The organism is Cryobacterium lyxosi, assembly GCF_004403345.1.
GTDB lineage: Bacteria > Actinomycetota > Actinomycetes > Actinomycetales > Microbacteriaceae > Cryobacterium > Cryobacterium lyxosi.
Genome location: NZ_SOGT01000014.1, coordinates 1 through 114102 on the forward strand (window position 1 = coordinate 1; position 114102 = coordinate 114102).

General features: G+C 64.5%; 107 protein-coding genes (1 of these 107 only partly in view). 30 read left to right on the plus strand and 77 right to left on the minus strand.

Features of this window, described 5'->3' with window-relative positions; all coding sequences use genetic code 11:
• Window positions 1–153 precede the first annotated feature (153 nt).
• Together E3T27_RS12555 and tyrS are read right to left on the minus strand one after the other, a co-directional pair.
• Window positions 154–693 carry a GNAT family N-acetyltransferase gene (locus E3T27_RS12555; RefSeq protein ID WP_104196953.1) on the minus strand — a complete coding sequence of 180 codons (540 nt, stop codon included), beginning with the start codon at window positions 691–693 and terminating at the stop codon, window positions 154–156.
• A 142-nt stretch (window positions 694–835) separates the two neighbouring features.
• On the minus strand, window positions 836–2137 hold the full coding sequence (gene tyrS, locus E3T27_RS12560; RefSeq protein WP_241992242.1) for a tyrosine--tRNA ligase: 1302 nt from the start codon (window positions 2135–2137) through the stop codon (window positions 836–838).
• A gap of 145 nt (window positions 2138–2282) precedes the next feature.
• On the opposite strand from tyrS, the gene E3T27_RS12565 reads away from it, so the two are divergent.
• Together E3T27_RS12565 and E3T27_RS12570 are read left to right on the plus strand one after the other, a co-directional pair.
• On the plus strand, window positions 2283–2903 hold the full coding sequence (locus E3T27_RS12565; RefSeq protein ID WP_134573156.1) for a DNA-binding protein: 621 nt from the start codon (window positions 2283–2285) through the stop codon (window positions 2901–2903).
• Complete coding sequence (locus E3T27_RS12570; protein WP_104196956.1) at window positions 2900–3499, plus strand: hypothetical protein; 600 nt, start codon at window positions 2900–2902, stop codon at window positions 3497–3499. Before E3T27_RS12565 ends, E3T27_RS12570 begins: the two co-directional genes overlap by 4 nt.
• Window positions 3500–3552: 53 nt before the next feature.
• On the opposite strand, the gene argH is transcribed toward E3T27_RS12570, so the two are convergent.
• The 7 genes from argH to argC all read right to left on the minus strand — a co-directional run bounded on the left by argH (window position 3553) and on the right by argC (window position 11734).
• A complete protein-coding gene (argH, locus tag E3T27_RS12575; RefSeq protein WP_134573158.1) occupies window positions 3553–4989 on the minus strand; it encodes an argininosuccinate lyase in 1437 nt (478 codons plus the stop codon).
• A gap of 9 nt (window positions 4990–4998) precedes the next feature.
• Window positions 4999–6198, minus strand: coding sequence for an argininosuccinate synthase (locus E3T27_RS12580; protein ID WP_104196958.1), 1200 nt, complete (start codon window positions 6196–6198; stop codon window positions 4999–5001).
• Window positions 6199–6369: 171 nt separating this feature from the next.
• Window positions 6370–7299, minus strand: coding sequence for an ornithine carbamoyltransferase (gene argF, locus E3T27_RS12585; RefSeq protein WP_104196959.1), 930 nt, complete (start codon window positions 7297–7299; stop codon window positions 6370–6372).
• Between the two features lie 103 nt (window positions 7300–7402).
• Entirely contained in the window at window positions 7403–8584 is a 1182-nt protein-coding gene (locus tag E3T27_RS12590) for an acetylornithine transaminase (RefSeq protein ID WP_104196960.1), read from the minus strand.
• Window positions 8581–9492 (minus strand): acetylglutamate kinase, encoded by a 912-nt coding sequence (gene argB, locus E3T27_RS12595; RefSeq protein ID WP_134573160.1) that lies wholly within the window; start codon window positions 9490–9492, stop codon window positions 8581–8583. The genes E3T27_RS12590 and argB overlap by 4 nt, the downstream gene beginning before the upstream one ends.
• A 2-nt stretch (window positions 9493–9494) precedes the next feature.
• Entirely contained in the window at window positions 9495–10676 is a 1182-nt protein-coding gene (argJ, locus tag E3T27_RS12600) for a bifunctional glutamate N-acetyltransferase/amino-acid acetyltransferase ArgJ (RefSeq protein ID WP_134573162.1), read from the minus strand.
• Window positions 10673–11734, minus strand: coding sequence for an N-acetyl-gamma-glutamyl-phosphate reductase (gene argC, locus E3T27_RS12605; RefSeq protein WP_134573164.1), 1062 nt, complete (start codon window positions 11732–11734; stop codon window positions 10673–10675). Before argC ends, argJ begins: the two co-directional genes overlap by 4 nt.
• 429 nt (window positions 11735–12163) lie before the next feature.
• Between argC and E3T27_RS12610 the strand changes: the two genes are divergently transcribed.
• A complete protein-coding gene (locus E3T27_RS12610; protein WP_134573166.1) occupies window positions 12164–13147 on the plus strand; it encodes a hypothetical protein in 984 nt (327 codons plus the stop codon).
• A gap of 358 nt (window positions 13148–13505) precedes the next feature.
• Here the strand turns inward: E3T27_RS12610 and pheT are convergent, their stop codons facing one another.
• The 10 genes from pheT to infC form a co-directional block, all read right to left on the minus strand.
• Window positions 13506–16175: a phenylalanine--tRNA ligase subunit beta gene (gene pheT, locus E3T27_RS12615; RefSeq protein ID WP_134573168.1), complete on the minus strand. Its 2670-nt coding sequence runs from the start codon at window positions 16173–16175 to the stop codon at window positions 13506–13508.
• A complete protein-coding gene (gene pheS / locus E3T27_RS12620) occupies window positions 16175–17233 on the minus strand; it encodes a phenylalanine--tRNA ligase subunit alpha (protein ID WP_104196966.1) in 1059 nt (352 codons plus the stop codon). Before pheS ends, pheT begins: the two co-directional genes overlap by 1 nt.
• Before the next feature lie 11 nt (window positions 17234–17244).
• Window positions 17245–18165 carry an amino acid ABC transporter permease gene (locus E3T27_RS12625; RefSeq protein ID WP_134548706.1) on the minus strand — a complete coding sequence of 307 codons (921 nt, stop codon included), beginning with the start codon at window positions 18163–18165 and terminating at the stop codon, window positions 17245–17247.
• On the minus strand, window positions 18162–18809 hold the full coding sequence (locus E3T27_RS12630; protein WP_104196968.1) for an amino acid ABC transporter permease: 648 nt from the start codon (window positions 18807–18809) through the stop codon (window positions 18162–18164). The genes E3T27_RS12625 and E3T27_RS12630 overlap by 4 nt, the downstream gene beginning before the upstream one ends.
• Before the next feature lie 131 nt (window positions 18810–18940).
• On the minus strand, window positions 18941–19813 hold the full coding sequence (locus E3T27_RS12635) for a glutamate ABC transporter substrate-binding protein (protein WP_104196969.1): 873 nt from the start codon (window positions 19811–19813) through the stop codon (window positions 18941–18943).
• Between the two features lie 51 nt (window positions 19814–19864).
• Window positions 19865–20653, minus strand: a complete 789-nt coding sequence (locus tag E3T27_RS12640) for an amino acid ABC transporter ATP-binding protein (RefSeq protein WP_104196970.1) — start codon at window positions 20651–20653, stop codon at window positions 19865–19867.
• 103 nt (window positions 20654–20756) lie between these two features.
• A complete protein-coding gene (locus tag E3T27_RS12645) occupies window positions 20757–21557 on the minus strand; it encodes a TrmH family RNA methyltransferase (RefSeq protein ID WP_134573170.1) in 801 nt (266 codons plus the stop codon).
• 150 nt (window positions 21558–21707) lie between these two features.
• Window positions 21708–22100 carry a 50S ribosomal protein L20 gene (rplT, locus tag E3T27_RS12650; RefSeq protein WP_104196972.1) on the minus strand — a complete coding sequence of 131 codons (393 nt, stop codon included), beginning with the start codon at window positions 22098–22100 and terminating at the stop codon, window positions 21708–21710.
• A gap of 46 nt (window positions 22101–22146) precedes the next feature.
• The gene (rpmI, locus tag E3T27_RS12655; RefSeq protein ID WP_092111710.1) at window positions 22147–22341 is read right to left on the minus strand and encodes a 50S ribosomal protein L35; all 195 of its coding nucleotides are present in this window, start codon (window positions 22339–22341) and stop codon (window positions 22147–22149) included.
• Window positions 22334–22960, minus strand: coding sequence for a translation initiation factor IF-3 (infC, locus tag E3T27_RS12660; RefSeq protein WP_104127223.1), 627 nt, complete (start codon window positions 22958–22960; stop codon window positions 22334–22336). The genes rpmI and infC overlap by 8 nt, the downstream gene beginning before the upstream one ends.
• Window positions 22961–23348: 388 nt before the next feature.
• Between infC and E3T27_RS12665 the strand changes: the two genes are divergently transcribed.
• Window positions 23349–23651: a DUF1844 domain-containing protein gene (locus tag E3T27_RS12665; RefSeq protein ID WP_104197145.1), complete on the plus strand. Its 303-nt coding sequence runs from the start codon at window positions 23349–23351 to the stop codon at window positions 23649–23651.
• A 17-nt stretch (window positions 23652–23668) separates the two neighbouring features.
• Here the strand turns inward: E3T27_RS12665 and E3T27_RS12670 are convergent, their stop codons facing one another.
• The 8 genes from E3T27_RS12670 to E3T27_RS12705 form a co-directional block, all read right to left on the minus strand.
• A complete protein-coding gene (locus E3T27_RS12670) occupies window positions 23669–24457 on the minus strand; it encodes a DNA-formamidopyrimidine glycosylase family protein (protein WP_134573174.1) in 789 nt (262 codons plus the stop codon).
• The gene (locus tag E3T27_RS12675) at window positions 24450–29132 is read right to left on the minus strand and encodes an ATP-dependent helicase (protein ID WP_134573176.1); all 4683 of its coding nucleotides are present in this window, start codon (window positions 29130–29132) and stop codon (window positions 24450–24452) included. Before E3T27_RS12675 ends, E3T27_RS12670 begins: the two co-directional genes overlap by 8 nt.
• A gap of 56 nt (window positions 29133–29188) precedes the next feature.
• Window positions 29189–30040 (minus strand): SseB family protein, encoded by an 852-nt coding sequence (locus tag E3T27_RS12680; protein ID WP_104196975.1) that lies wholly within the window; start codon window positions 30038–30040, stop codon window positions 29189–29191.
• Complete coding sequence (gene priA / locus E3T27_RS12685; RefSeq protein WP_104196976.1) at window positions 30040–30786, minus strand: bifunctional 1-(5-phosphoribosyl)-5-((5-phosphoribosylamino)methylideneamino)imidazole-4-carboxamide isomerase/phosphoribosylanthranilate isomerase PriA; 747 nt, start codon at window positions 30784–30786, stop codon at window positions 30040–30042. Before priA ends, E3T27_RS12680 begins: the two co-directional genes overlap by 1 nt.
• A gap of 105 nt (window positions 30787–30891) precedes the next feature.
• The gene (hisH, locus tag E3T27_RS12690; RefSeq protein ID WP_134573178.1) at window positions 30892–31524 is read right to left on the minus strand and encodes an imidazole glycerol phosphate synthase subunit HisH; all 633 of its coding nucleotides are present in this window, start codon (window positions 31522–31524) and stop codon (window positions 30892–30894) included.
• Window positions 31521–32144 (minus strand): imidazoleglycerol-phosphate dehydratase HisB, encoded by a 624-nt coding sequence (gene hisB / locus E3T27_RS12695; protein WP_104196978.1) that lies wholly within the window; start codon window positions 32142–32144, stop codon window positions 31521–31523. Before hisB ends, hisH begins: the two co-directional genes overlap by 4 nt.
• A gap of 33 nt (window positions 32145–32177) precedes the next feature.
• Complete coding sequence (locus tag E3T27_RS12700; protein WP_134573180.1) at window positions 32178–33278, minus strand: histidinol-phosphate transaminase; 1101 nt, start codon at window positions 33276–33278, stop codon at window positions 32178–32180.
• A gap of 31 nt (window positions 33279–33309) precedes the next feature.
• Window positions 33310–33735: a LysM peptidoglycan-binding domain-containing protein gene (locus tag E3T27_RS12705; RefSeq protein WP_104196980.1), complete on the minus strand. Its 426-nt coding sequence runs from the start codon at window positions 33733–33735 to the stop codon at window positions 33310–33312.
• A gap of 290 nt (window positions 33736–34025) precedes the next feature.
• On the opposite strand from E3T27_RS12705, the gene lexA reads away from it, so the two are divergent.
• The gene (gene lexA, locus E3T27_RS12710) at window positions 34026–34730 is read left to right on the plus strand and encodes a transcriptional repressor LexA (RefSeq protein ID WP_092341044.1); all 705 of its coding nucleotides are present in this window, start codon (window positions 34026–34028) and stop codon (window positions 34728–34730) included.
• Between the two features lie 108 nt (window positions 34731–34838).
• Here lexA and metE read toward each other — a convergent pair whose 3' ends face one another.
• From metE to hflX, 3 genes are all read right to left on the minus strand, one after another.
• Entirely contained in the window at window positions 34839–37181 is a 2343-nt protein-coding gene (gene metE, locus E3T27_RS12715) for a 5-methyltetrahydropteroyltriglutamate--homocysteine S-methyltransferase (protein WP_134573182.1), read from the minus strand.
• An 88-nt stretch (window positions 37182–37269) separates the two neighbouring features.
• Window positions 37270–38235 (minus strand): methylenetetrahydrofolate reductase, encoded by a 966-nt coding sequence (locus E3T27_RS12720; RefSeq protein WP_174722216.1) that lies wholly within the window; start codon window positions 38233–38235, stop codon window positions 37270–37272.
• Between the two features lie 220 nt (window positions 38236–38455).
• Window positions 38456–40033 (minus strand): GTPase HflX, encoded by a 1578-nt coding sequence (hflX, locus tag E3T27_RS12725; protein ID WP_134548693.1) that lies wholly within the window; start codon window positions 40031–40033, stop codon window positions 38456–38458.
• Between the two features lie 39 nt (window positions 40034–40072).
• Between hflX and E3T27_RS12730 the strand changes: the two genes are divergently transcribed.
• Window positions 40073–40681, plus strand: coding sequence for a class I SAM-dependent methyltransferase (locus tag E3T27_RS12730; RefSeq protein ID WP_134573183.1), 609 nt, complete (start codon window positions 40073–40075; stop codon window positions 40679–40681).
• Here the strand turns inward: E3T27_RS12730 and dapF are convergent.
• The 15 genes from dapF to thyX all read right to left on the minus strand — a co-directional run bounded on the left by dapF (window position 40678) and on the right by thyX (window position 56430).
• Window positions 40678–41553: a diaminopimelate epimerase gene (dapF, locus tag E3T27_RS12735; RefSeq protein ID WP_104197147.1), complete on the minus strand. Its 876-nt coding sequence runs from the start codon at window positions 41551–41553 to the stop codon at window positions 40678–40680. The genes E3T27_RS12730 and dapF overlap by 4 nt on opposite strands.
• A 15-nt stretch (window positions 41554–41568) precedes the next feature.
• Window positions 41569–42588 (minus strand): tRNA (adenosine(37)-N6)-dimethylallyltransferase MiaA, encoded by a 1020-nt coding sequence (gene miaA / locus E3T27_RS12740; protein ID WP_241992243.1) that lies wholly within the window; start codon window positions 42586–42588, stop codon window positions 41569–41571.
• A gap of 4 nt (window positions 42589–42592) precedes the next feature.
• Complete coding sequence (miaB, locus tag E3T27_RS12745) at window positions 42593–44197, minus strand: tRNA (N6-isopentenyl adenosine(37)-C2)-methylthiotransferase MiaB (RefSeq protein ID WP_134573185.1); 1605 nt, start codon at window positions 44195–44197, stop codon at window positions 42593–42595.
• Between the two features lie 73 nt (window positions 44198–44270).
• A complete protein-coding gene (locus tag E3T27_RS12750; protein WP_134573187.1) occupies window positions 44271–45053 on the minus strand; it encodes a regulatory protein RecX in 783 nt (260 codons plus the stop codon).
• Between the two features lie 62 nt (window positions 45054–45115).
• Window positions 45116–46261 carry a recombinase RecA gene (recA, locus tag E3T27_RS12755; protein WP_104196986.1) on the minus strand — a complete coding sequence of 382 codons (1146 nt, stop codon included), beginning with the start codon at window positions 46259–46261 and terminating at the stop codon, window positions 45116–45118.
• A gap of 322 nt (window positions 46262–46583) precedes the next feature.
• Complete coding sequence (locus E3T27_RS12760) at window positions 46584–46808, minus strand: DUF3046 domain-containing protein (protein WP_104127241.1); 225 nt, start codon at window positions 46806–46808, stop codon at window positions 46584–46586.
• A gap of 123 nt (window positions 46809–46931) precedes the next feature.
• Window positions 46932–47240: a helix-turn-helix domain-containing protein gene (locus E3T27_RS12765; protein WP_104127242.1), complete on the minus strand. Its 309-nt coding sequence runs from the start codon at window positions 47238–47240 to the stop codon at window positions 46932–46934.
• Window positions 47241–47398: 158 nt separating this feature from the next.
• On the minus strand, window positions 47399–47920 hold the full coding sequence (locus E3T27_RS12770) for a CinA family protein (protein ID WP_241992244.1): 522 nt from the start codon (window positions 47918–47920) through the stop codon (window positions 47399–47401).
• Window positions 47913–48506: a CDP-diacylglycerol--glycerol-3-phosphate 3-phosphatidyltransferase gene (pgsA, locus tag E3T27_RS12775; RefSeq protein WP_134573189.1), complete on the minus strand. Its 594-nt coding sequence runs from the start codon at window positions 48504–48506 to the stop codon at window positions 47913–47915. The genes E3T27_RS12770 and pgsA overlap by 8 nt, the downstream gene beginning before the upstream one ends.
• Window positions 48507–48509: 3 nt before the next feature.
• A complete protein-coding gene (locus E3T27_RS12780) occupies window positions 48510–51404 on the minus strand; it encodes an FtsK/SpoIIIE family DNA translocase (RefSeq protein ID WP_134573191.1) in 2895 nt (964 codons plus the stop codon).
• Window positions 51405–51502: 98 nt separating this feature from the next.
• On the minus strand, window positions 51503–52729 hold the full coding sequence (locus E3T27_RS12785) for an ABC transporter permease (RefSeq protein ID WP_134573193.1): 1227 nt from the start codon (window positions 52727–52729) through the stop codon (window positions 51503–51505).
• Window positions 52726–53421: an ABC transporter ATP-binding protein gene (locus E3T27_RS12790; RefSeq protein WP_104196991.1), complete on the minus strand. Its 696-nt coding sequence runs from the start codon at window positions 53419–53421 to the stop codon at window positions 52726–52728. The genes E3T27_RS12785 and E3T27_RS12790 overlap by 4 nt, the downstream gene beginning before the upstream one ends.
• Window positions 53418–54482, minus strand: a complete 1065-nt coding sequence (locus E3T27_RS12795) for an efflux RND transporter periplasmic adaptor subunit (RefSeq protein ID WP_174722218.1) — start codon at window positions 54480–54482, stop codon at window positions 53418–53420. Before E3T27_RS12795 ends, E3T27_RS12790 begins: the two co-directional genes overlap by 4 nt.
• 224 nt (window positions 54483–54706) lie before the next feature.
• Window positions 54707–55684 carry a 4-hydroxy-tetrahydrodipicolinate synthase gene (dapA, locus tag E3T27_RS12800; protein ID WP_134573195.1) on the minus strand — a complete coding sequence of 326 codons (978 nt, stop codon included), beginning with the start codon at window positions 55682–55684 and terminating at the stop codon, window positions 54707–54709.
• 35 nt (window positions 55685–55719) lie between these two features.
• On the minus strand, window positions 55720–56430 hold the full coding sequence (gene thyX / locus E3T27_RS12805; protein WP_134573334.1) for an FAD-dependent thymidylate synthase: 711 nt from the start codon (window positions 56428–56430) through the stop codon (window positions 55720–55722).
• A 128-nt stretch (window positions 56431–56558) separates the two neighbouring features.
• Here thyX and E3T27_RS12810 point away from each other — a divergent pair, with 128 nt between their 5' ends.
• The 4 genes from E3T27_RS12810 (at window position 56559) to E3T27_RS12825 (ending at window position 58978) form a co-directional block, all read left to right on the plus strand.
• Entirely contained in the window at window positions 56559–57020 is a 462-nt protein-coding gene (locus tag E3T27_RS12810; protein ID WP_134573197.1) for a TlpA family protein disulfide reductase, read from the plus strand.
• Complete coding sequence (locus E3T27_RS12815) at window positions 57013–57492, plus strand: DUF4395 domain-containing protein (protein ID WP_134573198.1); 480 nt, start codon at window positions 57013–57015, stop codon at window positions 57490–57492. Before E3T27_RS12810 ends, E3T27_RS12815 begins: the two co-directional genes overlap by 8 nt.
• Before the next feature lie 154 nt (window positions 57493–57646).
• Window positions 57647–58078, plus strand: coding sequence for an OsmC family peroxiredoxin (locus E3T27_RS12820; protein ID WP_134548679.1), 432 nt, complete (start codon window positions 57647–57649; stop codon window positions 58076–58078).
• A gap of 9 nt (window positions 58079–58087) precedes the next feature.
• Complete coding sequence (locus E3T27_RS12825) at window positions 58088–58978, plus strand: TIGR01777 family oxidoreductase (RefSeq protein WP_134573200.1); 891 nt, start codon at window positions 58088–58090, stop codon at window positions 58976–58978.
• Between the two features lie 7 nt (window positions 58979–58985).
• Here E3T27_RS12825 and E3T27_RS12830 read toward each other — a convergent pair whose 3' ends face one another.
• Together E3T27_RS12830 and dapB are read right to left on the minus strand one after the other, a co-directional pair.
• Complete coding sequence (locus E3T27_RS12830; RefSeq protein ID WP_104196997.1) at window positions 58986–59429, minus strand: hypothetical protein; 444 nt, start codon at window positions 59427–59429, stop codon at window positions 58986–58988.
• On the minus strand, window positions 59426–60190 hold the full coding sequence (dapB, locus tag E3T27_RS12835) for a 4-hydroxy-tetrahydrodipicolinate reductase (RefSeq protein WP_134573202.1): 765 nt from the start codon (window positions 60188–60190) through the stop codon (window positions 59426–59428). The genes E3T27_RS12830 and dapB overlap by 4 nt, the downstream gene beginning before the upstream one ends.
• A gap of 56 nt (window positions 60191–60246) precedes the next feature.
• On the opposite strand from dapB, the gene E3T27_RS12840 reads away from it, so the two are divergent.
• Window positions 60247–60750: a GNAT family N-acetyltransferase gene (locus tag E3T27_RS12840; RefSeq protein WP_134573204.1), complete on the plus strand. Its 504-nt coding sequence runs from the start codon at window positions 60247–60249 to the stop codon at window positions 60748–60750.
• A gap of 68 nt (window positions 60751–60818) precedes the next feature.
• Here the strand turns inward: E3T27_RS12840 and E3T27_RS12845 are convergent, their stop codons facing one another.
• Together E3T27_RS12845 and E3T27_RS12850 are read right to left on the minus strand one after the other, a co-directional pair.
• Window positions 60819–61421 carry a histidine phosphatase family protein gene (locus E3T27_RS12845; RefSeq protein ID WP_104197151.1) on the minus strand — a complete coding sequence of 201 codons (603 nt, stop codon included), beginning with the start codon at window positions 61419–61421 and terminating at the stop codon, window positions 60819–60821.
• A gap of 67 nt (window positions 61422–61488) precedes the next feature.
• Window positions 61489–62832, minus strand: coding sequence for a M16 family metallopeptidase (locus tag E3T27_RS12850; protein ID WP_104197000.1), 1344 nt, complete (start codon window positions 62830–62832; stop codon window positions 61489–61491).
• Window positions 62833–63042: 210 nt separating this feature from the next.
• Between E3T27_RS12850 and E3T27_RS12855 the strand changes: the two genes are divergently transcribed.
• A complete protein-coding gene (locus E3T27_RS12855) occupies window positions 63043–63633 on the plus strand; it encodes a TetR/AcrR family transcriptional regulator (protein ID WP_104197001.1) in 591 nt (196 codons plus the stop codon).
• A gap of 7 nt (window positions 63634–63640) precedes the next feature.
• Here the strand turns inward: E3T27_RS12855 and E3T27_RS12860 are convergent, their stop codons facing one another.
• A complete protein-coding gene (locus tag E3T27_RS12860; protein WP_241992245.1) occupies window positions 63641–64660 on the minus strand; it encodes an aldo/keto reductase in 1020 nt (339 codons plus the stop codon).
• Window positions 64661–64988: 328 nt separating this feature from the next.
• Between E3T27_RS12860 and E3T27_RS12865 the strand changes: the two genes are divergently transcribed.
• Window positions 64989–66602, plus strand: coding sequence for a peptide chain release factor 3 (locus tag E3T27_RS12865; RefSeq protein WP_134573208.1), 1614 nt, complete (start codon window positions 64989–64991; stop codon window positions 66600–66602).
• A 69-nt stretch (window positions 66603–66671) separates the two neighbouring features.
• Here E3T27_RS12865 and E3T27_RS12870 read toward each other — a convergent pair whose 3' ends face one another.
• A complete protein-coding gene (locus E3T27_RS12870) occupies window positions 66672–68357 on the minus strand; it encodes a ribonuclease J (protein WP_104197152.1) in 1686 nt (561 codons plus the stop codon).
• Window positions 68358–68633: 276 nt separating this feature from the next.
• Window positions 68634–68852: a hypothetical protein gene (locus E3T27_RS12875; protein ID WP_134573210.1), complete on the minus strand. Its 219-nt coding sequence runs from the start codon at window positions 68850–68852 to the stop codon at window positions 68634–68636.
• A 300-nt stretch (window positions 68853–69152) separates the two neighbouring features.
• Between E3T27_RS12875 and E3T27_RS12880 the strand changes: the two genes are divergently transcribed.
• On the plus strand, window positions 69153–69656 hold the full coding sequence (locus E3T27_RS12880) for a glutathione peroxidase (RefSeq protein WP_134573212.1): 504 nt from the start codon (window positions 69153–69155) through the stop codon (window positions 69654–69656).
• A gap of 73 nt (window positions 69657–69729) precedes the next feature.
• Here E3T27_RS12880 and E3T27_RS12885 read toward each other — a convergent pair whose 3' ends face one another.
• The 6 genes from E3T27_RS12885 to E3T27_RS12910 all read right to left on the minus strand — a co-directional run bounded on the left by E3T27_RS12885 (window position 69730) and on the right by E3T27_RS12910 (window position 76529).
• Window positions 69730–70170 carry an SIS domain-containing protein gene (locus tag E3T27_RS12885; RefSeq protein WP_241992246.1) on the minus strand — a complete coding sequence of 147 codons (441 nt, stop codon included), beginning with the start codon at window positions 70168–70170 and terminating at the stop codon, window positions 69730–69732.
• 90 nt (window positions 70171–70260) lie between these two features.
• Window positions 70261–71184 carry an HpcH/HpaI aldolase/citrate lyase family protein gene (locus E3T27_RS12890; RefSeq protein ID WP_134573215.1) on the minus strand — a complete coding sequence of 308 codons (924 nt, stop codon included), beginning with the start codon at window positions 71182–71184 and terminating at the stop codon, window positions 70261–70263.
• Entirely contained in the window at window positions 71181–71678 is a 498-nt protein-coding gene (locus tag E3T27_RS12895) for a MaoC family dehydratase (RefSeq protein WP_104197007.1), read from the minus strand. Before E3T27_RS12895 ends, E3T27_RS12890 begins: the two co-directional genes overlap by 4 nt.
• 20 nt (window positions 71679–71698) lie before the next feature.
• The gene (locus E3T27_RS12900; RefSeq protein ID WP_104197008.1) at window positions 71699–72865 is read right to left on the minus strand and encodes an acyl-CoA dehydrogenase family protein; all 1167 of its coding nucleotides are present in this window, start codon (window positions 72863–72865) and stop codon (window positions 71699–71701) included.
• Entirely contained in the window at window positions 72862–74907 is a 2046-nt protein-coding gene (locus E3T27_RS12905) for an ATP-binding protein (protein ID WP_134573217.1), read from the minus strand. Before E3T27_RS12905 ends, E3T27_RS12900 begins: the two co-directional genes overlap by 4 nt.
• A gap of 14 nt (window positions 74908–74921) precedes the next feature.
• Window positions 74922–76529 (minus strand): carboxyl transferase domain-containing protein, encoded by a 1608-nt coding sequence (locus E3T27_RS12910; protein WP_134573219.1) that lies wholly within the window; start codon window positions 76527–76529, stop codon window positions 74922–74924.
• Between the two features lie 112 nt (window positions 76530–76641).
• Here E3T27_RS12910 and E3T27_RS12915 point away from each other — a divergent pair, with 112 nt between their 5' ends.
• On the plus strand, window positions 76642–77241 hold the full coding sequence (locus tag E3T27_RS12915) for an SACE_7040 family transcriptional regulator (protein WP_134573220.1): 600 nt from the start codon (window positions 76642–76644) through the stop codon (window positions 77239–77241).
• 17 nt (window positions 77242–77258) lie between these two features.
• Here the strand turns inward: E3T27_RS12915 and E3T27_RS12920 are convergent, their stop codons facing one another.
• The 4 genes from E3T27_RS12920 to pdhA form a co-directional block, all read right to left on the minus strand.
• Window positions 77259–77921 (minus strand): VOC family protein, encoded by a 663-nt coding sequence (locus E3T27_RS12920; RefSeq protein WP_104197012.1) that lies wholly within the window; start codon window positions 77919–77921, stop codon window positions 77259–77261.
• A 209-nt stretch (window positions 77922–78130) separates the two neighbouring features.
• A complete protein-coding gene (locus E3T27_RS12925) occupies window positions 78131–79693 on the minus strand; it encodes a dihydrolipoamide acetyltransferase family protein (RefSeq protein ID WP_134573222.1) in 1563 nt (520 codons plus the stop codon).
• Window positions 79690–80649: an alpha-ketoacid dehydrogenase subunit beta gene (locus E3T27_RS12930; RefSeq protein ID WP_233200753.1), complete on the minus strand. Its 960-nt coding sequence runs from the start codon at window positions 80647–80649 to the stop codon at window positions 79690–79692. Before E3T27_RS12930 ends, E3T27_RS12925 begins: the two co-directional genes overlap by 4 nt.
• 98 nt (window positions 80650–80747) lie before the next feature.
• On the minus strand, window positions 80748–81860 hold the full coding sequence (gene pdhA / locus E3T27_RS12935; protein ID WP_134573224.1) for a pyruvate dehydrogenase (acetyl-transferring) E1 component subunit alpha: 1113 nt from the start codon (window positions 81858–81860) through the stop codon (window positions 80748–80750).
• 131 nt (window positions 81861–81991) lie between these two features.
• Between pdhA and E3T27_RS12940 the strand changes: the two genes are divergently transcribed.
• From E3T27_RS12940 to E3T27_RS12970, 7 genes are all read left to right on the plus strand, one after another.
• Complete coding sequence (locus E3T27_RS12940) at window positions 81992–82456, plus strand: Lrp/AsnC family transcriptional regulator (RefSeq protein ID WP_134573226.1); 465 nt, start codon at window positions 81992–81994, stop codon at window positions 82454–82456.
• A gap of 197 nt (window positions 82457–82653) precedes the next feature.
• On the plus strand, window positions 82654–83139 hold the full coding sequence (locus E3T27_RS12945) for an NADH-quinone oxidoreductase subunit B family protein (RefSeq protein ID WP_134573228.1): 486 nt from the start codon (window positions 82654–82656) through the stop codon (window positions 83137–83139).
• Window positions 83136–85148, plus strand: a complete 2013-nt coding sequence (locus E3T27_RS12950; protein ID WP_134573230.1) for a proton-conducting transporter transmembrane domain-containing protein — start codon at window positions 83136–83138, stop codon at window positions 85146–85148. Before E3T27_RS12945 ends, E3T27_RS12950 begins: the two co-directional genes overlap by 4 nt.
• Window positions 85145–86086 (plus strand): respiratory chain complex I subunit 1 family protein, encoded by a 942-nt coding sequence (locus E3T27_RS12955; RefSeq protein ID WP_104197018.1) that lies wholly within the window; start codon window positions 85145–85147, stop codon window positions 86084–86086. The genes E3T27_RS12950 and E3T27_RS12955 overlap by 4 nt, the downstream gene beginning before the upstream one ends.
• A 9-nt stretch (window positions 86087–86095) precedes the next feature.
• On the plus strand, window positions 86096–86755 hold the full coding sequence (locus E3T27_RS12960) for a hypothetical protein (RefSeq protein WP_104197019.1): 660 nt from the start codon (window positions 86096–86098) through the stop codon (window positions 86753–86755).
• Window positions 86755–88203 (plus strand): proton-conducting transporter transmembrane domain-containing protein, encoded by a 1449-nt coding sequence (locus E3T27_RS12965; RefSeq protein WP_104197020.1) that lies wholly within the window; start codon window positions 86755–86757, stop codon window positions 88201–88203. The genes E3T27_RS12960 and E3T27_RS12965 overlap by 1 nt, the downstream gene beginning before the upstream one ends.
• A complete protein-coding gene (locus E3T27_RS12970) occupies window positions 88203–89732 on the plus strand; it encodes a hydrogenase large subunit (protein ID WP_134573231.1) in 1530 nt (509 codons plus the stop codon). Before E3T27_RS12965 ends, E3T27_RS12970 begins: the two co-directional genes overlap by 1 nt.
• A gap of 53 nt (window positions 89733–89785) precedes the next feature.
• On the opposite strand, the gene E3T27_RS12975 is transcribed toward E3T27_RS12970, so the two are convergent.
• Together E3T27_RS12975 and E3T27_RS12980 are read right to left on the minus strand one after the other, a co-directional pair.
• Entirely contained in the window at window positions 89786–90121 is a 336-nt protein-coding gene (locus E3T27_RS12975; protein ID WP_233193289.1) for an ArsR/SmtB family transcription factor, read from the minus strand.
• Between the two features lie 513 nt (window positions 90122–90634).
• Complete coding sequence (locus E3T27_RS12980) at window positions 90635–92923, minus strand: polyribonucleotide nucleotidyltransferase (protein WP_104197022.1); 2289 nt, start codon at window positions 92921–92923, stop codon at window positions 90635–90637.
• A gap of 182 nt (window positions 92924–93105) precedes the next feature.
• Between E3T27_RS12980 and E3T27_RS12985 the strand changes: the two genes are divergently transcribed.
• Window positions 93106–94839 carry a glycoside hydrolase family 88 protein gene (locus E3T27_RS12985; RefSeq protein WP_134573233.1) on the plus strand — a complete coding sequence of 578 codons (1734 nt, stop codon included), beginning with the start codon at window positions 93106–93108 and terminating at the stop codon, window positions 94837–94839.
• A gap of 152 nt (window positions 94840–94991) precedes the next feature.
• Here the strand turns inward: E3T27_RS12985 and E3T27_RS12990 are convergent, their stop codons facing one another.
• Together E3T27_RS12990 and rpsO are read right to left on the minus strand one after the other, a co-directional pair.
• Window positions 94992–96518, minus strand: a complete 1527-nt coding sequence (locus E3T27_RS12990; RefSeq protein ID WP_104197024.1) for an amino acid permease — start codon at window positions 96516–96518, stop codon at window positions 94992–94994.
• Window positions 96519–96689: 171 nt separating this feature from the next.
• Window positions 96690–96959 carry a 30S ribosomal protein S15 gene (gene rpsO / locus E3T27_RS12995; protein ID WP_092112143.1) on the minus strand — a complete coding sequence of 90 codons (270 nt, stop codon included), beginning with the start codon at window positions 96957–96959 and terminating at the stop codon, window positions 96690–96692.
• Between the two features lie 205 nt (window positions 96960–97164).
• Here rpsO and E3T27_RS13000 point away from each other — a divergent pair, with 205 nt between their 5' ends.
• Window positions 97165–97497 (plus strand): DUF7882 family protein, encoded by a 333-nt coding sequence (locus tag E3T27_RS13000; RefSeq protein ID WP_233200729.1) that lies wholly within the window; start codon window positions 97165–97167, stop codon window positions 97495–97497.
• Window position 97498: 1 nt separating this feature from the next.
• On the opposite strand, the gene E3T27_RS16625 is transcribed toward E3T27_RS13000, so the two are convergent.
• From E3T27_RS16625 to E3T27_RS13010, 3 genes are all read right to left on the minus strand, one after another.
• On the minus strand, window positions 97499–97675 hold the full coding sequence (locus tag E3T27_RS16625; RefSeq protein WP_166786210.1) for a hypothetical protein: 177 nt from the start codon (window positions 97673–97675) through the stop codon (window positions 97499–97501).
• 692 nt (window positions 97676–98367) lie between these two features.
• Window positions 98368–99489: an AI-2E family transporter gene (locus E3T27_RS13005; RefSeq protein ID WP_104197026.1), complete on the minus strand. Its 1122-nt coding sequence runs from the start codon at window positions 99487–99489 to the stop codon at window positions 98368–98370.
• Between the two features lie 59 nt (window positions 99490–99548).
• The gene (locus tag E3T27_RS13010; protein WP_104197027.1) at window positions 99549–100040 is read right to left on the minus strand and encodes an LLM class flavin-dependent oxidoreductase; all 492 of its coding nucleotides are present in this window, start codon (window positions 100038–100040) and stop codon (window positions 99549–99551) included.
• A 69-nt stretch (window positions 100041–100109) separates the two neighbouring features.
• On the opposite strand from E3T27_RS13010, the gene E3T27_RS13015 reads away from it, so the two are divergent.
• On the plus strand, window positions 100110–101264 hold the full coding sequence (locus tag E3T27_RS13015; protein ID WP_134573235.1) for a M4 family metallopeptidase: 1155 nt from the start codon (window positions 100110–100112) through the stop codon (window positions 101262–101264).
• A 9-nt stretch (window positions 101265–101273) separates the two neighbouring features.
• Window positions 101274–101540 (plus strand): protealysin inhibitor emfourin, encoded by a 267-nt coding sequence (locus E3T27_RS13020; protein ID WP_104127290.1) that lies wholly within the window; start codon window positions 101274–101276, stop codon window positions 101538–101540.
• A 22-nt stretch (window positions 101541–101562) separates the two neighbouring features.
• On the opposite strand, the gene E3T27_RS13025 is transcribed toward E3T27_RS13020, so the two are convergent.
• Window positions 101563–103314 carry a BCCT family transporter gene (locus E3T27_RS13025; protein WP_104197029.1) on the minus strand — a complete coding sequence of 584 codons (1752 nt, stop codon included), beginning with the start codon at window positions 103312–103314 and terminating at the stop codon, window positions 101563–101565.
• A 220-nt stretch (window positions 103315–103534) separates the two neighbouring features.
• Between E3T27_RS13025 and E3T27_RS13030 the strand changes: the two genes are divergently transcribed.
• Window positions 103535–103978 (plus strand): pyridoxamine 5'-phosphate oxidase family protein, encoded by a 444-nt coding sequence (locus tag E3T27_RS13030; protein ID WP_134573237.1) that lies wholly within the window; start codon window positions 103535–103537, stop codon window positions 103976–103978.
• A gap of 87 nt (window positions 103979–104065) precedes the next feature.
• Here E3T27_RS13030 and E3T27_RS13035 read toward each other — a convergent pair whose 3' ends face one another.
• From E3T27_RS13035 to E3T27_RS13045, 3 genes are all read right to left on the minus strand, one after another.
• Window positions 104066–104437, minus strand: a complete 372-nt coding sequence (locus tag E3T27_RS13035) for an FKBP-type peptidyl-prolyl cis-trans isomerase (RefSeq protein WP_104197031.1) — start codon at window positions 104435–104437, stop codon at window positions 104066–104068.
• Between the two features lie 182 nt (window positions 104438–104619).
• Window positions 104620–105867, minus strand: coding sequence for a PrsW family intramembrane metalloprotease (locus E3T27_RS13040; RefSeq protein ID WP_134573239.1), 1248 nt, complete (start codon window positions 105865–105867; stop codon window positions 104620–104622).
• Between the two features lie 31 nt (window positions 105868–105898).
• Entirely contained in the window at window positions 105899–107284 is a 1386-nt protein-coding gene (locus E3T27_RS13045) for an FAD-binding oxidoreductase (RefSeq protein WP_134573241.1), read from the minus strand.
• Between the two features lie 316 nt (window positions 107285–107600).
• Here E3T27_RS13045 and E3T27_RS13050 point away from each other — a divergent pair, with 316 nt between their 5' ends.
• The gene (locus E3T27_RS13050; RefSeq protein WP_134573243.1) at window positions 107601–108476 is read left to right on the plus strand and encodes a fumarylacetoacetate hydrolase family protein; all 876 of its coding nucleotides are present in this window, start codon (window positions 107601–107603) and stop codon (window positions 108474–108476) included.
• A 114-nt stretch (window positions 108477–108590) separates the two neighbouring features.
• On the opposite strand, the gene E3T27_RS13055 is transcribed toward E3T27_RS13050, so the two are convergent.
• Together E3T27_RS13055 and E3T27_RS13060 are read right to left on the minus strand one after the other, a co-directional pair.
• Window positions 108591–110060: an NCS2 family permease gene (locus tag E3T27_RS13055; RefSeq protein WP_134573245.1), complete on the minus strand. Its 1470-nt coding sequence runs from the start codon at window positions 110058–110060 to the stop codon at window positions 108591–108593.
• A gap of 66 nt (window positions 110061–110126) precedes the next feature.
• Entirely contained in the window at window positions 110127–111692 is a 1566-nt protein-coding gene (locus E3T27_RS13060) for a carboxylesterase/lipase family protein (protein WP_134573246.1), read from the minus strand.
• 81 nt (window positions 111693–111773) lie between these two features.
• Here E3T27_RS13060 and E3T27_RS13065 point away from each other — a divergent pair, with 81 nt between their 5' ends.
• A complete protein-coding gene (locus E3T27_RS13065) occupies window positions 111774–113051 on the plus strand; it encodes a uracil-xanthine permease family protein (RefSeq protein WP_134573248.1) in 1278 nt (425 codons plus the stop codon).
• Between the two features lie 172 nt (window positions 113052–113223).
• On the opposite strand, the gene E3T27_RS13070 is transcribed toward E3T27_RS13065, so the two are convergent.
• Window positions 113224–113697 carry an 8-oxo-dGTP diphosphatase gene (locus E3T27_RS13070; protein WP_104197038.1) on the minus strand — a complete coding sequence of 158 codons (474 nt, stop codon included), beginning with the start codon at window positions 113695–113697 and terminating at the stop codon, window positions 113224–113226.
• A 73-nt stretch (window positions 113698–113770) separates the two neighbouring features.
• On the opposite strand from E3T27_RS13070, the gene E3T27_RS13075 reads away from it, so the two are divergent.
• Window positions 113771–114025 (plus strand): mycoredoxin, encoded by a 255-nt coding sequence (locus E3T27_RS13075; RefSeq protein ID WP_104197039.1) that lies wholly within the window; start codon window positions 113771–113773, stop codon window positions 114023–114025.
• 40 nt (window positions 114026–114065) lie between these two features.
• Here E3T27_RS13075 and E3T27_RS13080 read toward each other — a convergent pair whose 3' ends face one another.
• Window positions 114066–114102: the 3' end of a 6-phosphofructokinase gene (locus tag E3T27_RS13080; protein WP_134548636.1), read on the minus strand. Its footprint extends 992 nt past the window's final position; only the last 37 of its 1029 coding nucleotides appear in the window; the start codon falls outside the window, past its right edge; it ends in the stop codon at window positions 114066–114068.

Consider the following 114102-nt stretch of genomic DNA (forward strand, 5'->3'; position numbering starts at 1 on the left):
CTTTCCGCACCTTTGGGGTACGTATAGATACATTACGGCCACCACACCCACCCGTCAAAACGCCCCCCACCCGGGCGTGTCGCACCACCAGCATCCACTCCCCCGAACGAAAGCCGGCCCGCGCCGGCCGGGCCGTGTCTCCGAGAGAGCTGGTTATGACTCGGGGGCGACGGCCACGAAGAGTTCGCTCACGGAGTTGTAGTACTGGTCGGTTCTTCCGTTGTGCGTCATACCGATGCGTAGGCAGACACGCTGCGACGGGCGATTACTCGGTGTCGTCACCGCAACGACACGGTCAAGTCCGGTTTTCCAGCCTTCAGCCAGTACAGCCGCTGCCGCTTCGGTCGCGTAGCCACGGCGCCACGCGTTCGGGTGAAAGTGCCAGCCGATCTCGGTGTCCCCCGATGGCTCGAGCGGTGTCGCCGCGCTCGATGCCGGGATGGACTTGAGCAGCAGGTTGCCGAAGATCTCGCCGGTGTCGGCATCCGTTACCGCCCTGATGGCATGAATAGGATGTTCCATGCCCTGCCAGCGCGAGATAACGGCGATCGCCTCGGCGCGCGAGGTCATGACGCGCGGATGCAACCCAATGTGCTGTTGCACAGACCATAGCGAGTAGAGCCCGAAAACAAAGTCGGTGTCATCCAGGGTCCAGGGGCGCAGCAGCAGGCGTTCGGTTCGAAGAGTTTCCACGACGACATCTTGCCATCCCCACCTGTTGCCCTGCGCAACCGACCCGCCCTCGACAACGTCGACTACCGCTGCGGGAAGGATATTCGTGGGGGCTGCGCGTTAAACCGAGCCGGTAGCGGATGACTGCGCCGCTGAGAACGCACTACTCGACGAAAATTCCCGCAAGCGTTTTCTTGCCGCGACGCAGAACCGCTACTCCCCCGGGAAGTACCGATCCTTCAATGGTCAGGTCGACACTCGTGACCTTCTCGTTGTTCAAGTACACCCCACCCTGTTGCACGGCCCGTCGGGCGTCACCGATACTCTTCGAGAGTTCGGTGTCGACGAGTAGCTGCAGCACCGTGGCGTGCGGCGACGTCGTGGTGTGTGGAAGTTCGCGCAGGGCGGCCTCGAGGGTATCGGGATCCAGCTCGGCGAGGTCGCCCTGGCCGAACAGTGCCTCGGCGGCGTGGATGGCAGCATCCGTTGCCGCGTGCCCATGCACGAGGCTGGTCACTTCGAGGGCGAGCCGACGCTGCGCTTCACGCCGGAACGGTTCGGTTTCGACGAGCTCGGCGAATCGCTCGATGTCGCCCCGGGAGAGGAACGTGAAGACCTTGAGCCGAAAGACCACGTCGGCATCGTCGGTGTTGAGCCAGAACTGGTAGAACGCGTAGGGGCTGGTGAGATTCGGGTCGAGCCACACCGCATTACCCTCGCTCTTGCCGAACTTGGTTCCGTCACTGTTGGTGATGAGCGGGGTGCCGATGGCGTGCACCGTGCCGCTTTCGGCGCGACGGATGAGGTCGGTTCCGCTTGTGAGGTTGCCCCACTGATCGCTGCCGCCGGTTTGCAGCACACAACCGTAGCTGCGGAACAGCTCCAGGTAATCGAGGCCCTGGAGTATCTGGTAGCTGAACTCGGTGTAGCTGATGCCGGCGTCGGAGTTCAAGCGCGCGCTGACGGCATCTTTCTTGAGCATGGTGCCCACGCGGTAGTACTTACCGATTTCGCGTAGGAAATCGATGGCAGACAGCGGCGCGGTCCAGTCGAGGTTGTTCACCAGGGTGACGGCGTTGTCGCCCTCGGAGCTGAGGAACCGCGAGACCTGCGCCTGCAGGTAGCCCACCCATTCCGCGACGGTGTCGGTGGGGGTGAGCGTTCGCTCGGCGGTGGGGCGCGGGTCGCCGATGAGTCCGGTCGAGCCGCCTACCAGTCCCAGCGGGCGGTGTCCCGCCAGTTGCAAACGCCGCATCAGCAGCAGCTGCACGAGGTTGCCGAGGTGCAGGCTCGGCGCGGTCGGGTCGAATCCGCAGTAATAGGTGATCGGGTCACCATCGAGCAGCGCCTTGAGCTCGGTCTCGTCGGTGGAGACGTGCACGAGGCCGCGCCAGTTGATCTCCTCCCACACCGAGTCGAAGGAGGGATCATTGGTCTGCTGGGCGAGGATGGTGGGGTCTGACACGCGCTTTAGATTATCAGCCGGGCCAGCTCGCCGAAGTATCCGCAGCATCCGTTCTTTCGCCGGTGTAATTTAGGTTAGAGACTATAATCGACTAGATTTAGCCTGTGGACTTAACTACATTGAATGCAGGACGGAGCCTGGGACCATGTTTGTCATCACCGCCGACCAGATCGGCAGCCGTAACGATCACGATCGCGCGCGCGAGATGATCGCGCAGCTCGTGGCACAGAGCCCCGAGGCGTTCGGCCTGCCGCCCGACCAAACCGCCGGCGATGAGATTCAGTTACTCCTATCGGCGGCCCGGCCCACGCTCGATGCGATTCTCGCGTTGCATCGTTCCGGCCATTGGAGCGTCGGGCTCGGTGTCGGAACCGTGCGCGCTCCCCTACCGGCGTCGACCAGACAGGCCACCGGCGGCGCTTTCATCGCGGCCCGCGACGCCGTGCTGCGCGCTAAGAGAACCGAGGCGCACTTTGCTCTCGAGGTCGATCCAACGCATGCCGACTCCCCCGGTATCGAGGCGCTCTTCACCATGATCCTGCTGCTGCGTCAACGCCGAACCCGGCAAGGCTGGCAGGCCGGCGACCTGTTCGAACGCGGCCTGGCCCAAATCGATATCGCTGCAGAGCTCAAAATCACGACCGGTGCCGTGAGCCAACGGCTCAAAGCGGCGCAGTATCGGGTTGAGCAGGCCGCGCGGCCGGCGTTGGTTAGGCTGCTGGAGCAGCTCGATCATCGCCCGACTGAAACGGATAACTCCGCATGACCTTCACCGTCCTCACATTTCTCTACTGGGTCGCCCTGCTCCTGGTCACGCTCGCCTCGCTCACCTGCGCCGCGATCGCCTTCAAACTGCACCGACAGCTCTTCGCGATTGCGGCCATCGGTGGTCTCGTCGTTGCCCTCGTGCTCGCCGCGGTGCCCGTTGGCACCGGCCCGAGCGCCTTCGGTATCGTGATCGGCATGCTCGCCCTCGCCCTCGCCGTGGTCGGGGGCGGCCCGGTTGCAGTACTGGCGCTTGATCTCGCCACCAACAACTCGGTACCGCCGGGCCAGCATGGCGGAATCATGGTGCTGAACGCCGGCAAACCGGCCCCGACCATGGCCGGGGTCAGCGACCTGGAGACGCACGAGGTGCTGCGCGGCGGGGTGACCATCGGCATCCTGGAACGCCTTGCCGTGGCCGGCGCGATCCTGGCCGGTTTTCCCGAAGCGATCGCCGTGGTCGTCGCCATCAAGGGCGTGGGCCGCTTCACGGAGCTAGCCGCGGCCGAATCGCGCGAGCGGTTCATCATCGGCACCCTGTCGAGCCTCACCTGGGCGTGCGCGTGCGCCGCCCTCGTGCCGATGGCCCTCGCCTAGCGTGCCGATTTAGCACCTCACCGTCACAGGTTCGCACCGCCGATACGGCTGCTCTACCGGCTGAGGACGGCCGTCAGGTCGCGTACGCGGGCCACGAGGAGGGCACGCTGCTCGGCGACGCGTACCGGAGCGGTTCCGCCGGCGCCGTCACGACTCTCGACCGACCCGCGGATGGTGAGCACTTCGCGCACCTGGGGAACGAGGTGCGGCGAGATCACGAGCAACGCCTCGTCGTCGACTTCGTGTAGGTCGAGTCCGTTGATCTCAGCGAACTTCACCAAAGAACCGGTGATTTCGTGCGCGTCACGGAACGATACATGGCGTTTGACCAGCCACTCCGCGACATCCGTGGCAAGGGAGAAACCCTGCGGAGCGAGCTCGGCCATGCGTTCGGTGTGAAAAGTGAGGGTGGCGACCATGCCGGTGAAAGCGGGCAGCAGCACTTCCAGGGTGTTGATCGAGTCGAGAACCGGCTCCTTGTCTTCCTGCAGGTCGCGGTTGTAGGCGAGCGGCAGACCCTTGAGCGTGGTGAGCAGCCCGGTGAGGTTGCCGATCATTCGGCCGGACTTGCCGCGAGCGAGCTCGGCAATGTCGGGATTCTTCTTCTGCGGCATGATCGACGAGCCGGTGGAATAGGCATCGTCGAGGGTGACGAAACCGAATTCGCGGGTGTTCCAGAGAATGATCTCCTCGGCCAGCCGCGACATGTCGATGCCGATTTGTGCGGTGATGTAGGCGAATTCAGCGACCAGGTCGCGGCTCGCGGTGCCGTCGATGGAGTTCTCGACCACGGCGGCGAAGCCGAGGTCAGCGGCGACGAGATGCGCGTCGAGACCGAGGGTGTTACCGGCGAGGGCGCCGGAACCGTAGGGGGACGCATCCGCTCGCCGGCCCCAGTCCGCAAAGCGGTCCAGGTCACGCACGAGCGGCCAGCAGTGCGCCAGCAGGTGGTGCGCGAGCAGCACCGGTTGGGCGTGCTGCAGATGGGTGCGGCCGGGCATGATGGCGCTTTCGTGCGCTTCGGCCTGAGCGGCGAGGGCATCAATGAGTTCGATGACGAGCGAGGCGAGGATGGCGGCGTGATCACGCAGCCACATGCGCACGAGCGTCGCGACCTGGTCGTTGCGGCTGCGGCCAGCGCGGAGCTTGCCCCCGATCTCGACGCCGATGATACCGATCAGACCCCGCTCCAGCGCCGAGTGCACGTCTTCGTCGGCATCGGCGGGGAGAAAATCGCCGGCGATGACGGCGCGCTCGAGCTCTTCGAGCGCGCCGACCATCTGGGTGAGTTCGGTGTCGGTGAGATACCCGGCGGCGGCCAGGGCCCGTGCGTGCGCGCGGCTGCCCTGCAGGTCGTATTCGGCCAGCATCCAGTCGAACTGGGTCGACTTGCTCAGCCGCGCCAGTTCCGGCGACGGTCCCCCAGCGAAACGGCCGCCCCAGAGGGCGCCCGCCGCTCCGGCGCGGTTCGCGTTCTTCTCACTCGACACGCGCGCGCCCTACTTTTCGGCGGCGTCGCGGCGGGCCGCGATCTTGCTCGGCAACGACCACAGCTCGATGAATCCCTTGGCCATGGACTGGTCGAAGGAGTCGCCGGTGTCGTAGGTGGCGAGATTGAAGTCGTACAGGCTCGTCGTGCTGGAACGACCGGTGACGACGGCGGTGCCGGCGTGCATCTTCAAGCGGATGTCGCCCGTCACGTGCTTCTGAGTGTCCTCGATGAACACGTCAAGGCTCTTCTTCAGACCCGAGAACCAGAGACCGTCGTAGACGAGCTCGGCCCACTTGCTCTCGACACCCCGCTTGTAGCGGGCGACGTCACGTTCCACGGTCATGTTCTCGAGCTCTTCGTGCGCAGCAATCAGTGCGATGCCGGCCGGCGCCTCATAGATCTCGCGGCTCTTGATGCCGACGAGGCGGTCCTCGACGATGTCGATGCGGCCGACCCCCTGGTCACCAGCGAGACGGTTCATCAACTGAATCATCTGCAGCGGGGTGACCTTCTTGCCATCAATGGCAACGGGCACCCCTTGCTCGAAGGAGATGACGACCTCGGTGGGGGCGCGAGTGACCGATGGGTCCTGGGTATAGGTGTAGAGGTCCTCGATCGGCGCGTTCCACGGGTCTTCGAGGAACCCGGTCTCGACGGCGCGACCCCAGACGTTCTGGTCTACCGAGTACGGGCTCTTCTTGGACTGCATGATGGGCAGGTCGTGCTTGGCGGCGTACTCGATGGCTTTGTCGCGGGTCAGCGCGAAGTCCCGCACCGGGGCGAGCGAGGTCAGGTCGGGTGCGAGGGCCGCGACGGCCGCTTCGAACCGAACCTGGTCGTTGCCCTTGCCGGTGCATCCGTGCGCGACGCTGTCGGCGCCGAGCTCCTTGGCGGTGGAGGCCAGGTACTTGGCGATCAGCGGTCGGCTGATGGCCGAGACGAGCGGGTAGCGCTTCTGATACAGGGCGTTCGCCTTGAGCGTCGGCACGATGTAGTCGTTGGCGAACTCGTCTTTCGCGTCGATGACGATGGATTCGACTGCGCCGCAGTCCAAGGCGCGCTGACGGATCACGTCCATGTCTTCGCCCTCCTGACCGACGTCGACGGCGAGGGCTACGACCTCTTTACCGGTGGCATCCTTGAGCCAGCCGATGCCGACCGAGGTATCCAGTCCGCCCGAGTATGCGAGTACAACGCGTTCCGCCATGCTTCTCCCTAAATCTTGATCTGTCTAAAGTTTACGTTGTGGGCGCCGTTCCCCCGCCCGCCTGCCCTCCCTGCACTGCGGTCGGGGCCCGGGCCCCGTCCGCGGGCCCAGTTTATAAACTGGGCCCCGGGCCCGGGCCCAGGCCCCGTCCAGAAGGCGAGAGCCAGACGGTCAGGCCGCGTTTTGCGCGAGCAACCAGACCAGCAGGGCTTTTTGGGCGTGCAGGCGGTTCTCGGCCTCGTCCCAGATGATGCTCTGCGGCCCGTCGATGACATCGGCGGTCACCTCGTAGCCGCGGTCTGCCGGCAGGCAGTGCATGAAGTGGGCGCCCGGCTTCGCCAGGCCCATCAGAGTAGCGTCGACCCGGTACTGGCCGAGGTCGCCGAGCCGGGTGGCCTTCTCGTCTTCCTTGCCCATCGACACCCAGGTGTCGGTGATGACCACGTCGACGCCGGTGACGGCTTCGCGCGGGTCGGTGAACAAAGCGACCGAGCCGCCGGTGCGGGCGGCGATGGCCGTCGCATCCGCTACCACCTGGTCGGTCGGGGTGTAGCCGACCGGTGACGCGATGCGCACGTGCATGCCAGCGGTCGCTCCCGCCAGTAAATAGGACTGACCCATGTTGCAGGCACCGTCACCGAGAAAGGCGAGGGTCTGGCCGGCGAGGTCACCGCGGTGTTCGCGGAGGGTGAGCAGGTCGGCGAGAAGCTGGCAAGGGTGAAAATCATCGCTGAGCGCGTTGATCACGGGCACGGTCGTGCCGAGCGCCATTTCCTCGAGTCCGGCCTGGCCGTAGGTGCGCCAGACGATCGCGGCGACCTGGCGTTCGAGCACGCGGGCCGTGTCGGAGGCGGTCTCCTTGCCACCGAGCTGACTGTTCGCGGTACTGATGATGAGGGGGCTGCCGCCGAGGTCGGCGATGCCGACCGCGAAGGACACTCGGGTACGGGTGGAGGACTTGTCGAAAATGACCGCGACGGTCTGCGGGCCGGCGAGCGGGCGCACTGCGAATCGGTCTCGCTTCAGCTCCAGGGCCAGATCGAGAATCTCGGCCTGTTCGGCCGGGGAGATGTCGTCGTCGCGCAGGAAATGGCGGGTCACGGTGTCACTTTCGGTTGTTAGGTAGCAGGTGAGCGGATACCGCTCCCCCCGGTTGGTAGTCCCGCGCCGGTGCGAAACCCGCGCAAAGTGGGATTCGTCCAGCCTAGAGGCTGGCCAGTGCTCGCCCGAACCGTTCCTGGAAGTCGGCCAGCTCAGCGTCCCCCACGATCAGGGGTGGGGCGATACGAATGCTGGTCTCGTTGGCGGCGTTGACGATGAGGCCCTGGGCGAGCGCGGCCGCGCCGAGCTTCAAGGCGACCGGTTCGGTCAGGCCGATGCCGAGCAGCAGGCCGCGCCCGCGCACCTCGTCGATCAGCGGCGAGTGGAAGCCGAGAATGATCTCGCGCAGCTGCTGGCCCCTCACAGCGGCGTTGGCGGCCAGGTCATCACGTTCGATCACGCCGAGCACGGCGTTGGCGGTCGCGGTGACGAGCGGGTTGCCGGCGAAGGTCGAGCCGTGCTGGCCGCGACGGAACAGTTCAGAGGCCCAGCCGAAGGTGACGAGCGCGCCAATGGGGACACCGCCACCCATCCCCTTGGCGATGGTGACGGCATCCGGCAGTATTTCAGCGTGGTTGTAGGCGAACCAGGCGCCGGTGCGGGCGATACCGGTCTGGATCTCATCGAGGATCAGGAGTACGCCATGCTCGGTGCACAGCTCACGGGCACGCTTGAGGAACCCTTCCGGCAGGTCGATGACGCCCGCCTCGCCTTTGACCGGTTCGAGGAATAGGGCGGCGACGGTGTTGTCGATGGTGGCTTCGAGGGCCTTGATCGTGCTGTCAATGTGTTCGACTCCGCCGGGCACGGGCTCGAACGCCTCGCGCATGTTCGGCTTGCCCGACAGGGCGAGCGCGCCCATGGTGCGGCCGTGGAAGGAGTCGTGCAGCGCGATGATGCGGCTGCGGTGTCCTTGGTTGTTGAGCCTGGCCAGTTTGAACGCTGCCTCGTTGGCCTCGGCACCGGAATTGCAGAAGTAGACACGGCCCGTTTCACCGGCGCCGGTGATGCGTTTGAGGCGTTCGGCCAGTTCAATCTGCGGCGGCGTGGCGAAATAGTTGGAGACATGGCTGATCGTGCCGATCTGCCGGGTCACGGCAGCAACGACCTCAGGGTGTGCGTGACCGAGCGAATTCACCGCGATGCCGGCCAGAAAGTCCAGGTATTGCGTGCCCTTCTCGTCCCAGACGTAGCAGCCCTCACCGCGCACAAGCATGGCCAGTGGCGGGCTGAACGTGCGCATCATCGAATCGGCGAACCGATTCTGCCAAGAATCTTCAATCATGCCGGTACTACCTCCGTGCCGATGCCGCTTCCAGTGAAAATTTCGAGCAGGATCGAGTGCGGCACTCGCCCGTCGATGATCGCAGCTTTAGCGACGCCACCGTCGACGGCATCGAGACAGGCCGTCATCTTGGGGATCATCCCCGATTCCAGGTCGGGCAGCAGACCGCGTAATTCGACCACATCGATGATCGACACGAGCGAATCCCGGTTGGGCCAGTCTCGATACAAACCGGCGACGTCGGTGAGAATCACGAGCTTGGCCGCGCCCAGCGCGATAGCGAGTGCGGCAGCAGCAGCGTCGGCGTTGACGTTGAGGGACTGGCCCGGAACATCCGTATCGGGAGCGATCGACGAGACCACCGGTATACGGCCGGCTGCGAGCTGGGCGAGTACTGCTTCGGGGTCGACGCCGATGACATCGCCGACGAGTCCGAGATCAACCTCCTCGCCGTCGATGACCACGCCGCGCCGGCGCCCGCGAAACAGGCCGGCGTCTTCACCGGAGAGTCCCGCGGCGAGCGGACCGTGCTGGTTGATGTGACTGACCAGGTCGCGATTGATCTGGCCGGTGAGCACCATGCGCACCACGTCCATCGCTTCGGGCGTGGTCACCCGGTAGCCGCCACGAAACTCGCTCTCGATGCCGAGGCGCGCCAGCATGGCGGAGATCTGCGGGCCGCCGCCGTGTACGACGACCGGTCGGATGCCCGCGTATCGCAGGTAGACCATGTCTTCGGCGAACGAGCGCTGCAGCTCTTCGCTCACCATGGCGTTGCCGCCGAACTTCACGACGATGATCTGGTCGTGAAAGCGTTTGAGCCACGGCAACGCTTCGATCAGCGTTGCCGCCTTGACGGATGCTTCGGCCTGGCTGGTCTCGGCGTTAGTTCTCGGTGTTTCGGTCATGATCAGCTCGAGTACGCGCTGTTCTCTTCGACATAGTCGTGGGTGAGGTCGTTGGTCCACAGGGTGGCCGTTGCGCTGCCGGCATGCAGGTCGATGAGCACAGTCACGCCGCGGCCCGAGAGGTCGACGAGCTCGCGCGGCTGATCGGGCTCACCCGCGGTACACACCTGAACGCCGTTGATGGCGACATCGATGCCGTACGGGTCGAAGGCGGCGTCGTCGACCGGCACCGTTCCGACGGCGGCGAGCACGCGGCCCCAGTTCGGATCGTTGCCGAAGATGGCCGATTTGAACAGGTTGCTGCGCGAGACGGCACGGGCCACGGTCACCGCCTCATCGTCGGAGACCGCGTTGGTGACGGTGATCGCCACGTCGTGCGCGGCACCCTCGGCGTCTCCCTGTAACTGTAAGACGAGGTCGCGGCAGATCTCGATGAGGGCGATGCTGAATTCGTCATTGTCGGCGGCGACGCCGCTTGCACCGGAGCAGAGCAGGCTCACGGTGTCGTTGGTCGACATGCAGCCGTCGGAATCGAGGCGATCGAAGGTGACCCGGGTCGCCGCGCGAAGCGCCGTGTCGAGGTCGGCCGAGTCGAGCACGGCGTCGGTCGTGATGACCACGAGCATCGTGGCCAGCCCCGGAGCGAGCATGCCGGCACCCTTGGCCATGGCGCCAATGCTCCAACCGGCGGCAGAGGTGTGCGCGGCTTCCTTCGGACGGGTGTCGGTAGTCATGATCGCCTGCGCGGCCAGGAGGCCGGCGGCCGGGGTGGTTGCGGCATCCGTCTTGATATGGAGGGTGGCGTCCCAGACTCCCGCGGTGACGAGGTCGAGGTCGAGTTGTTCACCGATCAGTCCGGTGGAGCAGACCAAAACGTCGCCGGAAGAGATGTCGAGGCGGGTCGCGACGGCTTCGGCCGTGGCATGGGTGGTCTGGAAGCCGATGCTGCCGGTGTAACAGTTGGCGCCTCCGGAGTTGAGCACGATGGCGCTGACGCGACCGTCGCTCATGACCTGGGTACTCCAGATGACGGGGTTGGCCTGGCAGCGGTTGCTCGTGAACACGGTGGCGGCGTTCTGCAGCGGGCCGAGGTTGTGCACGAGGGCGAGGTCGAGCCCGCCGGACTTTTTCAGGCCGGCCGTGACGCCGGCAGCAGCGAAACCGGCGGGATGGGTGACACTCACGGAGCAACTCCATTCATGGTCAGACCGAGAGTTTCGGTCAGACCGAGGGCAATGTTGGCAGATTGGATGGCAGCGCCGGCGGTGCCCTTGACAAGATTGTCGATGGCGGTGATCGTGACGACGCGGCCGGCTGCCTCGTCGACGGCCAGTCCGATCAGAGCGGTGTTGGCGCCGAGCACATCGGCCGTGCGCGGAAAATGTCCCTCAGGAAGTACGTGCACAAACGGTTCGTCGGCGTAGGCGCTCTCCCAGGCAGCGCGCACGGCGGCGGCGCTTGTGCCGGGTACCAGTCGGGCGGTCGCCGTCGCGAGGATGCCGCGCGACATGGGCACGATCACCGGCGTGAACGAGATGGTCGCGTCTCGTGCCGACGTGGATGCGGCGCTTTGGGCCCAGCGCAGCGCCTGCACGATCTCGGGAATATGCCGATGAGTGCCGCCGACCGCATAGGGGTTGGCCGAGCCCAGGATCTCGGCAGCGAGGTTTGGCAACTTGAGACTCTTGCCGGCGCCACTCGGGCCGACGGCGAGTACCGCAACGAGGTCCTGCGCTTCGATCACTCCCGCATGGATGCCGGGGGCCAGGGCGAGCGCGACAGTGCTGGCGTTGCAGCCGGGCGCGGCGATGCGGCGTGCGGCAACAATTCTGTCGCGCTGTTTGCCGTTGGCCGTGACCAGTTCGGGCACCCCATAGGTCCACGAACCGAAGTAGTCACCGCCGTAAAACGCCGCCCAGTCGTCGGGGTTTTCGAGGCGGTGGTCGGCGCCGCAGTCCACGACGAGGGTGTCATTGGGCAGGTGCGCCGTCAGCTCACCGGATTTTCCGTGCGGCAGGGCGACGAAGACAGCGTCGTGGCCGCTGAGATTTTCCGGGGTCGTGTCGACGAGGGTCAGGTGGGCGAGCGAACGCAGCTGAGGCTGCACGTCGACCAGGCGCTGTCCGGCATTGCTGTGCGCGGTGACCGTGCGCACCTCGAATTCGGGGTGACCGGAAAGCAGCCGCAGCAGTTCGCCGCCCGCATACCCGCTCGCACCCGCCACTGCCACCGAAAAGACCATGTGTTAAACCTAGCGCGGCCCCGGCGGCCCGATTTCCGCGCTCGCGCGGGGCGTCACGCGTGCGGGGCGTCACGCGTGCGGGGGGGCATCCGCTCGCCGTCGCTGTCCTCGGCCTGGTTCACGGCACCCCTGCTGGTTCACGGCACCCCTGCTGGTTCACAGCACCCCTGCTGGTTCACGGCACCCCTGACGGGAAGTGCCGGCTTCTCTAGCGAGTGCCACGACGACGGATGCCGCGCGCCGGCCCCCAGTCGCGACTCGCGGCACGCGTTAGAGTTTGCGGCACCCCGAACACCAAGTGCCCGCATCCGAAACGAGTGCCACGAGAGTCGGAGCATCCGCTCTCTGCACAGTGAATGCTCGTGCCGAGTTCCCCACAGTTGTTGCGCCAAACGAGGACCGGCTCCTGTTCCGCGGCAGAGTGGGGGCATGTTGGAGGCCTTGGAAACGCAGGATGTGCTCGGCGACGGGCTCATCACGGCTGATGCCCTTCGTGGGGCCGGGATGAATGCGCACGCCGTGGGCTTGCTGGTGAGACGGGGCGAGCTCCGGCGTCTTCGACGCGGTTGGTACGCGCTCGGCACGAAGTGGCAGGCGTGTGGTCTCGACGGGCAATACCGCCTGTTCACGCGTGCCACTGCCGGGGCGGCCAAACGACCACTGGTGCTCTCACACCATTCGGCCGCGGCCATGCACGGATTACCACTGATTGGCGCCTGGCCCGTCACGGTGCATGCCCTCGTCCCCGACGCCCATGGCGGCAGCAGTCACCGGCTCGTCACCACCCATTGTGCCGTCGCCGATCCGAATGCAACACTCATCGCCGGTGTCGCGGTGACCAGCCTCGCTCGCACCCTTGTCGATATCGCTGCAGGGTGCAGTTTTCTCACCGGAGTGACGATGATCGACCACGTGCTTCACCAGGAGAGCAGGCGGGTGGTGCCCGGCGCGGGAAATCCGGGCGTTCCGGCGATCACGAAGGCGGTGCTCTTTGCGGAACTGGACGCGGTGCGTCCCCGTACCGGGCGCCAGGCTGCTGAGCGGGCCATCACGTTTGCCGACGAACTCTCGGCCAACGCCGGCGAGTCGCTCAGCAGAGTGCGCTTCGAGGAACTGAAGTTTCAGATTCCCGAACTGCAGGTGCGATTTGACGTCGCTGGCCGCTCGTACTTCGTGGACTACTTCTGGCGGGGTGTGCGCAAGATCGGAGAGTTTGACGGGCACACCAAGTACACCCGCGCAGCGGTCATGAACGGGAAGGACGTGGTGGGGGTGGTCCTGGCCGAGAAGGATCGGGAGAGCGTGCTTCGCCCGTTTGTGACGAGTTTCAACCGCTGGGGCTGGAACCTGGCCCTCAATGCCGTGGAGTTCTACCGGTTCCTCTGCGAAAAGGGTGTGCCGCGCACCCGCTGACCCTGCACCCTGCGTTCGCGGCACCCGTCAGGACTCGCGGCACCCGTCAGGACTCGCGGCACCCGTCAGGACTCGCAGCACCCGTCAGGACTCGCAGCACCCGTCAGGACTCGCAGCACCCGTCAGGACTCGCAGCACCCGTTGGGACTCGCGGCACCCGTTGGAAGGAGTGCCCGCGTCCCGAACGAGTGCCACCACAAGCGGATCCCGCGCCTACACCTGACGGGAACAGCCCACGGCACTCGTTACAGTTCGCCGCACCCCGGGCACTGAGTGCCCGCGTCCCGAACGAGTGCCCTGACCAGCGGATGCCGCGGGCCGCGGCATCCGCTGGTCAGGGCACTCAGGCCCCCGGCTGCTATTCGCGCAGGGCCGCCCCGAAGCGATCCGCAGCGAGGGCAACCCCGGACAAGCGCGCGGCGCTCGCTTCGGCGGCGGTCAGCGTACGCTCCTCGCCGCGAAATCGCAGTCCGAAGGTGAGCGACTTCTGGCCGGACTCAACTCCGGCACCACGGTAGTCGTCGACCAGGTCGATGCTCTCGAGCAGGTCGCCCGCCCCCTCGGCGACGACCGCGCCCAGGGCGGCAGCCGGCACCGAAACCGAGACGACGAGCGAAAGGTCCTGCGTCGCAGCAGGCATCGTGCGGATCGGCGTGACCGTCAAGTCATCGTCGGCCTGCGCGAAGACGAGCCCGAGGTTGATCTCGGCAACGGCCACGACAGCGGGAAGGTCATAGTCGTCGGCGACCGTGGGGAGCAGTTCTCCGGCGAATCCCACCGACACAGTCGAAGCCGACACAGTCGAAGCCGACACGGTCGAAGCCGACACAGTCGTAGCCTGCACGGTCGAACCCTGCACGGTGACGAACAGCTCGGCAGTGCGGCCCGGGTGCATCGCCGGGTGCTGGCCCTGGCGTACTTCGATGCGCACTCCGGTAGCCAGTGCCACCTGCTGCGCAGTGGCCAACGCGGACTGCCAGCCGGCTCCAACGGCAGGCTGTCCGGGTTGGTGCCGCACGTCATTGCCGACGAGAACGATTCCGACCATTAGTGGCTGCGGAACAATTCCCGCGTTCAGGGCCGCCTCAGCCTCGGCGCTCGGGCGCGCGGCGCCGGCCGGGAGCACTGCCATGCCGTATTTCACGCCAACCTCGGGCCGAAAGATTAGTCCCTGCTCGTAGATGGCCACGTCGACCAGTCCGCGTGACCGGTTGCGGTGCGCGATCTGCAACAGGCCCGGCAGCATCGAGGTGCGCAGAAACGGTGCCTCACCGTCGAGCGGATTAGCGACCTTGATCTGCGGCACCGAAGGCGGCACCGAAACCGGCACCGTAATCGGCACAACGGATGCCGCATCCGCCGTGCTCGCGCCGGCGGACACGGCGGGTGAAACGGCCACCCCGAACACGTTGTTCGCCCGCTCGGAAACGAACGGGTAGGTCAAGACCTCGGTGTGACCGGTGGCTGCCAGGGTGTGAGCGACAGTCCGGCGCAGAGTCTGCGTGCGGGTCAGGCCACGGCCGGGCGGCGCGACGGGCAGCACCGAGGGAATGCGGTCGTAGCCGACGATGCGGGCGACCTCCTCGGCGAGGGTACACTTATCCGTCAGGTCGGGGCGCCAGCTCGGCGGGGTGACCTGCAGGTCGCCGTCGGATTCGACCAACGAAGCACCGACGTCGACGAGCGCATCGCGCACCTCGTCGCCGGTGTAGGCGAGGCCGATGAGACCAGAAACGAACCCGGTCGGCAGCAGGATCGGCTGGGGTACCGGAGCTTCGTCATAGACCGAACCGAGTGCGTCGGCGACTCCCCCGGCCAGGTCCACGAGCAGCTGCACCACGCGTTCGGCAGCGACAGCGGCCACGCGCGGGTCGACACCGCGTTCGAACCGCTTGCTTGCCTCGCTCGGCAGCTTATGACGGCGGGCCGAGCGCGCGATCGACACCGGGTCGAAGTTGGCGGCCTCGACGAGCACGTTGACCGTCTGCGCACTGATCTCCGTGCTTGCCCCGCCCATTACACCGGCCAAACCGATCGGCCCGGATTCATCGGTGATCAGCAAATCTTCAACGTCGAGCGTGCGGGTGACCGCGTCGAGGGTGGTGAATTTCTCCCCGGCGGTCGCGCGCCGCACGATGATGCCGCCGGCCAGCTTGTCCAGGTCGTAGCCGTGCAACGGCTGGCCGAGCTCGAACATCACATAGTTGGTCACGTCAACGACGAGCGAAATCGAGCGGATGCCGACCAGCCCCAGTCGCGCGATCATCCAGGCCGGGGTCGGCCGGGTCGGGTCGACGCCGCGCACGACGCGGGTGACGAACACGCTTGCTCCGGTTCGGTCCCGAATCGGAGCCTGGTCGTCGATCGTCACGGGGAACCGGGTGACCGGGGCCACGACCGTCGGTGCCAGCGCAGGGTCCCGAAACGGCACGCCGGTGGCGTGCGAGTATTCGCGGGCGACGCCGCGAATGGAGAAGGCATAGCCGCGATCGGGGGTGACGTTGATCTCGACGGCGCTGTCATCGAGGCCCAGCAGGGGGATCGCATCCGTTCCGACCGGAGCGTCGATGCCGAGCGAAGCCAGCAGCAGAATTCCATCGTGCTCGTCGCCGAGGCCGAGTTCACGAGCGGAGGCGATCATGCCGTCGGAGATATGGCCGTAGGTCTTGCGGGCCGCAATGGGAAACGGACCCGGCAGCGAAGCACCGGGCAGGGTCACGACGACCTTGTCGCCGATGGCGAAGTTGTGGGCGCCACAGATGATGCCGTGGATAGCCGGCCCGCCGTCAGCGGCGAGCTCGTCGCCCGGCGCAACTCGCACCTGGCACCAGTTGATGGTCTTGCCGTTGGTCTGCTCTTCGCCGACGAATTCGAGCACCTCGCCGACCACGATCGGGCCGGACACGTCGAAACGGTGAATATCTTCCTCTTCGAGACCGACGCTCACGAGGGCAGCATGTACGTCTTCCGGCGTGGTGCCGGGGGCGAGGTCGACGAATTCGCCGAGCCAGGAAAGTGGTACCCGCATCAGACCGTCATCCCATACTGCTGGCTGAACCGAATATCGCCCTCGACCATATCGTGCATGTCCTTTACGTCATTTCTAAACATCACAGCTCGTTCCACGCCCACCCCGAACGCGAACCCGGAGTAGACCTCGGGGTCGATCCCGGCGGAGCGCAGCACGTTGGCGTGCACCATGCCGCAGCCACCCCACTCGATCCAGCGTGCCCCGTCCTTGAAGGTCGGGTGCCAGACGTCGAGCTCTGCGCTCGGTTCGGTGAATGGAAAGTAGTTCGGGCGCAGGCGCACCTTGGCTTCTGGACCGAACAGAGCCTGCACGAAGTGGTCGAGCGTGCCGCGCAGGTTGGCCATGGTGAGGCCCTTGTCGATGGCGATGCCCTCGATCTGGTGAAAGACCGGCGTGTGCGTTGCGTCGAGTTCGTCGGTGCGAAAAACCCGTCCGGGCGCGACCACGTAGACCGGCAGCTCACGCGAGAGCAATGCGCGCAGCTGCACGGGTGAGGTTTGCGTGCGTAGAACGAGGTGGGCATCCGTCGGTTCGACGAAGAAGGTGTCTTGCATGGCGCGGGCCGGGTGGTCCTCGTCGAAGTTGAGCCCGTCGAAGTTGAACCATTCGTTTTCAAGCTCCGGGCCTTCGGCGACCTCCCAGCCCATGGCCACGAAGACGTCGGCGGCGCGTTCGCTGAGCAGTGAGATCGGATGCCGCGCCCCCGGTTTCCAGGTTGACGCTGCGGCGGTGACGTCTACCGTTTCGGCGAGCAGGCGGGCGGCGGCTTCAGCGCTGCCAATGTCATCTTCGCGAGCGGTCAACGCCTTGGTGACGGCGCCGCGCGCTTGGCCGACGAGCTTGCCGGCAGCGGCCTTCTGGTTGCCGGGCACGCTGCGCATCAAGGCGTTGAGCTTCGACAGCGGTGAAGACTCCCCCGCGTGCTCGCTGCGCACGAGCCTGAGGGCGGCGGTCGTGTCGGCGGTGGCAATGGCGGCCAGTGCGGCGTCAACCGCGATATTGACGGCGGCTTCGGTAATGGCGGGTGGGTCGATGGGACCAGCGGAATCAGACACAGTCCCTGAGTTTAGCCGCCTTGCGACGCGTGGCTTCTGCTCTCGGCATCCACCGCATGTGGGTCGCCCAAGTGCGGGTCGACCGGGGCGGCGGAGTCCGTGGTGACGCTGCCAGCCTGCGGCCCGGTGCGCTTGGCAATTCTGCGTGCCAGCCACGACAGCGACAAGTTCAAGGTCAGATAGATGGCGAGCACGATGAAGAAGAACGAGAACTTATATTGATCGCCGAAGAAGTTGGCTAGCTGGTTCAGTCCGGCCCGGAGGAGTTCGTTGTAGCCCACGATGAAAGCCAAGGACGTGTCCTTGAGTAGCACCACCAGCTGGGCGATGATGATCGGCAGCATCTGACGAAATGCCTGCGGAAACTCAATGCGGAACCGGGTGGCCACCGGGGTAAGTCCGATAGCGAGTCCAGCCTCGCGCTGACCACGCGGCAGGGCGTTGATTCCTGCGCGGAGCGCCTCGCCGATGATGGCGCCGTTGTACACGGACAGAGCCGCTACACCCGCCCAGAACGATCCGGTGGCGAACACCAACAGGATGAAGAGCATCATGAGCAGCACGGGCATACCGCGGAAGAATTCAAGCAGCACCGTGGTGGGCACCCGAATCCAAGCGGATGCCGACAAACGCCCAAAGGAAAACAGTACTCCGATCAGGAGCGCGAAAACGGCGGCCACCGCGGCCATGCGCAGGGTCGCAAGGGCGCCGAACCCGAGGGTACGCCAAACCAGCAGGTCGTTGAAAACGTCCCAGCGGCTGATATCCCACAGGCCCGGCTGCACCGCGCCGTTAGCGCTGGTCTTAGGCAGGCCGAGCACCACGATCAGAGCGAGCAAGCCAGCGGCCAGGATAATTGTTCCGATAACGGAGATGAGACGCGATCGCGCGCGAGACTTCGGTCCCGGGGCGTCGTACAGTACAGAACTCATCGGAGCACCGCCACCTTCTTCTCGATCCTGCCGGCGATAAGGCCGAGAGGAATAGTGACGACCAGGTAGAACGCGGCGACCGCGAGCAAAATGGGGATCACAGCATCACCCCGGTCGTTGGTCACCCTGCGTGCGGCGCCGAAAAGTTCGAATACGAAGAACGCACCGGCGACCGAAGTGTTCTTGGTGAGAGCGATGATCACATTGATCAGGGGTGGTACCACCATGCGGATGGCTTGGGGCATCACCACGAAGGTGAGCGTTTGTCCGAAGGTGAGGCCCACGCTGCGTGCCGCTTCGGCTTGTCCCACGTGCACGCCGTTCACGCCGGACCGCAGGGCCTCGGCTACGAACGGAGAGGTATACACCGTGAGCCCGATAGCGGCCAGCTGGAAGTATCCCGGGCTGAACTCTAAAAGGGGCAGAAGGTAGGCGCAAAAGAACAGGACGAGCGTAAGCGGGGTGTTGCGAACAAGTTCCGTATAGGCGGTTGCGAAGACGCGGAATGACGAGATCGGTGAGATGCGCATGGCTGCGACGATCAGCCCGAGTACGGATGCGCCCACTCCCGCGATGATGAGCAGGCCCAGAGTGTTCCGGAAACCTTCCAGGAACAGCGGCAGGTTGTCGATCACTGCGTCCACAACTCACCTCCTCGTCTTTTATATGTCTGTGGGTCGGGCAATGCGTGGAACATTCTGGTGGACACCGTAGAGACCCGCCCACTGGGCGGGTCTCTACGGCTCAAAGCTGGTTAGCGAATCCGAAAGTAGACCTAGTAGCGGTCGACGGCCGGAGGGGTGGGGGTGTCGAGCACAGCACCCGCGGTGGACTCCCAAGCCGAGACCCAGGTACCGTCCGCGTAAGCCGCTTCGAGCACGTCGTTGATGAACGAGCGGAATTCGGTGTCGTCATGCGCGAGGCCGATGCCGTAGGGCTCTTCGGTGAATGCGTTGTTAACGACCTCGAACTGACCGGAGTTCTGGTCGGCCAGGCCGGCCAGGATTACGTTGTCGGTCGTGACCGCGGCAACCTCGCCGCTGCGCAGCGGACCGAGGCAGTTGGAGTAGGTATCCGAGGCGATGATGTCGGTCGTGAATTCGGCGATATTCTTCTCCGAGGTGGAACCGCTCACGGTACACACCTTCTTGCCGGCAAGGTCCTCGGGGCCGGTGATGTTGTCCGGGTTTCCCGCGAGTACGAGCAGGTCCTGTCCGGCAGAGTAGTACGGTCCGGCGAAGGACACGGCTTCCTTGCGGGTGTCGTTGATCGTATAGGTTGCGATAACGAGGTCGACCTGACCGTTCTCAATGAACGGCTCGCGGTTGGCGGAAACCGCCTCGCTCCATTTGATGCCCGATGCCGGGATGCCGAGCTTGGCCGCGATGAGCTTCCCCATCTCAACGTCGAAGCCGACTGGATCGCCGCTGGGGCCGAGCAGGCCGAACAGCGGCTGGTCGAACTTGGTTCCAATGTTGATGGAACCAGCGTCGGCCAGGCGGGCCATGGTGCTTCCCTCAGGGAACGACACCGCCGTCTCCACTGGGGCGGCGGCATCGGTCGGGGCGCCCGAGTCCGCGCAGCCGCTAAGCACGAGCGCACTTGCGATCGCAATGGCCGAAATCACTAGACCTTTTTTGAGTCTCATGGTTTTTCTCCTGATTGCTGGTACTGCTGCTGTGTAAACCCTGTCCACCGATTAGTGGGCAAGTATTTTGGAGAGGAAGTCTTTCGCTCTCGTGCTTTGGGGGTTGGTGAAGAATTCCTCGGGAGTGGTCTCCTCCACGATCTCGCCCTCCGCCATAAAGATGACGCGGTCTGCAGCCTTGCGGGCGAAACCCATTTCGTGCGTGACGACGATCATGGTCATGCCGTCGTTGGCGAGGTCGACCATGACCTCGAGCACCTCATTGATCATCTCCGGGTCGAGGGCACTGGTCGGCTCGTCGAGCAGGATGACTTTCGGATCCATGGCGAGAGCGCGCGCGATGGCGACTCGCTGTTGCTGTCCACCGGACAACTGGGCTGGCATCTTCTTGGCCTGATTGGCCACGCCGACGCGCTCCAGCAGGGCCATCGCTTTTTTCTCGGCCGCGGCCTTCGACAGGCCGCGCACCTTGATCGGACCGAGTGTGACGTTGTCGAGCACGGTCTTGTGCGCGAAGAGGTTGAACGCCTGAAAGACCATGCCAACGTCAGCGCGCAAGTGAGCCAGTGCTTTACCCTCTTCCGGCAACTTCACACCGTCGATGGTGATCACACCGTCATCGATGGTCTCGAGGCGGTTGATCGCCCGACACAGGGTGGATTTGCCCGACCCACTCGGACCAATCACCACCACAACTTCGCCGCGGTTGACCACGGCGTTGATGTTCTTGAGAACATGCAGTTCTCCGTAGTGCTTGTTGATGTCCTTGACGACGACTAGCGGTTCGCCCCGACGAACGGTGATGTTCGAGGTGGCCGGGGACGAATCTGTGGGCTCCATACTCCCTAACTTAGGACAGAACGCGTGTCTGGACATGCCAAATGCCCGGACAGCAACGCATTTGTAACAGTCCGGGCATCGCGTATCTGTGCTACGCAGGAGGTCAGGCGCGCTGGGCGAATGCACTCTCATACAGGCAGACGGATGCCGCGGTCGCGAGGTTCATCGACTCGGCTTCGCCGTAGATCGGCACGCTCACGCTGCGGTCGACTCGGGCCAGGTCTTCATCGGTCAGGCCGCGCGCTTCGTTGCCGAACAGCCACACGGTCGGAGCGGCAAGCAAGCCCCCGTTGCGGGCGGTCAGCAGGTCGGAGCCCTTGATGTCGGCGGCAAAGAGCTGCAGCCCGGCCGCCCGGGCACGGTCGAGTACGTCGGAGAGATCGGCCGCGATGGCGACGGGCAGGTGGAAGATGGAGCCGGTCGAGGAACGGATGACCTTGGGGTTGTACAGGTCGACGCTGCGACCGGTGAGGATGACGGCGTCCGCGCCCGCGGCATCCGCTGCCCGAATGATGGTGCCGGCGTTGCCGGGATCGCGCACCTCTTCAAGGATGGCGACGAGCTTGGGCTCGGCATTGAAGATTTTCTTCACCGAGGTGGGGAACTGGTGACAGACGGCCACGAAGCCTTGCGGGGTGACCGTGTCGGCCATAGCCTCGAGCACCTCTTCGGAGACGAACTCCACCTCGACCTGGGCGTCGATCGCTTTCTGGGCTAGATCGGTGTAGCGGTCGAGCGCGGTGGGCGTCGCGAACAACTCCACGACGAGCTCTGGGCGAAAGGTGAGTGCTTCGGAAACGGCCTGCGGGCCTTCGAGCAGAAAAAGACCGGACTCGAGGCGCGCGTCGCGCTTGGCAAGTTTTGCGACGGAACGGACGCGCGGTGAACGTGGATTATCAAGCATGATCTTGAGTTTAGTTGCACAAGGTTTACTTACAGAAAAAGGAGCGGACGACCACGTCGCCCGCTCCTCACTGTTCAATTCAAAACTGTCGATCTTTCACCACATTCACGCCCAGGAGGCAGCCGGTGGTGAACCGATCGGGGTAACGCCTTACGCCGTGACGGCGACCTTCGGTGCCGAAGTGTCGGCGGGAAGGGCAGCCTTGGCACTCTCGACGAGCGCGGCGAACGTCGCTGCCTCGTTGACGGCCAGGTCGGCGAGGATACGACGGTCAACCTCGATGCCAGCCAGGCCGAGGCCCTGGATCAGACGGTTGTAGGTGAGGCCGTTGGCGCGCGACGCAGCGTTGATCCGCTGGATCCACAGGCGACGGAAGTCACCCTTGCGTGCACGACGGTCACGGTAGCTATAGGTGAAGGAGTGAGTGAGCTGCTCCTTCGCCTTGGTGACCAGGCGTGAACGCTGACCGCGGTAACCCTTGGCGCGTTCCAGAATAACGCGGCGACTCTTGTGGGCGTTTACGGCCCTCTTTACTCTTGCCATTTTTTACAAATCCTTATTCGTTACGGGCCTGTTATTGGGGCCTGGTTTACAGACCGAGAAGCTTCTTGATGGTCTTCTGATCCGACTTAGCCAGCACCTGGTCCTGGTTCAAACGGGACTTGCGCTGCGTGCTCTTGACCTCGAGGTTGTGTCGAAGTCCGGCCTGCTGCTTCATGATCTTTCCGCTTCCGGTGACCTTGAAACGCTTTTTGGTTCCGGAGTGGGTCTTCATCTTAGGCATGTGGTTCCTCCTGTTTCGCTGCCTTATCGGCAACCTTGTCTGCCTTATCGGCTACCTTGTCTGCCTTCTCGGCAGCCTTGTGGGCGTTGATCTCAGCCTTGGCTTCTGACTTGTTCTTCAACGGGCCAATCACCATGACCATGTTTCGACCGTCGATCATCGGAGTAGATTCCACGGAACCGTACTCGGCGACATCCTCGGCAAATTTTTGGAGCAGCCGTACGCCCTGATCAGGGCGGGACTGTTCACGGCCACGAAAAAGAATCATGGCCTTGACCTTGTCACCGCTCTTCAGGAAGCCTTCGGCGCGTTTGCGCTTGGTCTCATAGTCGTGCGTATCAATCTTGAGACGAAAACGAACCTCCTTGAGGATCGTGTTCGCCTGGTTGCGCCTGGCCTCCTTGGCCTTCTGCGCAGCCTCGTACTTGAACTTGCCGTAGTCCATGATCTTGGCCACGGGCGGCTTGGCTTCAGGTGCAACTTCGACGAGATCGAGGTCGGCATCCTGTGCCAGGCGCAGGGCAACATCAATCGCCACGACCCCGACCTGCTCGCCGTTGGGACCAACGAGACGAACTTCGGGGACGCGTATACGGTCATTTGTACGGGGATCGCTGATGCGTCTCTCCTCTTGGTTAACTTCGTGATCACAACCAGTCAGCGGATGCTGATTGGGGACGAAGAGAGGAAAATCACGCGCTTTCCAAGCCAACCTTGTCGTCGACGTGTTCCACACGACACCCTGTCTACCCTCGCTTTATCACATTCCCAAAGGAGGTGGTAACGCGACGGCGGAGTGCAAACTACCCGGTAACCTTGATGAAGCGGTATGCGCGGGTGGGAGATTCTCCACTTTCGTACCGAGACTATTGTCCCGGAACCAAAAACAAGCCTAGCAGAGGAATGCAGTGAGCCAAAGTTTTGAGTACGATACGGGTTTAGAGCAGAATGCCGATCTTGAGCGGGATGCTGATTTTGAGCGGGATGCTGCCCAGGCAACACGCGATATCGCCGACGTGGCCGCTGTGGAGATCATCACCACGGCCGCCGTGCACCTCATGAGCGCGGCCGCCGTGAAGTGCGGCCTCGCCGAAGATCCCGACGCCCAGATCGACCTCGACGAGGCGCGCAAGCTCATCACGGCCCTCGCCGGACTGGTCACGGCGGCTGCCCCCGATATCGCCGACATGCATGCCCGCAGCCTGCGGGACGGCCTGCGTTCCCTGCAGCTTGCGTTCCGCGAGGCGTCCTTCGTGCAGGATCCAATCGGCGAGGGCCCCGGTGAGAAGTACACCGGTCCGGTCACCTAACCGGCGGCCTGTCAGTCTCAGGTCTGGCAGCGCGGGCACCAGTAGGTGTCGCGCAACTCCAGTTCGGTACGGCCGAGCTGTCCCCTCTGAATGCGGCTGCCACACCGACGACACGGCTGCCCGGCCCGCCCGTAGACCCAGAGCTGGGCTCCCCGTCGCAGGTTGCCGGTGGTCGTGCGCTCGTCACGGTCTTTATTGGCCAGTAACAGGCGCCGGGCGAGTCTCACGAGTCCGGCGAGGTCAGTGACCCCAGCTACGGGCCGGTTCGGCAGCAATCCGCGCAGAAAACAGAGCTCGTTGACATAGACGTTGCCCAGCCCGGCCAGATTGCGCTGGTCAGCGAGGGCCACGATGATCGGCGGCTCCCCGTGGGCAGCAAGACGTCTGGTGGCCTCGGCAGCGTTAGCTGCGCTCCACTCAGCGTCGAGCAGATCGGGTCCGAGGTGGCCGACCACCTCGGCTTCAGCCCGGGTCAGCACGAGTTCCAGCACGCCGAGTTCGAACCCCACAGCAACCCACTCGGTCGTCTGCAGCACGATGCGTGCCTGAAACGCCGGCCGCTGCCACCGCGTGCCCGGTCGATACAGGTGCCAGGCACCCTCCATCTTCAAATGCGAGTGGATGCTCGTCTCACCGACCCGGTGCAGCAGATGTTTGCCGCGACTGACGACCTCGTGCACGGTTTGTCCCGAAAGATCGACCGTAGCGAAAGCGGGTACCCGAATGTCGCAGCCGGTCAGGATGCTGCCGCGCAGGGCCTGGTCGAGGGAACGGGCGGTGCGGTAGACGGTATCGCCCTCAGGCACGCAGCCTCAGCCCTTTCGGGGTCTCGGTGAATCCGGCGGCGCGCAGGGCCCCGCCCACGTCGGTGCCGATCACGAACACACCGTTGACCGTTTCCACCGCAATCCTCTGCACGCGACCGTTGGTGACCAGGGCGGCCAGACTCACGGTGGCCGCCGCGAGCACCTGCTGATCCGTTTCAAAAGCAACCACGGTTTTACCGCCGCGCTCGACATACAGCACGAGGGCACCGTCGACAAGAACGACGAGTGCGCCCGCCTTTCGACCCGGGCGGTGGGTGGTGTTGCCAGGCAGGGTCGGCCACGGCAGCGCGGCGCCATAGGCATTCGCCGGGTCGGTCGCGGCCAGAGCAACAGCTTCCAGGGGCGCGGTGTTCCTCACGTCGACGGAAGTCTGGGACACTCCCACAGCGAAGGTGCGCAGCCGGTCGATGGTGCCGCCGGTGGCGAACTGAGCCGCGCCGAGCCCCTCGATGAAATAGCCGCGGCGGCAGCGTGCCATCTCTTCAAACCCGGTGAGGGTGCGGTAGACGAGCGAGAAGCCGCCGATCACGCTCTCCGCCATTACCGCCCCCCGGGTCACCACGCCATAGCGTTCGAGCAGCGTCTCCCCCAGCGCGTGGGCGCGGCGGGTTGGGGAATCGTCGGCAACCGGAAGGATCGACCATCGGCCTGACGCCGTGGGGGGACCGCTGCGACTCGGCAGGTTCGGCCGCGGCATCGACCGCCCACGATGCAGACGGGCGCGCGGCGCGGCCCGGCTCTGCCGGTGGGCCGTGTGCCCGCCGGCTAGCAACGAACGCACCGGAGCGAACGTGTCATTGTTGATCAAACCGGCCCAGACCAGGTCCCACAACGACTGCACCAGTGCGGCGTCGTCCTGGCTGCCGACGGCGTCAGACAGCTGCCGAAAGAAGTAGGCGCCCCCGCTGCCCAGGGTCGTCAGGATCTCCTGCTGCAGGGACGTCGTCTCCACGTCGATGGGAAGCGGCAGGGTGAGCTGGGCCGTTTCGGCGAGGTGCAGACTGACCCAACCGTCATTGCCGGCGAGGGTTCCTGCGCCCGCCCAGAGCAACTCCCCCGCGTTGGTGAGTTCGTCGAGCATGCCCGGCTGGTAGTCGCTCACCCGGGCCGGCAGAATGAGCGTCTCCCAGGCGGACGCCGGAATGCGCGCGCCCTCAAGCTGTTCCACAACGGATGCGACGCCGTCGATTCCGCGCAGCTTGCCTCCCACGTGTTGCCAGACCGGCAGGAACCGACCGATGGCCTGCTGGTCCACCGGTTCCACCTCGTGCCGAAGGGCCGCGAGCGAGCGCCGACGCAGGCGCCGCAGCACCTCGGAGTCGCACCATTCCAAGCCGGTGCCGTTCGGTCGGAATTCGCCGGCCACGATACGGCGGGCGTCGGCGAGACGTGTGAGGGCAATCTGCACAACGGCCGTGCCGAGGCCAAACCGGTCGGCGACGGCGCCGGTGGTGAAGGGTCCGTGCGAGCGTGCGTAGCGGCTCACCAGATCGCCGAGCGGATCAGCCACGGATTCAGTAAACGCAGCGGACACCCCGATCGGCAGGGGAACGCCGAGAGCGTCGCGCAATCGGCTCGCGTCTTCGACTGCTGCCCAGCGTTCCTCACCGCCGATGCTCACGCGCACGGCGCGGCGCGCGTCGACCAGTCCCAGCAGGGCCTGCTCGGCGACAAGGACAGCGGGCGGGCCCTGCGCGGGCGGCAGGCCCGGCGCGGGCGGCGATTCCGGCGGGAGAATGAGCATCCGCTCGGCGACCTCGCTGGTGCTGAGCGGGCCAAGGGTGCGCAACAGATCGGCGACACCTTCCACGCCCTTGGCCAGGTAGTCCGGCGCGAGCCGTTGCAGTTCTCGGTCGGTTTGAGCGATGACGCTCGGGTCGAGGAGTTCACGCAGTTCAACCCGCCCCAACAGTTCGGCCAGCAGGCTCGAATCGATGGCGAGGGCGGTGGCGCGCCGCTCGGCGAGCGGGGTGTCGCCCTCGTACATGAAGGCGGCGACGTAACCGAACAGCAGTGTGCTCGCGAACGGGCTGGCGGTCTCGGTCTCGGTGTCAACCAGACGCACTTCACGGGAGCCGATCTGCCGGGCCAGCGCCCCGAGGGCCGGAAGGTCGTACACGTCTTGAAGGCATTCACGCAGGGTCTCGAGAATGATCGGAAAGGTGGGAAAGGTGCGGGCCACGTCGAGTAGTTGGGCGGCCTTCTGGCGTTGTTGCCACAGCGGCGAGCGCGCACCGGGTTTGTACCTGGGCAGCAGCAGTGCCCGGGCAGCGCACTCCCGAAACCGGGAAGCGAACAGGGCGGAGCCACCGACCTCGTCGATGACGATCTGCTCGAGCTCATCAGGGTCGAAAACGAAGAGCTCACTGCCGGGCGGTTCGGTTTCGGTGTCGGGGATGCGCACGACGATACCGTCATCGCTGGCTACGCAGGAGCCGTCGATTCCGTAGCGTTCGCGCACGCGAGCACCCACGGCGAGCGCCCACGGTGCGTGCACCGGGGTGCCGAACGGGGAATGCAGCACAACCCGCCAGTCCCCCAGTTCATCGCGAAAGCGTTCGACCACGAGGGTCCGGTCGGTCGGGAGCTGCCCGGTAACCGCGCGTTGCTCGGCGAGGAAGGCCAGCAGGTTGTTGATTGCACGCTGGTCGAGCCCGCCCACCGCGCAGCGAGCCTGGGCTTCACTGGGCGGCAGGGCCCCAACCTCGCGCACGAACGCACCGATGGCGCGGCCGAGTTCGGCCGGGCGGCCGAGGCCATCACCTTTCCAGAACGGAAGCCGCCCCGGCTGCCCGAAAGCGGGCACGACGAGCACCCGGTCGTGGGTGATCTCCTGGATACGCCAGCTTGTGGTGCCGAGCGCGAAGACGTCGTTCACACGCGACTCGTAGACCATCTCCTCGTCGAGTTCGCCGACCCGTTTGCCGGTGATCTGTTCGCCGCCGACCATGAAGACCCCAAACAGGCCGCGGTCGGGAATGGTGCCGCCGCTCGTCACGGCCAGGCGTTGCGCTCCGGGCCGCCCGGTCAGGGTGCCAGCGTCTCGATCCCAGACAATGCGGGGGCGCAGTTCGGCGAACTGGTCTGACGGGTAGCGGCCGGCGAGCAGGTCGAGGGTCGCCTCGTAGGCCGATCGTGGCAAGGTCGCAAACGGCGCGCTGCGCCGCACCGTGTCAAACCAGGTTTCCACGTCGATGGGCTCGAGCGCGCAGGCTGCGACAGTCTGCTGCGCCAGAATGTCGAGCGGGTTGGTGGGTACCCGCAGCGATTCGATGACGCCGGCCACCATGCGCTCGGCAGCAACCGCAGCGTGGATGAGGTCGGCGCGATGCTTGGGGTAGATCACCCCGCGCGAAACCTCGCCCACCTGATGCCCGGCCCGGCCAAGCCGCTGCAGCCCGCTCGACACCGACGGCGGCGATTCAACCTGCACGACCAGATCGACGGCACCCATGTCGATACCGAGTTCCAGGCTCGAGGTCGCGACGACACAGCGCAGCCGCCCCGACTTCAGATCGTCTTCAATGAACGCTCGCTGTTCCTTGCTGACGGAACCGTGATGCGCCCGCGCGAGCAAGGGCGCAGCGCCTTTGCTCTGCCCGCTTGCCCCCATCAGCTCGGCTGGTGGCCGCACCACGGCCATCACACCGTGATCGGCCAGCCCCCCGTCGGCAGCCGAAACGGGTACCAGAGCGGATGCCTCCGCCCCGGCCAGGCGGTCGGCGTAGATTTCGTTGAACCGGGCCGTCAGTCGTTCGGTAAGTCTCCGGGAATTCGCGAACACGATGCTCGAAGAGTGCGCCAGCACCTCGTCAACGATGGCCTCCTCAACGTGGGGCCAGATGGACCCGGTTTGCGCAGCAGCGGCCGACGTGACCCCTTCGCGTTGCGGTACCGGCCCGAGGTCGCTCATATCGTCGACCGGCACGACCACCCGCAGGTCGAACCGTTTCAGGGAGGGCGGCGCCACGATGTGAACGGGCGCGGCGCCACCGAGAAAGCGCGCCACTTCGCTCTGCGGGCGCACGGTGGCCGACAACCCGATGCGTTGGGCCGGGTGGCCGAGAAGCGCGTCGAGGCGTTCGAGCGATACGGCGAGGTGGGCGCCGCGCTTACTGGCCGCGACCGCATGTATCTCGTCGATGATGACCGTCTGCACATCGCGCAGCGATTCCCGAGCTGCCGACGTCAGCATCAGAAACAATGATTCCGGAGTGGTGATGAGGATGTCGGGGGGCGAGGAGATCAATTTGCGGCGGTCGGCGCTCGGCGTATCTCCCGAACGCACTCCGACCGTGACCTGTGGCGGCTGAAGTCCAAGCCGTTGCGCGGCGCGGGTGATTCCCACCAGTGGCGCGGTGAGGTTGCGTTCGACGTCAACGCCGAGGGCTTTGAGCGGTGAAATATAGAGAACACGGGTACCTGGCGCACGGGTACCCGGCTCTGATGCCGGTGCTGATTCGTTCGCCAACTGGTCGATGGCCCACAGGAATGCGGCGAGGGTCTTGCCCGATCCGGTGGGAGCCACGACGAGGGCGTGCGACCCTTGCGCGATAGCAGTCCACGCACCGAGCTGCGCTGCGGTCGGCGCGGCAAACGCCTCGGTGAACCAGGCCTGGGCAGCCGGGGAGAATTGATCGAGAACGTCGGTCATACCGTTATTCTCGCCTGACCCACCGACAGTGCACTGAGCAGGGCCAATATCGGGTATCAGGCCGATGCGACGAGCTTGACGCTCAGCGAATCGACGCCGGTCGTGATGGTCTCGCTTTCCGACCAGCGCGTGCCGAGCCGAGTGAGGATTGCGTCGAGGTCCGTCTGGGTGAGGCCGTCGACCAGTTCCAGTTGAACCACCAGCTCGGGGCCGGTGAGCCGGCCAAGCGGGTCACCGGCAGAAAGCTGCACGGTCAGCACCGAAAGTTCGGTCGCGATCGATGCGGTGAAAGCATCGGCGACATGGTGACTGGCGTAACTCGGTGTCCACGGCAAGGATTGGGCGATGGCCCATAAGGCCGGACGGCGAATGACGAATTCACCGGGCGAAGTCGGGTCGAGCACAACGAGGTCGGTATTCTCCTGCGCGGCGGCCAGGGCGACGCGCACGGCATCCGCTGGCACGGGCCGGGCGAGGGGATTCCAGATCGTCATCGCGGCGGTTGACGAGAAAGCAGGCAGTACGGTGCGGCCGTCCGGACCGGCCACGGTGATGATCGACAGCTCCTGGGTTTTGTCGATCGTCTGGCCGCTCCCGTTCAGGGCGGCATCGCCGAGCTTGGTCACCAGAGGGATGAGCAGGCGGGAACTGCGAATGGCGTCGATGACGCTCTCTTCCCCGGCCTCGCGCGCCTGAAACCGGGCGAGCGCCTCGGCAAGAGCTGCTGGCGCGGATCCGTCATCGCCGGCATCGAGATTCGCCTCGAATTCGCGACCGACCCAAGGCTGGCCAGCGGAGTCGGCCGTGTTGGCCGACTCGTTGTGATCGCCGGGTTGACCTGATGGCGCGGCACCATCCGGACGTCCAGATGGGTCACCGGTGGAACCGAGGTTTCGCGCCTTCGCCATTAGTCCCCCGCGACGTCCAGTGCCTCGGCAAGGGTGAAGGCCCCCGCGTACAGTGCTTTGCCCACGATGGCACCTTCAAGCCCGAGCGGAACCAGGCGGCGCAGGGCGTCAATGTCATCGAGGCTGGAGATGCCTCCGGAGGCGATCACGGGTTTGCGGGTGCGGTCGAGCACCTGGCGAAGCAGATCGATGTTCGGACCCTGCAGGGTGCCGTCCTTGGTGACATCGGTCACGACATAGCGGGCGCAGCCGGCTTCTTCGAGACGTTCAAGCACCTGCCAGAGGTCTCCACCGTCCTGTGTCCAGCCGCGTGCGGCGAGGGTCGTACCGCGCACGTCGAGGCCGACGGCAACGGCATCGCCGTATTGCGCGATAACGCTCGCCGCCCACTCCGGATTTTCCAGTGCCGCTGTGCCGAGGTTGATGCGCTTGACGCCTGTGGTCAGTGCTGCTTCCAGCGATTCATCGTCGCGGATGCCGCCGGAGAGTTCGATATTGACGCCCTTGACCTGGCGGATGACCTTTTTGATCACGCCGGTGTTGTTGCCCCGGCCAAACGCCGCGTCGAGGTCGACGAGGTGAATCCACTCTGCACCTTGCCGTGCCCAATCAGCCGCAGCATCGACGGGGTCACCGTAATTTGTTTCCGTACCGGCCTCCCCCTTTGTCAGGCGAACTGCCTTACCGGCGGCCACATCGACGGCGGGCAGGAGGACGAGCCTCGGTATCTTATTGAACTCGCTCATTGGTGTCCTTGGTTGGTGCGGCCGCGTGCTGCGACCAGGTTCATGGCAGGTGCCGGTGATGGGTAGGCAGGAGAGGTTTGGACTGTGAAGTCTAGGCGCACCGAGCTAGTCGCGCAGAGTGCCGATCCAGTTCTTCAACAGGCGGATGCCCGCCTCACCGGATTTTTCGGGGTGAAACTGGGTGGCGCTCAGCGGGCCATTCTCGATGGCAGCCAGGAACGGTGCCCCGTGTTCGGCCCAGGTGAGCCGGGGTTCGGGAAACGGCGGCATGACCTCGAGCGTCCAGGCCTGCGCCGCGTACGAGTGCACGAAATAGAAGCGCTCCTCTTCGATTCCTCGGAAGAGCACGGAGTCAGGAGCGCTCGTGACGGTGTCCCAGCCCACGTGCGGCAGAATCGGTGCGGGAAGTTCGGTGACCGTACCGGGCCATTCACCCAGTCCCACGGTGTCGATCCCCCGCTCGACACCGTGTTCGAACATGACCTGCATTCCAACGCAGATGCCGAGTACCGGACGATCGCCAGCCAGGCGACGATCGACGATCTCGTCGCCGCGCACCGCCTTGAGGGCCGCCATCACAGCACTGAACGCACCGACACCGGGCACGACGAGGCCGTCGGCCTCGAGGGCGACGGTGCGATCGCTCGTTAGGGTGACGTCAGCGCCGGCCAGTTCGAGTGCCTTGACCGCGGAGTGCACATTGCCCGTGCCGTAGTCGAAGACAACGACCCGGCTCACAGGGCACCCTTGGTCGACGGAATACCGTGTACCAGCGGGTCGAGAGCCTTGGCGAGGCGAAAAGCACGGGCGAAAGCCTTGAACTCGGCTTCAGCGATGTGGTGCGGGTCGCGACCGCCCAGCACGGTGACGTGCACGGTCAACCCGGCGTGAAAGGTGATGGCTTCAAAGACGTGACGCACCATGGAGCCGGTGAAGTGTCCGCCGATCAGGTGGAATTCGAAGCCGACCGGTTCGCCGGTGTGCACCAGGTAGGGGCGACCCGAAATGTCGACTACGGCTTGGGCGAGAGCCTCGTCGAGCGGCACCAGCGCGTCACCGTAGCGCGAGATGCCCGATTTATCACCGAGCGCTTGGCGAATAGCCTGGCCGAGCACGATTCCCACGTCTTCGACCGTGTGGTGGACGTCAATTTCGATGTCGCCGGAAGCACGCACAGTGAGGTCGCACAGCGAGTGTTTCGCAAACGCGGTGAGGAGGTGGTCGTAGAACGGCACCGAGGTGCGGATATCGCTGACGCCGGTGCCGTCGAGATTGAGCGAGAGGTCGATGCTGGATTCACTCGTCTCCCGTTGCAGGTGGGCGACGCGGGGCGCGAGAATGCCGGCAGGAGAACTCATACTGCTAGCTTATTCGCCTCGGGCCGAATCAGTTCAACCGGGCGTGCCGGCCCGCCCCAGGCGGCCCAGTGCCTCGAGGAACTGAGACGTCTCGTTCTCGGTCCCGGCCGTCACCCGCAAATGGCCGGCAATACCCACGTCGCGAATGAGGATTCCCTCAGCGAGCAACGCCTCAAAGGTCTCTCGCGGGTCGGCCACTCCTCCAAAAAGTACGAAGTTACTCCAGCTTCGGTGCGGGGAATAGCCCAGGCGGGCGAGCTCGACCACGAGCCGGTCACGCTGCCCCCGAATGTCGTCGACCATGGCGAGCATCTCAGCGCTGTGCGCCAGGGCGGCGTTCGCAGCGGCCTGGGTCAGCGCCGAGAGGTGGTACGGCAGACGGACCAGGCGCAGGGCATCCGTCACCGCCGGATCAGCAGCCAGGTAGCCGACCCGGGCACCGGCAAAGGCGAAGGCTTTGCTCATGGTTCGGGAGACGAGAAGCCGTTCCCGACCGGGCAGCAGGGTGACCGCACTCGGGGTGCCAGCGGGCGCGAATTCGGCGTAGGCCTCGTCAACGACAACGACGCCGTCGGTCGCGGCGTAGACGGCGGCGATGGTTTCAAGCGAGAGCGGGGTGCCGGTGGGGTTGTTCGGGGAGCAGAGAAAAACGATGTCGGGGTTGGTTCGGGTGACCTCACTCACGGCGGTGGCCGGAGACAGCTCGAAGTCGGCGTCACGCGCGCCCGGAATCCAGGTGGTGTCGGTACCGGAGGCGAGAATCGAGTACATCGAGTAAGTCGGGGCAAACCCAAGCAGGGAGCGCCCCGGCCCGCCGAACGCCTGAAGCACCTGCTGGAGTACTTCGTTGGACCCGTTTGCCGCCCAGATATTGTCGGCGGTGAGCCCCTCACCGAGGTAGAGGGCCAGCGCCTCGCGCAGAGCCGTGAACTCACGGTCGGGATACCGATTCACCGAGTGGATGGCTTCGGCCAGGTTAGCGAGGATGTCGCGCGCCACCGCATCAGGAATGGGGTGCGTGTTCTCGTTGACGTTCAGGGCCACCGGAACATGCAATTGCGGAGCACCGTATGGGGTGAGGCCTTGCAGATTGGTACGGAGCGGGAGATCTTCGAGACTGGTCACCCTCTCCATGCTACGGCCCCGCGCGTCTGCCGATACCTTCCTAGGAGTCGGAGGGGATTTCCAGGCGCTGGCCCGGCTGCAATGTTTCAACAGCCAGGGCGTTGAGTCGTTTGATGTCGGCCACTACGTCGCGCGGGTCGTCCGCCGGCGAAATATCTTCGGCGAGGTCCCACAGGGTCTGGCCGGGCTCGACCGTGATGAACCGGGCGGAACCGACGTCGGTTGGGAAGTACGTCAGGGTCGTGACAATTCCGGAGTCGGTTGTGTACGACATGAGGTCGGTGCCCGCGGCGGAGTCCGTAGCCCCGGCCGCACCCCCGTTCATGGCGAAAGACACGGCGACGATCACCAGCGGTACGGCAGCAAGAGTTGTGAAAACCAAGCGACCGCGGCGGGTGAGACGAAGGCGCGGGACGGGCGTGAGGGCTGCCGATACGGGAACTGCTGATGCAAATACTGTGGTCATGTCAAACCTCCAAGGTAAGCGCGTTACGAGTCTCGTATCCGGACCTCGGCCGGGAGGCCCAGATACGAAACTATGTTCCGAATATAACTTCGAACAATCGAACATGCAAGCTTTTTCTCGGCTCAGCCCGGAATTAAGCGCGACACACTCGAATAAGTGTTTGTTCCCAGGCATGTGACTGGATAAACTTTCGATAGATAATTGCTGCATTGATACTCAATCAGACACCACCGACATTCCCGCATGACACGGTTTCAGGCCAGGCGGGACCTACTCCAGGAGGGCACATCGTGACACAAGACACCAGTGGTACCCGCGACAAGGGCGGCACTCGGCGCCGCAAGAGTTTGAGCCAACGCCAGCTCGCTATTCTCGACGTGATCCAGCGCTCGGTGAGCTCGCGCGGTTACCCGCCGAGCATGCGGGAAATCGGCGACGCGGTCGGTCTCGCCTCGCTGTCGAGCGTGACCCACCAGCTCAATCAACTCGAACTCAGCGGTTACCTGCGCCGCGACCCGAATCGCCCCCGTGCCCTCGAAGTCCTCATCGAGATTCAGCGCGCCCCCGAAGACGTCGGCACCGGTGACCAGGACAGCTTTCACCCGGGCGTACAGGTCGGCGATGCTGCGATGGTACCCCTCGTCGGTCGCATCGCCGCGGGCATCCCGATCACGGCCGACCAGCAGATAGACGAGATCTTCCCGCTTCCCCGCCAGCTCGTTGGGCAGGGAGAGTTGTTCATGCTCAAGGTTGTGGGTGAGTCCATGATCGACGCTGCCATCTGCGACGGCGACTGGGTCGTTGTTCGTCAGCAGAAGACCGCAGAGAACGGCGAGATCGTCGCGGCTATGCTCGACAATGAGGCCACGGTGAAGGTCTTGAGAAAGCGCGATGGCCACACCTGGCTACTGCCGCGCAACAGCAACTTCGAGCCCATTGTCGGTGACTTCGCCGACATCCTCGGCAAAGTAGTCGCGGTCCTGCGCTCGGTCTAGTCGTCGCGCTGATTGGTGTCATACAAAAGGGCCCGACCACCAGCCGGTGGTCCGGCCCTTTTTGTCACCCCGTCAGACGAATCAGACGAGTCAGACGAGTCAGGCGAGTCAGGCGATCACGTCGGCACTGAGGCGTTCGCGCACCACCCGCGTGGCGGCGAGCATGTTCTGCAGCGACTGCACGGTTTCGTCGTAGCCACGAGTCTTGAGGCCACAGTCCGGATTCACCCAGACCTGTCGTTCGGGAATCGATTCCAGAGCGGTATCGAGCAGGGTCGTCAATTCGTCTACGCTCGGCACCCGGGGTGAATGAATGTCATAGATTCCGGCGCCGATGCCGTGATCGAACCCGCCAGCCTCGATTTCCCGCACGACCTCCATCCGGGAACGGGCCGCTTCGATACTCGTGACGTCTGCGTCAAGGTTGCGGATGGCTTCGATGACAACGCCGAACTCCGAATAGCAGAGGTGGGTGTGAATCTGGGTCGCATCCGCTACACCGGCCGTGGCGAGACGGAACGAGCCGACCGACCAATCCAGGTAGTCCGCGTGGTCCTTTTTCTTCAGCGGCAACAGTTCGCGCAGGGCCGGTTCGTCGACTTGGACGATCTTGATGCCCGCAGCCTCCAGATCGCCGATTTCATCGCGCAGGGCCAGGGCTACCTGGCGGGCGGTCTCGCCGAGCGGCTGATCATCGCGCACAAAGGACCATGCCAGAATCGTGACCGGTCCGGTGAGCATGCCCTTGACCGGCTTCGTCGTCAGGCTCTGCGCGTATACCGACCAGTCCACCGTGATCGGTGCCGGGCGCGATACGTCACCCCACAGAATGGACGGCCGCGTGCAGCGACTGCCGTAGGACTGCACCCAGCCATTCTCGGTCACGGCAAACCCATCGAGGTTTTCGGCGAAGTACTGCACCATGTCGTTGCGTTCGGGTTCTCCGTGCACCAGCACGTCAAGCCCGATCTCCTCCTGCAGTGCCACCACCCGACCGATCTCGGCGCGCATCAGGGACCGATACTCATCGGCGGCCAGGGTTCCCTTGAGAAACTGGGCCCGTGTTCGACGTATGTCACCGGTCTGCGGGAACGATCCGATCGTGGTTGTCGGCAACGACGGCAGCTGCAAGGCGGAATCCTGCGCGCTCAGTCGATCGGCGTAAGCGCCTCGACTGAAATCGGCGTCGGTGAGCGCCGCAGCACGGAGGCGTACGGCGCCGTCGCGCACGCCAGGAGCGCTGTGCCGCGCAGCCAGCGCCGCCGCGGCTTCAGCCAACGGCCCGGCGATCGCGGCCCGTCCATTGACAAGTCCCTGAGCTAGGGTGGCGACCTGGCCGACCTTCTGGTCGGCGAAGGCCAGCCAGCTCACCAATGAGCCTGGCAGCGACGTTTCATCGAGCACATCGTGCGGCACGTGCAGCAGGGAGGTCGAGGTGGAGACGGAAACGGAGTCCGACAGCGCCCGCACACCCTCAGCACCTTCGATGGCCCCGGTCAGGTCGCCGCGCCAGATGTTGTGGCCGTCAATCACCCCGGCAACGAGGGTCTTGCCGGCCAGCCCCGGTACCGCCTGCGGCAGAGTTCCCCGCACCAGGTCGAGGCCGATTGCTTCAACGGCTGTGGCGGCGAGAACCGGGAGGGCATCATCGAGGCTGCCGTAGGGCGCCGCAACGAACAGCGCCGGCCGGCCGGTCAACCCACCCAGCACCCCGTAAGCGGATGCTACGGCCGCCAGCGTCTCGGCGCGCGGCACGTCGATGGATTCACTGACCAGGCCCGGCTCGTCGAGCTGCACCCAATCGGCGCCGGCATCCGCTAACCGCGCCAGGAGCGCCGCGTAAACGGGAAGGAGATCATCGAGCCGGGACAGTGGCGAGAATCCGGCCGGAGCTTCATCGCTGGCCTTGCTGAGCAACAGGAACGTGACCGGCCCGACGAGCACCGGACGGGTGAGGAACCCGGCGGCTTTGGCTTCGACGAATTCACGCACGATCCGGTCACCGGCCAGCGAGAACGCCGTCTCCGGGCCGATCTCGGGCACGAGGTAATGGTAGTTGGAGTCGAACCACTTGGTCATTTCGAGGGGTAGGTTCTCACCCTCGCCCCGCGCCAGGGTGAAGTAGCCAGCCAAGTCGAGGGTTCCGTCTGCGGCGACGAGTGAGGCAAACCGGCTCGGGATCGCGCCAACGGCGACGATGGTGTCGAGCACCTGGTCGTAATACGAAAACGACTCGGGGATCGAGGAATCGGTGCGGCCGAGACCGAGATCGACGAGCCTGTCGCGGGTCTGCTGCCGCAGCCCGGCGGCGACAGCTTCGAGGGCCGCGGCATCGATCGTTTGGGACCAGAAAGCTTCGACGGCTTTCTTCAGCTCCCGTCGCCTTCCGATGCGGGGGTAACCGAGGATGGTGCCGGGGGGAAAGGTGCTGGATATGGGCGCGCTGGGCATGGTGATTCCTTCACTGAGCGATTGTGGCTGGAATGGTCGAAGAAAACGAACGTGGTGGTGGGCCTACGCGCTGGAACGGGCGCGAGGCCTAGGGCATGGCTGCGGGCACCGTACGTGCCCCACACCCCTCGAGAATCGACAGCACGGTGTCGTGCTGGTTGAAGGCATAAAGGTGCAGGCCGGGGGCACCGCCCGCGAGAACGTCCTGCCCGAGTCGTACGGCGTAGTCGATGCCGATCTGGCGCTGTCCTTCCTCGGTCGGTTCGACCTCGAGCTCGATGGACAGTTCGGCCGGCAATTTTTCACCGGAGAGCTGCAGGATACGACGCAAGCGGTTCGGGCTGGTCACCGGCATGATGCCGGGAAGAATGGGAAAGAACACTCCGGCAGAACGAGCTCGTTGGATGAAGCTCAGATAGTCGTCGGCGTGAAAGAACAGCTGGGTGATCGCTAAGTTGGCCCCGGCAGCCTGCTTGGCCAACAGTGTGTCGATATCCTGGGTAATCGACCGCGAGTTGGGGTGGCCGTTAGGGAAGGCTGCGACGCCGATGCGCACCTTGCTGCGTTCGGTTTTCACCCCACGGGCACCGGGAAGACCGGGAATCACCGTCTCGGTGTATGGCACGCGTTCGGTCTGCACGCGGTGGATGAGCTGCACCAGCTCGCCGGCGCTGTGCAGGTCGCCGAGAAATGTGGTGTCGCCTTCAACCGTCCCCTGCGGTGCGTCTCCGCGAATCGCGAGGAAGCTGTCGATGCCAGCGTCGAGGAACTCCCGAATGAGCCGACTGGCGTCTGCGTGCGAGGAGCCGACGCAGGTGAGGTGGGCCATGGCGTCCACTGACGTGTGGTCCTTGATGTAGCGCAGAACGTCGAGCGAGGAGTTGCGGGAGGAACCGTTGGCACCATAGGTGACCGAGATGAACTCCGGACCGGCGGCGGCGAGATGATCGATCGTGCGGGTGAGAGCGGATGCTGCGGCCACCGATTTCGGTGGGTACACCTCGAACGAGAACGCTGGACGGGCGTTACACGCGGAAATCCCTGTCGCGGTCATGGTTCCTCATTCGGCAGAAGCGGTACAGCGGTGGTGGCCGGGCGGCCGCGGACGCGCCAAGACTGGCGGTTCTTCGCGGGCGGATGCCGGGCTCGGCTGTCGCTCCATGCCGGGGAACGAATTCCGTCGGCAACGATTGATTAGACACTAACAACACCACCACCGCCGCGCCCGAATGTGACAGTTCGTGTCATCGCGGCACGCGGCGGACTGTCGACCGCTAGGCGGAAAGCCCGGGCATGATGACGTACGGAGCGAAGGATGCTTCGATCTCCGCGGTGACGAAGGCCGTGACATGGGTGCCGGTCTCCACATATTCGGTCGTCTCAATCCGACCCAGATCGTGCAAAACTGCGATGAGATCGCCGCGGTCGTAGGGAATGAGCAGGTCGAGTTCAATCTGCGGCGTCGGCAGCAGGAGCGCCACGGCGGCGAGGACGGTCTCGATACCCTCTCCGGTGCGGGCCGACACGAACGTTGCTTTTGGCTCGAGGCCGCGCAGAACGAGGCGGTCATCGTCGCTGATCAGGTCACTCTTATTGAAGACGACCAATTCGGGAATGTCGCGCGCGCCGACCTCGGAGATGACGTCCCGCACGGTGGCGAGCTGGGCGACCGGGTCGGGGTGCGAGCCGTCAACGACGTGCACGATGACGTCGGCGTCGGCGACTTCTTCAAGGGTTGAGCGAAATGCTTCGACGAGTTGGTGCGGCAGGTTGCGCACAAACCCGACTGTGTCGGTGAGGGTGTACAGGCGTCCGTCGACGGTCGTCGACTTGCGCACGGTGGCGTCGAGGGTCGCGAACAGGGAGTTTTCAACGAGCACTCCGGCTTTGGTGATCCGGTTGAGCAGGCTGGACTTGCCCGCGTTGGTGTAGCCGACGATGGCGACGGAGGGAACGGCGTTGCGCTTGCGGTTGGCGCGTTTGGCCTCCCGGGCCGGCTTCATCTCGACCATCTGCTTGCGCAGTTTGGACATGCGGGTGTGGATGCGGCGGCGGTCGAGTTCGATCTTGGTCTCACCGGGGCCACGCGACCCCATTCCGGCGCCGGCGCCACCGACCTGGCCGCCGGCCTGGCGGGACATCGAGTCACCCCAACCGCGCAGGCGGGGCAGCATGTAGGCCATCTGGGCGAGTTCCACCTGCGCCTTGCCCTCGCGACTCTTGGCATGCTGGCTGAAAATGTCGAGGATCACGGCTGTACGGTCGATGACCTTGACCTTGACTACGTCTTCGAGGGCACGCCGTTGGCTGGGCGCGAGTTCAGTGTCGGCGATGACCGTATCGGCGCCGAGCGCCTTCACAATGTCGGCGACTTCCTGGGCTTTGCCCTTACCGAGGTAGGTGCTCGGATCGGGGGTGGCGCGACGTTGCAGTAAGCCGTCGAGCACGGTCGCCCCGGCGGTTTCTGCGAGGGCGGCCAGTTCGCGCATGGAGTTTTCCGCGTCGTCGACGGTGCCGTGAGTGTAGACGCCCACCAGCACAACGTTTTCCAAACGGAGCTGGCGGTATTCGACCTCGGTGACGTCTTCGAGCTCAGTGGACAGTCCGCCGACTCGGCGCAGGGCGTTGCGGTCGGCACGTTCGGACTGGTCACCGTCGTGGTCACTGCCGTCGTATTCGCCGGAAAACTGCGCTTGGAGGGCCTGGGCTGACCCACTCCGGAACAGTGAGTAACCGCTAGCTTTGCTGTCAGCGCTCGCTAACACTCGCGCCACAACATCGTCTGGGTCGAGAGATTCTGCGCCTGGGTTGTCTACCGTGTCGTTGCCCGAGGGCGCCGTTGGATCATTCATCCCATTAACCTTAGTTGAACGAAGTTGAAAGGTTCCCTTATGTCGTCCGACCACTATTTTTCTCCGGCGCCTGGCACCGTATTGAAAACTCGCCAGATCACCGTGCAATTACGCGGTCAGGATCGGCTCCTAACGACGGCCAACTCGGTGTTCAGCCCGGCCCATATCGACACCGGCACCGAGGTTTTACTCAAATACGCCCCCGAGCCACCACTGACCGGCCACTTTCTCGATCTCGGCTGCGGCTGGGGGCCCATCGCCCTGCACCTTGCGCTCGCCTCCCCCGACGCAACCATCTGGGCCGTCGACGTCAACGAGCGTGCTCTTGATCTTGTGCGCACCAACGCGGCCGCCCTCGGCCTGACCAACATCAGGGCCGTGCTCGCCGCCGACGTACCCACAGACGTGTCGTTTCGCACGATCTGGTCGAACCCGCCCATTCGGGTCGGCAAGGACGAACTGCACGAACTCATGCAGACCTGGCTGCCTCGTCTCGAACCGAAAGCGGATGCCTGGCTCGTCATCCAGCGCAATCTCGGTTCAGACTCCCTGCAGCGTTGGCTCGCAGCAGAACTCCCGTCGCACTTCGATACCACGCGGGAGGCCATCAGCAAGGGCTTTCGAGTGCTCCAGGTGCACCGCGACTAACCCAGGTTCAAGACCCCGTCGAAGACAAGCTCCGCTGGCCCGGACAGCGACACATGCTCTCCGTCTTCCGCCGGGAACATCCGCACCCCGAGTACCCCACCGGGTACCTCCACCCGCCACTGGTGCGGCGCCGACTTACCCGCCCAGTGCCGAGTGGCCAAAGCGGCCGCCACTGCACCGGTTCCGCAGGACAGCGTCTCGCCGCTGCCGCGTTCATGCACCCGCATGCGAAACCGGCCGACGCCGTTGACGACCAGCGGGTCGTTCGGCACCACGAATTCGATATTCACCCCACCGGCAGGTTCGGGATCCAGCTGGGGAATAAAGGTGAGATCGGCCGCATCGAGTTCGTCATCGTCGGCGAGAGCGACAACCGTGTGGGGGTTGCCGACGTTGATGCCAAGGCCCGGACGCGCTACCGGTAAGTTTTTGGTGCGCACGAGCGCTTCGGTCCCGTCGAGCTTCCACCGTCCGAGGTCGACCTGGAAACCGGACGCGTTGCGCTGCACGTCGCGCACGCCGCCGCGGGTGCCGATGGTGAGGGTGTCGCCGGGGTGCAGCTCGGCCAGGTTGTTCTCAATGAGGAATTTGGCATAGACCCGAATGCCATTGCCGCACATTTCCGAGACGGTCCCGTCCGCATTCCAGTAATCCATGAACCACTCGGCAGCGTCGTCCTCGGCGAGGGCAGCCGCGCCGTCTGGCAGATTCTTACTGCGCACCGCGCGGATGACGCCGTCGGCGCCGACGCCGAATTTACGGTCGCACACGGCGCGAATCTGCGCCGGGGTGAGCTCCGACGTGCCGTCGGGATCGGCGAACAGCACAAAGTCGTTGCCCGTGCCCTGGCCCTTGGTGAAGTTCAAAGTCATGCCCATGCTGTTAGTTTACGGGGCGGCCGCTGGGTGCACTCCCGAACCGGCGCACGCTGTCGCTGGTGAGGGCGAGCTGGGTGCACTGCCCCGGTCAACGTGCGCGAGTGCGTCGTCGACCCGGTTAGACGAATCAGACTCCATCCAGTGGGTGTGCGCATAGCGTTTGAACCAGCTCACCTGCCGGCGAGCGTAACGGCGGGTCAGCTGTTGGGTGGCTTCGATCGCGTCGTCTTGACTGAGCGTGCCGTGCACCTGGCCGAGGGCCTGAGCATAGCCAATCGCACGGCTCGCCGTGACGCCCCTTTCGATGCCGACCGAGAGTAGGGCGCGAGCTTCATCGACGATGCCGCTTCTCCACATCTGCTGCACCCGGGCATCGAGCCGAGGAGTGAGCTGCTCGCGCGGGGTGCGCAGTCCGAGCAGCACGCTGGGCTGCCAGTACACCGGCTCTGCGGGCAGGGCGGCTACGTGCGGTGCGCCGGTGAGTTCGACGATCTCCAAAGCGCGCACGAGACGGCGACCGTTGCTCGGGCCGATTCGCAAAGCGGCCTGCGAGTCGACGGCCTGCAGGCGGGTATACATCAGGCCCGCTCCGCGCGCCAATAGTTCAGCTTCGAGCCGGGCCCGCAACACCGGATCGGTACCGGGAAACTGAAAGTCAAAGACGACCGCGGAAACGTAGAGGCCGGAGCCACCGACCAGGATCGGTACTGCCCCGCGCGCGACGATTTCGTTGATGGCCGTGCGGGCATCCCTTTGGTAGTTGCTGACGGTGGCCTCATCCGTCACGTCGAGCACGTCGAGCAGGTGGTGCGGAATGCCGCGACGCTCCGCCCGCGATAATTTGGCGGTGCCGATGTCCATGCCGCGGTACAGCTGCATGGCATCGGCATTCACGATTTCGGCCAGCTGGCCGCGTTCGATCAGCCGTTCAGCGAGGTCGAGGGACAAATCAGACTTGCCAGTACCGGTCGAGCCGATGATTGCGATCAGTACCGCTGGTTTAGCTGTCACCGCTGGTGCAGGCGACAAACTTCTATCGCTCGTCGTCGTTCACGTTGTAGATGGGAATGGTGGTGGAGCCGCTCGCAAGCCGGAGTCCGATGATCGGCAGGCCCAGGGAAACCGGTCCGGCCCCGCCGGTGCTACCACCATGGCTGGGCAATCCGCAGGACTGCGCCTCCAGGCGGTCCCAGGCATCGCCGGCCCGGGTCGAGCGGATACGCAGCGGCGCACCGTCGGTCGAGTCGGCGATCAGGTGGAATGGCGCTGCCCGGGTCACGGTGACGGTGACCATGTCACCGGGACGAGGGCGGGCCGAACCCGCTGGTACATCAAAGTGCACAAGGCGGCTATCGGGGGCGCGCCCGCTCAGACGATGGGTATCACTGTCTTTTCGTCCACCGTTAGCGACGAGCAGTTCCACCTCGCGGCCGATCAACGTTTGGTTCTCTTCAAGGGAGATGCGTTCCTGCAGAGCCGCGAGCCGCTCGTAGCGGTCCTGAACGACGGCTTTGGGAACCTGGTCGGGCATAGTCGCAGCCGGCGTCCCCGGACGAATCGAATACTGAAAAGTAAACGCCGTAGCGAACCGAGCCAGCTCGACGACCCGTAGGGTCTCCTGAAAGTCTTCTTCGGTTTCGCCGGGGAAGCCGACGATGATGTCGGTGCTGATGGCAGCATTCGGCATCTGGGCGCGCACCCGATCGAGGATCCCCAGGAATTTCGCTCCGCGGTAGGAGCGCCGCATCGATTTGAGGATGCGATCAGATCCCGACTGCAGCGGCATATGCAGCTGCGGCATGACGGCGGGCGTTTCGGCCATGGCGTCGATGACGTCGTCCGTGAACGCTGCGGGGTGCGGGCTGGTAAAGCGGATGCGCTCCAGCCCCTCGATTTTACCGGCCGCGCGCAGTAGCTTGCCAAAAGCAAGACGGTCCCCGAACTCAACCCCGTAGGAGTTGACGTTCTGCCCTAGAAGGGTGACCTCGATAGCGCCGTCGTCGACGAGCGACTGAATTTCGGCGAGAATCTCGCCCGGACGACGGTCTTTCTCCTTGCCACGCAGGGCCGGAACGATGCAGAACGTGCAGGTATTGTTGCACCCAACCGAAATGGATACCCAACCGCTATAGCTGGAGTCGCGTTTTGTGGGCAGGGTCGAGGGGAAGGTCTCGAGGGATTCAAGAATTTCGAGCTGGGCCTCGCCGTTGTGGCGCGCTCGTTCCAGCAGGCTGGGAAGGGAACCCATGTTGTGGGTTCCAAAGACAACGTCGACCCACGGTGCCTTCTCAAGGATGGTGGACTTGTCTTTTTGGGCCAGGCAGCCGCCAACGGCAATCTGCATGCCGGCGTGCTTACGCTTGACCGAGGCGAGGTAACCCAGGTTGCCGTAGAGCTTGTTGTCGGCGTTCTCACGTACCGCACACGTATTGATCACGACGATGTCAGCTTCGCCCCCGTTGGCGGAGACGTAGCCGGCCGCCTCGAGCGAGCCGCTGAGCCGCTCGGAGTCGTGCACGTTCATCTGGCAGCCGAAGGTGCGCACCTCGTAAGTGCGGGCCTGCCCTGAATCGTCGATCGCGGCTGCCGAGGGCGCGATCACGGTGCGGCGGGCTAGTGCGGGGGCGACAATACTCATAATAAGAGTAGTTTACGCGAGCAATGCGGTGTGTGAACCGTGTGCCAGATGGACTTCTGCATTTGGGACGGTGTCAACGGAACCGTACACGGGAAGCCGCACCGCCGCCGCGGCTGTCCATGGCGGCCTTGATCGCGAGACGTACCGCTGACGAGCTGTAGCCCTTACGCATGAGAAAGCCGGTAAGTCTGCGATCGATAGTCTGGTCGTCGAAGCGTTCCATCTGACCGATACGCTTGGTGGCGAGCTCGATGGCCCGCTCTGCTTCATCGTCGGGGAGTTCTTCGAGCTTGTCCATCATGACGCTCGGGTCAAGCTTGCGCCGACGCATTTCAGCTTCGACGCCGGTACGTCCAAGACCCTTGCGCACGTTATGGCTGTGGATGATCTGATCGGCGAGTTTGGTCTCGTCGAGGTAGTTCAACTCGATGAACTTCGCGATGATCTCACTCGCTTCGCCCGAGTCGACGCCGGTGGCATTCAACACCAGCAGTGCTTCAACCGTCGACAGCGATCGGCCTCGCAGTCGGTGCAACAGCACTTTTTCGGCACGTTCGCGCTGGTCGAGTGCATCGGCCGAGGAGAAAGAGTCGTCATCATCGGCGCCTGGCGCCATATCGGCCGGGACAGCGCCAGCCGCGATGTCCGCCTCAGCCTTGCTGGCAGCTGCCGCTGTAAACCTATCGACCTCGGTCGAATCGTCCAATTCGACCTTGACCGAATCGACCTCGTCCGGACCGGCCTCGAGGGGTGAGCGACGTTTCATTCCCGGGGCCGCACCGTGCAGGTAGGTCACGGGAGCCAATCCGGCGTCTGTGCGTTCTCCTGCGTCATCCTGGGGTTCGAAGTGAACCATTCCCGTGACCTGCCTTTCGGTGTTCGTTTAGTGCGGTGCCTTGCTGGTGCTGCGTTGCCGGGTTATGCGGTCTTGCGAGCGGGCGGGGCCTTCGTAGCGACCGGGCCACCGGCGAGAAGAGCCGCGGCATCCGCTTCGGCCTTGGCCTTGGTTTCGGCCTCCAGCGCGATCGCGGCAGCGGCCTTTTCGGCGGCCTTGGCTGCGATGCCTTCGGGGCCGATTCCGAGCTTGATCAGAATCTTGCGCTCGATCTCGTTGGCCATATCGGGGTTCTTGAGGAGAAAGTTGCGCGAGTTCTCTTTGCCCTGGCCGAGTTGGTCGCCGTCGTAGGTGTACCAGGCACCGGATTTTTTGACGATGCCCTGGTCAACACCAAAATCGATCAGACTGCCCTCGCGGGAAATGCCGATGCCGTAGATGATGTCGAACTCGGCCTGTTTGAAGGGCGGTGCCATCTTGTTTTTGACGACCTTCACCCTGGTGCGGTTACCGATGGCGTCGGTGCCATCTTTCAAGGTTTCAATGCGGCGAATGTCGAGGCGCACCGAGGCATAGAACTTGAGTGCCTTACCGCCCGAGGTGGTCTCGGGGCTGCCGAAGAACACACCGATCTTCTCGCGCAACTGGTTGATGAAGATCATGGTCGTGTTGGTCTGGCTGAGGCCACCGGTGAGCTTGCGGAGAGCCTGCGACATAAGACGGGCCTGCAGGCCCACGTGGGAGTCACCCATCTCGCCCTCAATCTCGGCGCGCGGCACGAGGGCAGCAACGGAGTCGACGACGATCAGGTCGATCGAACCGCTTCGCACGAGCATGTCGGCAATTTCCAGGGCCTGCTCACCGGTGTCGGGCTGGGACACGAGAAGGGCGTCGATGTCGACGCCGAGCTTCTTGGCATATTCCGGGTCGAGGGCGTGCTCGGCGTCGATGAAGGCGGCGATGCCACCGTTCTTCTGCGCGTTCGCGATGGCGTGCAGTGTGAGGGTGGTCTTGCCCGAAGACTCCGGGCCGTAGATTTCTACGATGCGCCCGCGCGGCAGTCCCCCAACGCCGAGTGCGACGTCCAGGGCGATCGACCCAGTGGAAATGGTCTCAACGGGGGCGCGATCGTCGCTGCCGAGACGCATGACCGAGCCCTTTCCGAACTGACGGTCGATTTGCGCGAGGGCGGTTTCGAGAGCTTTTTCGCGGTTAGCTTGTGATGCCATGGTCGTTATCTCCTTGGGGTCTGCACTGTCGCCGACTGTGAACGGCGCTGCCGGTGTGCATAGTGGCGCCTATAGGCTGTCGGCGCACCCATCGCGAGAGCTCCGATGCGTGTTTCGACAAGGCAATTGCTGACGTTCTCTGACAAATTCGACTGTACGCCGCACCTCCGACACTGGCCGGGGGCACGATCGAACGGTGCACAATCTGTCGAGAAGTCTGCTGTGGAGGAGTCTATCAAGACCGAACAGATATTCGAGCATTACCGAGAATCTTTTGCGGCGTGTCGAAGTATCGCCCTAACGGGAGAAAGGCTCGAGCGCGCTACGGGCGGGGAGCCGGAACGCCGGCGCCGTACCAGCGACTGCGGGGCACGTCGACTTCGGCGCACAGGGCCAGCCAGACATCGCGGGCGGGAACACCAGCCGTGAGGGCTTGATCGGCGGTTCGACCGCCAAGCGGGTTGAGCACGAGGTCGCGGGTGAGGACACGCCCATAGGCGTCGCCGAACTCTTCTTTCATCGCGGTGCGAAATTCGCTCAGTCGCACAACACTCCTTTGATCTGCCACTACCTGACAGTCGCTCCCGAGATGAAAACCACCGCCGACAGACAACGTCGGCGGTGGTTTTCGTGATTTTTGTTATAAATCCTGAGGCAGTGCCGGTAGTGGCTACCGCACCATGAAATCGGAATCGAACGTTTTGACGAACTCGTCCGGTACCGTATCGGGGAACTGGTCGATACCCTCGATAACGGCGAGACGGTCACCAACTTCACGCATGATGACCGAGATCGGGGTTTCCAGGGCGTCTGCGACAGAAGCAAGAATCTCCGAAGAGGCCTCTTTCTGTCCGCGTTCTACCTCACTGAGATAGCCGAGCGCGACGCTGGCTTTGCTTGCGACCTGACGCAGGGTACGCCCCTTTTGCAGGCGGAAGTCCCTGAGCACATCGCCGATTTCCTGACGAACAAGAATCATCGGAACCTCCTTCTTATGCCTAATCGTTTAAGGCCCATAACCATCGGATTGCGGTGCTGGATGTTTAGAATACTGTATCGATCCGACATTTTGACACTACCGAGAATCACTGGGCTTTGCTTGTGAATGTCTTCGATGTAACCAGCCCGTAACAGTAACTATTCCGGGTCACCCTCCGCTATCAGCGCACGCACAGCATCAATCGCCCGACGCACGGTTTCAGCGCGAATCTCGGCCCGATCGCCGTTCAGATGCAGCGGCACGGCCCAGGAACCGGTGCCTTTTGACAGGCCGATGAACACCGTTCCGGCTGGGTGTCCGCCGTCGGAGCCAGGCCCGGCGACACCCGTCGTCGACACGCCGATATCGGCGCGCACACCGTTCACCGCGAGCAGGGTACGCACGCCACTCGCCATCTGCTTTGCGACGTCGGCGTGCACCGGGCCGTGCACGTTGAGCACACTGCTATCGACCTGGAGCAGGTCGCGCTTCACGGCGCTGTCGTAAGCGACCACTCCTCCACGAACCACGTTGGACGCGCCGGGGATACGAACGAGTTCGGCCACGAGCAACCCTCCGGTGAGTGATTCAGCGACGGCGATCGTGAAATGACGGGCAGTGAGTTCCGCGACCAACTCGGCCGTCGCATCCGCTGCCGTCGTGTGCACCGCCTCAGGCAAGGTTATGCTTTCGCAGGCGCCAGGCGGAGATCAGGTAGTCAACGCCGGAGACCACGGTGAGTACCAGAGCGATGGCCATGGTGGCCGTGTTGACCCAGTGCACCCATTCGCCGAAGACCAGCCAGAACGGCAACAGTGCTAACGAGATAGCCACGGACTGGGCAATGGTCTTGAGCTTGCCGCCGCGGCTAGCCGGAATGACCCGGTCGCGCAGCATGACGAACCGAAATACCGTAATGCCGATTTCGCGCACGAAGATGACGATGGTCACCCACCAGGGCAATTCACCGAGGATCGACAGGCACACCAACGCACCACCAGTGAGGATCTTGTCGGCGATCGGGTCCAGAATCTTACCGAGGTCAGTCACCAGATTGTGGCGCCGGGCGATCATGCCGTCGATGCCGTCGGTGGCTATCGCGATGATGAACAGTACGGCGGCGGCCCAGCGCAGAGCGTCATGGGCACCATTGTCGGCCAGCAGCATCCAGACGAAGACCGGAGCGAGCAGAATGCGCACGACCGTGATCAGGTTGGGCACGTTCCAGTTGCTGGGGCGGGAGACGGATTCGTGCGGTAATGCCATGGTTCAGTCCCTGCCAGTTAGTTTCCAGGCATCCTCGTCATCTTCGGCGCCATCTACTTCAGGATACCCCTGTGACATTTTCTCTACCGGGTCGTCGGCATAGCGTGGGTCGGGCGCTGAGTCGGCACGGGATTGCCCGGACTGTGCCTTCAGAGCGTGCTGCTCGTCGTCGGAGCCGCGCAGGCGGGCCAGAACGCTCGGCAACTGTTCAGCATTCACCAGCACGTCACGCGCTTTGGAGCCTTCGGATGGGCCGACAATTTCGCGGGATTCGAGCAGGTCCATCAGACGGCCGGCCTTGGCGAAACCGACTCGCAATTTGCGCTGCAGCATCGAGGTCGACCCGAACTGGGTCGAGACGACGAGTTCAGCCGCGGCGAGGAGCACCTCGAGGTCGTCACCGATATCAGAGTCGATTTCTTTGCGCGGGGCGACCATGGAGACATCGGGCCGGTAGTCCGGGCGAGCCTGCATGGTGACATGCCTGACGACCTTCTCGATCTCGTCTTCGGTGACCCAGGCGCCCTGCACACGCACGGCTTTGGAGGCACCCATCGGCAGGAACAGCGCATCGCCCTGGCCGATGAGTTTGTCGGCGCCGGGCTGGTCGAGGATGACCCGCGAGTCGGTGACGCTCGTGACGGCGAAGGCCAGCCGTGACGGCACGTTGGCCTTGATCAGCCCGGTGACCACGTCGACGCTGGGTCGCTGAGTGGCAAGTACGAGGTGGATTCCGGACGCGCGGGCCAGTTGGGTGATACGCACGATGGAGTCTTCAACGTCGCGCGGGGCGACCATCATGAGGTCGGCCAACTCATCGACGACGACCAGCAGGTACGGGTAGGGCTTGAGCTTTCGTTCACTGCCAACCGGCAGCACGAGCTCGCCGTTGACGACGGCCTTGTTGAAGTCGTCGATGTGGCGAAAGCCGAAGCTCGCGAGGTCGTCGTAACGCATGTCCATCTCCTTCACGACCCATTGCAGCGCCTCTGCCGCTTTCTTCGGGTTCGTGATGATGGGGGTGATGAGGTGCGGCACGCCGGCGTAGGCGGCGAGCTCGACCCGTTTGGGGTCGATGAGCACCATGCGCACGTCGCTGGGCTTCGCACGCATGAGCAAGCTCGTAATCATGGAGTTGACGAAGCTCGACTTGCCGGAGCCGGTCGAACCGGCCACGAGCAGGTGGGGCATCTTCGCGAGGTTGGCGATAACGAAACCGCCGCCGACGTCCTTACCGACACCGATGGTCATCGGGTGAGTGGCATTGGTGGCGGTGTTCGACCGCAGTACGTCGCCGAGGGTCACGATCTCACGGTCGGTATTGGGAATCTCGATGCCGATGGCACTCTTACCGGGAATGGGTGAAAGAATGCGCACCTCGTTCGAGGCGACCGCGTAGGAGAGGTTCTTGCTCAGCGCGGTGACCCGCTCCACCTTGACGCCGGGGCCGAGTTCGATCTCGTACTGGGTGACCGTCGGACCACGGGAGAATCCGGTGACCTTGGCATCGACCGAGAACTGGCGCAGCACCTCGGTGATCGACTTGACGACGTCATCGTTGGCGGCCGAGCGTGCTTTGGCCGGCGGGCCGGCGGTGAGAGTGGATGCCGCGGGTACGAGATAGGGAATGGCCGGGTGGGGGTCGACGGAAGCGAGCGGCGGGAGGGCAGCGCCCTCGGCATCCACTGCCTGGCTCAATTCCGGGAAGACGTCGTCGAAGCCGGGAAGAACCTCAGTGTGCCCGGCCGGATCGTCGGAGCGCAAGCCGGTGGGCGGCCCGGTGCCAAGGTCAACCTCGCCGGTGAACCGCTTGACGGCGAGCTCGGCCTTGCGCAGGTCTTCGAGCACCTCCGTGCCGTAATGGTCGCGTTCGGGCGGTGCGGTGTGGTCGGTGGCCTCGGGTTCGATGGCGCTGTCAAAACCACCGCGCGCCTGGTTGCCGCCGAGCAGCACGCTGAGCGGGTCGGCCTCAACCGGGCCAGGTTTGGATTCGGTCGATAATGGGCTGCCGAAGTCGGGGTCTTCCTCGCGTTTGCTGTTGTTGCGGCGCCACCACGGCAGTGCACCCTCGGACTCGTCGTCGTCGACGCCGTCGAGCTCAACCTGCGCGGTCTTGCCCGGCTTGCCCCCCTTGGCCGTCTTCTCGGCCGCTCGATCTTCGTCGTCGGTGAGCTCAGCACCGAACAGCCAGTCGTACAGCTCGCGGGTGCGCTGAACGACCCGGTTCGGCGGGGTTTTGGTGATGATGAACAAGCTCAGCAACAACAGCAGAATAACGACGATCGTGGCACCGATCGATGTAGTCAGCATGATCAGCGGGGCTGCGATCATCCATCCGATAACACCGCCGGCCAGTGCGAGAGCGGGCATACCGTCTTGCGGCTGTGGTTGCACGCCGAAAATGTGACACAGCCCGGAAATAGTCACGAGCAGCAGACTGAGCCCGATGCCGATGCGGCCGTTATCGTGCACGGAACTCGGTTTGCGAAACAGCCAGACCGAAAACAGCAGCAGAATGACCGGCAGGGCGAAGGCTACCCGGCCGAAAAGGCCACCAAAGGTATACGCGTCGAGCTGCTGGGCGACGACATCATTGATGAGGAACCATTCGACGATGGCGCCGGAGATGGCGAGCAGAACGAGAAAGAACGGCAGTCCGTCGCGGCGCTCGTCTTTCGAGAGCTTTTCGGGGCCGAGGGCACGGGCGGCTCCACCCGTGAGATGAGCCAGGCCCATCCAGGCGCGTGCACCCACGCTCGGTTTCACGTCGGTGGCGGTGAACTTGACGGTCTTCTGAGCGGCGGTACCGCCGGCTCCGCGGGATGCCGGTTTGCGCGCCGGAGCGCCCTTCGCTGCCGGGGTGCGGGCACGCCCGGTCGACTTAGTGCTCGTAGCCATGAAATAACGCTACCAAGCACCGCCGACATTCGGTCGACCCCACGCCCACGGTCTGCGTGACCGGTAGGTGAAAGCCCGGCAGCGGCATCCGTTCGCTGTCAATAGCGGATGGCGTCGATCACCTTCACCCGTACCGCCACCAGTGCGGGGACCAGCCCGGCCAGGGCGCCGACGACCGTCGCACAGACCAGTCCGAGGATGGCCGCTTCCACCGGGAACGGTGGAAAATCGGTGACCTGGCCCTGGCTGATGAAGTCTTCGACGAGCGGGCTCGTGACGATGAGCACGGCGGCGATCACTCCGACAATTCCGGCAACGACGGTCGCGACGACGCTCTCCATCATGATAGCGAAGAAGACCCGACCGGCGGTCGCCCCGAAACTGCGCCGAATGCCGATCTCGCGAATGCGCTGCTTGAGGGTGACCAGGGCGATGTTGACCAGACCGAGCGCTCCGAGCAACAACACTAATCCGGCGATGGCGCCGACGCTGAGCTTGAGCGAGAGATACGGGTCACCCTCCATATACGCTGCGTAGTCCTGCCGGTTCACCTGAACGGATGCCCCACTCCCCAGAGCACCCTGCACGTCACGCTGCAGCGCGGTGACCAGCTGTTCGGACACGTCGACCGGCACCCATAGCTCGTAGGACGGCGGTCCGAATTGCAGGTTCGGGTCGGTGACAACCGGCGTGATGGCGGTAAGCGCGTCGGCCAACATGTACATGGCCGGTTCGGTCTCCCACGACAGGGCGGGGTAGACCCCGGTTACGACGGCCGTCGTCGTGCGTTCGCCCACCAGAGTCACGGTCGGGTGGGTGCGCAGGTCGGGTCGGCTGAGGCGGTCCCAGAAGATGGAGTTGACCAGCACGGCTGGCGCGAGCCGGGTCTGGTCCTCGTCGGTAAACCAGACGCCCTTCTCGAGGGTGATGCGGTGCATGGTGCCGTAGGGAGGGTCGACCCCGATGGTCTGCACCGGCACGGCTCCGTCGACGAACTGCACCGTCTGGCTGTTGTTGACCACCCGGCTGGCGTAGTCGATCTGGTAGCGTTCGAGCGCCGTACGCCAGATTTCGGGCATTTCAGTCGGGGTGGAACCATCGTTCATCGACACGAACAGGGAGAGGCTGGCAGCGCGCCCACCCGATCGTTCGCTCGCTTCGACGGTCGCCTGCTGGGCGACCGCGCCGAGACCGACCACGGTCGTGATGGCGCAGACGGCGACGGCCACGCCGATCAGCGACAGCATGACGCGGGTTTTGTGGATGCGCACTTCCTGCCAGGCTTCAATCACAGCACCGACCAGGTTGCTGGCGACGCGCTTCATGCCGGCACCGTGCCGCGAACCTGCAGCACACCGTGGTCAAGTCGGAGGTGCCTGGTGGCGCGGGCGGCGATCGCCGGATCGTGCGTGATCGTCACCAGGGCTGCACCGGATTCGGTGGCGACCTGGTCGATCAGGTCCATCACGGTTTCACCGGTTTCGAGGTCGAGGGCGCCGGTGGGTTCGTCGGCGAGAATCAGCCGGGGACCACGCACCAGCGCGCGGGCGATCGCCACGCGCTGCTGTTCACCACCGCTCAGTCGGTCGGGTAGCGCACCGAGCCGGTCGCTGAGGCCGACACGTTCGAGCATCTCGGTGGCGATTCGAGCGCGCTGCCAGAACTGACGACCATCCGCGTAGAGCAGCGGAGTCATCACGTTTTCGAGGGCGGTTCGACCCTGTAGCAGGTTGAACTGCTGAAAAATAAAGCCGACCTCGCGGCCCCGCAGCCGATCCCGGCCGCCGGAGGACAGCGACTGCACCGGGCGGTCTTCGAACAGCATGGTGCCGCTCGTGGGGTTGTCGAGTAGTCCGAGCAGGTTCAGCAGGGTTGTTTTGCCCGAGCCGGATCGTCCGACGATCGACACCCGGTCGCCGACGTCAACGTCGAGGTCGACACCGGAGAGGATGGTCAGCGGCGGCGCATCGATGAGCTGCACGGTGCGGGTGACACCCTCAAGGTGCAGCAGGGTCATTTGGAGATCCCGCTGCTGGAGATGCTCGGACCGAAGCAGGCCGTGCTGCCGTCGGGTTGCAGATCGCAGCCCCCGCCGCCGGGGCTGACCGCGGTGGCACCCGGAACGAACTGGTTGATCAGGTCGCCCTCGGCGAGTCCGTCGATGATCTGCACGTTGGTGCCGTCGGTCATGCCGAGCGTCACCGACCGCTCTTGGGTGCCACCGTCTGGCATCACGAACCAGACGACGCCGGTCTGGGCGGAGCCCGTGACGGCGGTGGTCGGAACGACGAGAACGTTTTCGGCCAGGCCGGCAGCGATCGTGATCTGGGCGGCCAGACCGGAGAAGACGGTCACTTCGGCCGGAATCGCGCAGGTGACGGTGGTGCCACTCGTGGCCGGCTGGCCGCCGGATGCACCGTCGCCGCCGGTCGCTTCGCCGGCCAGCGGGGTTGTGATGGCCAGGCTGGTGCAGATGAACGGCGCGGGCCCATTCGTGATCGCAACGGATGCCTCGGTCGGCTTGGTCAACAGGCGATACTGCTGCTCGGGGCTGAGCGCTCCGCTCACCGAGAAGCTCGGCGGTGCGACCTGCCCGGTGGCATCCCCCACGGCCACGCTCTGACCGTGGATCACGGTGAGCGAACTGAGGATTCCCGTAATCGGGGCGAGCACCTTGGTGAAGGTGACCACCGGTTTCGGCTGGGTCATGATGACGTTGCCATCGACATCCGTTGTTTCGACCGGATCCTTGATCGTCTCAACTCGAATGTCGTAGATCTTGTCGTCTTTGTTCACGTTTTGGCCGGCCGCTATGAAAATCTCATCGACCGTGCCGATAGCGGTGGCTTTGACGGCGACTGCCGGATCGGCGCTGACCGTGCCGGGCAGGGTCACGTCGTTGCTGATGGTGCCCAGTCCCACCGGAACCTGGGGTTCGACGATGACCCCGGTCGGTTCGGCGGGGTTGCGCTCAACCTGAGTGTCGGGGTAGAACGCGAGCTTCACGAGGGCCACAGCGATGGCCGCGATGACGATGAGTCGAAGGATTGGAAAGACCCATTTGCGTGCAATGTTCACGACACTCCCCACACAGCCGACCGGACGTGGTCAGGCTCGATGGGCTGAGCCTAGCGTTTCGCGAGCGGATGCGCGCCGGCCAACTGCGACAGGCAGGCCCGACAGGCTCGGCCAGCCGAGGGGACGTCCCGCAGAACTGGTCGCGGCACCTGTTGTGGTTCGTAGCCCCCTTACAAACGGATGCCCCGAACGCCAACGAGTGCCGCGAGCACGCGAGCAGCGGCTCAGCGAGTGGTGCCGGCGACCTTGGGCAACGATCCGCCGGCGGCCGCGTTGCGGTCCGGGCGGAAGTTGGAAAAGTCGACGCCAGGAATGTCCCGGACCAGCGACAGTTCGTCCTCGATCTGGGCGGCTTCGGAGTCTTCGGGACCAACCAGCGGCAGTCGCACCCGCGGGCTGCCGATGCGGCCGAGGCCGTGCAGGATGTACTTCACCGCGACGGTTCCGGGAACGTGCGTCATGACGGCCCGCACGAGCGGTTCCAGCTGCTGGTGCGCTGCTGTGGCCACCTTCAAGTCGCCCCGGTTGACGGCGTCGACCATGTGCCGGTAGGGGGTGGCAGTGATGTTTCCGGTGACGCCGATGAGGCCGGTGGCGCCGATCGACAGGTGCGCGAGCACGTTGGGGTCATCTCCGGAGAAGTACAGGAGGTCGGTCTGGTTGAGCACCCGGCTGACCTGGGCGAAGTCGCCTTTAGCGTCCTTGATGGCGAGGATGTTGGGGTGCTTGGCTGCCCGAAGGATGGTCTCGTAGGCGATCGCGACTCCGGTGCGCCCGGGGATGTCGTAGAGGATGACGGGAAGGTCAGTGGCATCGGCGATCATGCGGAAATGGGTCAGGATGCCCGCTTGGGTGGGCTTGTTGTAGTAGGGCGTGACGATCATGTTGCCGTCAGCGCCGGCCTTCTCGCTCTGGCGGGCCAGCTGCATGGCGTGCGCGGTCTCGTTGGAGCCACCGCCCGTGATGATCTTGGCGCGGCCGTCGGCGACCGACTTGCCCACCTCGACCAGACGGATCTTCTCCGGGTCGGTCAGGGTGCTCGTTTCACCGGTCGTACCAGTGACGACGATGCCGTCGGCGCCGGCGTTGATGACGTCGTCGATGTGCTTCTCCACCCCAGCCCAGTCCACTTCGCCATCAAAGGTAAACGGGGTGACCAGGGCGACCAGCACCTGGCCAAAGGGATTCGTAGAGGTAGACACGGTGTACAGGCTATCGTCTCCCTTCACACTGCAGACTACGGGGCCACCCGGCCGTTCACATTGAAGGCGGCGTAAGTGAAGGGCATGAGCTTTTCGAAATGGGTTTCCATCTGCTCGGCACACATTTCGATCTCGCGCTGGGGGAACGACGGAAATAACGAGCCCTCCCGCTTGGTGCGCAGGCTGAGGAAGTTCATCAGTGAGCGCGCGTTGAGCGTGACATACATCGAGGAGTAGATGTTCAACGGCAGCACGATGCGGGCGACTTCGCGCGCGACACCGGCTTCGAGCATCCGCTGGTAGGCCTCGGAGGCGTGGATCGCGGCGGCGCGGGTCTGCTGTTGCACGAGCGCGATCTGCTCTGCGGTGCCGGGCAGAAAGTCGTAGGCACCGGGCTTGCCGACTTGCACAAGGTTACGTTCGGTGGACGGCACGTAGAACACCGGGCCCAGCTCCCGGTAGCGGCCGGACTCTTCGTTGTAACTGGCGATGCGGTGCCGCATGAATTCGCGGAAGACGAAAATGGGGGCGCGTACGTAGAACGTCATTGAGTTGTGTTCGAACGGCGAACCGTGCCGGTCACGCATGAGGTAGTTGATCAGCCCGCGGTCACGCTTCTCGTCGGCCTCGCTCGCTGAACCGTCGAGCTGGCTGTGCTCGAGGGTCTGCTCCCCCAGGGTCGATACCCGCGCGGCAAACAGCACATCGGAATCGTGAGCGTTTGCACGCACCAACTCCACGGTCATTTCAGATCGAAACTCAATTTCAGACACCGCCTCAGGCTAGCCGGTCTGTCGGACGATGCGCCCGTGCGCAGTCGTAATGTGTCGTCACAGTCCCCCGAACAGGGCTGGGCGCACGTAGCGTAAATATCATGAATCCACTCGAAGCGATCGGACTCCTGTTCGCGCTGTTGGCTGCCACGACCGTTCTCGGCCTCACTTTACGAGCCCGTCAGGGACGAGTGGCCCGTGTTTTTGGCGACGTCGTCACTCCAGCGGATGTCGCCGCCACGGTCGCCTTCGGCCCCGCCGCCACCCTGCTGCAGTTTTCGACCGAGTTGTGCGCTCGCTGCCCGGGCACCCGCCGCCTGCTGCGCGCTGTGGCCGAGCAGCGCCCTGGGGTGGTACACGTAGAAGTGGACCTCACCCACCGCCCCGATCTGGCCAAACGGTACGCCGTGCTGCAAACCCCGACGACCCTGATTCTGGACGGAGCCGGTCGGGTGCAGGCGCGCGTGGGGGGCCCTCCCACTCGGGCAGACGTCGGTACGACCCTTGATTCCATCACGCAGAACACCACATCCAGCAGCACACTCGGGAGCTCTCATGTCTAAGACACCTCGCGCCCGGCTCGATCCGCGCGGACCCCGATTCGGCGCAGGTCTGACGGCCGTGCTGTTACTCCTGGTCGTGTTCATGTCACTCACCGGGGCATCCGCTGCAGCGCTGGCCCTGCTGGCAGCGATCACCGCGTTATTCGCTTGGGGTGCATTGGTCGGCGCCGGCCGGCATCCATACGGCGCCCTGTTCAAGAAATTCGTGCGGCCGCGCCTTGCCCCTCCGACTGAACTCGAAGACGCGGCCCCGCCCACCTTCGCGCAGGGTGTGGGCCTGGCGGTGACCTTGGTCGGGCTCATTCTGGGCCTGGCCGGTGTACCGGGCGCTGTCGGAATCGCTGCGGCCGCCGCGTTTGTCGCTGCCTTTCTGAACGCGGTTTTCGACTATTGCCTCGGCTGCCAGATCTACCTGCTGCTCCTGCGATCCGGCGTGCTCAACCGGGGTAGCAAAGCCGTCGAGAACGTCTGAGCCGCTGTCTCCAACCCGACCGGGACACACCCGGTAGATCGGATCTCAGGCTGCCCTAACGTGTCGGCTGGCTCTCAGGTAATTCCCAGACGGCAGGCGTTCGCGGTGCAGGTCGGACGGTTAGGGTGGTATTCAATCACCTGGAGGTAACAACATGCCCACGACGCTCACGAGTGAAGCAACCTCAGTCTGGACCGGCGATCTTCCCACCGGGACCGGCACCGTCACCCTCGACTCCTCGCACGCCGCCGTGTTCTCGGTGAATTGGAAGGCCCGCGCTGAGGGTGTGTCGAACACGACCAACCCGGAGGAACTGCTTGGCGCCGCCCACGCCGCCTGCTTCTCGATGGCCCTCGCCAACGCTCTCGGTTCGGCCGGCCACACTCCGGAGAGCATCCAGGCCACCGCCGCCGTGACTTTTGCGGCCGGCACCGGCGTTATCGGAAGCCACCTGCTGGTCAGTGCCAAGATTCCCGGTCTGACCGAAGCCGAGTTCGAGGTGTTCGCCCAGGACGCCAAGGAGAACTGCCCGGTTTCTAAAGCGCTCGCGGGCATCCCGATCACCATCGAAGCAGAGCTCGCTTAGGGGACCGGCGTGCGCGTTCTGATCGCCGGCGCGTCCGGTCTCATCGGCCGGGAACTCAGCCGGCAGTTGGTCGGGGCCGGGCACACTCCCGTGCGCCTGGTCCGGCGTGAAGCCCTCGGCAAGAACGAGATTCGGTGGGACCCGTCCGCCCATGCCCTGGACGCTCACGTTCTGGACGACATCGACGCTGTCGTCAACCTCTCGGGCGCGTCACTGGCGCGGCTGCCGTGGACGCCTGGTTATCGCAAGGAAATCCTGAATTCGCGTTTGTCCGCCACCCGCACGATCACCGACGCGCTCGGACACGCCGCCACTCCCCCTACGGTTCTGCTCAACGGTTCCGCAGTGGGCGTGTACGGCAATCGGCCCGGGGAAATCCTGAGCGAGACATCCACGGTCGGAACCGATTTTCTGGCCGATGTCGTCACTCAATGGGAGGCAGCGGCCCAGCTCGCTCCGGAACCGACCCGGGTTGTCACGTTACGCACCGGCCTCGTACTCGCCAAGGGCGGCGCGCTGAAACCGCTCCTGCCCCTGGCCAAACTGGGTCTCGCCGGACCACTCGGCGGCGGGAATCAGCACTGGGCCTGGGTGAGTTTGCACGACGAGGCTGCGGCCATCCTGCATCTGCTCACCTCGACGCTCTCCGGCCCGGTCAATCTCGTCGGGCCATCCGCGGCTACAGCGAACGACATCATCAAAGCGCTCGCCACTGCGCTGCACCGACCGTTTTTCCTACCGGTGCCCCAGCAGGTCTTGACGCTGCTGTTGCAGGACGCCGCCCGCCAACTACTGCTCGCAGACCAGCAGGTCAGCGCCCAGAAACTTTTGGACGACGGGTTCGAGTTTGCTCAGCGAACACCAGCGACAGCGGTCGCCTGGATGCTCCGCCAGCCGTAGCCTGCGGCTACTTCGGGGTGCGTTCGAGGCTGATCGCGGTGCGGATCGCCCCGCGAGCGCGCTTGCGATCGCCGGCGGCGTCGTAGGCGAGGCCGAGGCGCAGCCAAGCGTGCCAGTTCTCCGGCTCGGCTTCGACCCCCGCCTGCGCGGCCGGAAACTGCTCGTCGGCAGCATCCCGGTAGGGACGTCCGCTCGGTCGAACCGCCAAATCGGCGGCAGGAAGGCCGCCCAACCTTTCGAGCTCGCGCATCAGGCGCTCCGAGCGCACACCGAACACCACTTCGCGCGCCAAAGCCCAGAAACCAATCAGCGGCAGGATGAGAAGGGCAAGGCCGATGGCGATGCCCACCGGCTCCCCGCTCTGGATGAACAGCACCGCGCGTACGCCGACCGACACCAGGTAGAAGACGAGCAGAACCGCCATGACGACGACAGCGATCTTGCCCTTCACTTCGAGGCTCCTTCGCTGGCGGCCGTAGTGAATCCCAAATCGACGATCTGGTCGAGGCCGACCGATACACCTCGAGCGGTTCGCGCGGCGTCGAGGGCGAGCAGGATGCCACTTTCATAAGCGCTCGGTGACAGGGTGTTGTGGCTGATCGTGAGGGTTTCGCCGGTGCCGCCGAGAAGGACGTCTTGCCGGGCCAGGAGTCCGGACAGGCGCAGGCTGTGTACGGGCACGCTCGCGACCTGCTGGCCGCGGGCACGCTGATCGGTGTGCGGCGCCGAAACCGGGCCGAGTTCAGCGCGCGCCCGGCCGATCAGTTCGGCGGTTCGCACCGCCGTGCCCGACGGCGAATCAACCTTCGACGGCTGGTGAGCCTCGACAATTTCGATGGAGTCGTAGAACCGGGCGGCCAGGGCCGCGAAGGCCGTTGCGAGCACCGATCCGATCGAGAAGTTCGGAATAATGATGACGCCGGTGTCTTCCCGGCCGGCGAGACGCCGGGCGAGAGAATCGATACCGTCCTGGGTCCAGCCCGAAGTGCCTACGAGAACCTGCAGACCGTGCTCGGTCGCAAAATCGACGACGTTACGGCTTACGTCGGGCCGGGTCAGGTCAACGGCGATCTGAGCGCGGAGCATCTCGCTCAGCTCGCTGTGGGAATCGAGGCGGGCGACGACCTCGAAGCCCTCGGTTCGGGCGATCAGGTCGGAAACCAAGCGGCCCATCTTGCCTGTCGCTCCAATGATGGCCACCGTTGTTGTCATGACACCAATCTACCAATTGATCACGTCACGACCGGCCCGCGCAATAGCCTAAGCAGATGCCCCAGTTTCTCGCCGTGTCGGTCGCGGACGCCGCAGCCCTCGCCCTGCTCAACGAATACTTCCGCAGCCCCGAACTGTCGTTTCGACAATCCCACGGCAGCTACCACCCGACCTATCCGGTCGCGGAGCAGTTCGTGCCACCTCAGGGCCTGTTCCTCGTGGTGCTCGATGGCCAGGCAGCGAACGACGTTGGCGGCACGTATGTCGGGTGCGGAGGCATCCGCCGGCTGCAAACCACCACGAATGAACCGGTCTGCTTCGAGGTTAAGCATTTGTGGATGCAGCCACGCACCCGCGGGCGCGGCTGGGGGCGGATGCTGCTGGCTGCACTCGAGAGCCGGGCGAGCGACCTGGGCGCCGCCGAAATAGTGCTCGACACGAATGTAAGCCTGTCCACCGCGGGGGCGCTCTATCACAGCACCGGGTATGAGAGCATCCCTGCATACAACGACAACCCCAATGCAACACACTGGTATCGCAAACGGCTCAGCGCAAACTAACGTCAGCGCGAACTAACGTCAGCGCAAGCTGATTTCAGCGCAAATCAGCTTCAGCCACTGGTTCGCCCCTAGAACATCAGCGGTTCCGGCAGCCCGGTACGCAGCTCGACCGGCAAATGGCCCAGATCATTGTGCGTGACGAGCGTCCAGGGTCGGCCCGGTTTTTGCTGCAGCACGGTGAGCCCACAATTGGCTTGGTTGATTCCAACCCAGCGCCAGTCGGGAGCCCCGAGCACCTCCCGAACAAACCACGCGATCACGAAATTATGGGTGATCAGCAGGTCGTGCCGCTGGCTGCGGCGCGGTTGCAGAAATTCGGCGACGGCGTCTTCCATCTGTGCGCGTCCCGCCGCGATCTCGTCTTCGGTTACCGCGCCGAAAAACGGGTCGTAGGCCGATGGTGTCTCGGCCGCCCGGCCAGAGGGAATGCAGTCGAACAGCAGTGCCGACGGCTCGCTCTGCAGGGCTGGAAGCCGTTCCGCCATGATGGTGGCGGTTTCGGCGGCCCGTTGCAGCGGCGAGTGCCAGGCGCCTGTGAACGGAACCCCACTCAGACGATCGGCGATGAGCAGCGCCTGGCGTTTGCCGCGGGGCGATAACGGACCGTCGTGCAGGCCATGTTCGGCATCCTGTTGCTCGCCGTGGCGTACCAGGTAAATGTACTGGGGCATCATTGTCCATTTCAGAGTGCGGAAATCCGGCCGGGCCGGAAGGTACCAGAGACTAAGTCGCGGCCGGTCAGCTGGGAATGATGGCCGCGAACGCGTCGTCATCGAGGGCACCGACGGCGGAGATTGATACGGCGCCACTGACGAGTTCGGCAGCGAGCCCCTGCACGTCGGCCGCCGTGACCAGCGCAAGGCGGCGCAGCACTTCGTCGAGATCTGCGAACTCGCCGAGGGTTATCTCAGAGCGACCCAGCCGAGACATTCGGGTGTCTGAGTCTTCCAATGCGAGGGCCGACGCTCCACTCAACTGGCCAGACGCCCGCCTCATCTCGTCGTTGGTGACACCGCCATCGGCGAGGCGATGTAGCTCGCTGAGCATGAGTTCGGCGACCTGGCCGGCCTTGGCCGGCGTGCATCCGGCATACATACCGAACAGGCCAGCATCCGAGTAACCGGGCGCGAATGAGTAGACCGAATAGGCCAGGCCGCGCTTCTCCCGCACTTCTTGAAAAAGCCGGCTCGACATTCCCCCGCCGAATATCGAAGTGAGCACGCTCATCGTGACGCGTCGGTCGTCGGTCGCCAGCAGGCCGGACATTCCGAGCAGCAGGTTCGCCTGTTCCAGCGGACGTTTGATGATGGTCAGAGCCTGGCCCTGGTGAATCTCGGCGGGCACGCCGTCTCGACGGCTGACCGGGGCCTGGGCAATACTGAGGTCCCAGCCGGATCGTTCGAGGGCGCGGGTGACGGCGGCGACCAGCTGGTCGTGGTCGACGGCGCCGGCGACCGTGACGACGAGGTCTTGCGGGCGATAGTTGGCCTGGTAGTGCTCCCACACCGCCGTGCGGGTGACACCACGAATGTCGTCGGCACTGCCGCCGATAGGACGGCCGAGCGGATGCTTCCCCAGCACCGCTTCGAAGAATCGCTCATTGGCGACGTCGGCTGGGTCGTCGTCAGCCATGGCGAGTTCCTCGAGAATAACGCCGCGCTCGGTTTCAAATTCGCCGGCATCCAGTTGTGAGGAGGTCAGCATGTCGGTGAGAACATCAATGGCCATACCGAGGTCGCGGTCTTGCACCTTGGCGTAGTAGCAGGTGTATTCCTTTGCGGTCATGGCGTTGTGTTCGCCGCCAACCGCATCAAAAGAGATGGCAATGTCGAGAGCGGACCGCGTTGGCGTGCCTTTGAACAACAGGTGCTCGAGAAAGTGAGTGGAGCCGAAGTGACCCGGTTGTTCGTCACGGGAACCGACGGCGATCCAGTAACCGACGGTGACACTTCGGGCACCCGGCACCTGCTCACTCAGGATGCGCACGCCACTTGGCAGAACGGTCCGACGCACCAGGGCATCACCGGCGGCCCGAAACGAGAGTTCGGCCTGGTCTAGGGGAAAATCGACTGCACCGTTCATATCATCCCCACCTTACAAGACGCGATCGGCGCTGCTGGCGCCCGTGTGCGAACTCGCCAGGCTACCCCCAGTTTGACCGCAACGGTCCGGACGGTCGATTACGACAGACTGGTCTGTCTATGGTGTGTTACAGTCTGGGAGCCAACCGGGAAAACACCGGATTTGCGCTCATGCGGGCTCGCTCGCTTGCCCTCAATCAAGGAGTGACGCATGACCACGCTCACAGCTGACACCGTTCGGCCCCCGACCCACGCCAAGCTGCGTATCCTCGCCACTGCCGACCGCTTGTTCTACACCGAGGGCGTACACACCGTCGGTGTGGACCGCATCATCGGTGAGTCGAAGGTCACCAAAGCGACCTTCTACAAGTACTACCGCTCGAAGGACGCCCTCATCGTCGTGTACCTCGAGGGCCGGGACCGTCTGGCGCGCGATTTTCTGGCTAGCCTCGACACGAATTGTGACACCCCGGAACAGCGGCTGCGTGGCGTCGTCAATGAGATCTCGGCTCAGGTCATTCGCGGAGGTTTCCACGGCTGCCCGTTTATCAACGCGGCCGCTCAGTTCACCGACCCGGCCCACCCCGTGCGCCAGGCCGTTTCTGCACATCGTGACTGGTACGGCCGGTCGATCGAGGACATGTTCCGCGGGATGGGCCATGCCCGGCCCGGAGACGCCGCCGACGATTTTTTCCTCGCCCGCGATGGCGCCTTTGCCGGTGCCAACCTTGGCGACCCGATCGGTGCCCACACCGCCCTGCTGCGCGCTATCCAGCGTGTGCTCGACGAATCCGTCGCCTGACTTTCTCCTAGTCGGCCGACACCCGGTCGAGATCGAGCAGGTCACTGCGGCCGAGACGGATGCCCGCCGCGGCGACCAGGGAGTGCACCTGATCGACCTCCCCGGCTCCGGCGACCGGCGCCACTACGTCAGGTCGGGCGAGCAACCAGGCCAGGGCAATCGACGCCGGTGCCACACCCTGCGCTGCGGCGATACGGTCAACCACGGCCAGTACGCGCAGCGAGCGACGATTGAGGTACACCTTGGCGAGTTGTCCGCGGGCGGTACCGGCGACATCCGCTTTGGTGCGAAAAGCGCCGGCCAGAAAACCGTGGGCCAGGGCAAAGCCGGGCATCAGCGCAAGATGCTGGGCGCGAGCGACGACCGCGACGTCTTTTTCGAGTTCGGTGCGATGCACGAGGTTGTACGGCGTTTCGGCGGCGACGAACTTGGGCAAGCCGAGGGCGGACAACACCCGGGCTTCCATGAGTCGTTCCGCCGAGAAGTTGCTCGCACCGAGGTAGCGCACCTTGCCGGCGCGCATGAGGACGTCCACGGCAACGAGGCTCTCTTCGAGGGCGACGGTTTTGTCGTCGAAGTGAAAGTAGAGCAGGTCGAGGTAGTCGGTTCCGAGCCGCACGAGGCTGGCTTCGACGGCGGCGACGATGCTGCGCTGAGTCAGTCCGGGATTGTCGAGATTTCGACCGATTTTGGTGGCCAGAACGGTTTCGGCCCGAGCACCCCGAGAGCGCAGCCACGAACCGATAATCACTTCGCTTCGCCCAGCAGCGAAGCTGTCGGCGGTGTCAAGAAAGTTACCGCCGAAGTCGCGGTGCGCGTCGAGGATGGCCTTGGATGCCTCACCCGTCGCCGTCCAGCCGAAAGCGTTGCAGCCGAGGGCGAGTGGATGCACGCGCAGATCGGTTCCCGCAATCTGCCGGCGAACCGGGCCAGCACCGACCGTGGTCTGTGCCTGCCCGGTGTCGGCCGACCGCGAACGGCCAACGGACAGGGCGTCGAGCGAAGACGAGACCACCTGTCGGGGCATTGCGTTCTCCTCCAGGGGTGCACGCCCGACCATTCGTTTTCGCCGGGTTTTCTCTTTGTGAATTGCTCTTGGCCCGACTTTAGGCGAGGCCACCGACATTTTTCGACGGCGCGCTAAACCGTTACCAGATTGTACGTCGGTGGCGGCCGAATAGGGGGCACCAGCTGTCGGTTGCCAGTTGACACGTTCACGATTTGTTAGACTGGCAGTTGCGCGAAAAATGGGCTGCCTGTGCAGGTGTACATCAGCCCTGGGCCGCCTGCCATCGAAGAGATCAATCGGTTGGTCGGCGAGGTACCCTGCCCGAATCAGCCGCAGGAAAGCAGCCATGACCACCGTCGCCGACGTACCCAACCCCCAGGTTCCCCGTGAGGCTCTGCGTCGCCGCACCTTCGCCGTGATCTCCCACCCCGACGCCGGCAAGTCCACCCTGACCGAAGCCCTCCTGCTGCACGCCCGCGCGATCACCTCGGCCGGCGCCACGCACGGCAAGGCCGGTCGCAGCGGCACTGTCTCGGACTGGATGGAGATGGAGAAGGCCCGTGGCATTTCAGTGACGAGCGCCGCGATCCAGTTCGAATACCACGACGCTGTGATCAACCTGGTTGACACCCCCGGCCACGCCGACTTCTCCGAGGACACGTTTCGGGTACTGTCTGCAGTGGATGCCGCGGTCATGCTCGTCGACGCCGCCAAGGGTCTCGAGCCCCAGACCATGAAGCTGTTCGCCGTCTGCAAACAACGTGGGCTTCCGGTGATTACCGTCATCAACAAGTGGGACCGCCCGGGTGACACTCCCCTGGCTCTGATGGACGAGATCCAGACGCGCACCGGCCTGTTGCCGACCCCGCTGAACTGGCCGGTTGGCGAGGCCGGCGACCTGCGCGGCGTACTCGATCGCCGGTCCGGTGATTTTCTGCGCTACACCCGCACCGCTGGCGGCGCGACCGTAGCCGAGTCGGTGCGTCTGGATGCGGTCGACGCGGCGATCGAGGAAGGCAGCGCCTGGACATCCGCTGTCGAAGAATCGGAACTGCTCGACGCAGAATCCCAAAATCACGACTCCGAACTGTTCCTCGACGGGCAGACGACCCCGGTGCTGTTCTGCGCGGCAGTGGCGAACTTCGGGGTGCAGCAGCTGCTCGATACCCTGGTCGAATTTGCGCCACCCGCCGAAGCCCGCATCGATATCGACGGCAATCCGCGTCAGGTCACGTCGCCGTTCTCCGGGTTCGTGTTCAAGGTACAATCCGGCATGAACTCGGCGCACCGCGACCACGTGGCTTTCGTGCGCGTGTGTTCTGGCGAATTTCGACGTGGAATGGTCGTCACCCACGCGGCAACCGGTCGCCCCTTTGCGACCAAGTACGCGCAGCAGCTGTTCGGCAAAGAACGCACCGTCACCGATCAGGCCTGGCCGGGCGACATCGTCGGGCTCGTCAACGCGTCGGCGCTGCGGGTGGGCGACTCGATCTTCGAAGACGAACGGGTAGAATTTCCGCCGCTGCCGTTGTTCTCTCCCGAACATTTTCGGGCGATACGCCCGGTCGATAGCAGCAAGCACAAGCAGTTTCGTCGCGGTATCGACCAACTCGACCACGAGGGCATCATCCAGGTGATGCGCTCCGAGGTGCGCGGCGAGCAGGCCCCCGTGCTCGGTGCGGTCGGACCAATGCAGTTCGAGGTCGTTGAAGACCGCATGGTGCACGATTTTCATGCCGACATTCGCATGGAAGCACTGCCGTACCAGGTGGCCCGCAAAACCGACAAGGAGAGCGCGCTCGTGCTCGCCGGCACCCGCCAGGTTGAAGTCTTCACCCGCTCCGACGGCACGCTGCTCGCCCTGTTCAGTACCCCGTGGCGTCTACAGGCGATTATCAAGGAAAACCCGAAGCTGGTTCTGATCGACATCGCGAACGCCACGGCCGACGACTTCATGTAACTGGCTTGATGACAAAGAAAGGCCGCATCCTCGTAGAGGATGCGGCCTTTCTCGTTCTGTCTCTGCCGGTTACGCGTCGACGACCACGGAGGTGATCACGGGGCTGCGACGGTACTTGCGGTTCATCCAGCGGCTCACCGACTGCGTGAACAGGTCCTCAAGCTCGGCGCCGTCGACGATCTTGATGCGGTTCGCGGCCTTCATGGCCTCATCGATGACCTTGGTCGCGCCCTTGACCCACTCGTCGTCGTGCACGAATCCGCGGGCCAGGAACTCCACGGGCTCCGAGAGCGTGCCGGTCTTGGCGTTGAGAATGCCGAGGATCGTGATGGTGCCGTCTTCGGCCAGCTTGCGACGGTCTTCCATCGCGGCAGTGGATGCCCCGCCCACGGTCATACCGTCGACGAAGATGTAGTCGGCGACGACCCGGCCGGTGACCTTGGCGTGGCCGTCGATGAGGTCCACCACGACGCCGTCTTCGACGACGATGACGTTTTCTTCGGGGACACCGGTCGCGATGGCGAGGTCGGCGTTGGCCGTGAGGTGACGCCATTCACCGTGGATCGGCATGACGTTGACGGGCTTGACGATGTTGTAGCAGTAGACGAGCTCGCCGGCACTCGCGTGGCCGGAGACGTGCACCTTGGCGTTGCCTTTGTGCACGACGTTGGCGCCCCAACGGATCAGGCCGTTGATGACGCGATAGATGGAGTTCTCATTGCCGGGGATCAGCGAGCTCGCCAGCAGCACGGTGTCGCCCTCGCCGATCTTGATGACGTGCTCACGGTTGGCCATACGCGAGAGCGCGGCCATCGGCTCGCCCTGCGAACCGGTGCAGATGAGAACGACCTTGTCGTCCTTCATGCGCTCGAGCGCCTTCATGTCCACGAGGAGGCCCTTGGGAATGTTGAGGTAGCCGAGCTCACTCGCGATTCCCATGTTGCGCACCATCGAACGGCCGACGAAGGCCACCTTGCGGTTGTGCTTGACGGCAGCATCGATGACCTGCTGGATGCGGTGCACGTGGCTCGCGAAACTCGACACGATGATGCGGCGCGGGGAAGTGCGGAACACGGTGTCGATCGCCGGTCCAATGTCCTTCTCGGCGGTGGTGAAGCCGGGAACCTCGGCATTGGTCGAGTCCGTCATGAACAGGTCGACGCCCTCTTCGGCCAGGCGTGCGAAGGCGCCGAGGTCGGTGAGGCGCTTGTCGAGCGGGAACTGGTCCATCTTGAAGTCACCGGTAGCAAGCACGAGGCCGGCTTCGGTACGGATCGCGATGGCCAGGCCGTCGGGGATGGAGTGGTTGACGGCGATGAATTCGAGGTCGAACTGGCCGACGGTACGGCGCTCGCCCTCTTTCACTTCGATGAAGTTCTGGCTGAGGCGGTGTTCCTGCAGCTTGGCGGCGAGGAAGGCCAGGGTGAGCTTGGAGCCGATGACGGGAATGTCGCCGCGTTCCTTGAGCAGGTAAGGGACGGCGCCAATGTGATCTTCGTGGCCGTGCGTGAGCACGATGGCCTCGATGTCCTGGAGGCGGTCGCGGATGGCCGTGAAGTCGGGCAGGATCACGTTGATGCCGGGCTGGTTGTCTTCGGGGAAGAGAACGCCGCAGTCGATGATGAGCAGCTTTCCCTTGTGCTCGAAGACGGTCATGTTGCGGCCGATCTCGCCGAGGCCTCCGAGCGGGATGATACGCATGCCGCGAGCCGGTAGCGCCGGCGGAGTGCTCAAATCGAGGTAGTGGTTATTCATGAATCCCATTTCGTTGTCTGCGGTACTGCATGTCGAGGTGTGTGGGGACCGAGCTCGGGCATGCGGAAAGCCGGAATTGAGGGGCTCTTGCGCATACGCATACCTCGTGTCGTGCCCAGCGGGCGAGTAAAATACCGGCCAGGCACGTCTGTAGTCTACCGGCGCGTCGACGATCGACATTTCGATGCCACCACTGCGGTTGTCGAATACGACAAGAGGGACTCCGCGTTGCGGAGTCCCTCTTGTCGATTTCAGCGGCAGCTGAACCGCGGCGCGTTATGCTGCTGCGGCCAAGTGCTTGCTACCAGCCATCTGCGACTGTACGGCGCGAACCGGTGAGGTGACCGTGGGGTGCGAGATGTACTCGCCGGCGTCACGGTGCTGCGCGGTACCGCTGACGTACCCGCTCCCCATGACCACTCGACTCATGGTCTGAGAAATGTACCCGTTGGGACGGATGGTGCTTTCGCTGGTGTGCGATACGTAAGAATTCATGATGCTCCTGGTGCGATCTCTAGATGACGGATGCCGACTGGGATCCAGAGCAATGACTAATCACAGATATCCTTCGAATTTGTTCTGAAGGAACTGGTTCGAGTGAAGCTGGGGTGTTGGCCCGTTCGGCGGGAAGAATGCGCTACGCCGCGCGAGCTGAGAAGTCCGGGTCCGATAGTGGACCGCCATGGCTTCTCAGGTGTTACTAGAATACGTGACGGTGTCCCTCTTTGGGGAAAACGCACGATCTACACAGGGACTGTGCAGGCAGCTATGATTCGGCCTCGCTATCATTTTTTAATGACTTCTTCTGCGTTGTACGACATACCCCTCACGCTCATCGATGGAACGCCCACCACCTTCGGCGCGTTCAGAGGTAAAACGGTTCTCGTCGTCAACGTCGCGTCAAAGTGCGGCTTCACCCCGCAGTACGCCGGTTTGGAAGCCCTATACCAGCGTTACGCGGACGATGGGCTGGTCGTGCTGGGATTACCGAGCAATCAGTTCATGGGCCAGGAACCCGGCACTGAAACAGACATCGCCCAGTTCTGCGGCATGACCTACGGGGTAACTTTTCCGATGACGGCCAAGGTCGATGTGCGGGGCAAGCAGCAGCATCCGCTCTATGCTGAGCTGACCAAATTCAGGCGGGGCCTGCTGCCCGGTCTGATCAAGTGGAACTTCGAGAAGTTTCTGGTGACACCCACCGGCAAGATCGTGGATCGCTTTGCGTCGTCGGTGGAGCCGGAGTCGACCGAAATCGTGCAGGCGATCGAAAAGGTTCTGGCCGACAAAGCCGCCTAGCCCCGATTCCCTGGGCATGGCAGTACAGCTATTCGTCGCTGAGGTTGTCACTCAGGATGCCGAGCACGGCTGATCACGCTGACCGCGAGGCCTCCCCCAATCGCCCGGACACGATTTCAACGAGCGACTCGATCAAGACTGCATGTGGAACCCGGGACGTGTATTCCAGTTCGTGACGGAAGTATCCGTGTGCCGGCGCGACTACGAGCGCGATGTCGGCCAGCGAAACCAACGGGGAACTCGCAAACGACGTCACCACGACCAGCACGGCATTCGCAGCGCGCGCCGACCGGGCAGCCTTGATGCTCGACTCATTGGCACCGCTGCCGCTGATGACGACGCAGGCATCTGCAGATCGCAACTGGCGTGCTGAAATCTGCTGGCCGATCGGATCGGAGACGAATTCCGTGGGGCGTCCGATGGCGGTCAATCGCATCGCCAGGTCAGACGCCAAGGGCGCCGACAGCCCGTTGGCGAGCGCCAGCACCCGGTTTGCCGACGTGATGCGCTGCACGGACTCTTCGACCGCGCTTTCAATAAAAAAGGATGGCCGCTGTTCTGGGTTTGAACCCGCCCTACTTTCTTCCTGGACGGTAGGCGCCGCTCAGCGGGCGGCCCGGCGCAGCACGGCCTCCGCGTGGCGCAGCACGGGGCCGTCGATCATGCGGCCCCCGTGCTGAAAAACACCGCGCGCACTCGCGGCGGCTTCGAGCAGCCCGAGGGCATAGTCCACCTCGGCGGCGGTCGGCTGATAGGCGGCCCGAATGACCTCCACTTGGCTGGGGTGGATGCAGGCCGTCGCGGTGAAGCCGCTCGCGACGGCATCCGCTGCCTCGTTTTCGAGGCCGGCCGTGTCGGTGATGTCGAGATGTACGGCGTCGATCGCGGCCTTGTCGTGGGCCCGAGCGGCCAGTAATACCTGGGAGCGTGCATAGCGGGCGACGTCGCGGTAGCTACCGTTGGCGAACCGGCTCGAGGTACCACCGAGCGAGGCGAGGAGATCTTCGGCACCCCACATGAGCGCGACGACGTTACGTGCTGCGGCAATCTCCGTCGCTGAGATGACGCCGGCGGCGGTCTCGCACAGGGCGATCACGCGGTACTCGGCCAGGCCTTCGACCTGGCCGGCGCTGACAGTTTTGGCGAGCATGACCTCGCGGTATTCTGTGCGCTCGAGCGCGGCCAGGTCGAGCGCAAAATCGGTCGTGTCGGCCGGATTGATGCGCACGATCGTGCGGGCAGGCTCGAGCGGATGCTCGATCAGCGCGCGCCGCGCAGCGGCCCGGTCCTCGGGCGCGACGGCGTCCTCCAGGTCGAGAATGACGGCGTCGGCACGCTCGGCCGCCTTCGCATAGCGCTCGGGCCGGTCGGCCGGGCAGAACAGCAGAGCCGGGCCCAACGTGAACGGTGCCGGGGTGAAGGGGCTGAGCCCGGCAGGACTGTCATCGAAGGGATCGGGGCCGGCCGGGTCGAAGTCCGGATCGAACTCTTGCCCACCGAACAGGTCGCCGTCGAACGCGCCGCTCATTGCGCGGCGTCCTCGCACCAGACCAACACGGTGCGCACGGCCGTGCCCACTACAACGTTGTCCTGGTTGCGCCCGGTGTGTTCGAGCGTGACAATGCCCTGTCCCTGGCGGCTCGCGGAGAGGCGTTTGTCGGTGACGATGCTCTCCGAGTACAGGGTGTCGCCGTGATGCAGCGGATGGGGAAACGTCACAGCCGAAAATCCCAGGTTCGCCACGATCGTACCCTGGGTCAATTGCGCCACCGAGCTCCCGACCATGGTCGAGAGGGTGAACATGGAATTGACCAGACGTTCGCCGAACGGCTGGGTGGCCGACCAGGCGGCATCGAGATGCAACGCCTGCGTGTTCATGGTCATCGTCGTGAACAGCACGTTGTCGGCCTCGGTCACGGTGCGGCCGGGGCGATGCTGATACAGCGCATCGAGGTCGAACTCCTCGAAGTAGAGACCGCGCTGGCGCACCGGGTGGCGCTCGGGCGTATCGGGGTCGGACATCTGCTTCTCCTTAATCTGGGTCAGCTGGCGAATCCCAGGGCCCGCGAGATGACCATGAGCTGCACCTCGGTCGTGCCCTCGCCCAACTCGAGCACCTTGGAATCACGATAGTGCCGCGCGACCGGATTCTCATTCAGAAAGCCGTATCCGCCAAAGATCTGCGTAGCATCGCGGGCGTTGTCCATAGCCGCCTCACTGCCGACCATCTTGGCGATCGAAGCCTCCATCTTGAAGGATTTGCCGTTGATCATTTTCAGCGCAGCGTCGTAGTAGGCGAGGCGCGCGGTGTGAACGCGCGCCTGCATCCGTGCAATCTTGAACGCGATGTGCTGATTGGAGCCGATCGAGCGGCCGAAAACATTACGGCTGTTCGCATAGCGGATCGACTCTTCGAGGCAGCCCTGCGCCGCGCCGGTGCACAGCGCGGCGAAGGCGACGCGGCCCTCGTCGAGGGTCTGCACGAAGTTGGCGAAGCCGCGGCCACGCTCGCCGAGCAGGTTGGCCTCCGGCACGCGCACGTTGTCGAACACAAGCGGGTGGGTGTCTGAAGTGTGCCAGCCGACCTTGTCGTAGGGCGGGAGCGCCGTGAAACCGGGGGTCGGTGTCGGCACCAGGATGGCGGTCAGTTCTTTCTTGGTGGAACCGTCGGCGCGAGTGGCTTCCCCCGTGACCGCGGTCACCGTCACCAAGCGGGTGATGTCCGACCCGGAGTTGGTGATGAACTGCTTCGTGCCGTTGATCACCCATTCGCCGCCTCTGAGCTCGGCGGTGGTCTTGGTTCCCGCGGCGTCTGAGCCGGCATCCGCTTCGGTGAGACCGAACGCGGCGAGCGCTGAGCCACTCGCGAGGCGCGGAACCCACTCGTGCTTCTGCGCCTCGGTGCCACTGCGGAACACCGGCATGATGCCCAGGCCCACTCCGGCCTCGAGGGTGACGGCGATGCTCTGGTCGACGCGGGCGAGCTGCTCCACGGCGAGGCAGAGCGCGAAGTAGTCATTGCCCTGGCCGCCGTACTCCACGGGGAACGGCAGTCCGAACAAGCCCATCTGCCCCATTTCGGCGATGATGCCGTAGGGCAGGCGGCGCAGGGTGTCGTACTCGTAGGCGGCCGGCGCGACAACGGTATCGGCGAAGTCTCGAACCGTGTCGCTCAGGGCTTGGTATTCGGGGGTGAGTTCGTAGGTCATTCTGCGTCTTCCTTGTCTGCGATGGTTTCGGGGGTGCTGATCGTCGCGACGATCTGGTCCAGTGTCACCAGGTCACCCGTCTTGAGGTTCACTGTGACCTGGCCGAACGTGGCGGCCACGAGTTTGTGCTCCATCTTCATCGCCTCGACCACGAGGATGGTTTGGCCCACCTGCACGGTGTCACCAGTGGCGGCGTGCACGGCTATGACGGTGCCGGGCATCGGCGAGCGCACGTCTGGACTTTCCTCCCCTGGCACGCGGTCGCGGCCCGCGAGATGTTCCGCGAGCTGCTCGGCCCGTGATCGGTGTCGCAGGTCAACCGAGAATCCGTCGGCACCGATCCACAGCCGCGCTCCGGACTGCTCGATGGCGAACACGCGGGTCTCACCGTCGTAATCGATGCGAAATCTGCCCGGGCGACCTTCGATCAGCGTGAGTCCGGCTTCCACGGCCGGTCCGTCACCGATCGAAACGGATGCCGCCCCCGGCGCCCCGACAACCCGCACCTCCACGGCGTCGGTCGCGCTGACTCCCAGCGAGTACCGCACCGGACGCGGCGAGCCCACCCGCCACCCGCTCGGCCGCGTCCACACAAAGTTCGCGCCGGTCAGATCGGACACAGCCGACGCCCGCCCGTGCAGGAACAGCGCCGCGGCGGCGAGGACGTGCCCGTCGGCTGTGCGAAAGGTGAGGTCGGGAAGCTTGCGTTCGATCAAACCGGTGTCGAGGCGGCCGGCGCGCACGTCGGCATCCGCTAGCAGCAGCCGAAGGTATTCAGTGTTGGTGTGCACGCCGAGCACGACGGTATCGGCAAGCGCCCGGTCGAGACGGTTCAACGCCTCAAGCCGGGTGGGAGCCCAGGCGATCACCTTGGCGAGCATCGGGTCGTAGTGCGAGGCGATCGACAGGCCCGGAGTCAGCGAGCTGTCAACGCGCACGCCCTCGCCCCTGGCCTCGTGCAGCTGCAGCACGGTGCCGGTGGTCGGCAAGAAGCCGCGCTCGGGGTTCTCCGCATAGACCCGCGCCTCGATCGCATGCCCCGTGAGGCATATATCGGATTGGGTGGCCGTGAGTGGCTCTCCTGCTGCAATGCGCAACTGCCAGTCCACCAGGTCGAGGCCGGTGACCAGCTCGGTGACCGGGTGTTCAACCTGCAGGCGGGTGTTCATCTCCATGAAGAAGAATTCGTTGGGAGCTGCCGCCGACACCAAGAATTCCACGGTTCCCGCGCCGCTGTAGCCGACGCTGCGGGCAGCGGCACAGGCGGCCTCGCCGATGCGCGCTCGTATCGCCTCGTCGAGCAGGGGGGAGGGCGCCTCCTCGATGACTTTCTGGTGCCGGCGCTGCAGTGAGCATTCGCGCTCGCCCAGGTGAATGACGGCGCCGTGGTTGTCGGCGAGCACCTGCACCTCAATGTGCCGCGGGGTGGCAACGAGCCGTTCGAGCAGCAGGGTGTCGTCGCCAAAGGCGCTCTGCGCCACGCGCCGTGCGGTCTCGAGGGTGGAGGGCAGGTCTTCAGCCCGTTCCACCACGTGCATGCCCTTGCCGCCGCCACCGGCGGAGGGCTTGATCAGCATCGGATACCCCACGTCGACGGCCGCCGCGATGAGCTGCTCGTTGCTGAGGCCCGGCTGAGCCACCCCGGGAATGATCGGCACCCCGTAACCGGCCACGTGGTTCTTCGAGCGGATCTTGTCGCCCATCGTATTGAGCGCGTGCACGCTCGGCCCGATGAACACGATTCCGGCGTCCGCGCAGGCCTGTGCGAACACCTGGTTCTCGCTGAGAAATCCGTAGCCGGGGTGAATCGCCTGGGCCCTGGTTCGGGCAGCAGCGGCCAGGACGGCCGCTATGTTCAGGTAGCTGTCAGCCGGCGCGGCGCCACCGAGGCGCACCGCGGTATCCGCTAGCGACACGTGCCGAGCGTCACGGTCTGCGTCGCTGTACACGGCGACAGAGCGGATGCCCCGCTCGCGCAGCGTGCGGATGATCCGGCAGGCGATTTCGCCGCGATTGGCGACCAGAACGGTGTCAAATGTCATGGAAATCGTCTCCCTCACATTCGGAACAGGCCGAAGGCGGACTCGCCGAGCGGCGCGGCGGAGCACACAGCGAGGGCGAGGCCGAGCACCGTGCGGGTGTCGGCCGGGTCGATGACGCCGTCGTCCCACAGCCGGGCGGTCGAATAGTAGGGGCTGCCCTGCTGCTCGTACTTTTCGAGGATCGGGTCGGTGAAGGCGGTCTCGGCCTCGGCTGACCAGGTATCTCCGCCGCGCTCGATCTGCTCGCGCTTGACGGTGGCGAGCACGGACGACGCCTGCGCGCCGCCCATCACCGAGATGCGGCTTCCCGGCCACATCCACAGGAAGCGGGGCGAGTAGGCGCGGCCGCACATGGAGTAGTTGCCGGCGCCGAAGGAGCCACCGATCACCACTGTGAGTTTGGGCACGCGGGCGGTCGCGACGGCGGTGACCATTTTGGCACCATGCTTGGCGATGCCGCCGGCCTCAGCCGCCTGGCCCACCATGAAACCGGAGATGTTCTGCAGAAAGACGAGCGGGATTCCGCGCTGGTCACAGAGTTCGATAAAGTGGGCGCCTTTCTGAGCAGATTCGGCGAACAGGATGCCGTTGTTGGCGACGATTCCCACCGGGTGGCCGTGGATGTGCGCGAACCCGGTCACGAGGGTGGTGGCGTATTCGCGCTTGAATTCGTGGAATTCACTGCCGTCGACGATGCGCGCGATCACTTCGTGCACGTCGTACTGGTCCAGCACGTCGACGGGGACGGCTCCGTAGAGTTCGCTTTCGTCGGCGACCGGTTCGACAGTAGCGATCACACTCCACGCCGGAGCCTTGGCCCGAGGAAGGGTCGAGACGATGTCGCGCACGATCTGCAGGGCGTGCTCATCGTTTTCGGCGAGGTGGTCGGTGACGCCGGAGACGCGGGCGTGCAGGTCACCGCCGCCGAGCTCTTCGGCGGTGACGATTTCGCCGATCGCGGCCTTCACCAGGGGCGGTCCGCCGAGGAAGATGGTGCCCTGGCCCCGCACGATCACGGTCTCGTCGCTCATGGCGGGAACGTAGGCACCGCCGGCGGTGCACGATCCCATCACCGCTGCGATCTGTGGGATCTTGGCCGCGGACATCCGGGCCTGGTTGTAAAAGATGCGGCCGAAGTGGTCACGGTCGGGAAAAACCTCGTCCTGTAGGGGCAGGAAGGCGCCCCCGGAATCAACGAGGTACACGCAGGGCAGGCGGTTCTCGAAGGCGATCTCCTGGGCCCGCAAATGCTTTTTCACCGTCATCGGGTAGTAGGTGCCGCCCTTGACGGTGGCGTCGTTGGAGATCACGAGCACATAGCGCCCGTGCACGAGGCCGATCCCGGCGATGACGCCCGCTCCCGGGCTGTCGTCATTGTAGAGACCGGTCGCGGCCAACGCCGCGATCTCGAGGAACGGACTGCCGTCGTCGAGTAATTGGTCGATGCGCTCGCGGGGCAGCAGCTTACCGCGGGCGAGGTGGCGCTGCCGGGACTTCTCCGGCCCGCCGAGGGCGGCCGTGGCGAGGCGTTGCTTCAGGTCGGCGACGAGCTGTCGCTGGGCAGCGTCATTGCTGCGAAACGTCTCGGCAGAAGAGTTGAGCTGACTCGCGAGCGTCTCCATCGACATCTTCCCTGTGGCGATGCCGGGCGACCCGGTATCAAGTACAGTTAGTGTTCACTAACTGAAGTTCAGGTTAGTCATGATTAACTGAAATGTCCAGTGGGAGGCTTGCATGAACGCACCGATCGAAACCACGTCGCGGAGCCGGGCCAAAGCTGACCGACGGTCGGCCCTGCTCAGCGCCGCAGCCACGCTCTTCGCCCAGTCCGGATTCAACGGGGTCTCGATCGAAGACCTCGGCGCGGCGGTCGGGGTGAGCGGGCCGGCCGTCTACCGACATTTCAGCGGAAAGCAGGCCGTACTGGCCGCGCTGCTCATCGATGTGAGCGAGGATCTCGTGGCCGGTGGTCGAACCGTTGTGACCGAGACAACGGATGCTGCTGCCGCCCTGGGTGACCTCGTGCGCTTTCACGTTGACTTCGCGTTGTCGAACCCCGAGGTGATCCGGGTGCAAGACCGCGACCTCGACAGCCTCGCGGAGTCGGACCGGCATCGGGTACGGCTGCTGCAGCGCGAGTACGTGGAACTGTGGGTTGAGGTTTTGCACCGGGTGCACCCTGCGGCCGACGAGGCGCTGCTGCGCATTCGGGCCCACGCGACATTCGGGCTGCTCAACTCAACACCGCACAGCGCCCGTGTATCCTCTCGGGCCGCCGAGCGTGCCCTGCTCGAGGAGATGGCCCTCGCCGCCCTCGGCCTGCCGGGCGCGTGACAGACCAGACGAACCGGTCAGAACGCAGCGGTACAGACGCAGAGCTCGTTGCCCTCGACGTCGACGAGCACCCACCAGTCGGGGGCGTGCTCGTCGCTGAGTAGCGCGCCGCCCACTTCGAGCACGGCCGCGACTCGGTCTTCGGCGTCATCGCTCGGCACGTAGACGTCCACGTGAATGCGGTTGCGCTCGGTGCGGGCGATTTCCATGTGCTGGAACCACACCTTGGGGGCGAGGCCGCGCGGATCGACCAGTTCTACACCATCGTCGCCGGTGACCTCGGTGTAGCCGAGGCCGACCCGCCAGAATGGACGCACGGCATCCGCGTCAGTGCAGTCGATCGCAATGTCGTAGCGCGTCGGGTGCGCCGGACGCGCCTCGGCCCCGAGAGCGTCGGCGATCTGCTGCACCCGGGCCGCGAGCTCGACATCGCGCGCGGTGACTCCCCCGGCATCGTGCGAGGTCAGCACAAGCGACACCGCCCCGTAGCCGAGACGCACGTCGGGGTGGTGATTCAGCGCCTCGGCGGCCTCGCCGATGCGATTGACCAGTTCGAGGGCGGATGCGAAGTCCTTGGTGCTAAACGTGGCGTGCAGGCATCCGTCGAGATGCACGAAAGCGGTGCCCACGAGTTGTTTCTTCGTCACAAAGGGGGCGAGGAGTGCAGCTTCTGCGTTCATACCTCCACTCTGCTACGCCCCCGCACCCCGGTCAACCGCCCCTCTGGTGCACAACTCCTGCAATCTGCAGCGTCGAAACCTGGCTGCTCCGTCATTCCGCGGGACTTTTTTGTCGGTCGTACAGATTGCAGGAGTTATGCGCCAGCGAGGGGCTGAAGCGACTGGTGCTGGCCTGGTGGCGGGCCGTAATGGTGAGGAGAGTGGAAGGGTTAGACCATGGTCAGTACCCGGGCCGGGTCGGCGAGGATGGCGCCGATGTCGGCCAGAAAACGCGAACCCTGCTCGCCGTCGACCAGTCGGTGGTCGAACGACACGCTGAGGGTGAGCACCTGGCGCAGGGCGACCTGGCCGCGATGCTCCCACGGCCGCGAGCGGATGGCGCCTATCGCGAGGATCGCCGCCTCCCCCGGGTTGAGGATCGGGGTGCCGGCGTCGATACCGAACACTCCGATATTGGTGATGGTGATCGTGCCGCCTGCAAGCGCTGCCGGGGTGGTGGTGCCGGCCCGGGCTGACATCGTGAGCTCGGCGAGCGCCGCAGCGAGGCCGCGCAGGTCGAGCCGTTCAGCGTCGACGATGTTCGGCACGAGGAGTCCGCGCGGGGTTGCGGCAGCGACGCCGAGGTTCACGTGGTGGAACTGCACGATCTCGCCGGCAGGCTCATCCCACCGGGTGTTCACCGACGGCGTGCGGCCCACGGCCAGGCAGAGCGCCTTGGCCACCACGGCGAGAATACCGATGCCCGCATCGGCGAACTGCCGGTCGGCACGCAGCGAAGCCAGCAGTTCGACAGTCGGGGTGACGTCGATGGTGAGAAACTCGGTTACGTGTGGCGCGGTGAACGCGCTCTGCACCGTAGCGGCGGCCGTGAGTTTGCGCAGGCTTCTGATCGGCGAACGGGTCTCGCCCAGGTGGTCACCGCTCGTGGCCGGCCGGGCAGCCGCAGCACCGGGTGACACGGACCCGTGCAGGTCGGGGATCGGCGCTGACTCGGTGATACGGGCGCGAACGTCATCACGCGTGATCAGGCCGTCTTTTCCGGTGCCGGTGACCATAGTGAGGTCAATCCCGAGGTCACGAGCCAGGGCGCGCACCGGCGGCGTCGAGCGCGGTCTTTCCTCAGCGGACGACGCGGCGGACGGTTCGACGGGTGCCGCGGTGGGTGCTGCGCTAGCTACTGCGGTCGCTGCTGCCGTGGGTACCGCGGCGGACGGTTCGGCGAGTGCCGCGGTGGGTGCTGCGCTAGCTACTGCGGTCGATGCTGCCGTGGGTACCGCGGTGGGCGGTTCGACGGGTGCCGCGGGTACTGCGGGTACCGACGCACCGGCTCCCGTGCGGGCGCGACGCTGGGGGTGTCCGCCGCGCTCGATGGCGGGGCCGTAGCCGACCAGATTGGCCTCGCGTTGCTCGGCCGGAGATGCAGACGCATCCGCAGCCGGAGATGCAGACGCATCCGCTTCCGCAGACGCAGACGCAGACGGATCCGCACCCGCAGCATCCGTTGTTGGCGACGAATCTGTGGGCTCATCGGCGGCGTCGATCTGGAAGGAGACGATCGGTTCGCCGACGTGCACGACTACCCCGGCCGGTTGGTGCAGCTCGCGCACGACTCCGGCGAACGGGCTGGGCAGTTCGACCACGGCTTTGGCCGTTTCAACGTCGGCGATGTGCTGGTTGAGCGTGACCTCATCGCCCGGCTCCACGAGCCAGGCAACGATCTCTGATTCGGTGAGCCCTTCACCGAGGTCGGGCAGCTTGAAGACCTTGATCATCGTCGCCCCATGACCCGGTCGACACCGTCGAGAATGCGGTCGAGATCGGGCAGATGGTGGCTTTCCAGCTTGGCCGGCGGGTATGGCACGTCGAAGCCGGTGACGCGCACCGGCGCGGATTCCAAATAGCTGAAGCAGCGTTCGGTGATGGTCGCGATGATCTCGCCGCCGAGTCCGCCCGATCGGGCCGCCTCGTGCGTCACGACGAGCCGCCCGGTTTTACGAACGGATGCCTCCACCACTGCATAATCCACCGGTGACAGTGAGCGCAGGTCGATGACCTCGATCGACACGCCCTCGTCGGCGGCGGCGAGTGCCGCGTCCCGTGCGGTCGCCACGAGCGCCCCGTAGGTGAGGAGTGTGACATCCGTTCCGGGGCGCACGATGACGGCCCGCTCCATCGGAAGCCCGAGCTCTGGCACGACCTCGCCCTTCACGTGGTAGCGACGCTTGGGCTCGAAGTAGAGCACCGGGTCGTCGCTCGCGATGGCCTGGCGAATAAGACTGTAGGCATCCTGAGCGTTGGAAACGGCGATCACTCGCAGGCCAGAGGTGTGGGTGAAGTACGCCTCCGGCGATTCGGAGTGGTGTTCGGCCGCTCCGATTCCGCCGCCGAACGGCACCCGGATTGTGATCGGCATGCGCACGGCGCCCTGGGTGCGGTAGTGGAATTTGGCGACCTGGCTGACGATCTGGTCGAAGCCGGGAAAGATGAAGCCGTCGAACTGAATCTCACAGACGGGCCGGTAGCCGCGATAGGCCAGGCCAACGGCGGTGCCGATGATCGCGGATTCGGCGAGTGGGGTGTCGATGACCCGGCGAGCCCCGAACTGGGCGAGCAGGTCGCTGGTCACCCGAAAGACGCCGCCGAGGGCTCCGATATCCTCGCCGAGCAGCACAACCTTGGGGTCATCGAGCATGGCTTGGCGCAGGCCCTCGTTGATGGCCTTGCCCATGGTGAGGGTCTTGGTCTCGCTGAGCGGGGTGGGTTGCGGCGCATTGAGGCCGGGAACCGTCGACACGATTGCCGGGGTCATCAGGGAGGTCATGGTCGTCAGGCCTTTCGGTTCTGTTCGGCACTATCGTGTTCCGTTGCAAAGCTTCTGAGGTAGCCGGCGTAGTCGGTGCGCTGGCGCTCGAGGGTGGCATTGGAGGTGGCGTAGACGTGATCGAACACGCTCAGCGGTTCGGGGTCGGGCATGCCGATGCAGCCCGCACGAAGTTCGGCGGCTGCGGCATCGGCCAACGCCGCAGTGGCCGCCTCGACCTCGGGCGTGATTTGACCGAGGCTGTTCAGCAGCCGGTGCAGACGCAGCACGGGGTCGCGCGTCTTCCACTCGGCCAATTCCGCCGGGTCTCGGTAGCGGGTGGGGTCATCCGCTGTGGTGTGTGGTCCCATGCGGTAGGTGACCGCTTCGATGAAGGTGGGGCCGCCGCCGGTGCGGGCCCGGTCGAGGGCCATGCGGGTTGCTGCCATGACTGCGATCACGTCGTTTCCATCGATACGCAGGCTGGGGATGTCGAAACCCGGCGCACGATCGGCGATATTGCGGTGCGCCTGCACCCCGACCGGCTCGGAAATAGCCCACTGGTTGTTCTGGCAGAAGAAGACCACCGGGGCCTGGAAGCTCGCCGCGAAGACCATGGCCTCGTTCACGTCGCCCTGGCTCGTGGCACCATCGCCGAAGTAGGTGATGGCGACGGAATCGACGTCGTCGCGCTGGGCACCGAGCGCCCAGCCGGTGGCGTGTAAGGTCTGCGCGCCGATAATGATGGCTGGTGTAGCCATGTTGACCGCGTACGGGTCCCAGCCGGACTGGGCGTTGCCGCGCCAGACCTTGACGATGTCGATGAGGTTCACGCCACGGCAGTAGGCGACAGCGTTCTCTCGGTAGCTGGGAAAGATGAAGTCGTCGCTGCGCAGGGCGCGGGCCGAGCCCACCTGGGCGGCTTCCTGGCCGAGCAGCGGAGGCCACAGGCCAAGTTCGCCCTGGCGTTGAAGGGCGGTTGCTTCGGTGTCGATGCGGCGCACCACGACCATGTCCCGGTACAGCGCCAGAAGGGCCGTTCCATCGAGGTCTTCAACCCACGGGTCGAAGTCACCGCGGGGTTTTCGCTCGCCGTCAATCGCGAGAAGCTGCACGAGCTGGGGTGAGGAATCAATCATGGGGCGCTCCGAGCGTCATTGCTAAAGTTGACGTGAGCCTATGTCGACCCGACAGAGAGCACAACCGCTGTCAAAAATAGTGTGCAGAGTGCCCTATTCAGGCTCGCCAGACCGTGTTAATGTTTTGCACTATGTACAGCCTTGACAAGACCGACACCAAGCTCCTCCAAGCACTCTCCGCCGACCCGCGCAGTACCTTCGTTGCGCTCGCCGACACGCTCGGGCTCTCCCGCAATACCGTGCAGGCACGCATGAAGCGCTTGGAAGACTCTGGCTCCTTTCTCGGCTTCGATCGCCGCATCAATCCTGCCGCCCTCGGCTACCCGCTGACCGCGTTCATCGAGGTGCACGTGCAGCAGAAACGGCTTGCGCAGATCGTGACCGACCTTGCGCTGATCCCTGAAATCGTGCAGGCTCACGGCATGAGCGGACCGGCCGACCTCCTCGTGCGGGTGGTCTGCACGGATGCCGCCGACCTGTTTCGTATCGACGGAACGATCCTCGCCTGCGACGGCGTGGAGCGCACGGAGACATCGCTCGCGATGGGGGAGGTTATCTCGTATCGCCTGACACCGTTACTCGACCGCCGGGGGTAGCCAGTGCTCACCCGCCGCAATCTATTTGCTAAATTCTCCATATAGTTATATAAAGAAGTAATGAAGTCAACTGCGTTGGTAGTCTTGCACACAACCAGACGCACCGTAGAATCCGTCGCCTGCCCTTCACCCTTCGACTTCGCGTTCCCCAGAGAAGGCACCAGTTTCGTGAACATGCATGCACATCGGAGACTCGGATGAGTTTCCTGCGATTGACCACTCTCATTCGGCACGGCGCACGCATTGCCGAACCGGCACCGCCTACCCCGCCGCTGTTTGCCGGGGCTGAAGCCTTTGGTGGCAGTGTGCAGGTGCGTTTCATCAATGCCGGTGGCTGCAACGACTGTGCGCTCGAGGTGGCCGCCGCGTTCGGCCCCGTCTACGACGTGGAACGCTACGGCGTGCGCCTGGTTCCCTCACCGCGGCACGCCGACGTGCTGCTCATCGTCGGCAGCGTGACTCGAAATATGGCCCAGCCCCTGCTGCGCACCATCGAGGCCACCCCCACGCCCCGGTTCGTGATCGCAGTCGGTGACTGTGCCCTGCACGGCGGCGCCTTCCGCGACGGATACGGCATCATCGGGCCCGTTTCCGATTTCGTGCACGTGGATATCGAGGTGCCGGGTAGCCCGCCGGAGCCGACCGATATTGTGCGAGCCTTGCGACGAATGACCGGCCGATGAGCGGCATCGGTGCAGGATTGCTCCTGCAACTCGGCTTGGGCGCGCTGGCCGTGCTGACCGCCCTGACAGCAGCACCGTCTCTGCGGTCGCGGGCGGTCGGCGTGCTCTGCACCCTCATCGCGGTGACCGGCTTCCTGACCGGCCTCGGGGCCATGCTCGGCGCCACCGGCGGCCTGCGCATTACGATTGCCCTGCCCATAGACCCGCTGTTACTGGCCCCCGATCGTCTCGGCGGCCTGTTCATGCTCATCGTCTCGGGTGTGGGCATCCTCGTATCGCTCTACGCGATGAGTTCCACCCATGGACCCGACGCGAGCCGCACAGCGTGGGTCGCCATGCCGATGTTCCTCGTGGGCATGCAGCTGGTGCCCGCCGCGACGGATTCGGTCTCGTTTCTGCTGGCCTTGGAGATCATGACCCTCGGCTCCACAGTGCTATTGCTGGCCGACCATGCCAGCCGGGCAACGGTCGCTTCGGCCGGTATCTGGTATTCGGCGATGTCGCAGCTGAGCTTCTTCTTCATCCTCGCCGGCTTCGCCGTGCTCGCCGCCGCGTCGGGCGGAACGAGCTTCATCAATCTGCAGGCGATCGAACCCGTGCCCGCGAACGTAGCCTTCGTGCTGCTTCTGCTCGGCTTCGGCGGCAAGGCCGAACTGGTGCCGCTGCACGTGTGGGTACCCCGGGTGCTCCCCGAAGCGCCCAGCCACGTTTCGGCCGCGATGAGCGGTGCCATGGTCAAGATCGGCGTTTACGGCGGTCTGCTGGTCTCTGTGCGACTCCTGCCCGATGGCCCCGCCTGGTGGGGCATCGCGATCATGGTGGTCGGCGGCGCATCCGCTCTTTACGGCATTTTGCAGGCCTCCGTGTCGAGCGATCTCAAAGTACTGCTGGCCTACTCGACAACGGAAAACATGGGTCTGGTCTTTCTCGCACTCGGCGCGAGCATGCTGCTGCGCGGTTACGACGCGCAAGCGGCAGCGGATGCCGCGCTTGTGGCCGCCCTGCTCCTCGCCGTCAGCCACGCCGCGTTCAAATCGACGTTGTTCCTCGGCGCCGGCGCCATCATCCATGCCACCGGCGAACGCAACCTCGACCGGCTCGGCGGGCTTGGCGCCCGCATGCCCGTCACTGCCGCCGCGTTCGGCATCGCCAGCCTCGGCGCTGCTGCGATCCCAATCACGAGCGGCTTCGTCGCCGAGTGGATGCTGCTGCAGTCGCTCATTCACGGCGGTCGCCTTGACGGAGCGGTCGTCTCGGTCGCGGCATCCGTTGCCATGCCCCTCGCTGTCGCTGTGATTGCCCTCACCGCCGGCCTCGCCCTGCTCACCTTCGTCAAGGCCTACGGCATCGCCTTCCTCGCCCGACCGCGCAGCGCTGAAGCAGCGGATGCCCGCGAGGTGCCGCCGCTCATGCAACTCTCCCTCGTCCTTGGCGCCCTCTTCGTGCTTGCCCTGGGGCTTCTCCCCGGCCCGATTGCCGCGCTCGTAGCGCACACCGTCAGTGCGAACCCGAGCGCCGCCGTGCAGTCCGTCGGTCTCGGCGGCGTCTCGCTGCCGGGCATCGGGGCGGTGCTCGACCCGATCATGCTCGTCGTGCTCTCGGTCCTGGTGGCCATTCCGGTGATCATCTCGATCATCGTGTCGGCCCGTCGGTATCCACATCGCACGGTCGAGCTGCCCTGGGGCGGCGGCGGCTCCCGGGCGAGGCCGCGCATGCAGTACACCGCGACCTCCTACGCCGAGCCGCTCGTGCGAGTCTTCGACGACGTGCTCAAACCGTCGCGCGACGTGCAGGTCACGCACGTGGCCGAGTCTCGATATTTGGTGGAACGGGTACGGGTGGAACAACGAGTATCGGATGTCTTTGAAACCCGGCTGTATCGACCGGTACTCAACCTGTTTCAGCGCTACGGAATCGTCGTGCGCCACATCGCCAACGGCAGCATCCACCGCTACCTGTCCTATTCTTTCGTTGCTCTTCTGATCGTGCTGATCGTGGTCTCGCTATGAACGCCATCATCATCGCCTTCGTGCAGGTCGTCCTGTTCATCTTCCTCGCCCCGGTACTGATCGGGGTGATCCGCCAGGTGCGGGCCACGATCGAAGGCCGAGCCGGCGCCGGAATCTGGCAGCCGTGGCGCGACGTGCGCAAGCTGCTGGCAAAGAACCCGGTACGAGCCACCGACAGCAGCTGGATGCTGAGGGCAGGCCCGGTCGCCCTGGTCGTGTCCAGCCTGCTGCTCTGCGTACTGCTGCCGCTGGTGGGCACCATTCCCTTCGCTCTGGTTCCCAGCGATCTGTTCGTCATCGTTTCCGTCATGCTGATCGGCGTCGTGGCCCTCGCGCTCGTCGGCCTGGACGGTGGAACAGCCTTCGGCGGCATGGGCTCCAGCCGGCATATGACAGTCGCGGCGCTCGTTGAGCCAACTTTGCTGCTCTCCATCTACGCATTTTCGATCCCGGCCGGAACCAGTACCCTGTCGGTCATCGTTGAAACCCGGCTGCTCTCCCCCGAGGTGATCATCTCGCCGGTCAGCGTGCTGGCCCTCGTCGCCCTGTCGATCGCCATCATGGCCGAGACCGCCCGACTTCCCATTGACAATCCGGGCACCCACCTCGAGGTGACCATGCTGCACGAGGCGATGATCCTGGAAGCGAGCGGGCGCGACCTGGCCTGGCTCGAAGTCGGCTCCTGGCTGAAGCTGGCCGCCCTGCTCGGCCTGGTCAGCAACCTGGCCGTGCCGTGGGGCGTCCTGACCGATTTCAGCGCTCTCGGCTTGGCTGTCGGTGTCGTGAGCATCACCGTGAAGGTACTCGTACTCGGTGTAGTGCTGAGTGTCGGCGAGATCTTCCTGGCCAAGGTGCGTCTGTTCCAGGTGCCGGAGCTGCTCGCCGGCTCGTTCGCCCTCGCTTTCCTCGCCGTCACCGCCTCCTACCTGGTCGCCTGAGGAGCATCCGTGTTTGAGAACATCTACCCCCAACTGATCGGCCTGTGCGCCGGGGCACTGCTGCTGACGAGCGCGCTCATGGTCTGGCGACACTCCTTGCTCGCATCGATTCGACTACTCGCCCTGCAAGGCATCGCTCTCGCCGCTCTCGTGGCGGTCATCGGGATCGCCGAGGGCGAGCCTGAGCTGGTGCTCGTGTCGCTCCTCATCCTCTCGGTCAAGGGCATCGGCCTTCCCTGGGTGCTCGCCTACCAATCCAAGGCATCAATAAAGCAAATTCAGGAATCGCCCCGGCTCAACCCGACCGCTGCCCTCTTGACGGTCACCCTGTTGACCATCCTCAGCTATGTCGTCGTCAGTCGTGTCTTCGGTCTCGGCAGCAGCAGCACCGGTCATGCCGCCCCGATCGGCCTCGCCATGGTGCTCATCGGATTTCTGCTGCTGATCAGCCGGCGACGTGCCCGATCGCAGCTCATCGGTTTTCTGCTGCTCGACAACGGCATCGCCACGATTACGTTTCTCACCAGCGGCGGGGTGCCGATTCTGCTCGAATTCGCGTTCTCGCTCGATGTTTTGCTGGTGGTGCTTATTTTGCATGTATTCGCGGGCCGCATGCGCACCAAGTTCGGCGGCACGGCCGTCGATCAGCTCAGGGAGTTGCACGATTGATGTCCTTAATACTGTGGATTCCCCTGGTCGGCCCGCTCGCCCTTGCCGGGCTCAGCCTGCTGCCGGGCACCTCCGCGCTCCGCCGTTTCGTCGGCGTCGCCGCGTCGAGCGCTGTCCTGATCGCCGGCCTGGTGCTGGTTAGCGCCGTGCTGAACGGTGCCGTGCCCGAAACCGGCGGCGGCATGCTGCGCGCCGACGCTCTCTCGGCCTACATGATCAGCGTCGTCGGAGCCGTTGGCCTCATTGCAACCTGGGGCGGGCTCAGCAGCGCCGCATCGAGCCGCACGAAAGTTGCTGCCAGCTACGAGGCCCTCATCGCCCTGTTCCTGGCGGCTATGTCCCTCGCCGTTCTCGCCGACAGCATCGGCCTGATGTGGGCCGCCGTCGAGGCGACCACCATCGCCACCGCCTTCCTCGTGGGTCACCACCGAACCGGTCGCTCCCTCGAGGCGGCCTGGAAGTACGTCATCCTCGGTTCGGTCGGCGTGGCCATCGCGCTGTTGGGCATCGGCTTCATCTACGCCGCGTCCGTCGGCACCGACACCCCCACGCTGTCCTGGCTGCTGCTCAGCCAGTCAAACCTCGGCCTCGACCCGGCGCTCATCACCGCCGGCGGCGCTCTCGCGGTGCTGGGTTTCGCGACCAAGGCCGGCCTCGCTCCGATGCACAGTTGGCTGCCGGATGCCCACAGCCAGGCGCCGGCGCCGGTCTCCGGCCTCATGTCCGGCGTGCTGCTCTCGGTCGCTCTCTACGCCATCCTGCGCATCCAGTCCATCACCAATCTCGTGATCGGCCCGGAGTTTCTGCGCATCATGCTCAGCATCGGCGGCCTGCTCTCTCTCCTCGTAGCCGCGTCGCTGCTCATCCGTCAACGCGATTATAAGCGGATGCTCGCCTATTCCAGCATCGAACACATGGGCCTCATGGCCATCGGGGTCGCTATCGGTCCAGCCGCGCTCCCCTCGGTGCTGTTGTACGTTCTGGGCCACGGCCTGATCAAGGCGACTCTGTTCGTGATCTCCGGGCGCATCCTCAAAGTCGAGGGCACCCCGGTGATCGCAGACGTGCGCGCCCTGTTGGTGCGACGGCCCGGCCTCGCCGTGCCGTGGCTTATCGCCATGGCAGCCATCGTCGGTTTTCCGCCGTTCAGCATCTTCTTCTCCGAGGTCGGCATCATCATGGCTGGCTGGTCGGTAGGCCTCGGCGGCGTCATCGGAGCGGCCCTGGTGCTGCTACTCGTGATCTTCGCCGCGTTTACCCGTTTGACCGTTCAGATGACTCTTGGCCCTCCCGCGGAGGGCGTTGGATTCACCCCCGACTACTCGGCCCACGGTCCACGCCTGCCGATCATTTTGGCCCTGGCGACGACGGCGACGGTCGCGTTCGTCGCCGAACCGGTCGGCACTCTTCTGCTGCAGGCCACAGCCGTTCTGGGAGGTAGCAACTGATGCGTGATGAGCGAACGCCGCAAGACCTGGCCGCCGATAACCTGGCTGCTGGTGGAACTGAACTGCGATACCTGAGCCGTTCCCAACTGCCGAGCGCTGCCAGCGCGCTGCTGGATGCTGGTAGCCGGCTGGCCCTCGTCGCCTGCCACGAGGACGACGACGACTTTCGCATCGTGTATTCCTTCGTCGGAATCACGCCGTCGCTGCGCGCAGACCTCTCGGTCAGTGTGCCGAAAAACGACGCCTGGATTCCCAGCCTCGCCGAAATATCCCTCTCAGCAGGCAACTTCGAACGCGAAATACGCGACCTGTACGGTATCGTTCCCCGCAACCACCCGCAGCCACACCGTCTGGTGCGCCATGGCCACTGGCCGCGCGGCTGGTACCCGATGCTGCGCGCCAATGCCGTCGTGCCGGAGTTTGAGCCCGACGTTGAGTCGTTTCCATTCGTGCCGGTGGAAGGCCCCGGCGTCTACGAAATCGCGGTCGGCCCGATCCACGCCGGCATCATCGAGCCCGGTCACTTTCGGTTCTCCGTCGTGGGTGAGACCATCGTGCGCATGGAAGCCCGCCAGTGGTACCTGCATCGCGGTGTCGAGAAAGTGTTCGAGGGCAAGACCGCGGCCGAGGGCGTGCTTTTGGCCGAACAGATCAGCGGTGACACTGCCATCGGCCACTCCCTCGCTTTTGTCATGGCCGTCGAGCAGGCAGGCGGTATCGAGGTCTCCGAGCCGGACCGGCTCCTGCGTGCCCTGCTACTGGAGCTCGAACGCCTCTACAACCATGTGACCGACCTCGGCTCGCTCGCCAACGACGTGGGCTTCGGCATCATCGACGCGCACGCGCAGGGTCTGCGTGAGCAACTGATGCGCATCAACAAGTCGGTCACGGGGCATCGCCTGCTGCGCGGTGCTCTCAGCGTCGGCGGTACGCGCGTGACCGCTCTCCCCGCTGCCGCCGAGCTCGCCCGAGTGAGCGCGGCCGTGGCCGAACTGGTCGGCATCACTCTTGGCCATGCCATCGTGCGTGGTCGCTTCACCGGAACAGCCCGGTTGTCCCGGGCACAGGCCCTCACGATTGGAACGCTCGGCTACGTCGCTCGCGCGTCGGGCATCGCTTCGGATGCGCGCTTGGAGCATCCGTTCGTCAACCTCGGCGAAGTCTTTCACGTCGTCACCGAAGAAGGCGGCGACGTACTGGCCCGGTACACCGTGCGCGCGCGCGAACTCGAGGTCTCGACCGCCGTCGTGCTCGACCTGCTGCCGCGTCTGCGGGGTCACACCGGTACCGCGTTCAGCGTGAACCCCACCTCGACCGGCACGGGCCTGGCCCTCGTCGAAGCCTGGCGGGGTACGACGACGCACCGAGTCGAACTCGCCGCCGACGGCACACTCAGCCGGGTGAAGATCGTCGACCCGTCGTTTCTGAACTGGCCCGCCGTGCCGCAGGCCCTGTCGGAGACGATCGTTCCCGATTTTCCGCTCGCGAACAAGAGTTTCAACCTCTCTTACGCCGGAAACGACCTGTAGACACGCTGACGGCACCCGACCAGCCGTGGTCGAGCACTATTCTGTTTCGAGGACTATTCCGTTTCGAGGTGGCGGAGCAGGGCGTGCGAGTCCGCCAGGTTGGCCAGCACCATGCGCTTGGCCGCGGCCAGCAACTCAATTGCACTCGCATCTTTCAGGGCATAGAAGATGGAGTTTCCCTCGCGGCGCGTTGCGACCACGCCGGCACGACGCAGCACGCCAAGCTGCTGCGACAGGTTGGATAGCTCGCAACCGAGCGTCTCGGCTAGGCTACCCACCGAGCGTTCACCGGCAACGAGCTGTTCCAGAACCTGCACGCGCAACGGATGTCCCAACGACTTGAACAAGTCGGACTTTAATTGGGCGACGGTTAGACCAGAACTCAGCACGATCTGAGTATATCGCTACCTTATGATTCTTTCAACTAGATGCCCGGCGGGTCCTGCGACGCATCAACAAAGCGGAGACGCGGGGTGTCCATCGCCTCGACGGAGCTCTTGATAACGCGGTTGAGCGCGTCCTGGCGACATTTTGCACATCGCACAGCGTGGACAATTCCGGTTTGAACTGCCGCGGATCGCTCAACGCCGCGATCTTCGCCGGCGGCTCTGCCGCCGCCACAAGCCCGCACGTTCTCACCATCCTGGAAATCAGAACGCGCAGCTGAGTCAGGCCAGTGGTAAGTGCGCCGGAACAGGCGTTGTTCGACACAGAACTACAGGAGCTGAAATAACCGTCTATGTGTCAGGCCGCGAACGTAGTCCGGAGATCAGGCACGACAAGTCAAGCACACGCTGCCACTCGGGCAACGGACGCGAAAAGGCCCGCACTGCAAGCAGTGCGGGCCTTCCGTCAACCCGACCGACCTGGCGAGAGGTGATCGGGAGATCTATTGGGGCAGCTTAGACCTCGGTCGACGCGTCTGCGCTGTCGGAAGCCGCAGCGCGACCTTCGGTGTCAGCAGCCTCGTCGAGCACCGGGGCGAGCGACAGCTTGCCACGGTCATCGATCTTCGTGATTTCCACGAGAACCTTCTGGCCGACGCCGAGCACGTCTTCGACGTTCTCGACACGCTTGCCACCTGCAAGCTTACGCACCTCAGAGATGTGCAGCAGACCATCCTTGCCCGGAAGCAGCGAGACGAAGGCACCGAACGCGGCGATCTTGACGACGGTTCCCAGGAACTGCTCGCCAACCTCGGGGTTGGTCGGGTTCGCGATGGCGTTGACCTGGGCCCGAGCGGCCTCCGCCGACGGCCCGTCGACGGCGCCGATGTACACGGTGCCGTCTTCCTCGATCGAGATGTCGGCACCGGTGGTGTCCTGGATCGAGTTGATGGTCTTGCCCTTCGGGCCGATCAGCTCGCCGATCTTGTCGACGGGGATCTGCACGCTGATGACGCGGGGCGCGGTGGGCGCCATCTCGTCGGGAGCGTCGATCGCCGCGTTGAGCACGGAGAGGATCGTGGTGCGGGCGTCTTTCGCCTGGGTCAGCGCGCCAGCCAGGACCGAGGCGGGGATACCGTCGAGCTTGGTGTCGAGCTGGATCGCGGTGATGAATTCGCTCGTGCCGGCCACCTTGAAGTCCATGTCACCGAGGGCGTCTTCGGCGCCGAGGATGTCGGTGAGAGCCGCGTAGCGAGTCTGGCCGTCGACGGTGTCGCTGATCAGGCCCATCGCGATGCCGGCAACCGGGGCGCGCAGCGGCACGCCGGCGTTCAGCAGCGACAGGGTGGAGGCGCAAACGGAACCCATCGAGGTGGATCCATTGGAGCTGAGCGCCTCGGAGACCTGACGAATGGCGTACGGGAACTCCTCACGCGTTGGCAACACGGGAACCAGGGCGCGCTCAGCAAGCGCTCCGTGGCCGATTTCGCGGCGCTTCGGCGTTCCGACGCGACCGGTTTCACCGGTCGAGTAGGGCGGGAAGTTGTAATTGTGCATGTAGCGCTTTTTGGTGACCGGGTTCAGCGAGTCGATCGACTGCTCGAGCTTGAGCATGTTCAGGGTGGTGACGCCCAGAATCTGGGTTTCACCGCGCTGGAAGATGGCCGAGCCGTGCACGCGCGGGATGACCGCAACCTCGGCGTCGAGCGGACGGATGTCGGCCAGTCCACGACCGTCGATACGGATGCCCTCGTTGAGCACGCGGGAGCGCACGACGAGCTTGGTGACCGACTTGTATGCCGCGTTGACCTGGTTGTTGGCACTCGCGTCGAGCTCGCCGGCTTCGACCTTGGCCGCGATGGCGGTCTTGACGGATGCCTTGAGCGCGTCGTCCGCGTTCTGACGTTCGACCTTGTCGGCGATCGTGTAGACCGTCTTGAGCTGGTCGTAGGACAGGGCGGCGACAGCATCGTACGTGGCCGGCTGGTACGGCGGGAAGAGCGCGAAGTCGGCAGTCGGCTTGGCCGCAGCGTCGGCTACCTGCTGCTGCGCGAAAACGAGCTGCTTGATGAAGGGCTTCGAGGCCTCGATGCCCTGGGCAACGACGGCTTCGTTGGGCGCGATGGCGCCACCCTTGATCAGGTTCCAGGCGGCATCGGTGGCTTCGGCCTCGATCATCATGATCGCGACGTCCTGCGTGCCGGCGGCATCCGTGACAACGCGGCCGGCGACGACCATGCTGAACACGGCGTCATCCAGCTGCGAGTGCTTCGGGAAGGCAACCCACTGGCCGCCACCGTTCTCGTCAGGAATGAGGGCGACGCGAACGCCACCGATCGGTCCGGAGAACGGAAGCCCGGCAAGCTGGGTCGACATCGAGGCCGCGTTGATGGCGAGCACGTCGTAGAGTTCGTCGGGCTCGATGGCGAGGACGGTGATGACAACCTGGATCTCGTTGCGGAGACCGTCGACGAACGACGGGCGCAGCGGCCGGTCGATCAGGCGGCAGGTGAGGATCGCGTCGGTCGACGGGCGGCCTTCGCGACGGAAGAAGCTGCCGGGAATGCGGCCGGCAGCGTACATGCGCTCTTCGACGTCAATGGTCAGCGGGAAGAAGTCGAAGTTGTCCTTCGGCTGCTTGCTGACGCTCGTGGCGGAGAGCAGCATCGTCTCTTCGTCGATGTACGCGGCGGCGGAGCCCTGCGCCTGCTGGGCGAGACGCCCGGTTTCAAAACGGATGGTGCGCTTGCCGTACTTGCCGTTATCGATAACGGTTTCGGCGAACGTGATTTCTGGACCCTCCATGTGGGGGTTTTCTCCTTTAAGTTTGCTTCTCGCCATTCTGGCGACGAAGGCTCGCGTGCCCGTATGACAGGCGAGTTGGACGAGTCGATTCCATAAAATCGGCCCCGTTCAGCGTAACAGACCCACTCGAAGCCACCGGCGTCAGCATTGCCAGAACGACGGCCCGCGAGTATTTTGACACCATGAAAACCGTCCTTGCCTTGCTCATGACTGTTATCGTCGTTGTTCTGCCGACCGCGCAGACCTCGCAGGCCGCTACCGCGGCACTGCCATCCCGTTCATCGATCGTGCAGGCCGCGCGGTCCGCAACCGACTATTTCTATGCGCACAATGGCGGAGCGAGCTCCGACGCCGGCTGGAAATGGGCCCCCTATTTCATGGGGGTAGAGGCCCTCGTTCAGGAAACCAACGATCCGACCTACCGGCAGTGGCTGCAATCCTGGGGCACACGAAACAACTGGAACGCCGACGCACCGTCAAGCCCCACGTCGAACCCCGACAGCCGTGCGGCCATCCAGGTCTGGCAGGACTCCGCCAATGTCGGGGTGAATGCAAACCTTGCGCCATCCGACGGGTTCATGGCCGAGGACCTCAGCCTCGCACCCAATCGCTATTGGTGGATCGACTCGATGTTCATGGGCCTACCCCTGTGGCCGCGCTGGGCTACCCGAACCGGCAAGTCCACTTATCAAGCGAAGCATTCGCAGTTCTACAATTTTCTCAAGAACGACGGCACGACGCCGGTGCGGCCCGGCTGCACCGCCGACGGGCTGTTCGATGTTAGCGAACAGCTGTGGTGGCGGGATTGCAAGTACGTCGGACAGCGAGATTCGCTCGGCCACAAGGTCATGTGGGCGCGCGGTAACGGCTGGGTGATCGGGGCGATGGCGCGCACGCTGATGGTATTGCCGCCGGCAGACCCGCAGTACACCGAGTACACCGAGTACAAAACCATGCTCCAGACGATGGCCGCCCGGCTGGCCCAGCTCCAGGGATCTGACGGGATGTGGCGCAGCAGCCTGCTCAGCCCGTCACTCTTTCCAGCGCCCGAAACCAGCGCTACGGCGCTCTTCGTCTACGCGATGGCGTACGGCATCCGCACCGGACTGCTCGACTCGGCGACCTACCTTCCGGTCATCACGCGCGCTTGGGCCGGACTCAGCACGATTTCGCTGAAAAGTTCGGGCTTCCTGTCAAACTGCCAAGGCGTTGGGGAGGCCCCGGCCAAACCCAGCACGACAACGTCCATTGCCTACTGCGTTGGTGCGTTCACGTTGGCCGCGTCCGAGGTCGCCCGACTTAGCGGCGTCCTGGCCTCCGACACCTTCGGTCGCACCGTCACCGGCGCCCTGGGATCAGCCGAGCTGGGAGGTTCGTGGACCGCAGCCACGGGCTTCTCCGTGGCACGCGGAGTCGCGCAGCTGACCACGACGCCGGGAAGCACCCGGGGTACTTACCTGAATGGAGTGTCCAGTCAGGACACCGAGGTGCGCACGAGCCTCAACCTCGTGCGACCGACTACCGGGTCTGCCTACATCGCGGTCATCGGTCGGCGTATCGGCAGCGCGTCCTACGGAGCCAGGATCGTCGTGGCGCCGAGCGGCAGCGTCAAGCTGCAGATTCGGCGCACGAATACGACCGTGGTGGATCTGATCGTTCCAGGGCTCACCTACACACCCGGAAATCGACTGCAACTTCGATTGCAGGTCACTGGGGTCTCGCCCACGGCGATTCGAGCCAAGGTATGGAAAGTTGGCACGGCCGAACCCAGCACCTGGCAGGTCAGCAAGAGCGACTCGACGGCCGGCCTGCAATCGGTGGGTTCCATCGGTCTGGTGCTGTACTCCGGCAGCAACGCCGTTCCCTCGCCCCTCGTCGTGTCGGTCGAGGAGCTCTGGGCCGGCTCCACCCGATAACCGAGGTTCCAGTGATCGCCCGGATCGCTCCGGCACCGTTGCCCCGATCTGCTCGGTCAATACCGATCTGCTCGGTCAATGCCGCTCTGCCGGGTCAATGCCCCTCTGCTCGCCAGCTCGCGCTCGAGCGGAGAACTTGCACACAATGATCGTCAGTCGACGCGTGTCGCCTCGCCCGCAGTGACCCTGGCTGCTTCGGCGGCAGCGGCACGCTGCTTGATGCCCAGTACGGAGTGTCGGCGTCCATAGGCAAAGTAGACGATGAAGCCCACGACCAGCCAGACCGCGAAGCGCACCCAGGTGAGGGTCGTGAGGTTCAGCATCAGCCAGATGCAGAGCACAGCCGAGAGAATCGGCAGCACCGGGGAGAACGGCACCTTGAAAGCGCGCGGCAGGTCGGGGCGTTTCTTACGCAGCACGACCACGGCGATGCTGACGAGTACGAACGCCGACAGGGTGCCGATGTTGATCATTTCTTCGAGCACCCCGACGTCGGTGAGGCCGGCAAGCAATGCGACGGCGGCACCGGAGATGATCTGGATCCGGGCCGGAGTGCGGCGCTTCTCGGTCGTGACGCTCAGCCAGCGCGGCAGCAGGCCGTCGCGACTCATCGCGAACAGTACGCGGGAGAGGCCGAGCAGCAGCACCATGATGACCGTCGTGAGACCGACCAGGATTCCGATTGAAATGATCTGGGCAGCCCAGCCGGCTCCGACAGCGACGAAAGCGGTGGCGAGTGACGCATTCGGATCGTCGGCAAGCACCGTGTACGGCACCATCCCGGTCAATACCAGGCTCACACCGAGGTAGAGCACCGTGACGATGGCCAGTCCGGCGAAGATGCCTCTCGGCAGAGTCTTCTGCGGATTCTTGACCTCTTCGGCGCTCGTAGCGACGACATCGAAACCAATGAACGCGAAGAACACCAGGGATGCGCCGGCGAGCAGACCGAACAGGCCGTACTGTGCGGGGGCCGCACCGGTCATGAAGGAGAACAGCGACTGCATCCAGACGTCACCGTCGCCGCCCTCTGTGGGCACCTCGGCGGGGATGAACGGGGTGTAGTTCTTCGGGGTGATGAAGAAGGCTCCGACGATGATGACGAAGACGACGATGGCGACCTTGATGATCGTGAAGACGCTGGCCACGCGGGCGGAGAGCTGAGTGCCGAGCACGAGCAGGGCGGTGAAGATGGCGACGATGACGAAGGCGCCCCAGCTCACGTCCAGGCCAAGCACCTTGATGGTGGCGGGAACGTTCCAGCCGGCCAGGTCGAAGACTGTGCTGAGGTAGATGCCCCAGTATTTGGCGATCACGGCGGCAGCGGTCAGCATCTCGAGAATGAGGTCCCAGCCGATGATCCAGGCCAACAGCTCGCCGAGGGTGGCGTAGGTGAAGGTGTAGGCGGAGCCGGCGACCGGCACAGCGGAGGCGAACTCGGCATAACACATGATGGCGAGGGCGCAGGTGACGGCAGCCAGCAGAAAAGCAAGCGTGACCGACGGTCCAGCGTAACTGCCGGCGGCCTTGGCCCCTACCGAGAAGATCCCCGCACCCACAGCCACAGCGACACCCATGATCATGAGGTCCCAGGTACCGAGGGTGCGTTTAAGGCTGTGGCCCTTCTCCAGCGAGTCTGCTATCGAATCTTCAATACTCTTGGTGCGCCAGAGACTCATGCGTAGTGGTTTCCGTTCGTTATTGCCAACCCCTTATGCTAGCAACCCCGTTCTCACCTCTTCGGTACCCGTCTCGAGATGACGCGGTACGCACAACGGGCCGCCACCAAAGAGGTGACGGCCCGTTGTGAAGAAGTTCGCGTTATCAACGCTGCCTTCGCTACGAATAAATTAGCGACGCAGGCCGAGGCTGCCGATCAGTGTGCGGTATCGAGTGATGTCGATGTCCGACAGGTAACCGAGCAGACGGCGACGCTGACCAACCATGAGAAGCAGGCCACGACGTGAGTGGTGGTCATGCTTGTGCTCTTTCAGGTGCTCCGTGAGGTCAAGGATGCGCTGCGTGAGCATTGCAATCTGAACTTCCGGGGACCCGGTGTCGCCTGGGTGGGTAGCGTACTTTTCGATGATCGCCTTCTTAGCATCTGGTTCGAGTGCCATAAAGTGGGATCCCCTTTCTCTCACTGCGCGGTGCCCTTGGCCAAATGCCTGAGCTCTCTTTATCCGCGGCCGTTGAACGGCAACCTTCATACTTTAGCAGAGTGGACGACGAACGCGCTCACCCGGCGGGAATTGGCGGCAATGAACCGGTCTGTCCTCACCCCGGCTACCGCTACAGTGGTGGAACAATCGAGGAGGTGCACGTTTGGGTACATTGCTTTACGGCAATCCGGGCAACGTGATCACCTTCGATGATCGCGCTCTGATGCACTTGCAGATCGTGATCAGCACCAAGCTGCGTCGACGCGAAAGTTTCGTCTTCACCTGGACCGATTCTGTCGGTGAGGGCAGCGGCCGCAGTGCCATCTGGCTCGACCCGACGAGCACGCTCTACTACCGGTATTTCGGCAACCGAACCCCGTCTATCAATCGTGACTGGATCGAGGCGCTCATGCTTTCGGCCAATAGCGCCGGCGGCCTGGTCTTCATCGCCGAACCCGAGCCGAGCGCGCTCCCCTCCACGAAGACGCGTCGCTAACTCACTCGTCGAGAGCGTTCAGAAAATGGTCGGCGCTGGTGGGGTTGTCGGCGACCGAGGAGGAGGCGGCATCCGCTCCGATCGACCAGCCGTGGCAGGCCTCCCGCACGGACAGGATGGTCTCACGGCCGGTGTAGCTGAACGCAAGGCGCACGGCGAGGCATTCGGTGAACCGCACGAGCTCTTCGTCGTGAAAACAAGAATTGGTGTACCGCAGCGACTATTGGGTGCGTGCGGCCTCGGCAATGCGCGGATGTCCGTGTTCGACGGTGGTGACGTTGTTGACCATATCGACGTAGCTCTGCCCGTAGGTATCGATCCAGTGCTGTGTCCAGTCGGCTGATCTGTACGGTCAGACGTGCAGTGGCCAAACCAAGGATGGTTCCGGCCCACATGAAGCGGCCGTCGACGGCAGCCAGGTGAACCCCGGTCAGCCACAGGTCGAAGTGGTCCCCCTCGAGCCGCACCGCATCGGCATTGATCACCATGACGGCTCCATCCATCGGCGCCGAGAGCACGGTTCCGGTGGGCAGGTACAGCTCCATGCCAAGGGCAAGGGTGAGCGATTCCTCGGCCGTATCGATTTCGGTCTGCGACAGACGGCACTCGCCGTCACGGGTGACGGCATGGCCGAGGCGGGCGGCTGGGTCGGGCGGGCCGGCCAGAGGGTGCTCGGTGGAGACGATGGGCGTCTTCTCACCGGTTGCGGCGAAGCGGATCAGTGCTTCGAATTCGGCACCGTCCTGGCCTGCCGCCGTGTCGAAGGTGAGCCATTCGCGGTCGAGTTGCTACGGCCACATTTCCGAGCGCTCGAATCTGTTCGACCGACAGGCGCGCGGCGCCGGCCAGCGGTGGCACGAGCAGATCGGTTCAGCGTTTGCGAACGCGACGCTTCGACGGGCTCCCTGCGGCAGTCGGACGCGGCGCATCCGGTGTGTTCCAGGCTTTGGCGATGGCCCAGGCGACGGCCGCGATCGGTACCGAGAGTACGGCACCGACGATACCGCCAAGGATGGTTCCGGCGGTCAGCCCGACCAGGATGACGAGCGGATGCAGCTTCAGCGACTGCGCCATGACGACGGGCTGCAGAAAGTTGCCCTCGAGTTGGTTGACCGCGATCACGATGATGATGACGATGAGGGCGACGCCCGGCCCACTCGCGACGAGGGCGACCAAGGCTGCGAGCACGCCGGCCGCGGTCGCGCCGATCAACGGAATGAACGCACCGAGGAAAACGATGACCGAGAGTGGGAGAGCGAGCGGCACCTGCAAGATTGCAAGGCCGATGCCGATCGCAGTGGCGTCGACGGCGGCGACGATCGCCGTGCCGCGCACGTAACCGCCGAGTACCCGCAGTGAGGTGTGGCCGATGCGGCGTCCGCGGGCGAGGCGCTCGCCTTTGAACGGCGTCAGGAAGAAGTTCCAGATCTGGCCGCCGTCTTTGAGAAAGAAGAACAATATGACTATGAGCAGCACGGCTCCGGTGATCAGTTCGAAGACAGCGGATGCCCCGGCAAGTGCTCCGGTGCCGAACTGGCTGCTGGTGAGAAAATCGACGATTGCCGTGCGGGCGTCGGCGATCTGCTTTTCGTCGACCTGGATCGGCCCGTCGATGAGGAACTGCTGAAGGCGGTCGATACCCTCGGAGGCCGAGGAGAACAGCTCGTTCCACTGGTCGCGCACGGCGAGGACGATGAGCGTGATGATGCCGCCGAACACGACGATGCCGCCGAGCAGGGTGATCCAGGTGGCCAGGATGGCGGCGACGCCCCGCTTCCGCAGGCCGTTGATCACCGGGCTCAACGCTGAGGCGAGGATGATCGCTATCAGCACCGGGATGACGACGAGCTTGAGTTGCACCAGGCCGAAGATGATCACGGAGGCCAGCAGGATGACGAGCAAAATCTGGCCGCTGCGCAATCCGAGCCAGCCGAGTCGATCGGTCAGCGGGGTGCGAGGAACCAGGGGGGTGAGGTCGTCGTGTGCGCGCATGCACCCAGCCTAGACATCCGCCGGTCAGAAACCCCGATCAACCGGTCTCTCTGGCTGATTCACGTGAAAACGGCCGCGACCGTGCCGAGTATCGACTCATCGCCCGAGTAGATTCCATTCTCGCGCGGCCAATGACTGATCACGTCGGTGAAGCCGAGCTCGGCGGCCCGGCCGACGGCATCCTCAAACGCATCCATGCTCTGCAGGGAATATGTTCCACCGCTGTCGAGCGAGAGATAACGGTCGATCGTAACGGGGTCGCGACCGTCGCCGCTGACAACGTCGTCGACCGTCGCGACATCTTTGGCGAACGGCACCGGATGCCGAAAGTTCGGTGACGAGACACAGGTGCCCAGAATGATGCGCTCGGTCACGGCCGCAGCAGCGGTCAAGGTAGGGATGGTCGCGTTCCACGGCTCATCGGCGAGCGAGCGCCAGGAGAGGTGGTCATAGGTGAAGGCGTGGTCGAAGCCGTACTGCTCTGCTTCGAGCCATTTTCTGCGGGCAACCGACCACGGGTCCTGTGGAAGGATGACGATTCCAAAGCGCATGCGACGAGTTTATTCAGTCGCGCGAAAACGCGTAGTTGCAATGTCGGCGGCCAGTGCCAGACTCTGCTCATGGACAATTCCGCGCTCCACACCGTGTGCACGATCGTTCCGCCCTATCTGTTGGTCAGGCTGGCGAAACTTGACGAACCCCGATTCGCGCAGGCCGCAGCGGCCGCACGGGCGTCATTGCTGCGGGACTCGCAGATTCGGCAATTGCGCGACGGGGTGCATCCGTTTGCTTATTCCGGAGCTCGCACCCTGCCGGCGCGTACCCCGGGCGAGTCAGACCGCACTATTTCAGATGCCGGCGGCCAGGAACGACTGCCCGGTCGGCAAGTGCGCGCCGAGGGGCAGCCTGCCGGCGGCGACCCGGCCGTGAATGAGGCCTACGACGGTCTCGGCGTCACGCAGATGCTGTATTGGACGCAGTTCGGGCGGGACAGCATCGACGGTAACGGACTTCCCATGGACGCGACCGTGCACTACGGCAAACAATACGACAACGCCTTCTGGGACGGCGAACGCATGGTGTTCGGCGACGGTGACGGGCAGATCTTCAACCGCTTCACTATCTCGCCCAGTGTGATCGGCCACGAGCTCACGCACGGGGTCACCCAATTCACGGCCAATCTTGAGTACCGTGGCCAGTCGGGGGCCCTCAACGAGTCCATCTCCGACGTGTTCGGCGCCCTGGTCGAGCAGCACGCCACAAATCAATCGACGGCAGACGCGAGTTGGCTGATCGGCGAAGGCCTGTTCACGGACCAGGTCGAGGGCGTTGCCCTGCGCTCGATGAAAGCGCCCGGCACCGCGTACAACGATGATGTGCTGGGTAAAGATCCGCAGCCCGGCGATATGACCGGGTACATCGAAACCGACGATGACAACGGCGGAGTGCATCTCAATTCCGGTATTCCCAACCGCGCGTTCTACCTGGTTGCCGACACTCTCGGCGGGAACGCCTGGGAGACCCCGGGCCACATTTGGTATGACACGCTGACCGGCACCGCGCTGAACCGTCAGAGCGACTTTGCTGCTTTCGCTGCGGCGACGGCCGACACCGCGGCGCGACTGTACGGCAGCGGTGGTGCCGCCCATAACGCGGTGCTACAGGCATGGGCGACGGTGGGCGTTGTGGCGGCGATTCCCGCTCCTCTTCCCCCCGCCCGGCCGACACCACCCCCATCATCGACCGCGCCCACTGCACCGCTGCCACCGGAGTAACATCACGATATGAAAGTCATCGTCTCCCGCAGCGGCGGGATGGCGGGCATCCGCCTGACCTGGGAAGTTCGGGTCGAAGAACAGCCCGACCCGAGCACGTGGACAGAGTTCTTGAATTCTCTGCCCTGGGATGACGTCACCGACAGCGAGGCCACCCCTGACCGATTCGCCTACCGGATTCGGTGCGCTCCGCACGAGGTAGTGCTCGCCGAACCCCAGGTGAACGGGCCGTGGCGCGATCTGGTCAACCGGGTCAGAGCCGCCAACGGCATGTAGCGACCCTGACCCGGTTCAGGTGTTATGCCTTCGGACGACGACCCCAGCGCGGGCGCCGCGTCGGATCATCGGTCAATGCCGCCTCGATGTGTCCGTCGACCTGATCACCGAAGTGGTCGTCGAAGTTCTCTTCGAGGTGCGCGGTGACGGACTTGCCGATGCGGCGGGCCATCTCCTCACGACGCTGGCGGCGTTCGGCAGCCACCAAGACCTCGTGTTCGATGCGGAACGCCTTGTAGATGGCAATGCACATGCCGATCATCACGATGCTCACCGGAATGGCGGTCAAGATCGCGCCGGTCTGCAGAGCCGCTAATCCGCCAGCCAGCAGCAGCGCGATGGCTACGAGCCCGCCGAGGCCAGCCCACATGATGCGGCTCCACTTGGGCGGATTGGTGTCACCGCCGGAAGCGAGCATGTCAATTACGAGCGAACCCGAATCGGCTGAGGTGATGAAGAAGATCGCAATGATGATGACCGCGAGCACCGAGAGGATCACACCGAACGGAAGGGTGCCGAGAAAGTTGAACAGCACATTCTCGGGGATGATGCCGACGTTCGGGTCGAAGAGCCCGCCGCCATCACCCTCCCAGGCCTGACGGATGGCACTGCCGCCCATGACAGCGAACCAGACGAACGTGACCAGGGTCGGAACGAGCAACACGCCGGCAATGAACTGTCGAACCGTACGTCCGCGTGAAATGCGCGCGATGAACACGCCAACGAACGGGGCCCACGAGATCCACCAGCCCCAGTAGAAGATCGTCCAGGCACCCTGAAAGTCCAGGCCGGCCTCGCCAGTGAACGCTCCGGTGTCAAAGGTGAGTCCGACCACGTTTTCGAAGTAGCCGCCGACCGACTGCACGAGCATACGCAGCAGATACATCGTCGGGCCGAGAAGCAGCACGGCCACGAGCAGGAGGCCGGCCATGCCGAGGTTGATGTTGGAGAGCCATTTGATGCCCTTGCCGACGCCGCTGACGACCGAAGCCGTCGCGATGATGGTGATAACGATGATCAAAATGATGAGGAGGGTATTGGTGACCTCGCCGACCACTCCGAGGTAGCTCAGTCCGGCGGCAATCTGCTTGACACCGAGTCCGAGGGAGGTCGCGACACCGAATAGGGTACCGACGATGGCGATCACGTCGATCGCGTCACCGAGGCGGCCCTTGACCCGGCGGGTGCCGAGGAGCGGTTCGAGGGCCCAGCGGATGGAGACCGGCCGACCCTTCCGGTGGATCGAGTAGGCGAGGGCCAGGCCGACAACGGCGTAGATGGCCCAGGCGTGGAACCCCCAGTGCAGGAAGGTCTGCGTCATCGCTGCGGCGGCGAGATCCGCGGAATCACCGGTCACGCCCGGCTTTGGAGTCGTGAAGAAGGTAAGGGGTTCAGAGGCCCCCCAGAAGACCAGGCCGATGCCCATGCCGGCAGCGAAGAGCATCGAGAACCAGCTCATCAGACCAAATTCGGGTTCGTCGTCGTCTTTACCCAGCTTGATGTCGCCGAAACGACTCAGACCCATCCAAATGGCGAACACGACGAAAGCCGCGACGATAACCACGTAGTACGGGCCAAGGCCGGCTACCACCCAGCCCTGCAACAGGGCGAGAACGCTGCCCGTGCGCACGGGAAAGGCGATGGCGACGATGACGACGGCCAGAATGATGCCGAGTGCCGGGTAGAACACTCGAGGCGCTGCAACGACAAAGAGACGGGTTTTGGAAGGACTTCTGTGTGGCGTTTTCGCCGGTACTTCGGGTAGTGCACTCACTGTGGAACCCTCTCAGGAATAGATTGCGACGCGCGATAAAACCCCTCAGGATTAAATCGCTTGTGCACCGCCAGGTGCCTGCCCCGCTGGGCAAAGTTCCAGCTTACAGGCATAACACCCTACATAGGGGATAAAACGTTCTCGGCGCCAGTTTGCCTGCTGCGGTACGAAACACGCTGGCCCGGCTCGCCCTGTGGCTCGGGGCGTGTGACGATGGAGCATGACTTTCAACGACGTGAACGCGGCCGCATCGGGCGTGCAGAATCTCAGCGAAGAGGAATGCTGGAACGCCTTGCTCTCGGCCAGCCTCGGCCGCCTGGCCGTGGCCGTCGGCGGGCTCCCCGATATTTTTCCGGTCAATTTTGTCGCCGCCGACCGGCGTCTGCTGTTTCGTACTTCTCCGGGCACCAAACTGATCGAGCTCACGGTCAACAACCACGTCGCGTTCGAAACGGATGGCGTGGGCCGCGAAGAAGCATGGAGTGTCGTCGTGCATGGAACGGCCCGCGCGCTCGACACCCAGCGGGACATCGACGACGCCGCAGCGTTGCCGTTGCACCCGCTGATTCCCACGGTCAAGCCGGTTTTTGTCGAGATCGTACCGGATTCGATCACCGGGCGGCGGTTTGTGCTTGGCCCGGAGCCGACGGCGGCGCTGACCTGATCGTTGCTGATCAGGCCAGCGCGCAGACAAAACGGGATACAGCTACAGCAGCCGTATCCCGTTCCGTGTCGTTCTTGGCGCCGTGGGTTAGCTCACGCCGAGCAGGTCGATCACAAAAATCAGGGTCTGGCCGGAGAGACGGTGGCCAGAGCCGGCCGGTCCGTAAGCGAGGTGCGGCGGCACAACGAGCTTGCGGCGTCCGCCGACCTTCATGCCGGGGATGCCTTCCTGCCAGCCGGCGATGAGTGAGCGCAGCGGAAAGTTGATCGACTGGCCGCGGTTCCACGACGAGTCGAATTCGTCGCCGGACGCGAACTCGACGCCCAGGTAGTGCACGTCGACGGTGGCTCCGGCCGTAGCTTCAGCGCCATCACCGACGACGACATCGGTGATCTCGAGTTGTTCGGGCGCAGCGCCCTCTGGGAAATCAATTTCGGGCTTGGAATTCAAATCAGTCATACCCCTATCCAACCGGATTCCGCCCCGGATTGCATACCAGGGGTGTTGCGAAAATAATGCTTGCGCCTGGCGGGTTCCGGGTGCACTCTTAACACACACCAACTCGTCGCATCGGGAGAGTCGTCGGCACCGCCACACCACCGAAGCGGCGAGTTTCTGTTGTCCCGCGTGACTCCACCTGATCACGGTGCCGCTGGCGCCGAACCCGGCCGGATCTGACCGAGCACGTCGGCCCGATGATTCACCAGCAGTCCGAGCAGGTGTGCCTCATGGGCCTGCAGGGCCGCGGTGTTCTGGCCGCGAACAAGACGGTCGCGCACACAGGCAAGCCGCGTCGCATCCGCTATGAAACGGCGCATCGCGACTTTCTTCGGTCGTTGTTGGCGTCTGCCCCAGGCGAGAGCCTGCCGTCGACCGGAACCGGTGCCCAGCATCGAGACCTCGGCTGCGGTGAACCATCCGGCCTGCGAATATTCGTGTAGACGGCGCAGGGTGGTGCGAGCCGCTTGCCGGCGCAAAAAGGCAACTACGAGAATGGCGGCGATGAACAGAGGCACTTGCACGACCGCGTAATAGGCGAGCACGGAGGCGTCGCCGTCGAGTACGAAGGTGCTGCCATTCCATAGTGCGTGCAGAATGATCGCGGGTAGCAGACCGATCAGAAAATAACCGACCGCCCCGCCCCGGCTGGCGCTGCGCCTCGCGGCCAGGCCGAGTGCAAGCCCGGTGCAGATCGTGAAAGTGACGTGCGCGAACGGCGAAAAGACCCCGCGCAGCAAAAACGTCATGCCGAGTCTTTGCGCGTCGCCCTCGGTCAAAGCCAGACCGAAGTACTGAATATTCTCCGAGAAGGCAAAGCCGGCCGCAATCGTCGCGGCGTAGACGACACCGTCGACTGGCCCGTCAAAGTGCCTTCGCACCGCCCAGAACAGCGCAAGCACACCGAAACCCTTGGCGACTTCTTCCACAATCGGGGCCTGGACGACAGCGGATGCGAAATCACTCCCGGTCAGGGCCCCTGCGCTGGCCGCAATCGTGACCTGCACGCCAAGATCGAAGACCAAGGCGGTGACGACGGAGATTCCCGCGCCCCACAGCAGGGCGAAGATGAGGGCGGGTCGCGGCTCCGGATCCCAGCGGTCGATCCAGCGCACCGCCAGCAGCACCACCGTAAGCGGCAGTAGCGCCAGGATCAGCCCGACGAGCAGGGCGTCGGCGCCGAGGAATGTGGTCAGGTACCAAAACACGGCAAGCAGGGCCATCCCCGCGAACACGATGCCGATCACGGCCAGTACGATCGGGCCGGCGCGAGACGGGAGCACCGGCTGGTTCCAGACCGGTTGCACCGAAGCCTGACTCGCCTGCACGGGCAGGTGTTGGCTCGACCGCTGTTCGGTGGGATGCTGGCCTGGCGGCTGATCGAGGCTCATTACTCGACAATACCGGCTGCGAATCAGCAGTTCAGGCGTCGAACATGGTGCCGGGGTTCAGCAGGCCCAGCGGGTCGAAGACCGCTTTGAGCTGGCGTTGCAAAACGAGGCTCGTGTCACCGATCTCATCACGCAGCCAGCGACGCTTCAGCACGCCGACACCGTGTTCGCCGGTGAGCGTGCCGCCCAAGGCCAGCGCAGCCTGAAACATCTCGTCGGCGGCGGCCCAGATCTCATCGGGCACCACCGCATCGTCTGCACCGCCGCGCGGAATGACGAAGTTCGGGTGCAGGTTACCGTCGCCGGCGTGGGCGACGGTGGGAATGGGGATACCGGTTCGTGCGCTGATCTCGGCGATGACGGCGAACATCTCGGCCATGCGCGAACGCGGCACCGACACGTCTTCGATGAGTACCCGACCGAATTGTTCGAGGGCCGGGTGCATGGCGCGACGAATGGCCAGCAGACGGTCGCCGGAGGCAGCATCCGTTGACAAACTGGCTTGGCCGCCAGCTGCCCGCAGCACCACCACGGCTGCCTCGGCTTCGGAGAGTGCCGCCGGTCCGTCGGTCTGCACGAGCAGAAATGCACCCTGGCCGAGTGGCAGGCCGGCCGAGCCGTCGGGCCCGAGGTACGCGGCCACCATGCCGAGCGCTACCGGGTCGATCAGTTCCATCACTGCGGGACGGATCCGTGCGGCAGTGATCAAAGCGCTGGCTGCGGCCGCCGCCATCACCGTGTCAAAAACCGCACCGATGGTCGCGACGGTGCCAGCGGTCAGCGCGCGCACCCGCACCGTCGCGTCGACGATGACGCCGAGGGTACCCTCGGATCCGGTGAGCAGCGCCGTGAGATCGTAACCGGTGACGCCCTTGACCGTGCGATGCCCGGTGCGCAGCAGACTGCCGTCGGCGAGCACGACGGTCAGGCCGAGCACAGCTTCCCGGGTGACCCCATACTTCGCGCAAAGCAGCCCGCCGGCATTCGTGGCGATGTTACCGCCGACGGTAGAGATGCCCTTGCTGGCCGGGTCCGGGGCAAACCAGAGATCCTGTTTCGCCAGGACGTCGTTGAAGTGCTGATTGATCACGCCGGCCTCGACGACAGCAAGTTCGTCGTCGGGGTTGATTTCGATGATGCGGGTCAGTCCGGCCACGCTCAGCACGATGGATCCGTCGGTACCGCAGGCTCCGCCCGACAGGCCGGTTCCGGCGCCACGTGTGACTACCGGTACCCGAAATTCGGTTGCAATGCGCAGCGCCGCTTGAACGTGATCGACCGTCGTAGCGCGCACGATGGCAAGCGGCGTACCGTCGGCCACCCAGCCGGATTTGTCGGCGCGGTTGGCTGCAAGGTCGAGGGGATCGACGCTGACGATTGCGCCGAGCTCGGACTGGAGCCGCAGCAGTGCGTTCATCGCCACAGTCTATCGAGCCGCTCCGTGTTTGAGTCTGCGCTACCGCCTTCCGGCCAGGCGTGACAGGCTCATTGGTAGCCCCGACATATTGTTGACGAGCGACCTGACCTTGGGAGGGAGCTGGCCGCGTCGGGTTCACCGTTGCCCCGAATGCACTCGTCGCCCGCGGGGCCCACCGGGCCCGGTGGCGCAGTTACGCCGGAGTGCACCTGCGCCGGGGCCACAGCAGTCCTTCGCCCGTTTCCTCCAAGCAGACAAGCCGAGGGTTGGAGCCCCCCACAAGCCACCCCGGGTTCGCGCCCGTTAGCCTAAGAGAGTGAAATTTGCGCATTTGAGAGTTGACGGCTCCTCCGTTCCCCGATTGGCCGTGATCTTTGACGATGCGGCGCTGTTCCTGGACGACGTCATTGACGACGCTCCGCGTGACCTGCAAGACCTGCTCGAACAGGGCGACGCCGAGTACGAACGCATCCGCGCGATCAGCCTCGACGCCGCCTCCAACGGCGCCGCACTCACCCCGGTCGATGAACTGCGACACTCTTCCGCGGTGCTCAGACCGCCGCAGATCATCGCAATCGGCGCCAATTACGCCGCTCACTCGTCCGAGCTGAGCCTGCGCCTCGAAACGGCGGCGACCGTGTTCTCGCTCTGGCCCAACTCGCTCACCGGGCACGGCTCGACCATCACCTGGCCGCGCGACCTCACCACCCAGGTCGACTACGAAGCCGAATTGGGTGTCATCATCGGCCGCCCGGCCCGCAACGTGTCAGTCGCCGACGCCCTGGACTATGTCTTTGGGTACACGGTCGTGAACGACATCACCGCTCGCGACCTGCAGTTCTCAGAGGCACAGTGGTCTCGCTGCAAATCCTTTGATGGTTTCACCCCGACCGGCCCGCTCGTCGTCACCGCCGATGAGATTGGTGACCCGCAGAACCTGTGGCTGACCACCCACGTCGACGGCCGTATTCTGCAGGACGCTTCGAGCGGTGACATGGTGCGCACCGTCGCGGAGATCATCTCCTACTTGTCCACAACCTCCACTCTTCTGCCGGGAACCCTGATCTCCACCGGCAGTCCAGGCGGCGCCGGCTACAGCCGTAAACCTTCGATTTTTTTACGCGACGGGTCGACCGTGACCATCTCGATCGACAAGATCGGCATGCTCACGACGCACTGTCGCGAGATCTAGTCGCGAGATCTAGTCGCGCTGCGACGCGATATCCGTTCGCGGCTGCTGTGGGTCGATCGACGGCCAATCGTCGTCGTGCACCTGCGTCCCCGCCCCGACGATACCTTCGATCACTCAGCCGATCAGAGCCTCGACCGGACCACGCACGAAGAAAAGTATGAAACCGACGGCGACGACCCACAACAGCGGACTGATCTCACGTGCCTTGCCGGAGAGGCTGCGCACGAGCACCCAGCTGACGAACCCGGCACCGATACCGTTGGCGATTGAGTAGGTCAGCGGCATCACGATGATCGTCAGAAAGATCGGCAGCGTGCTGGAGAATTCGGTGAAGTCGAGGTGCCGAATCTGCGACACCATGAGTGCTCCGACGATGACGAGCGCGGCGGCAGCCACTTCCAGCGGCACGATCTGGGTGAGTGGGGTGAAGAACATGGCGGCCAGAAAAAGGATGCCGGTGACCACGTTGGCAACGCCCGTGCGGGCTCCCTCTCCGATGCCGGCGCCCGATTCGATGAACACGGTGTTCGACGAGGCACTCGTCGCCCCACCGGCGACAGCTCCGATCCCCTCGACGATGAGCGCGGATTTGAGCCGCGGGAACTTTCCGTCCTTGTCAGCCAGTCCGGCCTCACTGGCCAGGCCGGTCATGGTGCCCATGGCGTCGAAGAAGTTCGTGAAGACGAGGGTGAAGACGAGCATCACGGCGGCGAGCATGCCGATGCGCTCGAACGCGCCGAAGGACACCTGTCCGATCAGTGCAAAGTCGGGCAGGGCGACCACACTCGTCGGCAGCACGGGCGCGTTCAGGTTCCAACCGGCCGGGTTGGTACCGAACGAGGGTCCCACCCTGAAGATTGCCTCGAGAATGACGGCAATGATGGTCGTGACGACGATGCCGATCAGCAGGGCAGCCTTCACCCTACGGGCCACAAGGACGCCCATGATGATGAGCCCGATCACGAAAATCGCCGTCGGCAACGTTGCGATCGAGCCAGCGTCGCCGAGCTGCACCGGCGGCGAGTTTGCACCACTGGCCCGCACGAAACCGGAGTCGACCAGGCCGATGAACGCGATAAACAGGCCGATTCCTACCGTGATGGCGATTTTCAGAGGCCGGGGAATGGCGTTGAAGATCAGTTCGCGCAGGCCGGTCGAGGCGAGCAGCACGATGATGAGCCCATTGATGACCACAAGGCCCATCGCTTCGGCCCAGGTGACCTGGCCGACGACGCTCACGGCGAGGAACGAGTTGATCCCGAGCCCGGCTGCGAAACCGTAGGGCAGTCGGGCAATGACGCCGAACAGAATCGTCATGACTCCGGCAGTCAGCGCCGTGACGGCGGCTACCTGCTCGTTGGGAAGCCAGCCACCCTCGACGTCGACGGCGGCCTGGTCGGCGCTGAACCCGCCGAGAATGAGCGGGTTCAAGATAACGATGTAGGCCATCGTCACGAAGGTGACGACTCCGCCACGGAATTCTCTTGACCAGGTGGAGCCACGGCTGGAGATCTCGAAGTACGCGTCGACGCGGGCTTTCAGGCCACGCGAAGCCGCAGTAGTGGGTGTTTCAGTGCTCGAAATGGTGTACTCCCGGTGCCGTGGCTCTTAATGCAAGGTCTTAGTCTATGACCAGGCCAAGCACACTCCTTAAACGTGTGGCACGAACCGTCCCCAGGCCAGGCGCCGTTCCCGGTGCGGGTCCGACTCGACCTGGTCGTCCCGATCAATGATGAGCGTCGCGCGCGTGGTTTCGTCGTAGAGCGGCCACTCGGCCGATGGCACCCCGCCGTGCACGAAGCACAGCCACCAGCCCTGCATCCGTGTTGCGATGTCCTGAAAGGTGCGACGCCCACCGAGCGCCGTCATACCGCGGCCGAACCAGCCGTCGAGTCGATCGAACAACGGAAAGAGTTCGAGACCGTGCGTGGCATCAAGGCCCATCAGCCGCAGCAGCCGTGGGGCGGCATCGAAACGGTAGAAGTACACCGGTGCGTACCGGGAGTGTCGTTCCCCGACCTTCACGCTCGGATACCAGAATGAGTAATCACCGCCGAAATCCAGCGCGGCCCGCAGCGCCGGAATACCTGGATACTGCGCTTTGAGTGCCTTCTTAGCCTTCTTCTTGGTCTTTTTAAAGATCGCGCGGATGCGCGCGGGCGTCGTGGCGAGAATATCGATGCGGCCGCTGAACAGCGAGCCCTCACGCGCGTTCGTGCCGATGATGAGCGGGATGCGCGCTGCACGGCCATCCCGAAAAGCGTCGAGCGGCCGCTCCGGTAGAAAATCACCGTCGATGACCGGGCAGAGCGGAATCGTACCCGGGTCCTGATCGGGGGTACGCAGGGTCAGCGCGGTCGTGGCGGCGGCGAGCAGTGCCGGGTCGGCGGCCAGCAATAGACGGGCCGCGTCGGCGGTGCTGTAGGGGCCCGGGGCTTCGCTGAGGCTGTCCACGAACTCGCCAGCCCAGCGCGAAGTGATGTCACTCGGGTAGACCGCGTTCGGCGGCGCACTCTGCGCGATCGCCCGCTGGAACAGGCCCGACGCGCTCGGCACGGTCATCAGTGTGGTGACCGCGTTGCCGCCGGCCGACTCGCCGAACAGGGTGACCGCATTCGGATCACCGCCGAAGGCGTGAATGTTGTTTCGCACCCACTGCAGGGCCGCGACCTGGTCTCGCAGGCCGAGGTTGCTCTCAAACGGATGCTCTGGCGAACCAAATCGAGAAAAGTCCAGGTACCCGAGGGCGCCCAGCCGGTAGTTCAGGCTGACGTAGACAATGCCGCCGCGCCGCACGAGCCCCTCCCCCTGCCGTGGCACCTCGCGGCTGGAACCGACACTGTAGGCGCCGCCGTGGATGAACACCATCACCGGCCGGAGGGCGTCTTGCAACTGCGCGCCGGGGCGAATCCGTTCGTCGGGTGCTATCACGTTGAGGTTGAGGCAGTCCTCCCCCTGCGGGATGCGTGGGTGGGCGCCGCGAAACTGGCCCTTGTGGCTCTGCGGAGCAATCAATCCCCACACGCTCGCGTCACGCACACCGTGCCAGGTCGCGGCCGGCTGCGGGGCACGAAAGCGCAGATCGCCCACCGGAGCGGCCGCGTAGGGGATGCCGCGCCAGGCCACCACGCCGCGTTCACGAACTCCTCGGAGCAAACCGCCCGACACCCGCACTTCGAGACCCTGCCTGGTGGTCGGATCAGCGAGCTGGCTCATGGAATCGAGTCTATTCCGCGGTACTGACCGGCTGCGACTACGCTCGACACAGATACCGCACCAGACGAAACGAGAACGCGAATGGCACTGCCCTGGACACTGCACGGTGATGGAAAAACCGTCGAGGCGCAGGCGGTCGTCGGCCCTGGCGAACGACTGAGCTGGCCATTGACCATCGGCATCGGCTCGCAGCATGTCGTTGCCATGTTCGGCGCTACCTTTCTGGTGCCCCTGCTCACCGGATTCCCGCCGAGCACGACCCTGCTGTTCTCCGGCATTGGCACCCTGCTGTTTCTCCTGATCACCGGCAATAAACTGCCCAGCTACCTCGGGTCGTCGTTTGCGTTCATCGCGCCGATCACCGCGGCAACGGCGTCGGCCGGCATGGGCAGCGCCCTGTTCGGCATCATGGCCGTCGGGGTGCTGCTCGCCCTGGTCGGCGTCATCGTGCAGCTCACCGGTACCGGCTGGATCGACCGGCTGATGCCGCCGATCGTGTCGGGCGCGATCGTGGCCCTCATCGGCTTCAACCTGGCCCCGGTAGCGAAGGCCAATTTCGACAAGGCACCGCTCACCGCGCTCATCACGCTCGTCGCGGTGATTCTGTGCACCGTGCTGTTTCGCGGCATCCTCGGCAGGCTCTCAATCTTTCTCGGCGTGCTCGTGGGCTACGTAGCTGCGATCTTCTTCGGTGAGGTGGACTTCAGCCGCGTGGCGGACGCTGCCTGGATCGGCCTGCCTCCGTTCACCGCGCCGGCCAACCCCTTCGAGAACCCGGCGGCCGTGTTCGGGGTGCTGCCCGCTTTTCTTCCCGTCGTGCTCGTGCTCATCGCCGAGAACGTCGGCCACATCAAAGGTGTGGCCCAGATGACGGATGCCAAGGTGAACCGACTCACCGGACGGGCCCTGCTCGCTGACGGTCTGGCCACCATGCTCGCCGGTGTTGGCGGCGGCAGCGGAACCACCACTTACGGCGAAAACATCGGTGTCATGGCGGCGACCCGCATTTACTCCACGGCGGCCTACTGGGTCGCCGGAATCGTCGCTATTCTGCTCGGCCTCTCCCCCAAGGTCGGTGCGATCATCTTCACGATCCCCGATGGCGTGCTCGGCGGTGTCACCACCGCGCTCTACGGCCTGATCGGCGTCATCGGCGTCAAGATCTGGTTCGACAATAAGGTGGACTTCTCCAAGCCGGTGAACCAGTTCACCGCCGCGACCGCGCTCATTATCGGTATCGCCGACTTCACACTCAACGCCGGAACACTCAGCTTCAACGGCATCGCGCTCGGAACGGTAGCGGCCATCGTGATCTACCACCTGATGACCTGGCTCGGCCGAGTGCGCAAAACCGCCTGACCCGCCCCGCGCGACGAGCGGATGAACGTGCCGGTCTGGCCTGTGGGCGCGGACGCCGATGATCGTGGCGCCAATCAGTCCACCGAACAGCGCCTGGCTCGGGCTCGACGGCAGGCCCATCAATCAGGTGATCAGGTGATCAGGTGATCAGGTGATCTGGTTCCAGCTGAATTCAGGCACGAGACACGACGGTTTCCAGGTCACGGCCGAAGGTGAACGTGGCACGCACCGGGATTCCGGCTAGGACTCCCGGCAGCCAATGCCGGGCATCGTCCCACATCTCATCGACGGGCAGGCTCGCAATGTCGAACCATACCGGGTTCAGCTCGTTCGATTCCCGCGGAGTTCCCGACCACTCGTCGCAGACGAACACGGTCGACTCCTGGCTCCACTCTTCGCGGTGCGGGAACAGATATGTGAGAAACCCGAGTTCGGTCAGAGCGGATGCCGCCACCACGAGTCCGGATTCCTCCTCGATTTCGCGAACGGCCGCATCCACTGCGCTCTCACCGATTTCGAGTTTGCCGCCGACGCCGACTATGTTGCCCACGCCGAGGCCTTTCTTCTTGCGCCCCAGCAGTACCTGCCGATCACCTTCGGGAGATAGTCGAGTGAGGTAGCACACGCACACCTGGGGCAAAGTCATTGATTTATCTTAATGCTCGCTCAAAGCCGTGCGCACGGAGTGGACTCTAAGGCAGTGCGGATAGGCTGCGTATATGAACTTTGTACCCGCTACCGGAACCATCACCATGTTCACGACCGATTGGTGCGGTTACTGCAAACGATTGAAGAAGCAACTCGACAGCGCCGGGATCGGCTACACCGAGGTCAACATTGAGCGGGTTGACGGTACGCCGGAGCTGGTGATGAGCCTCAACAACGGCAACCAGACGGTACCGACCATTCTCTACCCCGACGGATCGGCTGCGACCAATCCCTCGCTGGCCCAGGTGCAGGCCAAACTGGCCTGACCGCCCCGCTCGACCCGGCCCAGCCGAACAGTACGCCGGCCTAGCCGAACAGTACAGACGCCTCGTCGTAGCGGGCC

What these genes read in the sequence shown, in the direction of transcription:
- E3T27_RS12640 (WP_104196970.1), bottom strand. Translation starts at nt 20,653, where the DNA reads ATGGAGCCCACAGATTCGTCCCCGGCCACCTCGAACATCACCGTTCGT.
- E3T27_RS13040 (WP_134573239.1), bottom strand. Translation starts at nt 105,867, where the DNA reads ATGAGCCTCGATCAGCCGCCAGGCCAGCATCCCACCGAACAGCGGTCG.
- E3T27_RS12610 (WP_134573166.1), top strand. Translation starts at nt 12,164, where the DNA reads ATGTTGGAGGCCTTGGAAACGCAGGATGTGCTCGGCGACGGGCTCATC.
- dapF (WP_104197147.1), bottom strand. Translation starts at nt 41,553, where the DNA reads ATGACTTTGAACTTCACCAAGGGCCAGGGCACGGGCAACGACTTTGTG.
- pdhA (WP_134573224.1), bottom strand. Translation starts at nt 81,860, where the DNA reads ATGATTGATTCCTCACCCCAGCTCGTGCAGCTTCTCGCGATTGACGGC.
- E3T27_RS13065 (WP_134573248.1), top strand. Translation starts at nt 111,774, where the DNA reads ATGGCACTGCCCTGGACACTGCACGGTGATGGAAAAACCGTCGAGGCG.
- E3T27_RS12880 (WP_134573212.1), top strand. Translation starts at nt 69,153, where the DNA reads ATGACTTCTTCTGCGTTGTACGACATACCCCTCACGCTCATCGATGGA.
- E3T27_RS12810 (WP_134573197.1), top strand. Translation starts at nt 56,559, where the DNA reads ATGAATCCACTCGAAGCGATCGGACTCCTGTTCGCGCTGTTGGCTGCC.
- E3T27_RS12910 (WP_134573219.1), bottom strand. Translation starts at nt 76,529, where the DNA reads ATGGAGACGCTCGCGAGTCAGCTCAACTCTTCTGCCGAGACGTTTCGC.
- E3T27_RS12675 (WP_134573176.1), bottom strand. Translation starts at nt 29,132, where the DNA reads ATGACCGACGTTCTCGATCAATTCTCCCCGGCTGCCCAGGCCTGGTTC.
- E3T27_RS13010 (WP_104197027.1), bottom strand. Translation starts at nt 100,040, where the DNA reads ATGCGCTTTGGAATCGTCATCCTTCCACAGGACCCGTGGTCGGTTGCC.
- E3T27_RS12965 (WP_104197020.1), top strand. Translation starts at nt 86,755, where the DNA reads ATGTCCTTAATACTGTGGATTCCCCTGGTCGGCCCGCTCGCCCTTGCC.
- E3T27_RS12955 (WP_104197018.1), top strand. Translation starts at nt 85,145, where the DNA reads ATGAACGCCATCATCATCGCCTTCGTGCAGGTCGTCCTGTTCATCTTC.
- E3T27_RS12895 (WP_104197007.1), bottom strand. Translation starts at nt 71,678, where the DNA reads ATGTCCGACCCCGATACGCCCGAGCGCCACCCGGTGCGCCAGCGCGGT.
- hisB (WP_104196978.1), bottom strand. Translation starts at nt 32,144, where the DNA reads ATGAGTTCTCCTGCCGGCATTCTCGCGCCCCGCGTCGCCCACCTGCAA.
- E3T27_RS13035 (WP_104197031.1), bottom strand. Translation starts at nt 104,437, where the DNA reads ATGACTGATTTGAATTCCAAGCCCGAAATTGATTTCCCAGAGGGCGCT.
- E3T27_RS13045 (WP_134573241.1), bottom strand. Translation starts at nt 107,284, where the DNA reads ATGAACGCACTGCTGCGGCTCCAGTCCGAGCTCGGCGCAATCGTCAGC.
- E3T27_RS12940 (WP_134573226.1), top strand. Translation starts at nt 81,992, where the DNA reads ATGTACAGCCTTGACAAGACCGACACCAAGCTCCTCCAAGCACTCTCC.
- E3T27_RS12785 (WP_134573193.1), bottom strand. Translation starts at nt 52,729, where the DNA reads ATGAAGCGCGTCGCCAGCAACCTGGTCGGTGCTGTGATTGAAGCCTGG.
- hflX (WP_134548693.1), bottom strand. Translation starts at nt 40,033, where the DNA reads ATGAATGATCCAACGGCGCCCTCGGGCAACGACACGGTAGACAACCCA.
- priA (WP_104196976.1), bottom strand. Translation starts at nt 30,786, where the DNA reads ATGAGCGAGTTCAATAAGATACCGAGGCTCGTCCTCCTGCCCGCCGTC.
- E3T27_RS12925 (WP_134573222.1), bottom strand. Translation starts at nt 79,693, where the DNA reads ATGATCAAGGTCTTCAAGCTGCCCGACCTCGGTGAAGGGCTCACCGAA.
- E3T27_RS12645 (WP_134573170.1), bottom strand. Translation starts at nt 21,557, where the DNA reads ATGCTTGATAATCCACGTTCACCGCGCGTCCGTTCCGTCGCAAAACTT.
- E3T27_RS13060 (WP_134573246.1), bottom strand. Translation starts at nt 111,692, where the DNA reads ATGAGCCAGCTCGCTGATCCGACCACCAGGCAGGGTCTCGAAGTGCGG.
- argC (WP_134573164.1), bottom strand. Translation starts at nt 11,734, where the DNA reads ATGGTCTTTTCGGTGGCAGTGGCGGGTGCGAGCGGGTATGCGGGCGGC.
- E3T27_RS12840 (WP_134573204.1), top strand. Translation starts at nt 60,247, where the DNA reads ATGCCCCAGTTTCTCGCCGTGTCGGTCGCGGACGCCGCAGCCCTCGCC.
- rpmI (WP_092111710.1), bottom strand. Translation starts at nt 22,341, where the DNA reads ATGCCTAAGATGAAGACCCACTCCGGAACCAAAAAGCGTTTCAAGGTC.
- E3T27_RS12950 (WP_134573230.1), top strand. Translation starts at nt 83,136, where the DNA reads ATGAGCGGCATCGGTGCAGGATTGCTCCTGCAACTCGGCTTGGGCGCG.
- pheT (WP_134573168.1), bottom strand. Translation starts at nt 16,175, where the DNA reads ATGCGGGTACCACTTTCCTGGCTCGGCGAATTCGTCGACCTCGCCCCC.
- E3T27_RS13020 (WP_104127290.1), top strand. Translation starts at nt 101,274, where the DNA reads ATGAAAGTCATCGTCTCCCGCAGCGGCGGGATGGCGGGCATCCGCCTG.
- metE (WP_134573182.1), bottom strand. Translation starts at nt 37,181, where the DNA reads ATGCCCAGCGCGCCCATATCCAGCACCTTTCCCCCCGGCACCATCCTC.
- E3T27_RS12625 (WP_134548706.1), bottom strand. Translation starts at nt 18,165, where the DNA reads ATGAGTTCTGTACTGTACGACGCCCCGGGACCGAAGTCTCGCGCGCGA.
- E3T27_RS12890 (WP_134573215.1), bottom strand. Translation starts at nt 71,184, where the DNA reads ATGAGCGGCGCGTTCGACGGCGACCTGTTCGGTGGGCAAGAGTTCGAT.
- E3T27_RS12705 (WP_104196980.1), bottom strand. Translation starts at nt 33,735, where the DNA reads ATGACCACAGTATTTGCATCAGCAGTTCCCGTATCGGCAGCCCTCACG.
- E3T27_RS12570 (WP_104196956.1), top strand. Translation starts at nt 2,900, where the DNA reads ATGACCTTCACCGTCCTCACATTTCTCTACTGGGTCGCCCTGCTCCTG.
- E3T27_RS12905 (WP_134573217.1), bottom strand. Translation starts at nt 74,907, where the DNA reads ATGACATTTGACACCGTTCTGGTCGCCAATCGCGGCGAAATCGCCTGC.
- rpsO (WP_092112143.1), bottom strand. Translation starts at nt 96,959, where the DNA reads ATGGCACTCGAACCAGATGCTAAGAAGGCGATCATCGAAAAGTACGCT.
- E3T27_RS12865 (WP_134573208.1), top strand. Translation starts at nt 64,989, where the DNA reads ATGACCACCGTCGCCGACGTACCCAACCCCCAGGTTCCCCGTGAGGCT.
- E3T27_RS12590 (WP_104196960.1), bottom strand. Translation starts at nt 8,584, where the DNA reads ATGATTGAAGATTCTTGGCAGAATCGGTTCGCCGATTCGATGATGCGC.
- E3T27_RS12875 (WP_134573210.1), bottom strand. Translation starts at nt 68,852, where the DNA reads ATGAATTCTTACGTATCGCACACCAGCGAAAGCACCATCCGTCCCAAC.
- E3T27_RS13015 (WP_134573235.1), top strand. Translation starts at nt 100,110, where the DNA reads ATGGACAATTCCGCGCTCCACACCGTGTGCACGATCGTTCCGCCCTAT.
- E3T27_RS12900 (WP_104197008.1), bottom strand. Translation starts at nt 72,865, where the DNA reads ATGACCTACGAACTCACCCCCGAATACCAAGCCCTGAGCGACACGGTT.
- E3T27_RS12990 (WP_104197024.1), bottom strand. Translation starts at nt 96,518, where the DNA reads ATGAGTCTCTGGCGCACCAAGAGTATTGAAGATTCGATAGCAGACTCG.
- E3T27_RS12930 (WP_233200753.1), bottom strand. Translation starts at nt 80,649, where the DNA reads ATGGGCAAGGCCATCAACGAGGGCCTGCGCCAAGCCATGCTCGATGAC.
- E3T27_RS12780 (WP_134573191.1), bottom strand. Translation starts at nt 51,404, where the DNA reads ATGGCTACGAGCACTAAGTCGACCGGGCGTGCCCGCACCCCGGCAGCG.
- pgsA (WP_134573189.1), bottom strand. Translation starts at nt 48,506, where the DNA reads ATGGCATTACCGCACGAATCCGTCTCCCGCCCCAGCAACTGGAACGTG.
- E3T27_RS13070 (WP_104197038.1), bottom strand. Translation starts at nt 113,697, where the DNA reads ATGACTTTGCCCCAGGTGTGCGTGTGCTACCTCACTCGACTATCTCCC.
- E3T27_RS12945 (WP_134573228.1), top strand. Translation starts at nt 82,654, where the DNA reads ATGAGTTTCCTGCGATTGACCACTCTCATTCGGCACGGCGCACGCATT.
- E3T27_RS12970 (WP_134573231.1), top strand. Translation starts at nt 88,203, where the DNA reads ATGCGTGATGAGCGAACGCCGCAAGACCTGGCCGCCGATAACCTGGCT.
- E3T27_RS12915 (WP_134573220.1), top strand. Translation starts at nt 76,642, where the DNA reads ATGAACGCACCGATCGAAACCACGTCGCGGAGCCGGGCCAAAGCTGAC.
- E3T27_RS12855 (WP_104197001.1), top strand. Translation starts at nt 63,043, where the DNA reads ATGACCACGCTCACAGCTGACACCGTTCGGCCCCCGACCCACGCCAAG.
- thyX (WP_134573334.1), bottom strand. Translation starts at nt 56,430, where the DNA reads ATGACCGTGGAGTTGGTGCGTGCAAACGCTCACGATTCCGATGTGCTG.
- E3T27_RS12580 (WP_104196958.1), bottom strand. Translation starts at nt 6,198, where the DNA reads ATGGCGGAACGCGTTGTACTCGCATACTCGGGCGGACTGGATACCTCG.
- E3T27_RS12850 (WP_104197000.1), bottom strand. Translation starts at nt 62,832, where the DNA reads ATGAACGGTGCAGTCGATTTTCCCCTAGACCAGGCCGAACTCTCGTTT.
- recA (WP_104196986.1), bottom strand. Translation starts at nt 46,261, where the DNA reads ATGGCATCACAAGCTAACCGCGAAAAAGCTCTCGAAACCGCCCTCGCG.
- E3T27_RS12565 (WP_134573156.1), top strand. Translation starts at nt 2,283, where the DNA reads ATGTTTGTCATCACCGCCGACCAGATCGGCAGCCGTAACGATCACGAT.
- argB (WP_134573160.1), bottom strand. Translation starts at nt 9,492, where the DNA reads ATGACCGAAACACCGAGAACTAACGCCGAGACCAGCCAGGCCGAAGCA.
- miaB (WP_134573185.1), bottom strand. Translation starts at nt 44,197, where the DNA reads ATGAGTATTGTCGCCCCCGCACTAGCCCGCCGCACCGTGATCGCGCCC.
- E3T27_RS12750 (WP_134573187.1), bottom strand. Translation starts at nt 45,053, where the DNA reads ATGGTTCACTTCGAACCCCAGGATGACGCAGGAGAACGCACAGACGCC.
- E3T27_RS12730 (WP_134573183.1), top strand. Translation starts at nt 40,073, where the DNA reads ATGTCGTCCGACCACTATTTTTCTCCGGCGCCTGGCACCGTATTGAAA.
- E3T27_RS12635 (WP_104196969.1), bottom strand. Translation starts at nt 19,813, where the DNA reads ATGAGACTCAAAAAAGGTCTAGTGATTTCGGCCATTGCGATCGCAAGT.
- E3T27_RS13030 (WP_134573237.1), top strand. Translation starts at nt 103,535, where the DNA reads ATGACTTTCAACGACGTGAACGCGGCCGCATCGGGCGTGCAGAATCTC.
- rplT (WP_104196972.1), bottom strand. Translation starts at nt 22,100, where the DNA reads ATGGCAAGAGTAAAGAGGGCCGTAAACGCCCACAAGAGTCGCCGCGTT.
- E3T27_RS12920 (WP_104197012.1), bottom strand. Translation starts at nt 77,921, where the DNA reads ATGAACGCAGAAGCTGCACTCCTCGCCCCCTTTGTGACGAAGAAACAA.
- E3T27_RS12860 (WP_241992245.1), bottom strand. Translation starts at nt 64,660, where the DNA reads ATGCCCCGACAGGTGGTCTCGTCTTCGCTCGACGCCCTGTCCGTTGGC.
- E3T27_RS12980 (WP_104197022.1), bottom strand. Translation starts at nt 92,923, where the DNA reads ATGGAGGGTCCAGAAATCACGTTCGCCGAAACCGTTATCGATAACGGC.
- dapB (WP_134573202.1), bottom strand. Translation starts at nt 60,190, where the DNA reads ATGACAACAACGGTGGCCATCATTGGAGCGACAGGCAAGATGGGCCGC.
- E3T27_RS12815 (WP_134573198.1), top strand. Translation starts at nt 57,013, where the DNA reads ATGTCTAAGACACCTCGCGCCCGGCTCGATCCGCGCGGACCCCGATTC.
- E3T27_RS13075 (WP_104197039.1), top strand. Translation starts at nt 113,771, where the DNA reads ATGAACTTTGTACCCGCTACCGGAACCATCACCATGTTCACGACCGAT.
- E3T27_RS12680 (WP_104196975.1), bottom strand. Translation starts at nt 30,040, where the DNA reads ATGGCGAAGGCGCGAAACCTCGGTTCCACCGGTGACCCATCTGGACGT.
- E3T27_RS12820 (WP_134548679.1), top strand. Translation starts at nt 57,647, where the DNA reads ATGCCCACGACGCTCACGAGTGAAGCAACCTCAGTCTGGACCGGCGAT.
- E3T27_RS13005 (WP_104197026.1), bottom strand. Translation starts at nt 99,489, where the DNA reads ATGCGCGCACACGACGACCTCACCCCCCTGGTTCCTCGCACCCCGCTG.
- E3T27_RS12700 (WP_134573180.1), bottom strand. Translation starts at nt 33,278, where the DNA reads ATGGAGAGGGTGACCAGTCTCGAAGATCTCCCGCTCCGTACCAATCTG.
- E3T27_RS12720 (WP_174722216.1), bottom strand. Translation starts at nt 38,235, where the DNA reads ATGACCGCGACAGGGATTTCCGCGTGTAACGCCCGTCCAGCGTTCTCG.
- E3T27_RS12845 (WP_104197151.1), bottom strand. Translation starts at nt 61,421, where the DNA reads ATGCCCCAGTACATTTACCTGGTACGCCACGGCGAGCAACAGGATGCC.
- E3T27_RS12870 (WP_104197152.1), bottom strand. Translation starts at nt 68,357, where the DNA reads ATGAATAACCACTACCTCGATTTGAGCACTCCGCCGGCGCTACCGGCT.
- E3T27_RS12985 (WP_134573233.1), top strand. Translation starts at nt 93,106, where the DNA reads ATGAAAACCGTCCTTGCCTTGCTCATGACTGTTATCGTCGTTGTTCTG.
- E3T27_RS12765 (WP_104127242.1), bottom strand. Translation starts at nt 47,240, where the DNA reads ATGATTCTTGTTCGTCAGGAAATCGGCGATGTGCTCAGGGACTTCCGC.
- E3T27_RS12790 (WP_104196991.1), bottom strand. Translation starts at nt 53,421, where the DNA reads ATGACCCTGCTGCACCTTGAGGGTGTCACCCGCACCGTGCAGCTCATC.